Origin of the sequence: Paenibacillus sp. P3E, assembly GCF_001909045.1 — a bacterium.
Taxonomy (GTDB): Bacteria; Bacillota; Bacilli; order Paenibacillales; family Paenibacillaceae; genus Paenibacillus_AQ; species Paenibacillus_AQ helianthi.
In genome coordinates this window covers 1-115343 of record NZ_LVWH01000231.1, presented here as the reverse complement: position 1 = coordinate 115343, position 115343 = coordinate 1, and the positions used below count along the sequence as shown (strand labels likewise).

Genomic DNA, 115343 nt, shown 5'->3' with positions numbered 1-115343 from the left:
AGCAGAATGGCCAGGACCAGTTGCCCCAGAATATTCATTAGCGGCAGCAGAGCGAGATATTTGGCTGCTACGGCGAGCAGGAATGTGATTCCAATCCCCCAGGTCACCCCCGGGAGCTTCACTGTATATGGATTCAGCTTATGTGTAGGGTTCATCTGCTTCACTCTCCGTCCACCGCTCACGGCGGCTAAGTCTTGATAGCTTCACTATAAGTGCCTCTCACGTGAAAGTGAAATACAGCTTTGCTATTCTTAGCATCAGTTTTTGTTATGATCGAACGCGAACGATATGATAAAATGCATGATATAAAGGCTATTCCGGCATTTTTGCCGATTTAAAATGAGGGATTCATATGATTGTTGATGCACTGAATGTATTTGTTACCGTTGTGGAACAGAGTCATTTCTCTAAGGCGGGCGAGCTGCTGGGCTTGTCACAACCTGGTGTAAGTCTTCATATCCGCAATCTGGAGAATGAAATGGGAACCAAGCTGCTCCATCGGTCGCCGAAGCAGGTCCGCATGACGGAAGCTGGAGCGATACTCTATAAGCATGCCAAGCAGATTCTATCCCATTATGAGGAGGCTGGGCGGGAAATTCGTCTGCTGCGGGATGAAGTAACAGGAAATCTTCATATCGGGGCAAGCTTTACGATCGGGGAGTATATTTTACCGGCCAAGCTTGCTGCATTCGCCAAACAGTATCCGCTGGTCAGCCTTCAGTTGACCATTGGCAATACGGAGGAGATTATCGCGGCAGTAAGAATGAACCAGCTGGATGTGGCTTTTATCGAAGGTGAAACCACTGACCCCGAGCTTGTGATCATTCCTTACATGAAGGATGAGATGATCATTGTCGCCCCTCCAGGACATCCGCTCGCAGAGAGTCTTGCGGTGGAAAAGGATATGCTACAGGAGGAGACCTGGGTCCTGCGCGAGCATGGCTCCGGCACCCGTGCTTTTAGCGATCATTTTCTGCAGGAATCGGGGGTAACTATGAAAAGATCGTATGTATTCAACAGCAGTCAGGGTGTCAAGGAGGCCGTCTCTGCCGGACTGGGGCTGGCGATCCTGTCCAGATGGATCGTGCGCAAAGAGCTGGCGGGCGGCGAAATCAGCGAGCTGCGGCTCAGACAAAGACTGCTGGAACGTGAATTTCTGATCATCCGGCACAAAGGCAACCCGGAGAGTATGGCGGTACAGATGTTTATTGAGAAGCTGCTAGCTGTACCCCGAACGTAACGCTAGAAAAACCGATATGCGGCGCTTCAACAGCGGCATTTCTGCCGTTGTTCCTGGGCAGACCCGCCTGTGGGGCTCCACTAGCGGCATTTCTGGCCTTGACGGAGAAAAGCCGCTGACCCGAATTTAATTGGGAACAGCGGCTATTGACGTACTGTATGGCTGATAGAAGCTCAGGCCAGCAGCTACAGCAATGCGGGAACAGCGGTATGGATGACCTCTCGGGTATTCATTCTTTCCCGGTGACAGACTGCACCGTAATCACACCAGCTGCAGGCACATCAAGCGAGTGCACCCCGCTGTTCCAGTTCAATGGATACTCTGCCGTCACTATTCCCTGACAATCTCGAACACAAATTTCCAGAGGACCCGTGTCACGGTCCAGCTCAAGTACCAGTCGTGAAAGCAACGTACCGTTGACGACAACCACCAGCTCTGGCAAATCCCCGGTTACAGGAATAACCGTATCATGGTAAGCCGCAATCACCCATTTCCGGGTAGTGCGGGCTGTGACCAGCGGATACAGCAGCTCGGGATGCTGCGGCTCCAGGCGGCCATCCAGCAATACCTCCCGGTGCTCACGCCAGAAGGATAGCCAAAACGCCAGCATCGCAGTATGTTCCTCCGGCAGACGGTCGAGCCGGACTGAAATCTGGGGAACGGAAAACAGCACATTTATGAACTGAAGGGCTGCTGCCGCCGAAGACTCCCGGGGGTTCCACATCAGCATGTCGGAATGTGCCGCAGTGCTGCCGCATATCAGCCTTATATCGATCGTCCTGATCCGGTTCTCGAGCGCATCATTAGGACAATCGCCGGCCCGGAACATATTGCCGTATTTGCGCATAAGCGGTCCAATGTAATTCTGGCGGAATTCGATCAGAATATCCGGCTTCAACTGCCTTAGACGGGAGATGATTCCACTTAGAAGCTTATCCACTGCTTCCGGTACCGACCCCGTGTCTTGCCCATCTGCGGGAAGATATTGATCCCCTTTGGCATAAAAGCTGTCAACGAAATCCAGCTTAAACCCGTCCAAATCCCATTCTAGAACAGCTTGCTCATAAATGGCGGTCAAATACTCCCGGATTTCCGGATAACGGGGATCAGCGACCCCCGCTCCAAGCTCATCACTTACGTACAGCAATTTATCCCTGAACCTCGCCCAGGCCTGACTGTGTTTCCCGATGAACGGAACCGCATACCACAGCATGAATTTCATTCCAAGATCATGAATCCGGGTTACATGTGACTTCAGATCAGGAATTTTATCCGCACTCACCCTCCAGTCTCCACAGTAGGCATAACCCCGGGTCTCATCTGAGGTCTGCCAGCCGTCATCCATGATAACCGTCTTGCAGCCCATGGCTGCAGCTGCTCTGCACTCGGCTTCCACTGCATCAGGCGAAAGCTGCTGATGAAAGCTGTACCATGTAGAATACACCGGTTCCCTGGCCGCGTCCGGAACGGGTGAAGGGCTACAGCCGGGAAGTCCGGCCCACCATTCGCCCACCCTTTTCAGCGCATCATAATAGGGATGACTTCGCGTATCCAATCGCAACATGACCTCAACATGGTCTTCGGGCGCGCCAGGGTCTGCAAAGAGCGTCACGGAACAATGGAAGCTGGATGTTTCCTCATTCAGGCCTGCATGAAGCTCCACGGGGCTTAGTACATCCGAGCAGGCAAAGGTCAGCACATTGTTGCCCCGGTTTCCGTAGAGACAGATAACCGGTGCGGACGAAGTGGATCTTGAAGGGAAGCCTTGCCGCCAATCGGGGATCAGCCCCCGGCTCCGCTCCACCGTTGGATGCCACAAGCCTTGTACATCCACTGCTGTACAGCTCCACTTCAGGGATAATTCCGGTAGAACAGCCGGACTAGAGGCATCTATAATAAGACGAACATATTCTACATCGGCCTCAGCGACATTCATAAAGGAAGAGAGAGCTAGGGCAAAAGTTCCGGTCTGTCCCTCCAGCCTCATTTCACAGCCATTGCTAAGTATGATTTTCAATTGCTTCTTAGCTCCTTTATAACCGGATATGTCTGATTGAATGGTCAATGTTACATCCGGCAGGGAATCGAAATCTGTATGCAAGCCCCGATCCCTGAACGGCTGGCAATGATTACCCCGTAGCTGTTGCCATGATGCAGCTTGATCCGGGAATCCACATTACGGATGCCATAACCGATACGGGGACCCTCAGGGGCCATAATCTGCCGGATGATATCTGCATTCATACCCACCCCATTATCAATCACTTTGAACACAATCTCCGAATCCCGCTTTGCTACGACAAGCCGGATGCCCAAGGTGGCTCCGAACCAGGCATGTTCAAGCGCATTTTCAATCAGGGGCTGCAGAATCAGCTTGACCGTTGCGTACTCCAGAACTTCCGGATCAATATCATAATATACACTAAGCCGTTCACCGTATTTAATGCACTGGATCGCCACATAGGCTTTGGCATGTTCGATTTCCTTGCCCACAGTGGTCAGGATTTCTCCGCGGTTCAGACTAAGCCTGTAGAATTTCGCCAGTTCCTGTACCATAATATGCAGTTTATCGATATCGCCGAATTGGGCCAGACGGTTAATAGAGGAGAGGGTATTGTAGAGAAAATGGGGATTGATCTGTGCCTGGAGCGACTCCAGCTCCGCTTCTTTTTTCTGAAGATCGGCAACATAATTTTTATGAATCAACTCTTCCATATTGTTTCCCATCCGGTTGAAGGCGATAGCAATTTGCGCCAGCTCATCATTGCCTTTGAAGCGGATTCTTTTGTGGAAATCCCCGTCATGAAAAGCATTAAGGGACCCCACGATCTTCTGAATCCGCCGTGAGAAATAACCGGATACCCAGATCCCCAAGGCTGCCAGGACAACGGCACTGACCAGACATACCAGCAGTGTCATCCGGCGGACCTCGTTCGCGCTCTGATCGAACAGGCTGTAAGGAATGTAGGCTTGAAGCTGCCAGCCCAGACCGTGCAGTGATTCACTAAGGACAAGCTCTCCGGGCTCTGTCCGGCTGCTCGCCGCTATCGTGCCTTCCGGTGAAGATTGCATCACAATCCTGCCGTTGTCATCAAGCACGACTAGCGTACTGTATTCGCCAATTTTGCGGTAATCCACAGAATCCAGCAGATCCTTGATCTGTACCGCCACCCGGACAAGACCAATCGCCTTCCCGCGCTGTACATCATCCAGACGCTGCAGCAGCGAAATATTGCCATCCTCTTGATCGCGCAGAATCTGCTGCCAGCGGCTGAGACCCGGCAGGTTACCCGAGAATTCAAGCATACGGTACCAATCTGCGTCTTGAATCCGCTGCACATGATAGATCTCGTAACGTTTCGTGGATAGCAGTGGATTCTGCCCCCCGTCCTTATAGAACACTTCAGGCAGCGTTTCGTTCTGAAGATACAGAGACAGGCCGATATTGCTGGCTGTGTAATTCAGCAGATTTTCAAGCGCCGGCATGAGTGTCCTGGTCATGGTCTCATAGCTGTACCAGCCTTGATCATAACGGCGAAGCGCATTTTGCAGACTGTAATTATAGTAAAGGCTGTTCGAGATGCGTTCGATATCATCTGTACGGTAACGGATATTGTCGCGCATTTGCCTTAGCGTTCCTTGAAGATTCTCCCGCGTCTTTTCCCGCAGGGAATTCACGGAATGCGCATAGGCGAACAGGCCAACCGTCAGCACGGCAATCAGCAGGCACAGCACATAAGGCAGAATGAGCTTGTATCCAAAAGGAATGCTCCCCATGCGCCGCATGTCACAAATGTCTCCTGTAATCACCTGGGCTCACACCATAAAATTCCTTAAACTGCTTGCTGAAATGGGAAAGATTCTTATAGCCCACCCGGTTCGCGGCTTCATATACCTTCAGCTTCGGATCACTAAGCAATACCTTGACCCGCTCCAGCCGCCTCAGCCCCACATAATCGGAGAAATACACTCCGGTCTCTTCGTAAAAGATCTGGCCCAAGTGATTAGGTGAGAAGGAAAAGTGGTTGGCGGCATCCCGCAGCATGACATTATGCTCCAAATGTTCTTCAATGTATGCCTGGATCTCCTCCACAAGCTTACGTTTCTTCCCTTGGCGTTTGCGCTGCAGCCGCTCGGACAGCTCAAACATCCGGCGGCGGAGCCAGGATTTCATATCCTCAATGGTTTCCAGATCATATAAAATATTCAGATGCTTCCGTTCCAGCCCCAGCAGCTCATAAAAATCCTCATTGATTGTATGCAAATACGCATCGAGCTTGGAGACGAGGTGCAGGAAGAGCTGGTAAATCTCAAGCTTGGTCTCCATATTGCCCACCCAAACAAACAGCTCCTCATTGCAGTCGTCCACATCGACCAGACGGTAAGAGGTCACCGCCGCGAACAAGGCCTGCAGAATACTGTCCAAATCTTTGGCGGAGGCCGAGATCGGCCCTCTGGCATCGGAATGGAGGATGAGCTTGCCTTTGCCCAGGAACAGCTTCAGTCCCAGCGCATTCCTCGCCTGCCGAAAGGAATCCCGCAGCCCACGCAAATGGCTAACGGTGGGACCTACACCAATGGTTACCGTCAGCGGTATACCATCCGCTGCCTGATGGATCAGCCTGCGGAGTCTTTCACGTCCCACACTTTCTTCCAGAATCAGTGCGTAATGGAACCGCTCCGTCCGGCAGGCCTGTATCTGTTCCTCGGCACAGTACCGCTCGATCGACAGCTCCAGCCTGTTCTCCATCTCTGCCTTAGCCCCGTCGCTGAAGCCATTCAGCTTCCAGGACATATCATCGGGCTCCAGCAGCGCGGTGTACAGCCTCGCCCCATTCCAGTTAATGCCGACACGTTGAAGCAGGGACAGCACTTTTTCTTCATCAGGGGTACCATCAAGAAGCTGCATGAACAGCTCTCTGCGCAGAAGCGGTCCGGACTCGGAGAGATAACGCTCTAAATGGGAATGCTCACGCTCACGGTCCAGAGTCTCCCGAACCTCTTCCAGTGATCTGCGCATATCGTCGTCGTCCACAGGCTTCAGCACGTAACCGGATGCGCTCATGGATATGGCCTGCTTGGCATATTGAAAATCTTCATAGCCGCTGACAAAAATAATCCTCAGCTTCGGGTTCAGCTCAAGGGCTCTGCGGGCAAGCTCCATCCCTGACATGATCGGCATTCTGATATCGGTGACCATAATATCCACAGCCTGCGAATCCAGCACCTCCAGAGCTTCAAAGCCGCTGCTCGCGGCTGCACACACCTCCATGCCAAGACCTTCCCAGTTCATGAAGCGCTGCAGACCCTCCAGATCCAGCAGCTCATCGTCGACCAGCAGTACCTTGTACATCCCATCCCACCCTCGCACTCAGAATTCAATCCGCCCCCGGCAACTTGTGCTTGTGGTGAATACCATATAATAGTAAAAGGGGTACACTTGGATTCAGTATACCCCACGGTTTAGGCTGGCTCTAGCTTTATTTCATCTTGCTCAAATTGTCCTGCCATTTCGCGGTTTGGAATTTCAGCAGCTTCTCATAGCCTGCTTTTTTGGCGTCTTCATTCGCTTTGTTTAAGAGGCTGAGAACTTCATCATCACTTTTGGCGTACAGGGTTTTCGCAAAAACCTCCTGATAAATATCGTTAACCGCCGTAGCAATCGTTCCTTCCTCCGAGTCCGGCAGCGGGTCCAGATTGACGAACTCCGTGAAGTTCTTCGATGTCTTCCAGGTCACCTTCTGCTGGGCAAGCGTAGTCCAGTTCTGCTTGTCGGCCGGAAGCTGCGCATCCATCTTGGCTTTGGTCTGGTCAATAAAGGTGGTGTTGCCGACCCAGTTGAAACGGCCGATTCTTTCCTTATCCTTGTCTCCCTGTGGTGTATTCAGGCCGGCCTCGTTCAGAATAGGCACGCCGTCTGCATCGTACTCATCCCAATACAGGCCTTGACGTCCGAAGTTCAAAATCCGCTGGCCTTCTTCGCTGGTCACCCAGTCGAGGTAGGAGAAGATCGCTTCCGGGTCCTTGGCGTTCTTCGTGATGACCAGCACGTTCCAACCCAGTGAGTTGTAATTGTTGGGTGTAATTTGGGTTGCATCCAGACCCGCCTTGTGAATCGGCCAGATGATATCGTAGCCGGCATCAGGGTCTGTTGTACGCAGCGCGGTATCCGCTCCCCGTCCAGGGTTCACCACATCACCGTCTACATATACTGCTACGCGGCCAGTCTTGAGTTTCTCGGAAATCTGGTCACCGGTCTGGGTGAACAGATCCTGCGTGATCAGCTTTTCACGGAAGAGCTTGCTGGCGTACTGCATGTTCTCGATGAACACCTGATCCTCAAAAATCGATTGCAGCGTGGTACCCACCGGATTGGCTTTGGGCAGATATGGTTTATTTTCAGCAAATCCGCCGTACATCGTCTCGAGTCCCCGGCCTTTGGCTCCCACTTCAAGCGGCACTACATCGGGATACTTCACCTTCACCTGCTTCAGGTAGGCATACAGTTCATCGTAGGTTTCCAGCTTCGGTGAACCCAGTTCCTTGTATATTTTCCGGTTAATGATCCAGCCGCCGTTGCCATTCGGGCTTGACGTATACCAGTTGGGGAATTGGTAGAGCTTGCCGTCTTCAGAGCGCAGCATGTTCAGTGTGGCTTCACCGGCGTTCTTTTTCAGATTAGGATAACGGTCCAGATAATCATCGAAGGGTACCAGCAGCCCGGGCTGACGAAGCCGCTCGACATTCGCACCTCGGTCCATCATAATGACATCCGGCAGACTTCCCGAGGCGATCATGGTGCTGAACTTAGTTTCGGCAGCGCCGCTGGACTGAACCGGGGTCATCTTGACCTTGAGGGTGTCGGCAATCCACTTGGTGGTCGAATCCCTTCCCCATTCTTCCGTGGTATCCCAATCGTAATTACTGTAATACGTGAAGGAGACCGGTTTGACCGTGCTTCCTACAGCGGATGATGTAGCTTCAGGACTTGCACTTGCCGTTGCTGCCTCCGTTGCCGCTGGTTCTTTGGTAGGGTCAGCGGATGGCGCTGCAGTATTGTTCCCCCCTCCACAACCGGCAATCAAAAGCACCGAACACAACACAACACTCATCAGCAAGCAGAAATGGCTTTGCCGTCCTTTGAAGGGATGGTACCGTTTCGTAGATTTCAAATGAGTAACCCCTCTCTAATGTTCACTTTCTACTCCTTAAGCGACCCGATTAATACACCTTTCACAAAATACTTTTGCAAAAACGGGTAGACCATAATAATCGGCAGCGTAGCGACCATGGTGGTTGCCATGATCAGCGATTTGCTGGTTACCGACTGCACGAGGGCGAGCCGGTCTTGAGCAGCCGCACTGCTCCCGATGGCCTTCTGGAGCTGATCTGTCACAATATTGGAATTCAGGATCTGCTTCAGCAGTGTCTGAATCGGGATCAGATCGGGATTATTGATATAAATGCTGGCCGAGAACCAGTCATTCCAATGATATACGGCCGTAAACAAGGACAGGGTAGCCACTACAGGACCAGAGATGGGTAAAATGATACGGGTCAGCACTCCGATATGGTTGCAGCCGTCAATCCGCGCCGATTCAACCAGTCCCGCCGGCAGTCCCAAAAAGAAAGTCCTGAAAATAATCATGTTGTAGACACTGATCATCCCGGGAATGACCAGCACCCAGAAGGTATCCATCATGCCAAACTCGCGCAGCAGTAGAAAGGTGGGAATCAGTCCTCCGCTGAAATACATCGTTATGATGCAGAATACCATATATATTTTGCGTCCCATCAGTTCATGCCGGGAGAGTCCGTAGGCCAATATAGCGGTAAACATGACCGATAGAGTGGTTCCTACGATGGTGCGCATGATGGAGATTAGAAATGCATGGCCGATGCGGCTGTCCCGGAACACGACCTCGTAATTATCAAGCGTTGGGCTGCGCGGCCAGAACGTAATCCCGCCAAGCGCCGTGTCCGAGCCCATATTGAAGGAAATCACGAGTGAATTCCAGAAGGGGTACAGGGTGATGAAGCCCAGCAGCAGCAGCGTTGAATATATAATGACTTGCAGGAATTTGTCTCCCGCTGACAGCTTCATCATAACCTGTTCCCCGCCTTCCTTCTCCACATTTGTTCTGCTTCACTGTTGCTTACCATAGACTTGAACCCATTTTTCTGGCTGCCTTATTCGCCAGGGCCAGCAGTCCAATACTCACTACCGCTTTGAACAGTCCCGCCGCCGCCGCATAAGAGAAGCGGTTGTTCAAAATCCCCATCCGGTAGACATACGTATCGATTACGTCTGATACATCACGCAGGATCGGATTGGTGGCCAAGATCAGGATATCCTCGAATCCGGCATTCAGAATATTACCCACAGCCAGAATGAGAAAGATGATGATGACCGGCCGGATGCAGGGCAATGTGATCAGTTGGATCTGCTTGAACCGCCCAGCACCGTCAATGGAAGCGGCTTCATAGAGATGCGGGTCGATTCCGGCAATTGCCGCCAGATAGACGATGGCTGCGAACCCCATTTCCTTCCAGATGCCTGTTCCCACCAGAATCCCCCAGAAGTACTCCGGCACGGACAGAAAGCTGATAGGCTCTGAGGTGAGATGCAGACTCATAAGCAGCATGTTAACGCTTCCATTATCAGTCGACAGCATCGATCCCACGAACCCTCCGACGATCACCCAGGACAGAAAATGCGGCAGATAGCTGACAGTCTGGATGATCCGCTTGAATAACATAAGCCGAATCTCATTGAGCATCAGCGCGAGCAGGATCGGAGCCGGGAACCCGATACACAGCTTCAGCAGGCTGATTACAATGGTGTTGCGCATGACCGTCCAGAAGTCGGGTGAATTGAAGAATGCTTCAAAATGCTTCAGCCCGACCCAGGGACTGTGAAAAAAACCGCCGAACAGCTGATAATCCTGGAACGCCATCAGTACCCCGTACATGGGCAAATAGCTGAATACGAAGATAAACAGCATAGCGGGTATAACCATCAGCTGAATATCCCATTGCCGGAACCATCTGGTCCACCATGATACCGGCTTACCTTTTGCCCTGGTTATGACCTTTCGTTCGATTTCCACGTTAGTCATCCTTCCTGTTTCTTTGCTCTACACCTTAATCTTATGCAGTTCGGAAGGGAGGAACCAGTACCGTGGTCAACGAAATGTGTGGTTCAGCAATGATGAGCAGATTAGAGCTTAATGGCCTTCACATCGTCAAAGTAGATCGTCCCGCTGCCCTGGGTACCACTGCCCTGGGCTACATAGAAGGCGAACTCTTTAATGGAGCCCAAATCAATGACCCCGTTGCCGCCGGTTGACCAGCCGGGCCTTGCGAAGTCCGTAAACGGAATGGTTACAAGCCTTGGCTCGGTGCCTTCAATCTTGATTCCTGCTTCCCAGACTTCGCCGTTCGTCTCATGAAACTGAACCGCCAGCTGGCGGTTCGAGCCATCCGGCTGGAGCCAGAAGGAGATCGCTCCCATGCCCGGCCATTCCTTGCCCATGCTGCGGTAGACACCTGCATAGCCAGGATTGCCAACCGTATAATCCAGCTTAAGCCCATAGCTTCCGCTGTTCAGCTGATACGTATCCAGTGTTACAGTTGCAGCATTGCCTGAGACATTGCGCTGCCATTTGGAGCGCAGGCTTCCATTCGAGCCACCATAGGATTCGAAATCATCGATCAGATAGGAGTCCACCGGAGGCGGAATAAACGGGCCATTTCCGGTCTCTCCGTTGTTGAGCGCCCGCGGATCACTGTAGAGCGCTTGAATACCGCTAATCGAATTTTTGTCGGTTAAATACTGGGACCAAGTCATGAAATACACATATCTTGACTGCTTTTCCCGAAGCATCTGCATATCCGGCAGCTCACCATTTTCCCCGATAGCAATAGGCCGGCCGCCGCTGAGCTTCAGAAGCTTGTTGTAATAAGTGTCACGGTAATCGTTGTTGTAGATGTCCATGGCCAACACATCTACCACATCGTGGCCGGGATAATAGGGGGTTGAATCGTATGCCCAGGAGCTCTCCGCATTCGGACTCCACACCCAGATCAGATTATTCAGACCATGAAGATTCGTTAAGCGGTCGTACATGTTGTGCCATAGCTGCCTGAACAGCTCCGGTCTTGCACCCCACCAGAAAAATTCAGCATTCATCTCGTGATATGGACGCCATAATACAGGAATACCTTCATCCTGCAGCTGCTCCAAATATCCCGCGATCTCATCCACCTGGGCAGCCCACTGGTTGTACAGTGCGGTGCCGGGAGTGACAATCTCTGTCATTTGGGCTTCTGTCACCTCACCCGTGACACTTTCCCAGCCGGAGGTAGCCGGGTCCATAGGCCGGGTCTGGTGATAGGTTAGAGTCACCATGGTTCCTGCCTTACCCTGAAGAACGGCCTCGTCAATCATGGATTGGCGCAGCTCGCCTATGTCTCCCCCGATATAATAGGCGAAATCCGAACCCCATAATGCCGGATAATAACCGGTCAGCTCTGCTGCCGTGTCGTACCATTTCGCGGGCTCTTCGTAATAATTATGTTGGCCCGTGTAGACGGCTTTCCCCACCGTTGCATAGAGCCGGTCGAGCAATGCTGTCGCTTCAACGCTAGCGTTCGGGTTGACCGGGACCATCCTGCCGGTGGTCACCTGAAGCGTGCTCGGGGCAGAGATTGCGGTCCCTTCACTAACCGCTTTAACCTCAATGTCATACAGACTCTCAGGCGACAGTCCTTCCAGCTTGTAAGCATACAGTGATTGCCCGGAAACATAAGGAACCGTCAGGCTGCTCCACTCGGTGTCGGCCGCTTTTTTGTATAGCAGCTTATATTCTCTCACTCCAAAGGGTCCTGTGGAGGCTGCCCATTCCAGCTCTGCAGATACCCCGTCTATGGTTCCAGCCTTGAAACCCGCAGGTGCAGTTGGACTAAGGTTAGTCGGAATTACAGGCATCTTGCCGATAAAAACTTGATCCAGGTACATATCTCCGCCGCTCCAATTCGCGCCCCGCAGCTGCAGGCCAGCCAATCCGTTGCCGGTCTGAATCTGCTGCTCCGAACGGGACCATGCTGCTGTGGCGTTAGTATAGAACGGATAGGATTTTACAGAGAAACCTTGATATACATCCAGTGTTACTGTGAATGGCCCCGGCAGTAGCGTATTGAATTTGCTCCAAAACGAAACCAGATAAGAAGCGTTGCTATTAGCGGGGAGTAATGGCGTTTTGACTGTGGATAGATTCTTCAGCTTCAGCGCATACATTCCGGAATAGGGATCATAAGTTGTCGTTTGTACAGTCCCTGTTCTATACCATGGAAAGATGTGTCCAGACTCCAGACCTCCATTGGGTACCTGATTAAATCCCGGCGTAGCCTCTAATCCCATCACGGCATCGGAGGTATTGCCCGCGACATCCTTGGCCCGCAGCATAATTGCATACACTGAAAAAGGATCCAAATTATTGAGGGTATACGTGTACTGGTTAACAGATTCCTGTTGAGGGACAGCCGCAGTATTCCATTCAGCAGCATCTGTTTTTTTGTAAAAAATCTGGTAGGAATCAACTCCCATATCATCCGTGGACCCCGTCCAGGTTAGCTTCAGCGCTTTGGAGTCATGCTGGGCCTGCCATACACCCGGAGTCGTTGGGCGTTCAATATCCACATTCTCCCGAATGACAGCGTCGTCGATATAATAATCCTTACTTGTACCGTTCCAGAACGACAAGCGGATATATTGCACACCTGGCCCGGGTGTATACAGGAGCTGCCGGTATTCCCATTCCGTAGAACCCGAGAAATGCAGCTGTTCCTTCGATTGCTGCGTGCCGAAAATGTCCATATCCATCGTTGCATTCGTGACCCCGGCAGCAGCAAACTTAACCCATAATCCAACCCGGTAGGTTTTCCCCTGCTGGACTGCGACTGACGCTGATGCCCCACCTGTACTGCGCTTAACCAGAAGACTTTTTGCGCCACCGTGCTTCTCGGCGGTTGTCACCACCGGACTTCCCCATTTCTCCCACAGCGTATCTCCCGACTCAAACCCGGGATTACCCAGCAAATTCTCGCCAGCTCCCAGCACCGGGACACTTGGGACGAGTAATGAAGCAAAGATCAGAACTACGGCCAGCCAACCATGGAACCATTTCCCCCTCATACGTGGTACCACTTTAATCAGGCCTCCACTCACATTAGCCGGTGAAATTACGACTATAATGTCGTCCGGCATCTCCAATGTAAGCGTTTTCCACAAAACTCAACAAGGTACTACAGCAACGAAAACTATGCTGCAGCAACGATGTCCGGTTTTTGTGCCGAATTATATTTTGTCCTTCAGGAGTACACGGTAGGCACCATTACCGCAGGAGACGCCGAGCACCTGTTTTCCTACACGATCAAGGGCAATTCCTTTCCAGCGAACCGCCCCCAGCTCTGTCTGATTCCAAGCCTCCCAGCTCTCACCGCCATCCCTGCTGCACAACACTTGAGAGTCTGTACCATTCATAACCATCGGTTCACAGGCAACGATTATCAGATCCTCTTCATGGTCACCAATTCCTAGAGTCAGAGCGGATACATTCAAGACCCCATCCACTTCAGCAGGATATAGCTTGCTCCAGCACTGGCCTCCATTCGTGCTGCGCCATAAGCCTTCTGTAATGAAGCCGGCATATATCGTATCCGGGTAACTTGGAGAATAAGCTACAGCGTTCAATACAGAGCCCGGACCTCTTCGCTTAAAAGGCAGACCTGCTCCAATGGATACCCAGTTGTCACCGCTATCGCGTGATTCCCAGATCCCTTCGGTCCATTCACCCACCAGTACCCGGCCTTCTTGTAAGGGGTTTGCCGCCAGCAGCTGATTGGTCCCGCAGGCATTCTTGACCTGATAGACAACTACAGACAACAAATCGGCTTCAATCCAGTTCTTCATATGCGGTATTTCCGTCATGTATGCAGGAGGGCGAAAAGCAGTTTGCTCCCAGGTCATTCCACTATCCGTAGAGCGGTAGATTCCAGCCCCCGATGCAATTGCTCCATCCATATACGCATAAAAGGTGTCTGCATTCACTCCGTCCTCCTGCAAAGCCTGCACAAACAGACCCGGACCCAATGTAAGTACAGCTGAAGCAGTCTCTCCGTTGTCACGGCTGAGCGCAATACATGCAGTCCGCCCCTGACCAACTAGTCCGTAGAGATAACTCTGACGGGATGTTCGCGGTATTACAGCTGCAGTACTTCCTGAATAACCGGGTAGACCCGGAAGATTCCAAAAGCTTTTGCCGCCATCCTCAGTAACCTTCGGAGGGTGGTCAGCCATCGTAACACAGAACTTGCCCGGCTGCTCCCAGGCGGAGGTGACGGCTTCCATGCAGGTCGTTTCCAGCCCCTGAAACTGTGCAGCGCGCCATGTCCTTCCTCTATCTGTACTAACTGCAACTCCGTACCAATTCGTCAGATAGAGGCGTTCTTCAATAAAGCGGTCAACGAGAATTTTGGATATGGCCCATCCCGTAGCCTCCGCACGTGAACCACTGCCGAAGTGATCCATATAGGCTGGAAATCCGCTCAAATTCTCATCCTTATGCTGCCGGAGGAGCTTCCATGGTTCAGTGACGCCGCTGTCTAGACCGGATACATACAGTGGAATCGGCGGAACGGTCTGCATGTGAGGCCGGGCATCCGGGGCTGTATACCACAGCTGCGGGTGATGGATATCCTGTACAACTGTACCGTATCTATGCCCATCCTGGAGCAGCCCTGTCATGTCCGGCTGCCAGGTCTGCCCGCCATTCTGACTGTGGAGGATGCCATTCCAGATGCAGGCAGCACGCAGGTGCTGCGGATCCCGGATATCGCAGGCAAGCTCGGCAAAGCTTGGGCCTTCATGCAGCAGCACCCAGGATTCACCGAGGTCGGTGCTGGCATACAGCCTGCCAGCCTTGCCACGGGGCGGGTCCTGAAGCAGTCCCAACACCCCGCCGCCGTCTGTCTCGACATAATCCATATTGAGATCTTCATCGCTTATGGTTCCAGCATACAGTAATCCCGGTATACCGGGATGGAAGGCGACGCAGCCAAACCGCTCCTCCGGCAGCGAAGACTGCTTCCAGGACTCCCCTTCATCCCTGCTGATCCATAAACCGCCCGTGTAGCCCCCGGCAGCTACAATTCCCGGGTGATGAGGATCTACCGCGATAATTTCACCGTACATCCGGGTCGGCCCATTGCCGTAAAAACCCATGCCTGTACAAACCTCTCTCCAGGTGTGTCCGTCATCGTCTGATTTGTGAACCGAGCCGTGAAATTTGCGGCTTCGCACTTCCCCCGAGCAGCGGAACAGCACCTCCGGGTGATGCGGACTAATGGCAAAGCTCTGCACCTGGTGGTGATACGCCTTAGTGAGTCCGGCATTCCGGGCTTCCCAGCGGAAGCCGCCGTCAATGCTGGCGAAGACTCCCGCCACATCGCAGCGGGCGTACAACACACCGCTTTTTGCGGGATGCTGAATCAGCCCTGTAATATAGCCGCCCCCGCCCAGCGCAGCCGGTGACCAGGTTTGCTCCGGTTTGAATGAATTCCCTTCCACATCCCTTACCTCCATTCTTCCTTGCCTCCTACTTAAGCTTACCTTCAGGCTGGATTTACGTGCATCCCTGCGAGCAACGAAATCTATTGCTGAGCAAGGAAGATGGAAAATGGGGGGCTCAAAAGTGGATTTTCTGCGAGCAGAGACAGGCCACCTTCAATTTTATAAGCATAAAATTCAATAGAGCAGCGCTCCTCGTCATCGGAGGACGCTGCTCTATGTCTTTGGTTCATGGCTGCTCGCTTCAATAGATTGTAGGCATTGACGATACGAACGAGGTGATGTTCTGAATATCCTCCTCCAGCGAGAGGACGGAACGACCTGCGTAAAAGCGGCAGCGGTCGCCTTTGTCCCCGGATTTTCAACGCTAAGGAGAATAAATAAAATCTGGGGACATCAGAGATTGGACCACGGTCCGTTCGCGGAGCTTCCACCCAAACAGCTTACATATCTCCTGCGAAGCTGTTTCCACTTGAATCTAGAACTTAGAAGGGGTCACTTGTCTAACCATGTACGCATCATAGATAACAACTGCGCGCTGTTGACCGGTTTGGTGATATAATCCGAGCAGCCTGCTTCAAGGCACAGCTCCCGGTCTCCCTTCATGGCTTTCGCCGTAAGTGCAAGAATAGGAAGGTGCTTGAATTTCACGTTCTGCCGGATCGCGCGGGTCGTTTCGTAACCGTCCATTCCCGGCATCATAATATCCATTAGCACGATATCGATGTCAGGTGTCTGTTCCAGGAGATGGATAGCATCCTGGCCGTTCTCTGCAGGAATGACTTTCATATGATGGCGTTCCAAGATGGAGGTAAGTGCAAAAATGTTTCGGATGTCATCATCCACAACAAGCACTTTCTTATACTCAATCATTTCATCGGAATTATATCGTTTAACCAGCTTGTCCCTTAAACCGGACGGCAGTTCCTCCGCTTTGAGGTGCAAAAAGAGCGTCGTTTCGTCAATCAACTGGATATTCGACTTCACCTCTTTGATAACCGCCATTTTAAAGAGCTCATCCCACTCCTTCTCCTCCTCTGACGTCAACTTCTTGCTCAGGCGGGCTACGACGGGAACCCTTTTGTTTTTGGCGTTCTTGTACATGTCACGGACTAGGCGGATGAGATTCATATCCGGCAAGTTATTGTCCAGCACTACACAGTCGTAATCTTTGGTGTTGATCTGGTTCAAAGCTTTGCGCCCCGTATCCACTGCCGTGAGCTTGAGATTCTGACTGCTTAGCAGTTCGACAATTTGCTTACGCTCTTGCTCATCATGGATGGCCACCAGCAGGTTGCGGCCCTTATGGTCCGCAAATTGGTTCAAACGATCAAGGGCATTCTCGAGTTCCTCGTTCGTCACCGGTTTCCGGAAGTAATCGTGAACCCCCTTTTGCAGCAGGAGCAACTCATCTTCATCGACGGTCATGACGCAAATCGGAATATGCCGCACATCGATATCGCTCTTCAACTGCTCCAATACGAGCCAACCGTTGGAATCCCCGCCAAGGTGCAAGTCCAGCGTAATCGCAATCGGAAGATACTTATGAACGAGTTCGAGGGCATCATAGCCGCTGGCTGAAATGACAGCTTTGATGCCTCTTTTGCGGAGAAGATCGAGAATGATTTCATTGAATTTCTGGTCATCCTCGATAATCAGGAATACACGGTCTCCCGGCTCAATATGATCCCTGTCATCCATCAAAGCGTCTTCCTCTGCTTTAACCAGACTGCTTCTGCGTTTCGGCGGGGTGATATCGATCACCTCCGGAACATGTGTCTTTTTCGGCTCCAGTTCTGTGAATTCCGCTTCCGTTGGAAGGTACAGATTAAATACGCTCCCCTTGCCCACTTCACTGTACAGGGTGATTTCACCGCCTAGCATTTCGGAAATCTCACGTGATATCGCAAGGCCCAAGCCTGTTCCGCCGTATTCCCGATTCGTACTGCCGTCGGCCTGCTGGAAAGCTTCGAAAATGATCTGCTGTTTTTCATGGGGGATACCGATCCCTGTGTCGCTTACGGAAAAGCAAATGACCGTTTTGGCACGGTTCAGCGATTCATTATCCGGGTGCCAGCCCTCGCCCGCTTTCCGGATCTGAAGCATGATCTGCCCTTGTTCCGTGAACTTAAAGGCATTTGAGAGCAAGTTTTTCAAAATTTGCTGAAGCCGTTTAAAGTCTGTCATTACACTAGCCGGCACCCCGGGATCAACCTTGATCCGGTAGTCGAGCTTCTTGGCATCCACCATATGACGGAAGGTTCGGTCCAGCCCGTCTGTCAGTTCCGCCAAAGATACTTCACTGTAATCTGGCGTTATGGTACCGGATTCGATTTTGGACAGGTCAAGAATATCATTAATAAGGTTAAGCAATTCGAGTCCGGAGTCCTGAATGGTCTTCGCGAACTTCACCTGAATCTCATGAAGATTGTCATCCGGGTTCTCGGCAAGCTGTTCAGCGAGCAGCAGCAAGGAATTCAGAGGGGTACGAAGTTCATGCGACATGTTAGCCAGAAATTCGGATTTGTACTTGGACGTGAGCGCAAGCTGTTCCGCTTTCTCCTCCAGGTAACGTTTGGCTACTTCAACCTCATGATTTTTACTCTCCACTTCCGCTTTCTGCAGCACGAGCAGCTTTGCTTTATCCTCCAGTTCGTCATTGGTATTCCGCAGCTCCATCTGCTGCTTTTGGAGTTCTTCGGTGAGGGACTGCGACTGGATCAGCAGCTCCTCCGTACGCTGGTTCGCCTGCATGGTGTTAATCACAATTCCGATGGATTCCGTAAGCTGATCCAGGAATGCAATGTCGATATCGCTGTAAGGACGAAAGGTTGCGAGTTCCAGAATCGCAAGTACTTGATCTTCAAAAATGATTGGCAGCAAAATGATGTTGAGAGGCGTCGCTTCTCCCAAAGCGGACGATATCACAACATAGTCACCCGGCACATTGGTAAGCAGGATCCGTTGCTTCTCGATTAGGCACTGGCCTACCAACCCTTGCCCGGCGCGGAATTCGTTCGCTAGATGTTTGCGGCTCTGGTAAGCATAGCTGGCAAACAGCTTCAGGACCGGTTCACCATCGACGGGTTCATTGATATAGAAAACACCATGCTGCATGGACACGAGCGGAGCCAGCTCGGACAGGATCATGCGGCTGACCGCATACAAATCTCTTTGTCCTTGAAGCAGCCGTGAAAATTTGGCGAGATTGGTCTTGAGCCAGTCCTGCTCTGTGTTGATTCGGGTTGTTTCCTTCAGGTTCCGGATCATTTCGTTTATATTGTCTTTGAGCGTTGCGACTTCTCCGGATGCAGATACGTCAATAGCACGTGACAGATCGCCATTCGTTACCGCTGTTGCGACGTTAGTGATGGCACGCACCTGAGTGGTAAGCGTACTCGCCATGTAGTTAACGTTGTCGGTCAGGTCACGCCAAGTACCGGCTGCTCCAGGCACACTTGCTTGTCCGCCCAGTTTCCCTTCGGCGCCCACCTCCCTGGCCACGGTGGTCACCTGGTCGGCGAAGGTCGCCAGTGTATCGATCATATTGTTGATTGTATCCGTCAGTTCGGCGATTTCGCCTTTGGCTTCCACGGTCAGTTTTTGTTTCAGGTTGCCGTTCGCAACCGCAGTCACGACCTTGGCGATTCCTCGTACCTGATCCGTCAGGTTGGTCGCCATAATGTTAACGTTATCGGTGAGGTCTTTCCAGATCCCGCCGACGCCGCGAACCTGGGCCTGTCCGCCCAGCTTTCCGTCCGTACCAACCTCACGGGCCACCCGTGTAACCTCGGAGGCGAATGAATTCAGTTGATCCACCATCGTGTTGATCGTGTTTTTTAGTTCCAATAGTTCGCCTTTTACGTCTACAGTAATTTTCTTGGACAGGTCTCCGTTCGCTACCGCCGTTGTAACACCAGCAATGTTACGCATCTGAATAGTCAGATTGCTGGCCATGTAGTTAACGGTATCGGTCAGATCTTTCCACGTACCGGAGACATCCTTTACTTCTGCTTGCGCGCCAAGTTTACCATCCGTGCCAACCTCGCGGGCTACACGCGTAACCTCGGAGGCGAAGGTCGAGAGCTGATCCACCATCGTGTTGATCGTATTCTTCAGTTCCAGGATTTCTCCTTTTACGTCGACGGTGATTTTTTTGGATAGGTCGCCCTTAGCGACAGCCGTCGTGACGTCCGCGATATTCCGCACCTGGTCGGTCAGATTCCGGGCCATGTTATTAACGCCTTCGGTCAAGTCTTTCCAGGTCCCGCCGACCCCCTTAACCTGAGCTTGTCCGCCCAGTTTCCCATCCGTACCCACCTCTCGGGCCACCCGCGTAACTTCGGAGGAGAACATCGAGAGCTGGTCCACCATCGTGTTGATCGTATTCTTCAGTTCCAGGATTTCTCCTTGCACATCTGCTGTGATTTTCTTGGACAGATCGCCGTTCGCTACTGCCGTCGTCACGACGGCGATGTTGCGCACTTGGTTGGTCAAGTTCGAAGCCATATAGTTTACGCTTTCGGTCAAATCGCGCCAGGTTCCGGCAACACCTTTCACTTGGGCCTGTCCGCCCAGCATCCCCTCGGTTCCTACCTCCCGTGCCACCCGCGTAACCTCGGAAGCAAAGGTAGAGAGCTGCTCCACCATGGTGTTAATGGTGTTTTTAAGCTCCAGAATTTCGCCCGTCGCATTCACCGTGATCTGCTTGGACAGGTCACCTTTCGCAACCGCAGTGGTCACTTCGGCGATATTACGCACCTGATCGGTCAGTGTACCGGCCATAAAGTTAACGCTATCCGTTAAATCCTTCCAGGTGCCGGATACTCCTTTAACATCCGCTTGGCCTCCCAGAATTCCTTCTGTAGAAACCTCGCGCGCCACCCGTGTTACCTCAGAGGCGAAGTTGCTAAGCTGATCCACCATGATGTTAATGGTGCTTTTCAATTGGAGGATCTCGCCCTTCGCATCCACGGTGATCGTCTTCGATAAGTCGCCCTTAGCCACTGCGGTTGTCACTTCAGCGATGTTACGCACCTGGTTGGTCAGGTTAGACGCCATGTAGTTTACGCTTTCGGTCAAATCCCGCCAGGTCCCGGATACGCCCTTAACATCCGCCTGCCCGCCGAGTATCCCTTCCGTACCGACCTCGCGCGCCATCCGGGTTACCTCGGAAGCGAAGGTCGACAACTGATCCACCATGGTATTGATGGTGTTCTTGAGCTCCAGAATTTCGCCTTGCACATCTGCAGTTATCTTCTTCGACAGGTCGCCATTTGCAACCGCTGTTGTAACCACCGCGATGTTACGCACCTGGTTGGTCAGGTTGGACGCCATGTAGTTTACGCTTTCGGTCAAATCCCGCCAAGTCCCGGATACGTCTTTAACGTCAGCCTGCCCGCCGAGCTTACCCTCCGTGCCGACTTCACGCGCCACACGGGTAACCTCTGAAGAGAACATGGAGAGCTGGTCCACCATGGTGTTGATCGTATTTTTCAGTTCGAGGATTTCTCCCCGTGCATTTACTGTGATTTGCTTCGACAGATCCCCATTGGCTACGGCCGTTGTTACTGCCGCGATATTACGCACTTGATCGGTGAGGTTCGTAGCCATGTAATTCACGCTATCCGTAAGATCTTTCCAGGTCCCCGAAACACCTTTAACGTCTGCCTGTCCGCCTAAAATCCCTTCCGTACCGACCTCACGCGCCACACGAGTAACCTCAGAGGCAAAGGTGCTGAGCTGATTCACCATCATATTAATGTTGCTTGCCGTTCTCTGGAATTCCCCGGTGAGCGGTCTTCCTTCGATTTCCAGTTCCACTTTCTGGGACAGATCGCCTTTGGCAACGGCGTTAATCACCCGAACCATCTCGCTCGTCGGTTGAATCAAATCAATGACTAGCCCATTGAGCGAATTGGTGATCGTTTCCCATGAACCCCCCAGATTTTTCTGCACAAATCTTCTCGACAGATTGCCTTCTTTACCAACAACCTTGGCTACGGTCTGAACTTCATAGACTAGTCCTTCCTGAATATCCATGATCTCATTAAACGTATCCGCTACCTTACCGGCTATACCTGTGCGGTCATAGGGCATTCTATAGGTGAAGTTGCCTTTTTTCATTGCCATTAAGGCGTTGAGCAGTTCACCGGCGTCAATTTGATCATCGTTTTTTTCGTTCATTTGGTTTTGATCCTTCACGGTAGCCTGCCCCTTTTGCATCATATATTTTTGAATAGTGCGGTTTGACTTCAATCGTAAAAATGAACGTTGCTCCAGGTCCATTCGACGGTTCAACCCAAATCGTACCGCCCATTAGTTCGACCAGCGATTTGCTGATCGATAACCCAAGCCCCGTGCCTCCGAACTTCCGTGTGGTTGAGGCATCGAGCTGGGAGAATGGCTGAAACAGTTCGTTTATTTTGTCCGGAGGGATACCGATTCCGGTATCTTTAATCATAAATTCAAGCGTAAGCGAACTTTCCGTCTCCGCCAGCTTGTTAACCATTATGTATACACTGCCTTCAGGTGTAAACTTTACTGCATTGCCTACAAGATTATTCAGCACCTGACGCAGGCGGTTCATATCCCCTTTTATGTTAGATGGCACTAATGGATCAACCATTAACATCATTTCCAGATTCCGTTCTCTGGTTTGAGCCGTGAACAAATCAATGGTTTCATTCAGGCAGTGCTGAAGGGAAAAGGGTGCCTCCTCCAACTCTATCTTTCCGGATTCGATTTTGGAAAAATCAAGGATATGGTTAATGACAGAGAGCAGTGCATTGCCACTTTTGTGGATAATCCCTGCCATCTCAGCGTATTCTTCCGGCAAATCGCAGGCCTGAAGCAGATCCGACATGCCAATGATTCCATTCAGTGGAGTCCGGATTTCATGGCTCATCATGGCCAGAAATTCCGATTTCACACGGGAGGCGATTTCCGCAGCTTCCTTTGCCTTACTGAGCGCCTGATTGGTTTTTTTCATCTGCCTCGTTTGTTTCTGCAACATTTCACTTTGTATCTGAAGGGCTTTGTTAGCTTCATACATGCTGACGTAACCCTCAATTTTGGATTTGAAAATTTGCGGAATAACGGGTTTCGTCATATAATCCACTGCACCGACGGAATAGCTGGGGACGATATGCTCCATTGTATTACTGGTGACCGTCATAAAAATGATTGGCACGTATTTGTTTTTCTCCCGGGTACGGATGATACTGGCGGTCTCAAACCCGTCCATTTCCGGCATGTGCACATCCATGACAATAACAGCAAATTCCTCTTCCAATAAACACCGCAAAGCTTCCATCCCGGAATATGCGCGAACCAAACGATAGGGTTCTCCGCTAAGAATTGCCTCAATGGCAATCAGGTTTTCCGGGTGACCGTCTACGAGCAGGATGTTGACTGGAAAATTCATGGCTCTCCTCACCTTCCAACTTCTGGAATCTCTTCTCGTGTTATATTTCAAAAACATAGGTTATATACCCGTATCTTTAAAGGGTGAAACTCAGATTCCGCAAGCACCCTTATGAACTGACAAAGGACAGGGAGCACTTGCCCTGTCCTTTGTTAATAGATGAGGATAAACGCTAATGGCCTTGCGGCTCGGTCAAGGTTTACAGCTCGACTCTCCAATTGCCCATCATCTTGGCGACTTCCGGATCGCGGTACTATAAGAAAAGACTCTCGGTTTTGTACTGCTGATTGCCTTGGTAATACCAACAAGACATCAGTCATGAACTACGGAAAAACTCAGCTCTGAATAAAGATGGTACGTCATCAGCTATTACATATATCGATCGTGATAGTAGACTTAATGGAATCAATACAATTCAATTGAATTGAATCAAAGCCTGGATGTCTTTCGTGCATAGTTCTTTGAGATGAGACGCACACTATTCAAGTGATATGCCCTATCTGGGAAACAGCCAAGATAATATACTTATGCCCTTTGGCAAAATTATTCGAGAATACGATGAGGAGGCACAAGTAATGTCCAATAAAAAAAGTTACTATGCATTTGAGGAGCCGCTTGGCACCACAATTGAATTTCAAGCCACAAGCTTACAACAGGCCATGGTAATTAAAAAGAAGAAGGCTCATGAAATGGGAATTCCTAAAGAGGCTTTTGAACTTACTAGCATACGCAAGAAGAGCGCATGAGCCTAATTCGAGTGGCTTCCTCATACATGCATAAAGCCATTACGATTTCATTAGGCGTCGGATTCGGTTCTACTGATTATTTTGGAAGGCAATTCGCAAGCTGTTACTTATTAAAAAGCCTGACATTCACCAGTTAGTGAGTCAGGCTTCGTTAAGTTAGCGATATCATTCATAGCGTTGCTGCAGGTTACCAGTCAAGCTACGATAAACGTAAAATAAGCGAAAGACCCTGACGGAGTTATTAACTCTAATCACCGTCAACATCTTACATGTTTGCGTTTAAAACCAACCCTACCTTTTTCGACTGCCTTTTGAATATTTTCGTAAGCGTGAAGAAACTTGCTGTTTGCCTTATCCTTATTGACTTCTACCTGGCCTACAGTCTTTGCGGTCTCGAATGCCTTATCATGGAGAGGGGAATAGGATACCGCCACTGTGTATAAAAAGTTGTTCATCGCGTATTTGGTGCGTTCCGGAGAATCATGAATCGTATTTTTCACGAGCTCAAGCATACCGGCAATTTTGCTGTCGGCAAATTCTTCGTCCGGCCGGTTGCCGAGTAGCCAGCAATAACAACTCCAGCCCGCTGACATTCTAAGCTCTTCCCCGCTCGCGATCCATTTATCGGCAACTTCTTGAGCAATATCCGCTTCTGCCAAGGTTACTGCAACTACATAATCAGACAACATATAAAAATAAGCCGCATCCATCCACCGTTCATAGTCGGCTTCCGTCATGGCATTGGGGTCGGCAATGATGCCCGCAAAATACATCGCATCGTAATTTCCTGTGGCATAAAGCTGCTCAGCCAGAGGCTGATTGATTTTGGTTTTCTTGAAAATAGGCTTTATCGCGCCGGTAGCCACGCCAAAAAGCGGTTCCTGCGCTCCATTTGAGCTGTATATTTTCTTGGTCCGTTCCTTGCCGAGTGCTTCAAGCTCCTTCATAACCATCTCTGCATTCATTCCTTAACACTTCCTTTTTCACAGAATACTCATCTCAAGTGATCCTAGATCGTACCGGATAAAGAAAGTGTACTGTATGGGTTTCCCTGCTGCAAGCTACGTATCCCTTCAGATATAGCTTCATCGGTGTCGATTCAATCACACACTAGAATGTAAAATGACCGAAACGGTGGTCTGGTATTCCTGTACAAGTCCCCGCCGTTTGAGTTCCTGCCCGTACCCTGCTTCAAACAACCGCTTGAGCATGGATGATATACAGCTGTTTGTAGTAGTCTCCAGCCGCTCCAATTGCTGCAGTGAGATTAGCTTCTGGGAACTGTTGGCATGCCTCTTCAGTTCCTGGATTTGTTCTTGTTTGAAATACATTCTTTCAAGCCTTCTGAAATCCATCTCAAGGTGCAGCCGGAGGACCTGATCTGTATTCGCTGAAATTCTTGATACCACGGGCTGCCTTTTCTCTTTCATCGCGTCCATCTCTTCTGGCTTCTTCTCAAAACGCTGAGCAATGTATAACATCATCTCATAATCCCTCAATTTCTGTCCTTGTCTCATTCACTCAAGGTACGAAATAAACGATATGTAAATAGAAGAAATAACCTTTGCTAAAGATTTCCTGTAATCCAAAGCTGTAAAAGACAGTGAGCCTCCATTAACGTAAGACTCACTGGTCTTCATTGGTATAACCAGGCTTTTATTCTGAGCAAACCTCTGCCGCATGCGTATTACCGTTCATCAGATAAGGCCAGCCAGCTTAAGCAGCTTCTCTATAACAGTTACTGCTTCAGCTCTGGTAGTCAGATCGGAGGGAGCCAGCTTTGTGCTGCTTCTTCCAGATACCAGTCCTGCTACGATACCTGCGGCAAAACCGCTCTTGGCATAACCAGCAACACTGCCGGCATCGGCAAAGGGCTTCAGCAGCTCTTCCTTGCGTGCCTGACTGACCTCGGTCTGCAAGCCCGTGAGCTTCATGGCTCTGGAGAGGACCGTCATCATCTGCTGGCGGCTGATGGGTTCCTGTGCCCCAAAGCTGCCGTCCGGATAACCGGATACGAGACCATACTCAGCAGCAGTCTTTACATAAGAAGCATACCAGGCTCCCGCGTTCACATCACTGAATGTACTGCTGTCTGCAGCCGCATACCCGCCGAGACCCAGTGCTTTCACGAGGATGGCCGAAAATTCTGCCCGGGTTATACTGCGCTCCGGTTCAAAGCTTCCGCTCCCTGTACCTCCCACAATCAACCGGCGGGTCAGGTTAGTAATAGCTTCCCGTGCCCAATGTGACTGAACATCACGGAAAGAAGTCTCGGCCTTAGCAGAAATCACAGCATACAGACCACTTGCAGATAAGCTTTTGATCACAGCGGTCAGACTCTGGTCACCTTCTGTAATCCGGATAGGCTGCGGACTGACGCTTCCGTCTGACGCGATGCTCACTCCAATGGCGTTCGAGGCAGCCGCTGTCTTAGGCAAAGCCATCGTCCGCTCCACAAAAGCGTCGAACATTCCGATCTCCTTCATCTGATCTCCTCTTCCATACATAGCCCGGAAATTAATCGGCTTTGCAAGGAAGGTATATGAACCGGCTGCTGCGGCTTGCTCCAACCGCTTGGTCTCCTGCTCATCCGGCGCTGAAAACTCAAGACTCACTACCTCTTGATCCGCTGCCGAAACAGCTAGAAGCGCGGTGGGAATACGGAAGGCAACCGTCCCGGTATCCAGCCGGATCACCGCCTGGTGCTCCGCCATCAGCTTGACCAGCTTTACGCTCAGCTCCGCCCGGTTCACATCGGTCTTCCCGCTGAAGATAATGGATACGTCGGCCGGACCGGCTGCACCCTGCAGCAATTTGATCAGAGCCGCCTCATCGACAGTAATAGTGGTTGTGGTTCTACCGTTTGCGGTTGTGCTCTTGGCCTCAGCCACTGACGCGGCCTTGCCGTTCACCAGGATGTCGAACCCGTTGCCGCTGTCCACCGGCAACGTGCTGCTGCTCCCGCTTCCGGAGCTTGCACCACCAGTGCCACCGCCGGAACTGCCGCCGCCATTCCCGGAGTTGCCCCCACCGCCGTCACCGTTGCCACTGCCATTGTCCACGTCCGTAATCTTCTTGAATTCTGCAATGAGCAGTGCACTGTCATTCTTGCCTTCTACTACCGTTATTGCCTTGACTACGGCAGAAGCACTTAACGGGATGGGCTTCGCATACACCGGTGAAAATTCGGAAGGTGCTGAACCATCCATTGTATAATGAACCCGGCCTTCCGCCTCAGCCGTTGTCAGGATCACCTCGGTCTTGTCCTTGAACTGAAGAGCCGTGGAGCTTGTTGGTGCAACAGCTGTTTCGCCGTAGGCCAGCGGCGTTTTGTTAACGACGATCAGCCTGCTGATCCCACTCTTAGATGCGGTCAGATAAATCGGACCCGATCCGGATTCATCCTGAGCCGTCCAGTGGATCGTTGCGTCAGGAGTGGTCGTATATTTCCCCCTTACCTTATATGCAGTATCTCCTTCCTTTAATACAACCGCCACAGTGGACAAATCGCTGTCCACTCCACCCGAGAACGACGCCAACTGTGGATAGAAGCCCTGGACCGTCTTCCAGATGGAAGGTTCCAATCCGTCAGGCAGCATACCGCCAGTCAGCCGTACGGTGCTTATTCCTTCCGCTTGCCCCACAACACCGCTGGTCTTACTTCCCTCTGCGGTGTAATAAGCTACCGGATACTGGAGCATCTGTGCATCATAGAAGTTGTGGCTGAGAACTACTGTCTTTGCAGCCTGTCCGGCAATGCCACCGGCAAACGTTCCGCCCTTGACCAGTTTGCCGTTGATGCTGGAAGCGATCTGCCCTCCATTCACAGCGGTGGAGATCATTCCCGCTGATGCCTCCCCGGCGATGCCGCCCGCGCGGGCAGTGGCCTGACCTTTTGATTCCACCGTTCCAGTATTGTAGCTGTCGGCAATCGTCCCTCTGCTTGCTCCGGCGATGCCTCCTGCGCTTGAGTCCTTGGCACTCACAACGATGTCAGAGAACGAGAAGCTCCCATGAATCCGGCCGTCATCTCCGTTCTGTCCGGCAATCCCGCCGGCTGTACTGCTTCCGTCTTGGCCGAAAGCCTTGATAGTGGCTCTAGAATACGAGGCCTCTATGCTTCCCTCATTGAGACCGGTGATGCCGCCCGCCACAGCTGGAGAACTGATGGTCAGGCCTTTTACAGAGATACCTTCCAATTGTCCAGTATTGAGCCCTGTTGCCCCGCCGGCATACTCTTCGCCCGCAACCGTGAGATTCTCAGCAATAATGCCGCTTAGCATCCCCTGATTGTCACCGGCAACTCCTCCAGCTGACGTGCCCGACACCCTGCCGCCACTTACAGTCACATTCTTGATCATCCCGTCCGGATGATTTACTGCGGCAACCACGCCGGTGTAAGGTCCTACGCTTACAACCGCATCCTGCAGCTTCACATTAGCAATGACGCCGAAATTATCGGCAATCAAGCTATAGTGGTTAAAATCACCTGAATGATTATTCAAGCCTGAAATGGTATGAAGTTTGCCGTCCAGCACACCTCTAAAGTCCGCCACCGGGAGCCACAGCTTGCCGGACAGGGAAATATCTCCAGTCAGTGTGATACTCTTGATTGAGAGCGGTGCAGCGGCTGCCGGATCATACAAAGCATAGACAGAAGCGCCATCATCATACAAAAGCGAAAGTGCCGCCAGTTCTTCGGCGGTGCCTGCCGAATATGAAGTCTGATTCTTGCTTGCACCCGTAATCACATTCAGATCAGGTGAGAACCGCCAGCTGGATAGCCCCACAAGTATAGGAGCATAAGACTGCTTAGCATCGGAAAAGCCCCATACCGGGGTAATTCCCGAGAAATTCCAGCCCTCCGGCTGGCTGTAACCGTCCAAGGACAACAACTGCAGATTCCCACTCTGCACACCGCTGCTTGTATCATGTTTGATCGGAGCCAGACTTCCCTCATAATAAGAGTCCTCGATCAGACCATTCCGGAAGTTATAGCCGATAAAAGCACCCATATAGGAATTAGAGCCGCCCGCCACGGCTGAAACCTCAGATACGCCCTCATAAACCCGTGAAAGGCTGCCATCATTGTAACCGGCAAAGCCACCTGCATACGAACGGGTTGCCCCGTTGCTTCCGGCAACGCTGACCTGTACCTGAGCCGCATAGGCATCTTCAATGGTACTTCCGTGGTTAATAACTCCGGCGAACCCGCCGCCTCTGGCATCAAAGGCTGTGCTCGATACATTCCCTGAGGCGTAGGCCTGCTCAATACGGTACTGATTGACAGTACCGGCAAAGCCACCTGCATAGACCCCGGCCGCCCCGCGAACCGTAATCTCACCCGTAGCAGATGCTACGGAAATGACGCCGCTCTTGTCTTCTCCCAAGAGACCGGCGAATCCGCCCGCATAGACTGTGGAATACGGATAGGTGCTGTTCATCAAGATTCCTTGGGTAGCCGAGGAGGAAAGGATATCTGCACCGTCCGCCTGGCCCACGAACCCGCCGATATGCGCATAGGCTTCTGTTCTGCCTGCCGCGATGCTATCTCCAACAACAATCGGCATGTTATCGGCTGCTTGAGCCTTGGAGTAGGCGATGCTGCCTCCGGACACCTTCCCCGCCAGACCGCCCACATTGTAATTCGTGCTGCTGCCAGCCTGAATCGGACTTGTGCTATCAATTCCAGCCATCCGGGTGTCTTTGGCATAGCCGACCGCGCCGCCGGCTGTCGCTGTCTTCCCTCCGCTCAGGTCTAGGGAGACCGAGGAGGAGGAATTGTACAGGGAGACGGAGTCCAGCTTCCCGGCAATACCGCCGGCATACAGCTCTGCTGCCTGACCGGACGTGTTGATAGAGATCAAACCCGCAGGAAGCTCCGCTTCATATACCCCCGGATATAATGAGACCAGCAGCCCAAAGTCCAGCGGAGTGTCTCTCTTCGAGGATTCCAGAATTCCGGCAATGCCGCCGGCTGCAACTACACCCGAGGACGCGTTCACTGTAATCTGCGGTGAAGATTCCAGCTTGTACAGGATGGAGTCCTTGGCCTGCCCGACGATCCCGCCGGCTATAGCACTGTTGCCCGTTGCCCTGAGGGCTCCGCTAAATACATTATCCTTCAATGCGGCATCCGCAAGCTTGCCGGCGATCCCGCCCACAATTCCGCCTTCTCCCGCAGAAACTACCGTTATGTCCCGAACCTGAACCGACTCGATATCAAACGTATTGCTGCCAGCACCTGCTTTATCGCCGGCAATGCCTCCGGCTGCCACACTGGCTGAGACAGCAGCCCCGGGAGAGTGATCTCCCTGTACCTTGGCATGGCGGATCACCTGGCCTGCTGCCGAATGGCCAAATATCCCACCGGCTATGGAACCCGGGGCAAGGGCCTGTACGCCTCCGCCAGTCAAACTGACAGTCAGGCCGTCGGATGTTCCGGATTCTGCCACACCAGCCACACCACCAGCTACACTATCCTGACTTTCCGCGACAATTGCCCCTCCATCCTGCAAGGTAACGGAGATGGCGGTAAGTTCGCCGTCCACTCTTCCAGCCGCGCCGCCTGCTGCGGCATTACGGCCTGTCGCTTCAATTCTTCCGGCTCTCGAGCTCAGGCTGCCTTGGTTGAGGCCCGAGCGGCTGTTGCCGATTAGGCCGCCCACGGAAGCCCCGTCGTCCGTACTGGACACCTTGCTTCCTTCACCGAGAGTCATCGCCAAGGCGGTGACCTCGCCATTATTCTGGCCAATCAGACCTCCGGCTGCTGTCCCTCCGGCCACTTTGGCTCCACCTGACAAGCTTCCCTCCACCTGCTCAACCTTACCCAGGTTCAATCCCGCCAGGGCTCCGGCGTAGCTGCTGCCGGTTAAGGAAAGAGGTGCTACAGAAACTTGGCGGACAACCGCACTGCTTCCGATCACTCCGAATAAACCTGCATATTCCCCTTCAATTACTCTGAAATCTCCGATTAAGTGATGATTGCCGTTAAACGTGCCTTCAAAAGAATGGCTGTTATCCTTCCCAATAGGAGTCCAGCTCGAAGCTCTGATACTGATCGGCCCCGCCACATCGACCGTTCTTCCGATGAAATTGAACGGTTCGACCTCTGCCGCTATACCGTTTACAATTGCTGCCAGTCCTGCCAGCTCATCCTCTGTTTTGATGGTAAAGCGCAGCGCTTGCGGATTTTGTGTATACCAGTCCAAATTCAGGTTAGGCGGATTGCTGCCTGCATCACTATCATCAGCGCTCAGGTTCAGCTCCGGGTATGTATACTTCGCACCGGCTGAGCCATACCGCCAGGGTGAACTGCCGAAGGTCCAGCCGGATAAGGCCGCAAATGCTTTACTATCGGCCAGTGTGGAGGACAGAACAGGACTCAGACGGGCATAATTGTTCAATTCATTATAAGCTCCCCCGCCAAAGTCCAGGACTCCGCTGTTGATGGATAGGCTCTCATCCTTAACGTAATACGTATCGTCAATGAGCTTCTTGTTAGTACTGGCGTAATATCCCGCAAAGCCTCCGGCATACGCACCTTTGTCTCCGGTGATCCTCCCGGCGGAGTAGCTGCTGGCTACCGTGCCCTCTGTCATCCGTCCGATCAGGCCGCCGCTGTATGAGCCTTTGCCGCTGGCAGAGACATCCTTGCCTGTGTACGAATTGATCACGGAACCGGAATGCTCACCGATTAGTCCGCCAACATACGTATAGGCACCGCTCGCCGTCACTTTGGACATAGTGAAGCTTTTATCAATACTACCGCTGTTCCTGCCAATCAAACCGCCCAGCAGGGCGTAGTTGTCTGCCGTGCCGGACAGGCTGCTCTTCAGATCCGTCTCGTTATAGGACGACCCGACCCGGCCCGTGTTGACTCCCGCCAGCCCCCCGATAACAGTAGACTTACCTCCTGCGGACAGAACTGCATTGGAGGACATGAAATAGATCGTACCCGTGTTTCTGCCAACTAGACCACCAACCACTCCGTTGCCCCCGTCAGATACAACAGGAAGGAGGTTGCTGATGCTGTTCTTGGCAACAACGCTCCGGTTCTCGCCAACCAGGCCGCCGGTAACCGAAGAAGGTCCATGGACCGTAAGGCTTCCGGTCATTTTACTGCGCTGAATGGAGCTTATGGATGAAGAGGCTGGCTTCCCTGAATCCTCGTCACTTCTGGCATCATTCAGTCCGATCAGACCTCCTGCAGTCGAGGAAGCCGCCGAAGCGGACAGGACAAGGGTCATAGCGTTCATCACATTGTCCTCCATCACTCTGGAAGCAGCGGGCAGACCATAGCCGGCCACGCCCCGGTTATAGCCGGTAATGCCGCCGGCGATGGTCCCTGTTCCTTTCAATGAAAGCTTGATCGTGGAACCAGACACCTGCTTGATGGCGCTGTCTGTGTTATAGCCTACGATACCTCCGGCATACAGACCGGCCGCTGATTCCGTCCCGGTCAGCAGCAGAGTCTCGGCGGCTGGAGCCGATGCTCCGCCTCCTGTGAGCACTGCATCTTCGGCCCGTCCGGCCACACCGCCCGCCTGGACGCCACTGCCGGACACATTCAGTATGGCATAATCGGGAAGGATCCCCCGGACCACCGACTGCTCTATGTCTGAACCGGTAATCCGGCCGACCAGCCCACCGATCATGCTGTCCGCACCGGCCACATTCAATATCGGACTCTCCACAATCATATTCCTGATTGCAGAGGACTTGCTATCACCCGCGATACCACCGATCCGCGCTTTACTGGCAGATGCTGCAGCGGTGATGCTTAGTCCGGTCACATTGCGGTCTGCCCCGTTGCCGCTGACCGCAGCTCCTCCGCTGAGGCTTCCGGCTACACCGCCGACTGTGCTATCCGAACCTTCTATGGCGAGCTGCAGCTCCCCGTCCCCGGGAATAACGACCGGGCTGATGATCGCACCCGTGGACCATCCTGCAATCCCGCCGAGCTGATTGGCAGCCCCAACCGACTTGATGCTTACGTCCATTGCAGTCAGCTTAGTCAGCTGGCCGCTGTTTCTGCCAGCAATGCCACCCAGATCTGAGTGGTCACCCTGGGCATCAATCGAAATATCGGACACGTTCTGCAAGATGTCCGCATTAAGATCCAGGCTGTTGTCACCAATAACTCCGCCTAAGGCACTGCCGGCCGCTGCGGAGCTCATCTTTATACTCCGCACATTAAAAGTCTTTCCGGCCACACTTACCGTGGTTCCTAGCGAAAGTTTACCTGCCAGCCCCCCAAGGGAGGAGTGAGCCGCCAATTCTTCTGCGGACAGAGTGATACGGTTAACTCTGGCTGTTCCAAGCACCAGTGTCCCGGCATCCCGTCCTGCTACGCCGCCCGCTGCCGAATCGGCGGCGGCGGTGGTAATCTTCACAGTGTAGCTGCCGTCGGCATCCGCTTCGCCTACCGCCACGTCCGCAATTTGACCGCTGGCTGTACCAGCGATACCACCTGCTGAACCGCCGGACCCTGAAGCAGTAATCTCAGTATTTTTGACGGTGGAAGAACGTATCACACCGTTTGCGTAGCCGGCAACACCCCCGGCGTTACCGCTGGAATGAATCACGGCCGGTGACCCGGCCGTTCCGCCGATGACCGCACCGGCAATGGTGCCGCCTCCCGTCATATAGCCGGCAACACCGCCGGTATGAACGCCTGCTCCCCCGGCAACCTTAATCCTTCCAGTGAAGACAGGATCAGTGATGACGCCGCCCAGCCCGTAGTATCCTACAATTCCGCCGGTATACACCTGATTATCAGTACCGGATGCTATAGAGGACACGGAAATATGGCCGTTGTAGGATTCGCTGGTTATTCCGGATTCCCCATTGGTCATCTTCCCTACGTATCCGCCGCTGTAGAGTCTTTCTCCCCCCGAAACCTCAATATTCCCTTTACTCAATACATTGGCAGCAGCCTTGCCATAGTTCCGGTTGGAGATAATCCCCCCGGTATTCACATCCGATGCCGTTCCGGTTACAGCAATGCTGCCGCTGTTACCATATGCTTCAGCTCCAGTGCTGTGAAATAGCAGCTGGTCGCCTGCGAAGCCAACTAATCCACCGGTATATACTCCAGTACCGGAAGCCGCCACCTGGATTGTGGCCTGATTCCAAGCCGATGCCACGAAGGAGGCTGTTCCCTCTACCTTGCCGGCGATCCCGCCAGTGTAGACCTCGGACGAACCTGCGGCAGTCAGAGACGAGCTGTTGACAACGCTCTGTCCCCAGGTGAAGTCACCGGCTACGCGGCCGACAATACTGCCGGTATAAGCTCGTCCGCCCGCCTTGTTGACTATGGCCGGTGCGGTCTGCACGAATGGGATAGAAACGTTCAGCCCTCCGGTGTTTTCATACGCACCGACCAGTCCACCCGCAGCGATACCAGTACCGCCAGCCCCAGCCGCAGCTCCGGAATCCACTCGAATCTCCCCGGTATTCGAGGTCTGAAGCGAAATGGTGACGCTGCTATCCGCTGTCACCCTGCCCATAATCCCGCCTGCAGACCCGCTCCCGACATCTGCGAGCGTGATCTGGCCGCTGTTCTTCATGAAAGTATCTTCCTCTGCCATGAACAACGGGGCGGACACCAGACCGATAATGCCGCCTGCGTCTGCCATGTAGACACTGCCGGATACGCTCACCGGTCCGGTATTGTCACTCTTCTTCAGTGTCAGAACACTATTAGTGGAGCCTGCAATACCTCCAGCCATCCCCCAATTTGCGCCGATAAGCGAAATGCGGCCATGGTTTGCCACTGCCGACAGCAGCCCTGATCCGCTGCCAACGATCCCGCCGGCATACACATTGCCTGTCACCGTTCCTCTAACCTGAACGGATACATCACTGTTCACATCCAGGATGGTGCTGTCTTCATCCATGTATCCGGCAATCCCGCCCACAGATGCGTCACCGGATACAATAGTGTCAATACTGCCGGATAGGGAGAACCGGCCAACCGTGGCCCCGCTCATGCGGCCGATCAGCCCCCCATATACGCTGTCAGTAACCGTCATACCGGTCAGCTCCGGGCTAAGCCCGGCCTGACCCACGAGAGTTCCGCGAAACGGATGCTCCGCATTGCCAATCGGCATCCAGTTATATTCTGCCAGCGACAGCGGACCCGTGGCGGCAATTTGAAGCGTTGTGCTGCCGAAATCAGTAATGCCGTCGTTCACAAGCTTAGCGACACCCGCAAGCTTGGCCGCCGAATCAATAATATAGGTAGAATAGTCGCTTGAATACCAGCTGGTATCCGCATGATCCCCCCAGCTTCCGCCGCTGGCGTTCGCCGGTTTAGCGCCGGGCTGCAGCGGAACCAGCAGCAAAGCGCAGCATAACAGCTTGATCCATTTATTTGAGAATAGCATAGGTCACCTTCCACCTTATGAAATGAATTTCCTCTTCCTCGCTACTTACGGAGTGCCCACTGGTTCAAGATCACCAAGGCGGATCGCAATAGCTGCAGCCTGGGCACGGGTGAGTACACCCTCAGGGAGAAGGTATCCATCCTGCCCCGAGATCAGCTTCTGCATGACACACAGGACAACCGCATCCCTCGCCCAATCCGGAATTGCTTCAGCATCCTTGAACTTCGCCAGGATGGCGTCGGCTTCCGCTTTTGTGACCTGTTTGTCCACTCCCAGCAGCTTCACCGCCCGTCCGGCCATTACCATCGCTGACAAACGGGAAATTTCCTCATTCGGACGGAATGTGCCGTCCTTGTAGCCGGTGGCTAATCCGTTCTTGACGGCAATGGACAATGTGCGGCTGTACCAGCTGTCCGTCTTCACATCAGAGAAGGACACCTGCTCCTGCTGATTCATCAGCCCCAGAACCCGGAGCAGCACTGCGGGGTACTCGGCCCGTGTAATGCGACTGTTCGGCTCGAACTGCTTATCGGAACGGCCTTGCATATACAGCTTGGCCGCCGCCTCCAGAATAGTCGTCTTCGCCCAATGGGTATCATTCACATCGGTGAATGCCGGTTTCTTGCTGATAAATCCAAGGGTTCCGTTGCCTGTCAAATTCAGATCGACATATGCCTTGTTGCTGACAACATCCAGCGACCATGGCACCGTAGTCCAGCTGCCTCTGCTGTCCTTCAGCACAACCGCAGTAATATCTCTTGCGGCAATTGTATCTGGCACAGCCACCTTCGCCGTGACTGAACGGTTCTTGTAAATGCCTGCTTCCTGTACATCAAAAGTAACTCCATCTCCATCGCCCAGCAGTGTAGCGCCAAGTGTCTTGGCCATTTGTGCGAGCTCTGCCTTCCGGCTACTGCTGTTCTTGTCGATGCTGATTTTCAGATCCTCTCCTGTTGCTGCTGCTGCACCGGCAGGGAAGGTCAGCTCCGCATAAGGCAGTACAATATGAATCCTTTGGCTCAGACCCGCTGTCTGTGACAGCACCTTACGGTCAATGGCGAATTCATATCCGCTCACGACCGCATTCTTGCCTTCGATCAGCAAGATCTTGGAAGAGGCGTCGCCCACCGCTCCGGCGCCGGTGATTCTGGCCGCCAGACGGCCATTCTGCATTTCTGCCAGAACTGCGGTGCCGCCGACAAGAACGCCGGAATCGTTGCCGGTTCCTGCACTGCCTGCACCCGCACCGCCGGCACCGCCGCCCGTACCGCCACCTGTGCTGCCACCGCCTGTGCCGCTTCCGCTGTCACTCCACAGCACCGCCGGCATAAGCGCCGATACCGCCAGCGCCTGCTTGCCGCCATCAGGACGCTTAGCTACTGCTATCCGGTCGCCGCTGGCGGCCGGAAGAATACCGTCAGCCGGAAGAACCTTCCAACCGCTTACATCATCCTTGTAGCGCGGAGCTGTTGTAACACTGTCGCCTGCAGGGTATATCTTGTATACCAGCTTAGCGTCGTTCAGGTCTCCTGCTGACAATACATTGATCTTCGTTGCTGCCCCATTGCCGGAAACTGCAGAGGTATACGCCTTGATGTCGGTAACTACGTTCACCACCGTCATTCCCTGAAGCGAAGCGTTTTCCGACAGTTTGTATTCTGCAGACACGATTGATGCGCCTTCAGCCACTCCCTTGACCTTGCCGTCCTCGGAGACCTCGGCAGCTTCTCCTGTGTACAAGGAATAAGTCAGCTTGGCCAAGTCGTTCTCGGCAACCGGCACTTCCTTGTACTTGGCTTTGCCGCTGGCATCCTTGCCATCGGGGATCCGCAGGAAGGCTTCCAGCTGCCGTTCATCCTTAACGCCAAGGGTACCCACTGTTCGCAGCACCAGGCCAACCGGCAGCTGATACCCTCCATTGGTCAGTACAACCGAGGCACTGTTGGTGTTGCCAACATGGTCTACAGCCTCAAACGTCAAATTCAGCGTGGGATCCGTACCGGCCGCAGTGACTTCACCGTCAAAGTGACCATTTGTGCCTACGGTTACCGGCTGACCGTTCACTTTCAGCACAGCATCGTTACTTGTCCGTCCGGATACCTTAATCTTGCCTCCCGAAGTCCTGGCCCCTGGGAGCGGAGAATCAATATAGAGAACCGGATTTATTGTGTCCACGGTCAGATATAGCATTGTAATTGTGAAATCGCCGGTTGTTTTGTTTCTTGTGCGAAGCTCAACCGCATAAGTTCCGTCTGTTGTAAAAGTAGTGAAATTCAGCGTCCCGCTGCTTCCGGCCGAGCCGTCCGTAAGCTCTGTTTGGCCCAGTGACTTGCCGTCATAAATCGCCTCGACCTCCACATTGCGCTGATTGGAAACAACACGAATACTCTGCTTTGCAGCGCTGCTGCTCAGCACCTCTGCATAAGCGGCGGTTGCCTTTCCTACATGGGTTGAATCTGTACTCAGAATGGACAGGGTAGGCTTCGCCGGAACCGGCAGGAGCGTGCTAGCCGTATCCACCCGCTTGGCGAAATGCCAATTCTCATTTTTGTCTGCAGCCTTGTCTGGCTTCACTGCCGAGGATACGCCCACGACGTATTTCTCCCCAACCTTCAGCCCCTTGTAACTCAGCGAATCACCAGCAAACGCCTTGCCTTCTAGACTGGAATGATCCACCTGGCTCGACTTAGAGGCTGGTGTCCAGCCGCCGAGCCGGATGCCTTCATATTTGCCGCTCTGTTTATTCCAGTACGGCTGTAATTCCTCCTCAGTGAACTGCAGTGAGCTGAAATTCTCGTACTCCTCAAGCTTTCCGTTCGCCTGCTGAAGCACTTCTATGCTGTAGCTATGCTCATAGCTGGTCTGGGCCGATTTTTTCTCCTCTGGTTTGAAGGACAGCTCAAAATATCCGTTGCCCGCAGGCTTGACCGCTACGTCGCTTACCTCCGCCGGAGCCAGAGGGTCAACCAGCGTGAACTTGTTTGTGCTCGTCTTCGTCCCGAAGCTCGTGGACGATTTCAGCTCCGCGCGCAGATAATAGTCACCCTGGGCCATCAGGCCCCGGATGTCTTCCGTTGCTCCAAGCAGGGATACCTGGGTAGCATCGATCAAGACGCTGCCGGAAGTGAGACTGCCGGATACGCTGCCGCCCTGGTCTACTTTCAGATCCTTGGCGATCAGTACGCCTGCATCTCCGGGTGCCTGAACCGCTCCGTCAGCAGAAGCAGCCGGCAGTACCGGATCTTTGGTTAAGTATAGGCTGACTGTATCGTCAGACTTGGCATTGGATACCTTCCAGGAGGCTGTGAAGGCGTTCGCGTTCGCGTTCCCGCTGTCCTGGTCCAATCTGACCTCATCCAGCTTGGACACCTCAGGAATGTTGAACAACCGCGTGTCCACCGTCTGATCCGCACGCAGCTTCCAGGTGCCGCTGCCGGCCCGGCTTGCCGGAATGGCAATATACGCTTTGCGGATCGTTTCGTTCTGCCCGGCAATGACCTGGGTGAAGGCATTGGCGCTCGGATCATTGACTCGGCGCTCATCGTACACAAGCTTGTACTCACGGTTGTTGTTGTCCATTAGTGCAAGCTGCGGCACAGAATTGCCGTAATATTGCACTTCCAGGATCGCATTCCCGGTTACCTTCGAGATCGGGATTTCATGAAGCTTGCCATCTTCAGAAACCTTGATGCCTCCGATGCCCACATCCAGCGAGCCATTATCCATGAGGCTCACACCGTCCGCGATACTGTGATACTCAATTTCATGCTGCACGTCTTCCTTCGTGACCCATGACGTGGCCACCGCTTCCGCACCTTGGCCGAACACGACCAGCTTAGGCCCGGTTTCCGGATCCTGAACCTGCAGATACAGCAATCCATCCGGAAGCTTCTCGCCGGAGGTGCCAAATTCAATATCACCGTCGAAATAATAGGTCACACCCAGACTGATGAACAAAATCGCGAAGCTACCCCACATCTTGTCATTGTTGACCCCCAGCGATACACCGGCCAGCGGCATTCCGCCAACCATCGGCACATCAGAAGGGATCTGGAGCTTCGCGCTCAGGAAGCCTTCAAAATCAATCCGGTTCTTGATCAGATTCTGGCCTACGAATAGGGACGCCTTGCCGATAATGACATCCCAGCCCAGCACATCCACTGTTGCCGAGGCGCTGACGAACCATGGCGTCATCCATTGGGCGGCGATCTTGGCTTCAGTCAGCATAGTCAGCTTGTCCGATTCGGGAGACGGGCTATAGTCCATTTTTCCCACCAGCTTAATTCCCGATTTCTTCAGCGTCATATCAATGCTGCCGTAGAAGGTTGCCGGCTGGACACCGAAGGTGATGTCTGCACCGGCCTCCAGTGTCAGCGGCACATCGCCCTCTCCGGCAATCGTATCTGCCAGTTCGCGGATCGCGCCGCGGATGCCAGTCAGATAGGTAGCGCCGGTAATCAGCACGCCCGGATCTCCCAGTTCCGCCTTAAAGCCGATGGCATCCGGCAAAATCCGCTTGTCCGCAACCTGCTTGAAGGCAAGCTCCACTCCTACACCCACGCTGCTCACGGTTGCATCGAACTTCAGGCCATAGGTATTGGACACGTCCTCTACTTCCTGCACATAATGGACAATTGAGATTTCGCCCGACGGTTTGCCGCCGTCCTCCTCGTCGCCCTCCTTCGATTTGGAGATCAATCCAATACTCTCGTTCAGATCGAATTTGAGCTTGGCGTCAATGCCGACAAAACCTTTGTCATTAAAAATCACATTGTTAATCTCCGACTCAACAATCTTCATATTGACGTTACCTCCGAACGAGATGCCACCCGGACGGAGGACATAATCGTTAAACTTCAATCCGAAGCCGTTAACCGAGAAGCTTGGTGCCGCGAATAGGCTACGCTGGTTGAAATAGACATCCGGAATCATCAGCTGACGCAGTGGATTGAGGCGCTCACCCACAGCACCGGCAGCCCAGGTTAGCGCTCCGTTGAGTGAGCTGTCCTCCGCACCGCCTCCCTGATCTTTCTTCTTTTGCTCCTTCTGCTCATCCGGCTCTTCTTCACCGTCATCGCCGTCTTCTTCCTCTTCCTGCTTCGTCAGTGATTTGCTGAAGCCGTTGAAGAAATCAAGTGTCCATTCGCCGTCAAAGAAAACAAAACCGCTGCCCGCCACGCTCAGAGTACCTTCACCTTTTACACTTAACGTATCGAATAATGGCGTATCGTCTGTATTGATCGCCTTTTTAATGCTAAGCACATCGAGCTTGCCACTGGCGAACACCATGTCCTTTCCGGTATAGGCCACAGCGTTGTTTATGATCGCCGGCTCACTCTTGGTGTCCACCACATACTCGGCGTCAGTGCCGCTGCCAATCTGGTTAATCATCCCGCGAATCTCCAGCAGCACCTCATCGCCTGGCTCTTCCTCCTCGTCGCTGCCAGTGCCGCTATCCTCTTCAGCCAGGCTCTTCTTGTATTCCTCGAGTTCCTCTTCACTCTCAAAAGCTTGCAGATGATAGGCGGGAACCTCCTCCGCCTGCATGAGATACTCTCCGCCGAATTCAGGGTCCGTCACTTTGGCACTGAGAACCATCGCATTCATGGCGGTAGTATAGGCTGTCTTCATTCCCGCATATCCAGCCTGGCCGGGGAAGGTGTACCCCGGGAACGCCTCTTCGTAGGCCTCCTCCAGCTCGCTCTTGTTGCTGCTGTTATAAGGAGTTGTAAAGTCGAAGCTTCTCTTGACTACTGCCAGAATGCTTGCCTTCTTGATCCGGGCCTCTTCGTTGTCGCTGACCACAAACCGTTGAGAGGTGGTCAGATCATACAGACCGCCGGTATCCCCCGAATCCTTGTAGTCAATCTCCACCTGATATTCTCCCAGAGGCAGATTTGGCCCCAGATCCTTACGCTCCCGGCCGTCTTCATCCTTTTGGATGTTGCCAGCTTTATCAACCAGATCACCGGTGCGGTAGGTAATCCGCATATCGCCCACCTGGCCGTCATTGGCAGGCTGCAGAATGACCGCTTCTTTTACCGGTACCTTGTAGCGGTTGCCTGTAGCGACTTCTCTGAAATAGAGGTCGAAATTGGGGACTGTCGTCGCGCTTCCGGTATTGTACGCCTCGATGTTGGACAGATTGAGGGTAATGTACTTCACATCCGAGGTGTACACTTCCTCTGGAGACATCGCGTATACATAGGTCGAGGTAGCCGTGCCGACAGGAGGCAACAATACAAAATTGGCCTTGCTCGACTTATACTGGGCCTTAACCGTCTCATCCTTGATGTTTTCCAGCTTGGCCTCAGTCTCCGGACTGCTGACGTTCAGCAAATATTCCGGCGTTGTCGGCCAAGCTTTACCGGTAGCTATGACCTTGAAGGAAGCTGTTACAGTTTCACCTGGCTTGAATTTCGGCTGGATCCCCTGCTCCGCTTCCTCCGGTGTGGCATCCTTGCGGAATATCGCAGTCTGCGAATTGCCCGACCTTGTCATGATTTTTCCGTTCGCATCCCGTTTGATCTTCCCGTCTGTATCCAAATCAACGAATTTAAGTGCGTTGTCCAACTGAAGACTAACGCTAATACTGGATTGCTCCGTGGCATACGCCTCCAGATTTTCCACCTCGGCAGTGATATCAAAGACGCCCTCGTTCTCATATCCGCTGCCATCCTCCAGTGTCGCCAGCTGGTTCACCGGATCGATATAGCGGATGGAGAACGCCTTGTCCGGCTGCACAATTTCTCCCAGCCCGTATACCGTTTCATAGCTGTGTACGGCACCTGCAGCAATAGCGTCAGGGTTCCAGTACAAGGCAACAGCCGAATCCGCTGTCCCGTAATCATTGGTGTCCGCCGTGAAGTCGAGGTTCGGATTAACCTCATAATCCCACTTCGTATTAGCCATTTTGCTCCAGTGGCCCACAACCATTTCATCGACAATATTGATGTCGTTCTCCGAAAAATTATTGAAGCCATAGGCCACAGCATGGGTCGCCAGCGGGTCCGTGCTGTCATACTTATCCTTCATAACCCAATAGGCAGGCAGCGTATAGAGCGACTTCTCATCGTCGCCGATGCCGGGAGGAAGCTTATCCGCATCCACCAGCCTCCGCTCTACTTGCAAAGGGGTCTTGTAGACCTTACCTACTTGAAAGGCCGGACCATCATTGCTGCCGACCATGGTGTCCAGCAGAATACGCGAGCCCACCTCGACCGTGGATTTCGTGTTATTCACAACCAGATAGCTGACATTCACATTGCCGGCATTCATCACATCGGAAGTGTTCATATACAGCTTGATAATCTGCTTGATCTGGATACCCTTAATCGTCCATATCGTCTCAATCTGCTTGGTTCCGTCGGTATTCTGGACAATCTGGGGCATTGTAATCTCGGAAAAAAAATCTGCGCCGAACTTGTAAGGGTTACCGAAAATATAATCAGTTCCGTCAATGCGGAAGGTCGTAAACGAAGTCTCTGGATCATCGCCCCTGAACATCATGTTAATATTCTGGTCTTTCTTGCGGATCGGCTGCCCTTCCACCGTGCGGATGGCAAATCGGCCCGTATCATTATTAACGGTTACTTTCACGAGGCTGTTGCTCAGAACCGTTGTGTCCTTCTTGCCGATTTCACCGGCCAGTGCCGAGACGGGAGAACCGAAGGCAAGGAGTAACGCCAGTAGAACCGTGATTGTCTGCTTTAATCCTCTCATTCAATCTTAACTCCTTCATTCTAGGGATGTAGGAAGAAAGCCGGCACCCGAAGAGGGATACTTCCACCTCTTTCGTTCGCCCGCTTTCTCACCCGGTATTAGAGCCTGATGCTAGCTTATGATTCCTTGCCGCCGATAAAGAAGGTGACATACTCTCTTTCTCTCTCTTGCGTTCTGATAATAAGGGTGTACCAGCCAGTCTTCGGGAAGATGACTTGATATTGATTCGCTGTCAGCTCCTGGAGTGGTATTTCCTCGGCGATCGTTTTCATCTGACCCTCCCGGTACAATCCGGTGTGATAGAGCAGCGTATACGCAGCCCTCTCATTAACCCGCTCCTTTCCGCCTACGCTCATCTTGTCATAGCCAAGCACACTGAACGTAATCCGGTTCGTGTCGAACAATACCGTTTCCGCCAGGCTGGAGGACAGTACCTGGCCGTTGCCGATAATCAGCAGACCGCTGTCATTCATGACCATAACCTCCTGCTTGGCAGTCGCCGTATTGCCCACCTGGTCGGTTATTGTATAAGTGACCATCTGTTTGCCTGTCTTGGTCAGATCTAGTGCGCTTACTGTGACCTTCAGCTTATCCGCTGCAGATACATTATCCATTGCGGTGAAGCCGCCAAGATCCCGCAGAGGCTCGAAATCCTTCTGTCCCCGGATTACCGCAGTCACCGGACGTTTCAGCTGAATCTCCGGCGCCGTGTTATCCAGTCCGTCCACTTGAATGGCCGACACAACGGTGCGACCCAGAAGATCACTCAGTACCATTCTGGTATTGCCGTTTGCGCGGTAGGTGACGGTATAGGCATAGTTGCCGTCCGCGTCGCTGATTTTGTTGGCATAGCCAGTTCCCTGCACCACCGGGACAGCTCCTGCGAACATCTGGTTAGGCTCATCAATCCGCCCACTCAGCGTTACCTTCACCGCACCCTTGGCATAGGTCTTGCCGTTGATGGTGACCCGCTTGCCTGCCTCCAGCGGCTGCCCGGTCCCGTCCACAAATTCCTGGGTAATCCGCGGCTGCAACAGGTCAGGAGCAATATTGGCAATGGTCTCCTCCAGAGCCGCAGTATTGCCCTGCCGGTCCTGTACAATGAGCTTGACCGGATCGTTCTGAAGCATGACCGCTGGATTCTTACCTTGTACTACTTGGAAATCCTCGCTGCCCGGCAAGCTTTTTTCTGCCGTCAGCGTCACTCCGGTCGACAACAGCACGTTGCCCAGAGTGTCCAGAATCGTCTTGAAGGATTTGGAGCCGCCTATTCCGTAGGCATAGCTCTTGACCAGAGATACTTCCGGAGGCGTTCTGTCGATATTATTCACCGTCGCCTTAGTAGAGCCCAAGTTCCCTGCTTCATCCTCAAATTCGAAGGTGAATGAACCGTTGTCCTTGAAAATATAGCTGTCTCTTCCTCCATTGTTCACAATACGCACCGGCTCGGAGGTAGAGAGCTTGGCAGTCACATTCCCTCTTGTAGGTCCGGTTATGTTGTATTCAACCACTCCTACTGGCGTGGTCAAATCGATATTGCTCACTACCGCCAGCAGCTGGGTCTTGCGCTCCGGCGCTGTCAGGTCAACCAGATTAAAGGTATAGAGGCCATTTTGCGAAATCTTGAAGGTATTGCCCTTCACCCGCTCTGCCAGAGCTGGATTATCTGCCGCAGGGGTCACCTTGATCCCTGTGGCCACAGCTATGCTCAACGAAATACCACCGCTCTTTGTCGGCCTCAGAGTACTGTAAGCGGCCAGACCATACAGAGGATCGGCCGTAGCATCGAAATGGCTCGTATCAATAGATACAGGAGTGCTCTCCACACCCGAAGGTGAACGGAATTTGGCCTTTAACTGAAGCTGGTCAGTTGAGGTCTGTTGAACAGCCACCTGCACGAAATTCGTGTAGGGTCTCCACAATCCCCATGTGGTGCCATTGTCGCTGGAGACAGAGTATTCAAACCCGTCCTTGGAGACACTCTTCAGCTCCAGCTGAAGGATCGCCTTGCTTCCCTGCCCGCTGCCGCTTTCAAAAGCAACCAGATCGGACTGCAGCACCTCCACTGGAGAGGTATCCGCACGGTACAAGCGGAAGGTTCCGGCGTGGGTGACGGCACTGTTGCCCAGTCCATCCCGGGCATACACATACAGGACGTAGCCTGCCGATTGGCCAGGAGCCAGCTGACTGCTGTCCAGAACGGCCTTGCCGTCCTCCGGAAGCGGCAGCCAGCCACCGGAGGATTCCTCCGGCGGAGCAGCATTCTCCGGCAACCACTGGTACTCCACCACTGTCCCGGATGGGTTATACAGCTCGTTTGAGGTCACAAGCACTGAATAAGCCGGACGGGGGTAGCTCACACCGTTCAGACTGAATGTGATTTCAGGAGCGGCATTGTCGAACCGGTACAGTGTGCTGTAGTCGTAGTACCGCACATTCCCATCTTCTTTGAGCCGGATATGAAGGTACTGCTCTCCGTTCAGACCGTAGACCGCCTGAACGACACCGCGGTAGACCGAATCCGTCACACTGACGTCTTTATACACAGACTCCATCGCCGTTGTACGGTACAGGCTCTCAGCTGGCCGGACAGCAGAAGGACTGAAGACGTACTGCAGCTCCAGTACCGCCGCTCCCCGAGCGGTAACTTCGATATCCTGACTTCGGATATAGGATTCCGGCGCTTCTGGAGTGAAGGCGATGCTGACTTCTCTGGTAGAGTCAACCACAACATGCTCAACCATCTGGAATTCAGCCGTATTTCCGGCTCTGTCGGAAGTTCTCAAGTACAGAATATATTCCCCGTCTTCTACTACATTGTTCAGAGTCGTCACACTACGATCCGAAGGAACAACGTGCCAATCCAGCTCTCCGGGGGTTTCCCCCACCTTAACCCACTGAAATTGCAGCGAAGCAGGATCAATACCGCTGTGTTCATCCGATGCCCCGACTGTTGCCTTGACTACGGCCGTATGATTAATTCCGGAGATGGAAGCGCCAAGGACTGGAGCCTTGTTGTCCAGCAGAATGGCGGTCTTGCCGTAAATCCAGTTGGAATCGTCATGCTTGAAGTCCGCCGCCGTCCACAAGGACAGATCGCCGTAATCACCGACCGCTTCAAGGGCTTTGCCGTTCGCATACGTTTCCGCATCCGCCTCGGATGCTCCGGTATGAGTAGCCTTGTACTCGTTGATCCAGCCATTGTAAGAGGCAGCATGGCTGGACTTATATGTCTTCATCTTCTCGTACTGCATGAGCTCCCGGGCCGAATCCCAGGTCATATCCGCCGTCCAAGTATGCAGGTACCAGGTCCCGCTACCTTCAGCCATTAGTGCCTTGGCGGGTGGAGACAGCAGATTGGTGCTATTGTTGGCCACCATCAGATTGAAATCATCCAGTTCACCGGTATACAGCCCTTCCCGGGGCTGCTGTCCTGTAAGTGAGTAGCGCTTAACCGCCGCGAACTCGTCGGCTTCTTTTCCGGCCAGCGGATCATCCGGACTCTGGCTCCAGTAATAGTAGACCAGACCCAGATTCGCAGTTTCACCCGAGGAGCCTGTCATATTAAGCGGCCGGTAAATGCCGCGGCTTGGTCTTGGCTGTCCGGCCTCATCCGGGTCGAGAGGAGGTGCGATGACTTGAGGATCACGGGCATCAATGGTGATCTTGCCTGACCGTGCCCACGAGTTCCCCGTTGCACCCGGCGTATCGTAGAGATATTTGAAGCTCGGGTCGGTATTGTCAATGGACAGCTTCGCCCAGTCAATCTTGGTATTCGGAACCTGCCGGGAGGGATCTGTCGGAGCCGGAGCCGCCGATTTGCTGGTATTCACAGGATCCGTCAGCAGATTGCCGGCATAATCCTGAAGCACTCCCTTATCCGCATAAGCAGGCCTATCGCCGGCTCTGGACGAATGGGTCAGGGCAATGACCTTAAGCAGTGCCACATCCAGATCGTCCTCCGTCACGGCCGCCCGGAAAGTCCAAAGCGATGAATTTTCCCCTTCAACATAATAGGCTTTCATCCCATTGTTGAAATACAGGAACAACCCGTCCGCCGACAATCCTTTTTTAGCGATAACGTCTTCCGTCAGCCGCACCTTGAAATCCAGGGTATCCCCCTTGTTCAATGTGCTTCCCGTCACAATATCCGGCTGGATACCGTTGGCAGCGAAGCTGTATTTGGGCGGAACCGCATCAACAATAACCCTGAAACCGTCACTGGCATTGCCCGGGTCGACCGTTGCATCGAATGGATTAATAGCCTTACCGCGAAGAAAGATATCGCCTGCAGCAGCAGAAGCCCGCTGGCCGAAGTTACTGACAATCAGCGGATTACCGGCTGCATCATGAAAATCGGCATCGATGACTTTCTGCTTCAGTGACTTCTCATTCAGGTTGATTCCGGACGGAAGTGTACTTATCTCGCCGCCGTTCACAATAGGCAGATTGCCCGTATGCTGGTAATTAGCCGCTTTATAGGTATACCTAAGCTTGTCGGTGAACTGAGCCCAGCTTGTTGCTGCGGGCAGCTGCATCCCCTGATTCTCCCCGTCGGCAGGCAATCCCGTTCCCGAAGGATTGGTGAACAGATCATGCCGCATAAGGTCGGCTGCTTCTCCGGAAGATGCCTTGAGCGGCTCACTGAACGGGTAGGTCAGATTCACTTCGTCGCCCCATTTCACCAGCAGCTCTTTCTCATCAATCGTAGTATTGTCACGCTGCGTTCCCGTAGTATCAAAGATGTAATCCTTAACGGTAGGCGCAATCACATCACGGAAGTTCAAGTGGATGCCGGTGACCGTACCAGACCCCCAGCTCTCTAAGTGAATGGTGATCACATCATCGGGTTCCAGATCAACCCAGTCTGTCGTCTGGTCATCCCGGTTAGGTCCGGCTCCCACATAATCCTCGCGGTACCATCTCCCCAGATTTTTACTGTGGACCTCCACTTCTGCACTGTCATCATCCGATTCATATAGACTGCGAATATAAACTCTGAACTGCCCTTCCCCTTCCGCCAGTTGCTTCAGTTGAGGGTTGTCAGCGATCCGAATGGTCGCATTAAGCACATCAGCGTCACCCAAATGCGGCCCGCCGTCCAGATCGCCGTCAACTTTATCAATGGTAACTCCAGGAACCACATTGCCATTCTGCACTTTGGAGAACCATCCAAAAGCGTTGACGAGCAGAGCATCCGATTCGGTATCTTCGTCATAGTCGGATGTTCTTTCCGGGTACCAGTCGCCATTGTGCAGAAGCTTCGTTCCTGACACATACACATCCTCATAGCTTCCCGCTGCATTCACCTGTTGTCCCGGCCACGGCATACCGGCCGTCAGCATCACTGCGGCCAGTACGGTGGTCAGGCTTTTTTTAGCCCATGTTCTCATTCATGCACCCTCCTGCCAGGATTTTGGTTAACGAATCTGATCTATGTAGTAAATATCTCTTAACCGCCTGCCCCCACCGGCAGACCCGGGTTCTGCGCCGGTTCTACATTCCTGTCCGGCTGACTACCCGCTTCACTGTCTCTGCATCTACCGCCAGATGAATGCCGTTCATCGTACGCAGTGAGCCAGACAGCAGTCCAGCCGCATATCCGTCCTGGTCAATCAGCGGCCCTCCGGACATGCCATTGACCAGCGTTGCTGATATCAAAATACGTTTCCTTCCGTTAATAGCCACACCGGGTGCATTCACGATTCCCTCGGTGATGATCTTGGTCTCTTTCAGAGGATAACCAATGGCAAACACCTTCTCCCCATGCTTGACCGGGCCAGTACGCAAGGACAGATACGGATAGGGATTGTCCTTACCAGGGGACGGCAGCTTCAGCACCGCTGTATCCGCCACCTCATCGAATACCAGCACCCTGCAGACGGCTTCAACGCCGTCATTTCTTACACAGCCAAGCCGCGCCGCCCCTTCCACCACATGATAGGCCGTGATAGCTGTGCCATCTGGCTGAATCAGAAATCCGCTGCCTACATCCTTGACTGTGCCATCCTCCCGAAACGCCCGCACATAGAACACTGCTTGCTCTGCATAGGTGTAAAGTCCCTCCGCATCATACTGAGCCGGCGTCTGTGCCATGGAGACAGGTGCATGGTTCTGCAGCAAAAACACGGCAAAGACCATCAGAATGAGCGCTCCGAACTTTCGCCGCATTGGCCCACCATCCTTTCCATACATGACTTTAGTCACATTCCTAAGCTCCATTATAGAAACGCATTCTCTCAAATTTCTCTCAAATTCGCGGTATGATGTCGAAATACGTCAATAATGATCCATAAAAAAACGACCTCTTCCTCCACTGAATTGTGGATTTCAAGGTCATTTTGGGGCATAAAACTACCCTTGGTTATCTTTTATGTAGCCAATAGCGAGATCCTGCAATTCCCGGGATGGTGCTATTCCAAATTCAATGCGGTACCTTTCTTCAAAATTGGTATAAAACGTACGTAATCTCTCCCATTTTCCGCTCGCTGCATATACTTCCATGAGCAACATACATATATTTTCTTCAAAAGGATATATCTCCAAACTATCACTCAGTCTTTGCTCTGCACGGATCCAATCTTTCCGGGTCAGGCAGAGTCGGCCCAGATCATAGACCACGGACAAAAACCGCTTGCGGTAGTCTTCTTCCAGCCAATGCTTCCATAAGTAGTCCTTACGGTCAAACAGATGCCCTTGATACATCATGCACAAGCTTTCCAGCCGTGCAATTTCCCCGTGAGCATCAGACTGTGCAGAGTTGTAACGCTGAAACTCCAGCAGGTCGTACGTAGTCTCAAGGACCTCCAGCAAATATCCTTCCCCGGTTTTGCCTATATCTAGGCCAAGCTGATGCTCCTTTAGGATTTTTTTCAGCCGGTAGACCGTATTATGCAAATTATGAACCGATCGTGCTTCATCCATCTCGGGCCACAAAGCATCGACAAGCTGCCACTTCCCCGCTTCCTGATTGGGATAACACAGCAGATAGGCAAACAGCTCCTCAGTCTTACGTGTGGGCCAACGCACCAAATCCCCCTTGAAATTGCGAACCTCGAAACCGCCAAAACAGCGGATAGATGTTCTCTGGGAGTGTAGATCCATGTTCGTCGATACCGGCCTCCCAGATTCCTTCAGTAGACGATCCGTAATACGCTGGACACTGGCGGGCGTAATGGGCTTCAGAATGTAATCAAAGGCGAATACATTGAAAGCCTCCAAAGCATATTCCTTGTGGGCCGTAGTGAAAACAATACGTGTGTGTTCGCAGCAATCAATCATTCTGCCCGCCAGCTCCAGCCCGGATAGCTTAGGCATCTCTACATCCAAAAAGGCAATATCCGGTTTAAGGGACGGCAGAGCCTCCAGAGCCTCTAACGGATTACTGAAAGCACCCACCACTTGGCAATCGGGGTTTCTTCCAACAACCACCTTCATTAGCTCCAGGATCGGTTTTTCATCCTCCACAACAACTACTGTGAACAATAATCTCTTCCTCCTTTACCCTTCCATGTTATGCTCGAGCGGCAGGGCTATCATCACTTTGGTCCCACAGCCCAGTTTCGAGCTCACAGTTAAGACCGCACCAGGTATCGACTCCAATCTGCGCCTGATATTAAAAATACCGATCCCCCCCGTACCTTCCCGTGGCCGTTCACCACTGGAAATGCGGTACAGCACGTCGTCGGAGATACCAGAACCGTTATCCTCTATCGTTATCAGCAGACTATGTTCCTCTTCTGCAACCGTGAGAGTAACCACTCCTTGCCCGTCCTTGTCAAACAGTCCGTGACGAATAGCATTTTCTACGAGCGGCTGGATAATCAGGGAAGGGATTTGAAAGTTCTTCAAGCCTTCGTTCACATCACTAACAAATTCAAAACGGTCATCAAAACGGGCCAGATCAATCTCTACGTATGCATCGATCAACTCCAGCTCTCTGCCCAGAGGAACAAATATCTCTTTATGATCCATATCCAGAATATAGCGCAGATACTGGCTAAGACTGGACAGCAGGTAAGCCGCCTTCTCTCCATCCGTATAGCAGAAGGAGATTACGCTGCTCAAGGCATTGTAGAGGAAATGTGGCTTGATCTGAGCCTGATAAAAGGCCAGTTCATTCTGAATGGCCTGATGAATGGAGGTCTTCATGACCAGCAATGTCTGAATTCTGGCAATCAGAGTCTCCCCGTCAAACGGTTTGCTCAAATAATCATTGGCTCCTGCCGCAAAGCCCAGTGCAATATCCTGTGACCGGTCCTTGGCGGTAGCGAACAGTATTGGTAAATCCAGAATGGTATACTTTTCACGCAGCTTACGGCATAGCTCGATTCCTGACATGTCCGGCATCATCACATCAAGAATGACGAGATCAATCCGGGGGTACCGGCTGACTTTGTCCAGCGCTTCCCTGCCCGACAGTGCAGTCAGCACATTATACGGATGTCTCCGCAAAATAGTAAGAAGAGCGTGAATATTGGAGGCCTCGTCATCTACAATCAGAATTGTATATTCATATTGCTCTGTAATCTCCAGAGAACCGGACTTGCGTGGATTTCGAAACCGGGGTAGCTCCGCTTCATTATCTGCTGCAGACCTGCGTTCTTTGGCACTTGGAATGGTAAAGGCCATACGGGTCCCCTTCCCCGCCTCGGTCCAGTCCAAGCGGATTTGTCCGCCCATTCCCTCTACCAGCTTGCGGCTGATATACAACCCGACCCCCATGCCCGAGTACCTGCCTTCAGGCCCGCTTGCGCCAAAGGGATCATCCCGTACGAGCAAGTCAGATTGTTTGTCCGGAGCTATACCTTCGCCCGTATCCTGAACAAACAAATGAACCAAGTTATCCGCAATCGTCCCATTGACAGAGATCATTCCTCTATCCGTATGTTTGATTGCGTTATGTACAAGGTTATATAGAATTTGTCTAAAGCGGTTTTCATCCGCATGAACCCACAATTTCGGAGACACCTGATTCACAAGAGACACATCTTTATCGGCCAGCTCGAATTGCAGCACATCCAGTACAATCTGTACTGCCGCCCGCACGTTCACAACCGAAAACTGCATTTGCAGATCCCCATGCTTGAGCCGTGTAACATCAATCAAATCCTGCATTAGCATGGACAGCTTCACTGCCGTATCTTTTACTAGCCACAGACTTTCAAGCTGCCCGGCTGACAGAGTGCCCTCGGAATTATCCAGAAGGGATGATGAAATATTCATAATTCCATGCAGCGGGGTTCTAAGCTCGTGAGAGGTATGAATGAGAAATTCATCTTTGATCTGATTGGAGACCATAAGCTCATGAGTCAGGGCTTGGGTTTTCTCGAAGGTGCGGGAGAAGCGGATTGCCAGCAACGTATTCATCAGCATGACAAATCCCAAAGCAGCCAGCTTGCTGACAATATCAGACGCCAGAATATTTTCCGTTGACAGAAGATCCCCTACCAGATAGATCATCATTGACACAATTGCCAGTATGAACAGGATCAATTCTTTACTCTCATGTGTCCCTTTCTTAGAAATGATCCAGAGAAAAACTAACCTCGCAATAATATAAATATCCACAAGAACCAGATAGAGCAGATACTCCGGTTTAACTTCGTTATAGATCCTGTAGGGTAAGATCAGTATGGCTGCAGCATAAGCAGTAAAAGGGCCAATCAGCAGTATCTGCAGCTTTCTGGACATCAACCGGCTGTTGAGTGAAGAAAAAAGTAAAATACCCAGTACAGGGATCATAAAAAAAATACTGAGATCCATGAGCTTGTAGGTCACATTGAACGAGATATCCGGCAGCAGACGCTGGAAGAGTTTCTCGTCCTGAAGCATCTGACTCACTGAAAAACATAACAGGAATATTCCACAATACAGATTGCTTCTGTCCCTGCGCTCAGGGAAATACATGGTTAGCTGGTGGGCGCCGAACATAATAAAGATCAGAATGCAAGCCAAATCCGCACCAATGCCAAAGGCTCCTAACCAGAGGATTTCTTTCTGTGCTCCAAACTGAATGGGACGGATCACGCCTCCATTAATAAATTCGTAGTTGGCAACCTGAATAACAATATCAATCGTTTCATCACTGGAATGAAAAAAAACGGTATACGGCGTATTACCCGGGTGGCTTTGCTCTTTAGCCTTCACCGGAACACCACTCTCACCCTCCAGCTTCCCGTTAATGTATAACTTGTGCGACATGCGGATATTGTTAATTTTGATCCCGTAGACCGAATCACCGTTCGGAACCAGCAGCTTCAGATGATAGGTGCCATACCCTTTTCGGTGCATTCCCTCGTTCTTATGCTTCCCTTCCCACGCTCCAGGCACGTTCAAATAAAGCTGTCCCTTTACCGTTTCTTCGTTCAGATCAGCCGGCGTTAACAGCCTTCCTTCATAGAAATCCCATTCGCCGTTCAAATTCACCAAGCCTTGATCAGGAAGACGGGTTTCCCTTAAGTCCAGCACTCCATGCTTAGCAAGCGGCATCACCGCACTCTTAAGCGATTCCATATATAAAAACAGCATCCCAAACGCGAGCAACGCCACCACTACAATCGAAAATTTGCCCCAACTCTTCATAAGTAACCCCATTCTGCACATACTCGACGAATATATCATACGATATCAATCTCTCAAGAAACTCACAAGCAATAATTATTCGATTTGTTTGCGATGTTGCTTGATTAGTTAGCATACAAAAAATCCAAAAGGATCAGATCCCTCTGGATTTATCATAAATCACCTTCGTCACTCTATATAAACTTATCTTTTAAAACTCATGATTCAGCTTCATCAGCGCCTACTTCCGGGTCTGTGACACATAGCTGCGTCTGATGTCCAGATTGTGTAGTGTCACGTCTTCCCGGTCCCAGCCTATTCATCCCTTACTGCTCAACCAGCACGCCATCCTGCAAATGATATACCCGGTCGCACCATTCCAGCATACGCTCGTCATGGGTTACCATAACCGCAGCTTTGCCTTCGTTCTTCACCTCGTCTGCGATCATCTGCACAACCTCCTTGCCGCGGCTGAAATCGAGGCTGGCTGTCGGCTCATCCGCGAACAGAACCGCCGGCTTATTCATCCACGCTCTGGCAATCGCCACACGCTGCTTCTCGCCGCCGGAGAGCTTCTCAGGGTAATGATTCCGCCGCTCCCAAATTCCCAGCCGCTTCAATAGATAAGCTGAACGCTCTTTGGCTTCCTTGGTACTGAGCTTCGCCAGTTTAGCCACATACAGTAATTGCTCCTCTACTTTCAGATACGGAAGAAGCTGTGCGCTTTGGAACATAAAGCCGATTTTTTGTAGCCGCAGCTCGGTTAAGGCGCTTTTGTCCTTGTTGCCCAGCGGCTCACCATCGATGTAGATTTCCCCGCTGGTCGGAGTCAGCAGCGCCCCTGCGGCGGAGAGAAAGGTGCTTTTCCCTGTGCCTGAAGGCCCCAGTACTGCAACAAATTCACTATCATTTACAGTAAGATCAAGATGATTCAAGATGGTCCTTGCCCCATCTCCGTCACCATACGTATGAGTCACTTGCTTCATCATCAGTTTGGCACTCATGCTCCAGTCCTCCCAATCGCATCTAAGGCGTCTACTTTTGCTACTTTGGCTACAGAAATTAGCGACCCCAGCAGCGACATACCGATAAACAGCACACTGGTCAGCCCAATCGTCTGGCCTTTCAGCTGAAATGGCATCGTATCCGGCAGCCCCATATTCATCCCAAAGGTCAGCAGCAGGCTGATCGTCAGACTAGCTACTGAGAGGATCAGCACCTGACCGACCACACTCCAGGCTAAATAGGACATTTTGGTGCCCATTGCCTTCAAGATACCGAACTGGCTGGACTTTTGGATCGTGATCACATAGAAGAATACCGCAAGCACGAACCCAGAGATCACGAACAGGAATACGATCATCATCAAGAGTGAATTTTGTTCGGCAGAATAACCTGGGATGCTGGCAATCGCCTGTTTTTGCGTAATGACCTCTACATTGTTCAGCTTGCTTGTGATCTGTGCTGCAACAGAGGAAGTAGTCTTGAGTGCAATAACATTATAAGGGACCTGCTGAGCGCTGCTGCCGCCCTGTCCTGTACCCTGTCTCATCGCCTGCCAGTCCAGATTGTTGATGTATACGACAGGAGTATGGCTGTAGGAGCTGTCCTTTACAAAACCGGCGACCTTAAAGGTCAGCCCGGAAGCTTGATCCTTGACCAGACTGCCGATGCTGATTCCCGACTCTTTGAGCTTCGAATCCACAACGACACTGCCCTTGGTTTCATTGGTAATGCCATCGCCCTGAACCACCTTTGGTTTCAGCATACCATCCATATCTACGGCAAAAAAAGTAATGTCCGCCTTCACATCGGCACCGTCTGCCGTAATCGTGCTCATTTGCACCGCCAGCGGTGTTGCGTTCTTTTCCCCGACCATCGAACGGGCGGCAGTAAGCTCCGTATCACTTAATTGGGAACGTCTGAACGCATGATCAGCGTCACTTTGCACGGCAAAATAGTTCGCGGACATATTTTCCACGGCTGAAACATTGGCATAAGCCAGACCCCGCGCCAACCCGGTTACGAACAAGACCAGAAATGAGACCAGGAGCATAATAACCATAATGAGGCTGTAGCGTGCTTTGGAGTGCCTCATCTCCCTCAATGCCAAAAACATGTAACCACTCCTTCTAATCTGTATAACCACAGTTTAGAAGATGAAAATGAACGGAGTATGAATAGAAAATTACAGAAGCGGCAGCGTTACCGTAAAAGTCGTCCCTTTCCCGAGATGGCTCTCTGCCTCGATGGTTCCGCCGTGCACTTCGATGATTTTACGCACAATGGATAATCCAAGTCCGGTACTGTTACTGTCACGGGTACGTGCACGGTCCACTTTATAAAAGCGGTCAAATATCATCGGAAGCTGATCCTCCGGAATACCTTCGCCATTATCCGCAAAGCTTATGACACAGCTGTGGTCAGAGACTTCCGCCGAAATCGAGATCGACCCGCCGGCTTGGGTATATTTTACCGCATTGGACAACAGATTCATCCATACCTGATAGAGCAGATTGGAATCGCCCTGAAGGGTGATATCCGCTGCATGCAGCCGTACGGCAAGCTCCTTCTCCGTCAGCCGCCACTCCATAATCTGCACAACCTGGCGTAGCTGCGCCCGGAGATCAATGCTTCTCTTATCCAGCGCATTTCCGTCATAATCGAGCGATGACAAGGTAAGCAGCTGCTTGCTTAGCATCGACAGCCTCCGGCTCTCCTCATCAATAATGGACAGGTACTCTATCCGCTGCTGATCCGGGAGAGTAGCATCCTTAAGAGCATGGGCGAAGCCCTGAATAGAGGTCAATGGCGATTCGATCTCATGCGAGACGTTGGCGACAAATTCCTGCCGTGACCGGTTCGTCCGCTCCAGTTCCCGGCTCATGACCATAAAGTGGGATGCCAGCTGGCCGATTTCATCGCGCCGTGCCGTGTAGAGCTTGATATCGTATCTGCCCTTGGAGATTTTTTTCGTAGCTTCGGTCAACCGGGTGATCGGCCTAACCACATGAAAGACAGTAATCAGAACAAACCAGAGGCTGAACAAAATCGTAACCGCAATAAGTACGGCAAAAAAGATCCGCAGCTCGCCAAACTGCACTCCGGCATCCGGCCGCATAAACAGTGCATAGGTCTGGCCGTGAATATGTATGGGAACGCCTATCGAATTGCTGAGCTGATTATCAAAAAAGCCTGTAATGAACATTTGACTGGGAAAGTCAGCCACACCATGGTAGGTGCCCCCGGCCAGCACTTTTTGCAGCTCGCCTTCCTTCAGATCATTTTTACGGAAAGGCAGACCATAAAACCGTTCATCGCCTTGATCGTTCGAGAGATACATCTTGTATCCCAAGGAGGCTGTGCTTAGCAGATATTCCTCCACAGCATCCGGGTGATCCTCTATAAAGGACTGCAGGCCAAGGGCCATTTTGGTCAGCTTGGCGTCGTTCTGCGGTTTGATTTTGACCTGATAATAAGCGTTGGACATGAGAAATCCCAGCACGCTGCTGATCACAATCACCGAACAGAACAATATACTCATTCTTACATACAGGGATTTCATAGATTCACCATTTCCACTTTGTAGCCGATGCCGCGGACCGTGCGGATGGTGAAGTCATTCTTGTATCCGCTGAACCGGTCGCGCAGGCGTTTGATATGCACATCTACCGTCCGCTCATCCCCCTCGTAATCCGCGCCCCATACCAGCTCAATCAGCTCGCTGCGCGAGAACAGCCGGCCGGGATACTGCGCAAGCTGGGCCAGCAGCTCGAACTCCTTCACCGGCAGTAAAAGCACATCATTCCCGTCGCTGATCTCATAATTCTTGCGGTCAATCACCAGAGAGTTCAGGCGGATCTTGTCGCTTGCAGCCACGGAGTAGCGGCGGAACAGCGCTTTGATGCGGAACAAAAGCTCTTCCGGTTCAAACGGCTTTGTCACATAGTCATCGGTCCCGCGTAAATATCCCTGCTCCTTGTCGCTGAGCTGCTGGCGCGCGGTAAGCAGGATAACCGGAATATCGTAGGTCTCCCGGATGTACTCACACAACTCAAGCCCGTCCATATAGGGCATCATCACATCGACCACGGCCAGATCTACTGTACTCTTCTTCATCAGACCCATCGCCTCGCGGCCGTCGGCAGCTTCCAGCACCTGATACCCTTCCCTCGTCAGTACATGCCGCAATAGGGTGCGGATATTCATATCATCGTCGGCCACTATTATTTTCTTCATCTCTATCACTCCCTGGGTAATCCCTTTTGCTGTCATCATAGTAGCAACATTAAGGAGTTTAGACAACTTTGGCGGCAGGAGGACTATATTTTACAGATCTCCCAGATTCAAAAATGGCATAATGCTCTCCTTTAGTGAAGCGGCAGGCTGGCCCATAAGGTGTTCCAGATCCTCAGAGGTAGATGTGGTGTCGATACTGCTTAGAAAATGATAAATCCAGTGCTGTATAGACATATCTTCAGTATGAGTTACAGGCTTGCCGGCAAGCTCAGTAAGCACCTCTGCCAGATTGTCAAAAGACCAGGTCTGCGGCGCAGCCAGCTCATATACCCGATGCTCATGTCCGGTTCCGGTAAGAACATTTGCCGTTGCCCGTGCCAGGTCGCCTCGTGTTACAGCATTGAACCGCCAATCCCCGGGCCGGGTCAGCAGCACACCGCTGCGAATCGCTTCATTCAGTCCGAGCACTCCTACGAAATCAATGTAGAGCCCGTTGCGTAAAATGGTATACTCCATCCCCGACTCCAGTATCGCTTGTTCAGTAAGCGCATGAACATTGCCTGGATGTATATTACCTGCCTGCGGAAAAGCGAAGCTGGTGTAGAGAATATGCGCAACTCCGGCTGTCTTGGCCGCATCGATTACATTCTTGTGCCCTGCCAGCCTTACAGCATCATCCGTATGTGAGCTGGAGATTAACAACAGCTTGGACACTCCGGCCAAAGCATTCTGTAGTGTTTCCGGCCGATCGTAATCAAAACACCGGACTTCCACCCCACGACCGGTTAATTGTGCGGCTGTATCTAAATTACGTACCCCCGCAACGAAGTTACTGGCTGAGACACGGGATAGCAGGTTTTCTATAATCTGGCTGCCAAGTTGTCCTGTAGCTCCGGTTATCAGAATGGTCATTTTCATTCTTCCTCCTCAAATAGGTCTAATGTATTTGAAAATGATAGTTAAGCTATTAACTATATAGGTGAAGCAAGGGACGGATGGACATCCCTAGAATGTAGGGATTCAGCCTACAGCTTGCCACAAATTCTGTTTCACCGTTCATGCAGCTTAGTGTCTTATTGATTATATGCTGTCATGGCCGGTTCAGCTTTTGCAGCAGCTGTGTTAGCTGACGCAGTTCCTCTCCGTTCAAACGGCTCATCCTTCCAGCAACGGCCTCGCGGTTACCGGGAAGCTGTTCTGCCAATAGAATACGGCCGGCATCCGTAAGTGAAATCACTGACTTGCGTCCATCCTGGGCATGCTCAGCCCTGGTGATGTAGCCATCCCGTTCCAGCGGGGTCAACAACAGGCTGATATTGGCCTTGGTAACACCGATTTTCCCGGCAAGTACTGATGGGAGCACCCTTCCGCCTTGCTTGGCAATCTCCACGAGTACCCGAATTCTTGCACCATTTAAACCCTTGGACTGCCAGTCCTTCTCAGACACAGCCACCAGACCTGCAGTCGCCTCAACTAGTGTAAAAAAAGCTTCATTAGGCAGCGGGAGGTTCAGCACATATTCCTGCAGATCATCTTGCTTCAGCTCCTTCTGCTGCAGATCATCTTGCGGTAAATTCCCCTCTTGCAGATCGTCCATACTTTCTGTTCAGCTCCATTTAGTTAATAGCTTAACTATTTCTGTTTTTAACATAACGGATGCAGCTGTAAATGTCAAAACAAAATAAGCCCCCGCACCTCAAAATACGAGGCAGGGGCTTATCTTTTGTTATATCAGAACAGGATTTCCGTGAACCGGCTCTTCACTGTAGCGCTTGCTGCCCTCCAGTCTAACCTCAAGCTTGATCAGCTCGGAACGGCTGGCCAAACGGATGGGCGGTCCCCAGGTTCCGTAACCGGAGGAGACAATCACATGCATCTTATCTTTACGCAGATAGCCCCAGTCCAGTTCAAATAACCGTCTGGTAATCCAGTGGTTCGGAGCAATTTGACCCCGGTGTGTATGTCCCGAGAGCAATACGTCCACTCCCGCCTTGGCGGCGATATCAAATCCGGTGGGCTGATGATCCATCATAATTACCGGCCGGGACAGATCAAGTCCTTCCAGCAAGGATTCCACGCTTTTGCGGCCACCGGCCTCCATAGACTCGGCGGTTTTATCTTTGCGCCCCACAATATACAGACCAGCGGTGTCTACTACATCATCCTGCAGGACTTTGATCCCGATACTGTCCATCAGCTCTGTGTATTGTTTAATGGAACCTCCATAATATTCGTGATTGCCGAGTACAGCGTAAACCCCGTGGCGCGCTTTGAGCTTTCGGATCTCTTCACTCATCCCGTTGCGGATAAACGGCTCAATACTGTCATCAAGCACATCTCCTGCGAGCAGAATCAGGTCCGGCTGCATCCGGTTCATCTCTGCCACCATGCGGCGCAGATGACGGTTGCCGACAATGTTACCCAGATGGAGATCGGATGCGACCGCAATGGTCAGCGGTGCACTAGTTCCATTTGACTTGTCAATTGGAATCGGGTGATTTCGCACAACTGTACTCCAGGCATTGCGCGAACCCCAGATGAGGAAGATAGCCAGCAGGAGAACCAGTGTTGTACCCGCCTTCGAAGTAAACGCTGCACGCTCGACCCCCATTAGACCAAGCACCCAGTAGAGCAAATCCGTAAGCGGGAGCACTATAATGGCAAATTCCATGCAGGCGAGATAATAGGAACCAATCACCTTGAACAGCCGGGCAGCCGGCTTCACCGCTTTAGGCCAAGGAACCATTCCAATCATATAAGCAAAAGCAATGAGCAGAAACAGCGGCCAAAATACCCCTGCGTGAATCCCCGGCAGCCATTTCACCAGCAGAACCCATAGATGCAGCCCAATGTAGAAATTCACAAGACCCAGCACAAGCAGCATGACCAGACCCGAAGCAAGCATACGCAATATTTTCATCATTCCACTCCCTTGCCTTGCAGTTTATCTGAATCTCTAATTCAAATGATAACACAAAGCATTCGAGTAGTATAAACTCTGCTCCGGCAATGAAAATAAAGGCCAAAAAAAAGAAAATGCCCTGCGGCATCTTCATCTTCATTATGAAATATTCACGCTGTAATCTATATCGCTTGATTCCCTTTGCTGGCCATGCATTGACCAATCAGTTTATCGCATTTGTTGATGTGATTGAGCAGCCAGTCAGTTAATGTGCGGTTCAGCTTAATGGTCGAAAGTACAGAAATACCCTTAGTCTTAATGCTCTCTTCAAGATCCAGCACAGTCTGGACAAACTCGGCATGGGTCTTGCGGTGCTCGGTCAATTCCGGGAATTCAATATCCTGCATTAATTTCTCTTCATCACTGAAATGCTCTAGCGTATAGTCCTTGAGAAATTTCAGGGTTTCTTCAATCTTCTCTTTGCCCTGCTGGTTCGTACAGGCATCAAAAAATTCGTTCAGCTTCACAAGCAGCTGTCGGTGCTGGCAGTCAATCTTCTCCACTCCGATGTCATATGAATCTTTCCAGTTAATCATTGACTCACCCTACCTTTTACCATATTTTACATAATGAAAAGCTTATTTTATTTTCTACTTTTCGGCATAAAAGTTCTGTTAATAACATCACACGACACAATGTAACAAATATCGATTATATTCCAGAATCAAAGAAGAGTTAAAATCGCCATGCAGCATATACATTACTTACATTCATGCCTACGAAGGAGTAAACTGGTAAAAAGCATTGACAGATGCCAATGCTTAAGCCGAAAGAAGGGGTGTTATGTTGGGCAAACGGTCAGAAAAGAAACCTTTTAAACATTGAAGGTTGTCTGAAAAGCGCCAAGCACACCGTGATTCGGAGAGTGATCCAACACAGCAAATACGATCTGGTCAAACAGCCTTTGATAGCCTTCATCCAGCAGCACCTGTCTGAACCATTCGGCCACCTCATTCGGATTATTCCGGAAAACTCCGCAGCCAAATGCTCCGAGTACGATAGTCTTATGCCCATTATTAGCGGCTACAGTCAGAATATAGCGGATGCGCTCCAGCATAACGGTTGGGATCATTCCAATCTCCTGAGCCTCCCGCTCGCGGACGACTCCCGCGTTCACTGCTGGCGCGGTAATGAACGACACCAGATACGGTTCGTCCAGCAGCTGATCCTGGCTGTCACGGATGACAGATACCTTAGGTGAATAAATCATGTAATGGGAATACAGGCAGGTCTTACGGCCGCGGTTATATTGGTACATTTCATTTTTGGGGGCGATGGACAGATAAAGTGCAGAAGCACGGGCTAAACTTTCCTCCTGCGCCTGGCTTCCTCCCAGGAAGCCGCCTCCCGGGTTCTTGGCAGAAGCAAAGTTCAGGCATACCGTCTGGTCACGGCCCTCTTTTACAACTAATCGATAGGCCGCAGCCAAAGTGGACTCGCTGGTGACTGCCAGCTTCGTGGTCTGCCTGGCACCTTCCTTCATGTGTTCCACTATTGTCTCATTAAGCTGTGGCAGCTCCTCCGGTGCATATAAACGGGTATTTGAGATGGCTGATCTGACATCTTCAGCAATGTCAACAAGCCGGCCCATCCGGTTAACGTAATTTCCTTTTTCCAATATATCCAGTGTTTCTTGCGCGATTGCTGCTCTTCTATTCCTCGGATTCAGGTTGTTCATCCTATGTGTTCACTCCTTATCCCGGAGTCGTACCGGGGTTTGTTTATTCCTGTAACAGGTCGTCACGAAGCTGCGTAAGCACTTCACCCAGCCAATTGGTGCCTCTCCAGGTTCTTCTGCTGTGGATGCGGTGGTCATTCTCGGCCAAGCCCACACCCCAAATACGGTCTGTCGGACTGGCTTCAACTAGTGTAGTTCCCTTTGTATTCAGCAATAGCTGCAGTAGCTCTTCATTTTGCAGAAATTTCTCCCGGTTCCCCTGGTAGACAATGTCTCTGCAGTGAGCATTCCATTCGCTGTCATTGAAGCCGCTCACTTTACGTCCCAGCTCCTTTTGTTCCCTGGGTGTTCTTGCGCGTAATATCTGTCTGGCCGTGCCTTCATCCTTGAATAAAAGCGCCTTGCCGTACATCATGTATTGTTCTGCACAGTTAAAGCTCATCTCATCTACAGTGAAATTGCAAGGATACCACTGCGAGAACGGCGAACCGCTGCGGTAAAAGTAAGTAAAAGTCTCCATTTATAACTCTCCATTCTGTATTCACTCAAAATTTAATTTGTATCACGGTCCACTCTGTACCGGTACAGCTTCGAAGGCCGATGACCGGCATCTTTGGTGAACTCCTCAGTTTCGGTCACACGGTCGGCCAATTTACGGAGGAAGGCGGGCGCCAGCAGTTCTCTGCCAAGTATAATTTCATAGACCCGTTGAAGCTCGGACAGTGTAAACAAGGGCGGCATCAGATTAAAAATAATATCAGTGTACTCCACCTTGCTCCGAAGGCGTTCAATCGCATACTGTGCTCCATTACGATAAAGATCAGCATATCGACTGTTACGGACGGACGCTCATACATCCCTGCATCATAGCCCTGCAAAAATTATTCCTCGGTTAAGCCATTGCGGTCAGTAACCGGTTCTTTCGGCATGTGGATACTCCTTTGGCTTAGAATTGGGAGTATGTTAGCCCGTTAGATATTATCATTGTGTTATTATCATAATGTTATTATATACCCAATCCCGTTAGTGAAGTCAAGCGTTTGTTTAAACAAAAATATTAAACGTATATAAATGACACCGGACTCCCTAATATTGTTATAGCATCTCTGCTGTGAAATCTTTTGGGACATGGACACAAACAGGTGAATCAGCAACTCTGTTATATCAAGCTTTTCATAGATATACTTAGTACGCATAATGGGTTTGAGGGATTCTCAGAACGAGATGATTTTATTTCAGGAGGGAACAACATGGAAGTTTTTGCAGAGTATGTAGCGAATATTGCTAACCCGCAGCATCGGGCCCGAACGGAAGAGGTTTTGACGTGGGTAATCATGAAATTCCCGACTTTAGTGCCAAAGATTGCGTGGAATCAGCCTATGTTTACCGATCACGGCACCTTTATTATTGGCTTCAGCATCGCCAAACATCATTTGGCCGTTGCTCCTGAAAAGGCAGTGATTAATTATTTTTCTGATACAATTGTGCAGGCTGGCTATAATCATACCCAGCAGCTGGTGCGTATCCACTGGGATAAACCAGTTGATTTCTCATTACTTGAAACATTAATTGAGTTTAATATTTTGGATAAAGCAGACTGTTCAACTTTTTGGCGGCCATAAGAGCTTTTGAGAGCATAAACAGATATTAATTACAACATAAAAGGCGTAACCACTAACCTGGTTACGCCTCTTCGCTATTAGTGCTTCTGGATCTTCAGCTTACGCAGGATTTATCGCAAATAAGGAATGAATATTCCCTTCGGGATCGGCAAAGAAAGCAGTAGTATGACCCCAAGACTTCACTTGCGGCTTCATGATGTCCATAGCTCCTTTCGAAATGAATTCATCGTACAAAGTATATACTTCATCCGGCGAATCACATTGGAAATTAAGCTCGGCGGCTTGTCCGCTTCGTTGCTCACTGAAGGAGAAATGACCATTGGTATTCTCCGCCATAAGGGGTTTGGAACAAATTGCCAACCGGACGCCTGAATTGCTGAATTCTACGTAATGCGCTTCTTCTACAACGATTGCAAATCCCAGGACTTCATGATAGAACCGTGCCAATCGGGCAACATCATCGGCGAGTAATGTTAGGCCTTCCAGGTTTACCTTCTTCATTGTATAGCCCACCTCCAGTTTGCGTTAAGCATACTACAGATCGGTGTCTGACCGTCGAATTACTTGAAGTTCTACGTCACACAGAAGAGCTGCATTTACACGGGTTCAATATGTACCAGAACATTAGCGACCTGGTGAAGGTCCTTCAGCTGATCCTCAATTTTCTCGGTAATATCATGGCTCTGCACCACATTTAAGTTGGAGTCTACCAGTACCGTCGTATCCACCAGCACATTATTCCCGTGTATTCTGGCCTTGATATCCTTAATGGATTCAACCCCTTCAATATTAGCAACGGTCTGTTTCATCAGCTCAAGCTCATTGGCATCAAAACCGTCGGTAAGATCATGTGTTGCCTTGCGGAAGATATCCCAGGCGGTCTTGCAGATCAATCCCCCGACAATTGTAGCGGTCAGCGGATCCAGCCAAGGCAGGCCGAATTGCGAACCGACAATCCCGATAAAAGCACCAATACTCACAAGAGCATCTGACCGGTTATCCTGAGCAACGGCCTGCATGGCATTGCTGTTCAGTCTGCGGGCAAGTCTGATGTTGTACATGTAAACAGCGAACATTACTATAGCGCAGCCTGCTGCCGTCCATGCGGATACTAGATCGGGTGTCTCGAGTGCGGGCTGAATGAATTTGTTCACACCCTGATACAGAACTTGAAGTCCTACAGCGATCATTATGAAAGAAGCGACCAGTGCCGCCACAGTTTCCGCCCTGAAATGTCCATAGCTGTGATTGGAGTCTGGCGGCCGCCTGGAAATCTTAAGCCCTGCCAGAATGGCCAGCGAGGCAATAATATCCGTGCTGTTGTTCAAACCGTCGGCAAGAAGTGCTTGAGAGTTTGAAGCTGTACCCATAAATAACTTGATGGCAGACAGCAGGATATATGCAAAAAGACTCAGCCAGGCCCCTTTTTCACTTTGTTTGATATCACTGTAGTTTTCCAAGCAAAGAACCTCCAAAGAATAGTATCGTTCTATACTACACGCAGACAACCGGGTGGGTCTAGAGAAACAGTGTTGCCGGGCCGCGCAAGTGTTCGCCCAGCCAAATAGAGTTGGAAGACCGGAAGTGTTTTGCCGCACGCAACATTGTTTGCCCTTGTTCAACTTCAGAACTCAACGATCTAACTTGCTGAATTGGCAATATTCTTGATTCACAAAGGTTTGGTCAAGCAGCCGGCTTGCATTCTTAAGTTCAGCATATATGACTGTAACTTTTTTCTATTTTCCCAGTCTAAAGGTAGTAAGGTTTAGTTCTATTCGAAATGGAGTCTACTTCTAACACAAAAGGAGCATTGATAAAATGAACAGAATTAAGCTTAAACAGATCACTTCCGTTCTCGCCGGAATTAGTGTGATATTCCCCCTGTATGCCGGAGACCTCCTCCCTGCCGCTTCGGCTGAGAAGGCAGCTGTCAGTATTGGAAATCCTTTCTATACTCAAGTCACAGCCCCTGTACTTAAGCCGTTGTGGTCTTTCTCCACGGCCACCATTCCGAGCAGTCTCCCGGCCCAGTCCATTACTGCTCTCGCAGAGAACGGCAAGGTTTTTGCGCTCCAGAAGAACTATACATTAGCTGCGCTGAACGCAGCTACAGGCAAAAAGCTGTGGGAATACGGCAGCGCCCTGGCGCCGCTGTACACCTACAGCAAAGGAATGATTTATGGAGTAACGCAAACCGGCACGTTATACGCCGTAGCAGAGTCAGGACGGAAAGTATGGAATACTTCTTTGCCTTTTTCTAATGCATCCAGCATACATCCTCTGGGAGACAAGATTTATGTGACTCAAGGCAGACAGCTTGCGGCTGTGGATGCTTCCACCGGGAAGCTCAAATGGAAAATCGCCGAGGACAGCAATTATGAGGGCTACACGGACTTAACAGAAGTGGATGGAGTGCTGATCCGCCTCTATACCAGCGCTGGAGTCTTAACCTTCCCGTCGATCATAGCTTATGACTCTAAGACGGGTAAGAAGTTATGGGAGCAATACCGCCAGAGTATGCCGTTGACCATTCGCGATGGTCTGGTGTATTCCATCAAATCACTGGAAATGCTGGATGAAGACCCGGTGAACCGTAAAGTTCTGGTATCTATTTTCAACCTGCAGACCGGTCAGCTCCAAGGTGAACGCAATTACCGCTGGACAGACAACAACACCCCTCCAGACGGTGGATTCCGGTCCGGAGGGGTGTATGGTTCAGCGTTTCTGGATGGCAGCAACCTGTATGTTATGCAAGGGCAGAAGGTTGCCCAGTATAACTTCTGGAACTATACAGTGAATGGGAAACCTCTGAAGCAATGGAACCAGCCGCTTTCCGATCATGTATTCCCACTGTACAAGGTGATCCAGGATCGGCTGATGTATTACAATTACAGCGACAACAGCCTGATTACCATGAAGCTCGCAAATGGACAAGTAATCAGCACGAAGCAGGGTGAAAATCCCTCGGTTCAAATGGATATCTTCGGCCGGACCATGTATACTGGACAATCCGACGGATTATTTCATGCTTATGATCTCATCAGCCAGAAGCCGTTGTTCACTGTCAAAACCGCTTCCCGTGAATTCCAGCCTTCACTCAAAACAGGGAATATCCTTATTGTCCGCAGCGGAGGGAAGATGCTGGGCATCAAACTGCCTGCTGCAATTCAATAGACGTCCGATTTATTATTCAGCAGGTGCTGTGAATGTGCGTCCTGCAAACTCAGCATCCAGCATGTAGAAGGCATTGCTGTCGGTTTCAATCCGCTTCAGCTTGGCGATAATATTACTGAATAATGCCTCTTCTTCCACCTGCTCATCAATGAACCATTTCAGGAAATAGATGGTTGCATGTTCCCGTTCATCAAGCGCCAAGTCAGCCAAATGATAGAATCTTGAGGTGTTCTGCTGTTCATGGGCGAATGCATGCTCAAATGCGTCCAGCATGGATGTATACTCATTTTTAGGCTCGGGAAGGGCAGCCAGTCTGGCCCGGAAGTCCCGGTCATTCAGGAATTTGTAGATTTTCATTGCATGGAACCGTTCTTCTTCTGCCTGGATCAGGAAAAAATTAGCGAAGCCATCGAGACTTTCGCCGGAGCAATATGCAGCCATCGCGAGGTACACATGTGCAGAATAAAACTCAAAATTCATTTGTTCATTTAGCGCATTTACCAATTCTTCTTTCATGATCAAATTCACCTCATCCTTAAAATTTTGTGTGCAGTGTAGCAAAGCTTATGTAGCAAATGTCTACTTCATCTTAACATCTGCACTTGTGATCCAGCAAACAGAAAGGGGAGTCAGCATACAATGACCCGGTTCCACGAACACAGTAACCCTGTTGTTCCAAGCTATAAAAGGATTACTTTGGTTATGACCATTACTTGCCTCCTCTTAAGCAGCGGCTGCAGCGGAAAAGCAGGTTCCAGTAATACGGCAGAGCCACAACCAGTACCTCCTGCAGCTTCACCTTCATCTGAAAATCCTCCTCCCCGGCAAACGGATGCTGCTTCACCTCCGGCTCAGTCCCCACCACCGGTGACTGCCGCTTCTCCAGAGCCTGCCGGCTCTGAAGGAAGCGGCCCAGTAGGTGTGATTGAACAGGAGATTGCTTCCATGCCGCTGGAAGACAAGATCGGCCAGATGCTCCTCGTGGGGATTGACGGTACAGAAGTAAGCGCGCAGACACAAGCTATGATCTCTAATGACAAGGTTGGCGGCATCATCCTGTACGGGGACAATATAAAGAGCCTGAAGGGGCTGGTCAGCCTCACCAATGAACTGAAGCGCAGCAATGCCGGAAACCCCGCACCGCTGTTTGTCAGTGTCGACCAGGAAGGCGGCAAGGTCAGCCGTATGCCGGACGAATATGCGAAGATTCCGGCAAGTGGATCGGTTGGTGCAAGCAGTAATGCGGAGGCAGCAGAAATGATGGGTAAGCTGCTGGCCAGAGAAGTGCAAACCGCAGGCTTCAATATGGATTTTGCCCCGGTGCTGGATATCAACAGCAATCCGGACAATCCGGTGATCGGGGACCGTTCCTTCGGCAACACGTCCGCAAAGGTTATCGAGCTTGGCATTGCAGAAATGAAGGGGATTGAGAGTGAGGGCATCGTTCCTGTCGTTAAGCACTTCCCGGGGCATGGAGATACGTCTGTCGATTCCCACCTGGAGCTTCCGGTAGTGAATAAGACGGAAGCCCAGCTGGCGAAGCTCGAATGGCGACCCTTCCGCGAAGCGGTTAAGGAGCAGGCAGACGCAGTAATGGTTGCCCACATTCTGTATCCGCACCTGGACCCTGACCGGCCTGGTTCCCTGTCCAAAGTCATCATCAGTCAAATTCTACGGGGACAAATGGGTTTCAAGGGAGTGGTTATTACCGATGACCTGACCATGGGTGCAATCATGAAAAATTACAGCCTGGCTGCGGCTGCTGTTAATGCAGTCCTCGCGGGCAGCGATATCCTATTGGTCGCCCACGAATACAGCAATGAGCAGACCACACGAAATGCACTGCTGGCTGCTGTGAAGCAAGGCAAGATTTCCGAATCCAGGATTAATGAGAGTGTCTATCGGATTCTGTCATTGAAACAGAAATATCAGTTGAAAGATACACCTGTTGCCGTTCCTGACCTCACCCAGCTCAATAAGGATATCAAAGCCTGGCGTACCTCCTTTGTAAAGTAACCCTCAGAGTGTCTGAAAACAGAGCAGCAGCCTGTTATAGCGGAATCACCGCTACAACAGGCTGCTACTGTTTTGTATTCACGCTATTTTACACGTTCACATTTCTATTGCAGGACTACAGTATCTCCAGGTTTCAGTCCGGATAGAACTTCAGTCTTCTCAGAGGTCTCCATTCCGATCTTGATCTCTTTCCGCTCATACTGACCCTTTCCTTTATCCAGCATCACAAAAGCCTGATTCCCTTCATGAATAACAGCGATACTGGACACCACTGTGGTCTTGTCCTTGCGCAAGGTCTCAATATCTCCACTTAGGCTAAGGCCTCCAATCAAGTGCTCATCGGGCTGCAGGGAGATCACAACTTCGAACTGCGGCACCTGCCCTGCCGTATTCTGGCCGGTAGTCGTTGTGGCGAATTTCGACACTTTTTTTACTACACCTTTCAGGATCAAATCTTTCATCGCAGTCATCTTCACCTGAACCTTCATCCCCGGCTTGATACGGAAGATATCCTGCTCCCCTACCAGCGCGATGAACTCCAGCTTGCTAAGGTCCACAATTTTGCCGATGTACTGATTATCTGTCACCATCTGCGGCCGTTCACCGGTCTCGCTGCTGCTGTCATAGAGAAAAATACCGGTAGCCGGAGCGTGGTACACCGCAGAATTCAGCTTGGCTCTTTTGTCGGTTAGCTCCTTCTCCTGAATGTCTGCGTTCACTTGGTTCAATTCATCATTCAGACGAGCGGTCTCCTGGGCGGCAAGTGCCTTCAGACGTTCCGCTTCCGTCCCTGCCGGAACGGCCGCATCCTCATCCTGCTGGCTGACAAAGGTATTCAATTCCCCTTCCAGCTTCGCTTTATGAATAGTTGCTTCTGTAGTGGCAATTTCATTCTTCAAGGTGGACTGGTCCAGCGTGAACAGGACATCCCCTTTTTTCACCTGTCCGCCATTTTCGACTTTCCACGCGGTGACTTTGGAGGCAAACGGGGCATATACCAGCGTTTCCTCCTGATACTTGGATTTCCCCTTGACCTGAACCGTACTTGTCATCGGCTCTTGTGTTACCGGAAAGCTGATTACTTGAGGAGGTTCCATCACTACCTCCGGTTCTTTTTTTAATACTTTGCTGTACAGAATATAGCCTGCGGCGGCAATAATGCCAAGGATGATAACCCACTTCAGCGTCCTTTTGAATATCCTCTTCATTGATTTGGCTTCCTTTCAAATGGAAATACAGTATTGTATATATGTTTATGGCTAATCCCGCTTGATAGCTGTAAGTGCATCGGTTCTGGAAGCGCTGATGGCCGGATAGATACCTGATAGTACACCGGTCATAATCGCAAACGAAAGCCCAATCGGAAGGGTCGTAAGCGGTATAAAGAAAGACAGGCCTTCTCCGGCAGTACCCACAAGTTTGTTCAACGCCATTACAATAAGATAAGAGAATAGTACACCGAGCAGACCGCCGAGCAGTCCGAGCAGGGCAGCTTCTGTTATAAACATATTGCGGATTTGGCCCATGTTCGCACCGAGCACTTTCATAATCCCGATCTGACGCCTGCGCTGATGTGTGGACATGGTCATGGCTACAATGATGGAAATCGATGCAATAACCAGAATGAAAACACCAATACCCAGAGCAGCCATTTTTATCGTATCGAATTGTTCTTTCAACTGTTCCTGCTGGTACAAGTTGTCGTTAGCTGACAAAGAAAGCTTCTGGATTAATGCTTCCAGCGGTTTGATGTTATCGACACTGTCGACCTTCACTGTGACGGAATTGTATTTGCCCTCTTCCAGACTTGGAACGGTCCCGTTTGCATCAGTGAAGCTAAGTTCATGCTGCAATTGTGCAGCAGTTTCCAATGACACATACATCACCTTCTCATAAGTAGCACGATCATCGCTGGTACCGGGAGGATTGGCCAGAATACCGCCTACCTGGAGCGGTGAACTGAGTTTGGTGGGTCCTGTACCGTTTGGGGCGCTGGCGCTGTAATCCTGTGCTTGCAATTGAACCTGCTGGCGGTACATTTCCGAGGGAATCAGCATCAGATTATTATACTGGCTTGATACCTCTTGATTGAAAGGATCCGAATTCATACGGTCAAAAATGTTCTGCCGGGTCTCTATATCAATCAACCCGAGTGTGGCACCATAGTTCAGAACCACCATTCCGGGAATATCTGAAGCGCCGCCCTGTTTGAAGGACTTGTCGAATTTGTTCAGCATGCGCAGATCCGTTGCAATAACCTGAATATCGGCGATTTTATTGTCCACCGTAATCATCTGTCTGTACCCGTTATCTTCAAAAGGGGCTGCAGCAACGACATGTTTCAGTCCTTGAATGATCTTAAGCTTTTGAAATGTAAGCTTACCCGGATCCAGGTTGCTATTGACCCCGGACCCTGAACCGCCTCCACCTCCCTTTCCGCCTGGAGATGGCAGTCCGCCGCCCGGAGTTACGGTGATTTCATCCATTTTGAAATTGCGGTTCACTTCATTCGTCACATATACCTGTGCGGACTGACCCACACTCAGCGCAACGATAATGGCCGCACAACCAATGGAAATCCCGGTCATACACAAGCCCGTTACCACTTTTCGCCGTTTGACCTGATCCCAGGCCATACGGGAGATATCCCTGATCCTCACGGACTCTCCTCCTCTGTAGGTGCCGGCTGAACATCCGTGTGCTGGCCGTTAATCAAATATCCATCCCGGAGTGAGAAGGTCCGCTGCATCTGCTCCGCCACTTCTTGTTCATGCGTTACCACAATAAATGTCGTTTTCATGGTCTGATTCAGCTTCAGCAGAATGCTGATGATTTCCTCCTCTGTTTTGGAATCCAGATTTCCGGTAGGCTCGTCGGCAAAAATAACAGAAGGCTCTGTTATCAGAGACCGGGCGATACTTACGCGCTGCTGCTGACCGCCTGACAGCTGTGAAGGAAACAGGTCTGCCTTGTCAGGTAATCCGACCTGCTCCAGCAGAGCCAGTGCCTTTTGCTTGCGGATAGAGGGTGACACCGACTGGAAAACCAGCGGCAGCTCCACATTCTCACGTACAGTTAGGCTTGTAATCAATTCATAGGCTTGAAATATAAATCCGATATTCTTGCGCCGGAATTCGGCGAGCTTATTTTCACCCATCAACACGATGTCATGATCAGCAATGAAAATATGGCCGTCGGTAGGCTTCATCAGGCCAGCCATCAAATTCAGCAGCGTAGATTTACCGGACCCGGAGCTGCCCAGTAGCGCAACCATTTCTCCCTGCTTCACAGCAAAGCTGATTTCATGAAGGACCTTGGTCCACTCGTTGCCGGTTTTAAAGGAATGTGTAATTTTTTCGACTCGCAACATGGAAGCCGCTCCTTCTTGTCCTGTGATAGATCGTTCGTTATTTTTCGTCTTTAACAATGACGGGCAGCGGCTTGTAGATCAAGTAGTAAATCTGCTGTCCGAGCTCAATCCGTCCGCCCTGGAACTCATCGTACAGGGTGATTTTGTAGGAGCCGCCTTTAAGCTGTTTATACAGACCTCTGGTGATGGAAAGGGTGTACGTGTTATTGTCACCTTCCGTCAGATCCGTGCCAAGCGTCAATGTTTTTTCCTGCGTCAGGCCGAATGGATCTGTAATCTTGGCAACCAGCTTGTGATCCAGCGCATCTGTATCATAAGAGTGGTCCTGCGTGAGCTTGTAATCGACCTCGATGCTCATGCTGTCGCTGCCCTCCGAAATTTGACCTTCTGAACGGATCACCGAGAAGTTGTAAGGGAATATAGAGATTTGGCCAAGGTTCTGCACAGGTACAGGCGTTACCGGATTAAGCTTGAGCGATGCAACATTGACATAGCCTGTCGCTTCCTGCCCAGCTTCACTCAGCTTACCGCCTGTAATGCCGGTTCCGAGGTAGAGTGACATGTCATTGGTCTGCAAGGCCCCCGGAATTTTCGCCCAGAAGGTAACCATCTGCTTCCCGCCTGGAGCGGCAAGGCCGGAAGATTGAGAAGACTGTGCTTCATAAAACTGTCCATCCGCAGTCCGGTAATAGGCTTTCAGCCGCGTAAGCGAGCTTTGTCTTTTCTCCTCATTGCTCATGAGCAGCTCTGTGTAGATGATTTTGGAGGTACTTGAGCTTGAATAGACTGTGGTTCTGTTCTCCTGAACCTTTGAGTTTTTACCCTTTTCAGCAACTATATAGTTCCCGCCGCGCTCAATAGTCGTAACACTGTTCATATCACTGCTCGTGCTCAGTGCAAGGAAGGGTTTCTTCTCCTCGTTCTCTGTGGTGTACAAGCTAATATTTAGCGCTGAGAACTCTTCAGCGTACGGAATTTTGGTCAGCACATCGATTTCGGCGGAGCTGCCCGGAGCAAGCTCTGCAGATTCTTTGTCCATGATAATCTCTGTCGACGAAGTCAAATCGAGATTATTCAATTTGAGCGCCCCCTTGAGTTCAGGCAGGGACAGGGTTACAGATTGCGTGTTGGTCAGCTTCAGCCTGGCGATAACGATATCATCATCCTTCCACGGATAACGCTGAATGGATTGGATACTGTACGAGAATGTTCCGTACGGATTCGTGGTTCTGTATTCCTGTCCTTGCTGGACATTGGTACGTAGCGTATAAGGGATCGTGAAGTAAGCAATAGGAAAAGTCAGCTTGCCAACTGCATTACCGCTTACAGCCGGTGTTCCGGACGTTCCTCCAGTTTCCGTTCCGGCAGTTGGAGTAGGAAGCTCCTGCCCCACGGCTTCGATCATCTGCAGCTGAAGCGTACCCTGTTCAACCTCCAGCGGTACTGACGCTGTAAGCGGAATTACTTTTACCTCCAGCGGTCTAAGTGTTATTCCGTTTAAGGCTTTGGCATTGACCGGAAACGTTCTTCCTTTTGCCGATTTGACAGCAAGCTCGTAGGTGGGCAGGGTAACGGCTTTGTTCCCTGTATTCTTCAGTTCAAGCTGAAAAGACCATGCAGCCGACGCCTTATCGGCATAAACCGAGGCATTGCTGAGCTTGGTTTCGATGGTATTGCTGTTCACTATGATGGTCTTGATGGCTCCATTGCCTACAACCAGATTTGGACTTGTCGCTGCCGGGAGCTTAAATGAAGCACCGGGCAGCTCCAGCTTCAGGGTTACATCCTTTTGCGTGAACAGAAGCTTCATGTTGTCGGTTTTGAGATAGGCTGGGATTTCCGCTAAGTAGTAGATGCTCTTCTTTTCTTGAGGCTGAATCTTATAACCGTCTTGGGTGCTGCTGAGTGACAGTTCAAATGAGGTTCCGCTGGCTGAAACCAGATAGGCTGTGTAACCGGGATCGCCAAGGACCTTGCTGCCTTTATTGGTCAGGCTTAGCCCTACCTTGGCATATACCTTGCCGCTGAATTTGAAGATTTGCAGGGATTCTGCTGCTGCTGTTACGGGGATATCGTTCATTAGCGTGTTCAAACTTTTACCGCTTGCCACAGTGGTGGAATAATTGGCCGGAACCGCAAAGGTGCCTGCCTGCCGCAGATAGCCCTTGGTCTTGGGGTCCCAGACATACATTGCAATCTTCATTCCTTGAAGAGACTCGCTCTGACCTACATTGACATAGTACGTCACCTGCAGTGTTTCATTGGCGTCCACTTTCTTCTTCAGTGCATCTGCTGTAACAGGAGTACCCGGAATCACCGAACCTTCAGGGGTTACGACCCGAGAGAAGTAACGCACCAGATTGGCGCCTGTTCCCCCGGCATTTGAATATTTCACTGTGTACGTCAGAATATTGCCGCCCGTTTGTGTCCATATGTTTACATTTTCGAGCGACGCTGTTACTCCCGATCCAATAACTATGGGACTAATCTTGGGTGTCACCGCAGCAGCCATGTTGGCTGAAGGTATGGAGCTTGCTGAAGCCTGTACCGTTCCAGGTGCCAGGCCGGCCGCCAGCTGACCGATGACAAATGTGCCTGCCAGCACTGCCGCATATGTATTTTTATACAATCTCATTATTTTCCCCCCAGGTGTTTTACTAGAATCCATTATAGTGGCAGCTGAAGAGGGAAATGTATCCAAACTGTTACTCTTGCTTGGAAAATGTAACTTATTTGTTATCTAAGGAACTCTATGAGCTAAAAGCTCTCCGGTATTGATTGGGCGGAATCCCCTCCACCTGTTTAAAGACCTTTATGAAGTAGCTAGATTGCCGAAAACCGGACTCCAGGGCAACATGAGAAATGGAAAGGGAGGTGGAGGCCAGCAGCAGCTTGGCTCTGGCAAGACGGCATTCGGTTAAATAGCGGTTCGGAGTCTTACCCATAATACTACGAAACAGGCGGAGGAAATGATAGCTGCTGTAGCCCGCAAGTTTGGCCATCGTCTCCAGCGTCCACGGGCGCTCGCATTCCCGGCGGATCATATCTGCGGTGCGGCGGATCGAGTGCCTGATCTCCAGCGGAACCGATCCATGTAGCGGCTCGGAGTTCTGCAACAGCGTAATCAGTATTTCATAGAGCAAAGCAGAGAAACGGGGTTCGCAGGAGGTCTCGAAGGATTCACTAAGCCGGTACATCTCTTCAAAAACCGGGATGAGCCCGGCATCAGGATCAAACGTAAAAAAGTAGCCGCGCGACTGGTCCACCTCCTCCATCAGAGGCAAAGGGATGCTCGTGCCGAAATGGATCCAGCGAACCTCCCATGGGTGATAAGGATCAGCTCCATACTGCTGGTAAGCCCTCTTCGGGAAGAGAAAACCTCTGCCCCGTCCCATAGGAATGCGTTCACCCTCCTGGAAGACATAACCTTCCCCGGCAAAAACAAGATGCAGATTATAACTATTCAGCAGGCCCTCACTTCTGCGTTCCGCATGCTGTGGAAAATCCGAATAATGCCCGATAAATTCCGGATAGCAGACGTAATGCATATAGGCCGGTGCGGGTAAAACCCATTGTTTGTTCATAGGGGATCCTTTCTACATAAGCCATACACGCAATATAGTAATACAATAGCAATATTGTGTTATATATGAATCAGTATACCTGATAATACAATAGATTCATAACAATCCTACAGCATATTTTTACACTTGGAGGTTGAAAATGAATACTATATCCACTACTGAATCCTTTGAGCTTGGCGTGTGTTACTATCCTGAGCACTGGCCGGAGGAACTCTGGGCCGACGATTACCGGCGAATGGTTGAAACCGGATTCACGATTGTCCGGATGGCTGAATTTGCCTGGACCCTCTTTGAGCCTGAGGAAGGTGTCTTCCAGTTCGATCTGTTTGACAGAGCCATCAATCTGGCTCATAGCCACGGTCTCAAGGTGATTCTGGGAACACCCACGGCCACACCTCCCGCTTGGCTCACCGAGCGTTACCCTGAAGTATTGAATGTTACCTATGACGGAGTGACGCTACAGCACGGCATGCGCCGTCACTATAATTACAGCAGTCCGAAGTACCGGGAGCTCTGCGCCAGAATCACCAGGCAGCTTGCGCAGCATTATGGCAATCACCCGGGTGTGGTTGGCTGGCAAATTGACAATGAACTGAATTGTGAAATCAATGTGTTCTATTCGGAGAGCGATCACCAGGCCTTCCGGGAGTGGGTACAAGCCAAATATGAAACGCTGGAGAAGCTGAATGAAGCTTGGGGAACTGTCTTCTGGAATCAGACCTATAATAGCTGGTCACAGATCTTTCTGCCACGTCCCACTCCGTCACCCATGCAGCCTAATCCGCATCAGGCGCTGGATGAGAAGAGGTTCATTTCCGACAACACCATATCTTTTGCCAGAATCCAGGCTGATATTATCCGGGAACTGGCCCCGTCCCAATGGGTAACCACCAATGGATTGTTCGGACATCTCGACAGCCATGAGCTGAACGACCAGCTCCTTGATTTCTTCAGCTATGACTCCTATCCCCAGTTCTCAAGCATAAGTACCGATCCGCAAGAAGCAGATCCGCTGCTGGACCGGAGCTGGAGTCTCTCGTTAACAGCAGTTCGTTCGATTAGCCCTAATTTCTGTATCATGGAGCAGCAATCCGGCCCGGGCGGCTGGGTGAACCGCATGGATATGCCTTCACCCAAGCCTGGTCAGATGAGGCTCTGGACATATCAGTCCATTGCTCATGGTGCGGACAAGCTGCTCTACTTCCGCTGGCGGACGGCAACTATGGGCAATGAAATTTATTGGCATGGCCTCAATGACTATCATAACCAGCCGAACCGCAGGGTCAGGGAAGCAGAACAGATTGGCCGGGAAATGGCTGTTGCAGGCAAACATATTGTAGGTACCCGATCTAAGGCGGACATTGCCATTCTGCGTGATTACGACAATGAATGGGATGGTGAATACGATGTCTGGCACGGACCCTTTATGTGGCAGAGCAACAAGGAATGGTTCAAGGCACTGCAGAAGCGTCAAATCCCGAACGACATCCTATACATTCGTAGCAAAACCACTCTAGAAGACCTGATTCCTTATCAGGTTCTAGTCTATCCGCACCCGGCCATTATGAGCGATGAGACAGCAGAGCTTCTGGATCAATATGTGCAGCAAGGCGGAACCCTGATTTTCGGCTGCCGGACCGGCTACAAGGATACCCGCGGACAATGCTATATGCGGCCTTTTCCCGGTGCTGCGAGGGACCTGTGCGGCATCAGCGTTGAGGAATTCACTATGGTCAAAGGTACCCGACTTCCAACCTCCATCCGCTGGGGCAGTGATCCTGAGGCGCTTACCGGTGCTGATGCGTTCAATGATATTCTTCATGTCGAAGAGGACACTGTCGAGGTTATGGGGACTTATGCAACCGATTATTATGCCGGCAAACCGGCTGTCACCCGAAACAAACGCGGCAAAGGCGAGGTATGGTACTTCGGAGCTGTATTTCATGCGGATGCAGCACTTAAAATCATCGACAGGCTTCACCTTCACTCCCCTGTAGCTGAGTGGCTGGAGCTTCCTTCGGAAGTAGAGCTGCAAATCCGCAAAGATGAAAATAACAGCTATACGTTCCTGCTGAACTTCAGTGAAGAACCTGCGACCGTCCAGCTCAAAGAGCAAAGAACCGATCTGCTGACCGGTGCGACTCTCTCCGGCTCGTACACACTCGAAGGCTTTGGGGTACTGGTACTCTACTGAGGATGTATTTTAATTACAAAGGGTTCTTCCTTCAGATTAATTCTGTGTGGGAGAACCCTCTTTTTTGATATAGTAGAATAATATAAATGTATAATTTGCTTGCTTATTCCAAAAGGAGAACAATTTATGGACAACGATGCTCTGATTCAAGAGATCAACCGATCCTATCCGTTGGAGATCCTGCATATTGAATTTCACCGGGAGATGATCGGCAGGGTATATTTTCTGCGGGCATTACACTCATTACCGCTCAGGGTTTGCTGGATTATTTGATATTGTGGTTACCATCCTGCTTGTGAATTTACGGCATTTGCTGCTAAGCGCGGCGGTTTCACCTTACTTCCGTCATTTAAGCCCGCTGTACAACATGCTTATCGGGGCGCTGCTAACAGATGAAACCTTTGGAGTAGCTCTTCAGAGAAGCACAGGTTCCGCTGCTATCAGTGAAAAATGGATGCACGGTCTGAACCTTACGGCTTATCTCAATTGGAGCCTGGACAATATCGCCGGTGCTTTTCTGGGCCAATGGATCGCTGACCCCGAGCAATGGGGGCTTGATTTCGCCCTCCCGGCGATGTTCCCAGGTCTGCTCGTACTCACCATCCAGAGCAGAAACACGCTGCTGACGGATATTCTCGTTGGAGCTGCTGCGATGTTAATTGCCGTCGGTGTATCGGTTCTCTGGTCACCCAGTATAGGTGTGACTTTCGCAACCGCAGCAGCCTCTACGATAGAGTGTTAATCGAGAAATGGAGATAAGACTGGATATTTCCTTCAATATCATTGGAGTGGCACTGGTTACTTCCATCCCAAGGGTGCTGCCTCTATGCTTCTTAGCCTGGATACGCTTCCAGAATGGGGCATGCGCTGGCTGAATCATGTACCCGTAGCGGTCATGTCCGCACTGGTCGCCCAGGAACTGTTCACCACGGATGGCCATTTCACCAGTTTATCCAGCAATGTAGAATGGATAGCAGCTTTGCCAACCCTATGGATTGCCATCCAAACCCGCAGTCTGCTGGGAACCGTTGTTGCGGGAATCCTATCGCTGATGCTTCTGCGACTACTATTCGGATAAGCTATTCAAATATGCATCTGCTTCTTCATAAGTCGGATAGTACACAGCAAACTTCCCGAAAAGTCTGTTCATCTGCATCTTCCACACAGGAGAGTTCGCAACATACACCCATCCGCCCACTCCATGTGCAACTGCCAATTCACCTGTAGGTGCGAGCATGGCGGCCACCTCGGGGGTAAGGATTGATTTAGACTCGGTTACATCGGTGACTCCAGTAAAGCCAGGTTTCAGTTTCTTCATTGCTGCTTCAAAATCAGATATATAAGCAGGCACATCCGTTTCAGTCAGACCAAATGCTTTTACAACCACTTGATTTTTGGCTACATTTACTTCCATAGTGTAAGGCATAATGATTCCCCCAGTATAAATTCTACCCTATTGACTCATTATCTCGATTCAGAAGAGTAAGTATATGAATTATCGGTTTTTTAAAATCATTATTTTAGGGAATAAGGGAATTTATCCCTTGGATATTCTGCATATTTCACTTAACTTTCACCTATAAGCTCCAGATCCTTTTGACAAAGCTCCCAATCTTCCCGATCGCTTCCTGCCCTTCGGGGAGCAACGCAGACATCAACTGGAACACGCTCCACAGGTTCTCCCAAATTTCAAGTGTGGCTTCTCCTCCGTAAGCACGTACACGCTCTGCGAGCCGTTCGGCATCACTCAGCAGCACTTCCTGATCTCCGGCCTGTATTAATAAGGGGGGCAGTCCATCCAGCCGTAGCCTTAGCGGCGATAGCAGCGCAGGCATAATACCGTTATAGCCGCCCAGGTAATCCCGCAGGATTCTCTGATTCCCCTCCCGGCTTCCCGTATGGTCCATTTCAGCCCTGCTGTCATACGACTCGCCGTCCAGATGGACGAGATCACTGTGCGGGGATAGAAGAAATGCGGCTGCGGGCAGTTTATCCCCTGCGTCCCTCAGTGTGATCAGCGTCATTAGTACGAGAGAGGCGCCTACAGAATCGCCACCCAGGATGATGCCTTCCGGCAGAAAGCCTGTTCGCAGCAGCCAGCTGTAAGCAGCAAGACAATCTTCATTGGCAGCAGGATACACATACTCGGGTGCAAGACGATATTCTAAGGTAAACACCCTTACACCGCTGGCAGCAGCGATTCTTGCTGCCAGGTCACGGTAGATCTCACAATTGCCGGAGATAAAACCTCCACCATGAACATAGAGTATGACCTTCCCATTACCTTTTTCCGAATGGTCCCCTGTAACATTCAGCCATTCTCCTGATACCCCGTCCACATCAACCCTTTCGGCAGATACTTCATGAAGCAATGGTAATTGTTTGGCGGATTCCGCCATCTCCAGACGGATTTGTACTGCTGTTTTCCCTGCGGTCTGATTATTTTGCTGCAAATGTTGTCTGATCGCTTGAAGCATTTCCTTTGAACTCGGCATCTTTCATTCCTCCCGGTATTGGCTTGACACCTGTATTCTAAACCCTGTTCTACGGTACAGAGTCAAGCAGGATCAACACCGCAACGCATTAGGAACCTCGCCAAAGTTTATTTTTCCATCCTGAGAACTTGCAAAGTCTCCTTCACCCCAGGATGCCGATCTGCGGATTCAAGGTTTATTTTCAGATCCTTCAGAAGCTGTCTGGTAGTCTCGCGTTTCGCTATTTCCAGATCAACAGCGATCATCTTACGCTCTATTGCCAGGATGAAATCAGAAACTCCTATACTTCCGTCCTCGGACTTTACTAACGCTTTTTTGATTTCACGCAGCGTGAATCCACATTTCTTGGCATTCTGTATAAAAGCGATCCGGGTGAGTGCCTCCTCCGTATACATCCGGTAACCCGAGGTCGTCCGCTGCGGCCGGGGAAGTAAGCCATGCTTCTCATAGTACCGCAGCGTTTCAATATTGACTTTCGCTTCCTTTGCCAGTTCTCCCCGTAAATAGGTAACCATGTACTTTTCCTCCTCCCGCTGAACCTATAACGGCTATAATTTCAGCCTTTCCTTCAACTGCCCGACTTCAGCTTCCGAAGGCTCAGTCCCGCCATACCTTGCCTGATTATAGAACCGGAGAAGCTGAGCGGACGAGGCGTCTGGAGCAGTCTCTTGAGCCTTACGCTGGGGTTTCCTGCTCTCATTCCATTCTGCAATATCCACCGTAGTCTCTTGAGGGGTAAGATAGCTCCTCTGTAAGTATCCTTGGGCACGTTTGTTCTTCAACCAATGGCGGTACAACCAGCGGGTCTGCTCACGTCCCCCGTTCATTCCTTCCCAGCGGTCCCGTCTGGAGGCAGAGATTGTACGGCTCCGCCAGTACTCTCTTACGCCTTGAACCGTCTTCTCCCAGGTGAAAATACTTTTCTCCTCGTCCTGATAAGCGGTATTGTTCTGCGGTGATTCTCTGCGGAGCAAGGATAACAGAGAGTCGATGCATTTCCGCCAGACTCCACCTGAATTGCGATATAACCAACGAAGGCCAAAATACAGGATTACCATCAGCGCCGCAGCTCCGATGGCATAAAATGCAGCGTTCAGGATCATCGCCAGCAGCCCCGGCTCATGGGTTTCAGCCGGCGGCATCTCAGGCATCACCTGCGGTGGAGCTTCCTGCTGCGGCTCTGGCTTACTTGAATCAGAGAACAGACGGCTCACCCAGCTGAAGAAGGCCTGTGCGGCATGCCAGAGGAACAGTCCCAATGCCCGGCCTGCCCCAGCCGCAAGCAAAGCCGCCACCGCAATGAACAACAGCACAAACAGACGGTTATGCCGCCGAATTCCCTTCGGAAGCGGAGAACCGTCTCCCGTGAATGAGCTGTAATGCAAGTGGCTGGTGTTGGAGTCCAGAAGGGCAAGAATTAGACAGAGACTGCCGCTCCAGGTTAATACAGCAACACTAGGCTGAAGCAGCGGAATTCTGGCGAATGCGATAGTGGCTACAAAATATACTGCAATGCCGGCAGTATAAATTCTGAGCCTGCTGCTACGGCCCCCGGCAGTTATACCCAGATATGCAGATATGATAGCACCTGCATACAATGGGATTTCTCTTAATGAAAATGCACCAGCCAGAATTCCTGCCAGCACCCCCAGTAGAAGTGCCGCCAGGAGCTGCTTCCACTTCCGGTTGCAGCTCTGCCTTAGCATTACCCCCGCCATGGATATTAGCGGCAGGGTATAAATCCAGGGCAGCGCGGTAACCCCGGACTGCAAGTACTTCTGTAGCACGATCCATACAGGGAGGAATAATAGCCATTCCACAATACTATTCAACAAGAGACGATGCGTCGATTTCAAGTACTCCGGTTCTTGCAGCTTCATGCGCTATTCCTCCCTGAGGCCGGAATTTCCAGCCACTCTACACCGTTCCCGGACAGCCGCAGTTGTTCGGCTGCCTGCTGAAGTTCCGGGCCGAGGTGACAGGAAATAATCAGGTAATCCGTATCGGTGTTACCTTTCTCCGCTTCCTGCTCCAGCAATCTGCTCATAGGCATCGTCCGGTCCAGTTGGAGCCTTGCCAGCAATCCTAGAATGTCATCCAGCCGCCCCATGGGATTAGCATCTACCGGATCATTCGCACCCTCTCCGTCCAGCCTGCCGTTACTGAGAAAACCCGTTTCAATGCCATGACCAACCGCATAATCCGATATTGTAGCAGCATAGCGAATGCCAAGCTCAATCCGTTCCACATCCGTCACTGTTCTCCACATGGAATCACTGATCTCCATGTTCAGGCAGATGACAAGCCTGGAATCAGCCGTAAAGTCCTTCTTGTGAACCTGCATCCGGCCGGTACGGGCCGTGGCCTTCCAGTTCAATGACCCAAGCGAATCGCCAGGACTGTATTCACGTGTGCCAGCCGTTAGGAACGGGTCGTGAACGATCCAACGCTTGACGGGCAGCTCGCCCAGCCAGCTATGTATTGGAAGAGGCAGCTCGTATAAGTCCACGATCATCGGATATACCATCAGTTCCAGCTGCAGGGGAAAGGTTTGGGTGCTGCGGCTGAGTCCGAATAAATCACCGGTGGTCATGGTTGCTGTATCCAGACGGAACAGCCCCCGCTTCATACAGCGGACCTTGTGTGTCCGTTTGATATGGCGGTAAGCCCGAAGGTAGAACAGGCTCAAATGATTCTGATAGATTTCGCCACTGCTGATGCCCAGATTCTCCTGACTTCCAAATTCAAGCCCTTGGGCGATGCTGGACTCCAGACGAAGCCAGGGCAGCGGCAGCAGCTTGCCATTGCTGATCTCTTCCACCATCTCCACTGATTCCCCCTCAAACACCGCTTGCGAAGAGAAATAACGGGTATAGTTCACCTTCTTCAGAGCGTTCCGCTGATACAGCGTCGAGATGAACAGCATCAGCAGAAACGTGCTGATGATAAACCAGGGCAGTGTCATGATTTAGTCCACCCTTCCACCTCTGGCGGCCGTTACCGGCTCAGCCGGAACCTCAACCTCGCGCAGCACCTGCAGCACAAGCTCTGCTGCCTGCCCTTCACGAGAACCGGGTCCGCGCTGCATAAGCAGGCGGTGGGCAAGTACAGGAACCGCTACGGCCTTGATATCATCAGGCAATACATAATCCCGTTCCCGCAGAAGTGCGTAGCCCTGGGCAGCACGAAGCAGCCCAAAGCCTGCACGGGGGCTTGCGCCTAGTTTGACTGCAGGAGCTTTGCGCGTCGCTTCAACAATACGAATCATATAGCCCAGAAGGTCATCACTAACAGTGACGGCTGCGGTAAGCCGCTGCAGTTCTTGAATATCTCGTCCTGTAGCTACTGCAACTGTATCTTGCAATGGATTATTCCCGCGGAATCTTTGAAGAATATGGACCCCCTCTTCGAAGGTTGGATAACCTGTGGTGATCCTCATCAGGAACCGGTCCAGCTGTGCTTCCGGCAGGGGAAACGTCCCCTGACTGTCCACAGGATTCTGTGTAGCAATAACAAGAAAAGGCGCTTCCAGTTCATGTGTCAGGCCGTCGATGGTAATCTGGCGTTCCTCCATGCATTCCAGCAGGCTGGACTGGGTACGGGGAGTCGCGCGATTGATCTCATCCGCCAGGAGAATACTGGCAAATACCGGACCGGGCCGGAACTGGAACTCGCCTGTTTTCTGATTATAGTAGTTGATTCCGCTAAGATCTGAAGGCAACAGGTCTGGTGTAAACTGAATGCGCTTGAAGGAACAGTCCAGTGAGCGTGCCAGTGTTTTGGCCAGCATTGTTTTGCCGGTGCCGGGTACATCCTCCAGAAGGACATGCCCATTCGCCAGCAAAGCGGTCAACAGCAGATCCACCCCTTCCTCTTTGCCGACAATAACTTTACCAAGATTGACTCTTATTGCTTGTATTAGTGCGTTTGCTTCCTGAAGCATCATGAAGAATAACACCATCCGTTCCATATTTAGGTATATGCTAAAGCTTAATCATACCAGAAAGCGCATCCAATTTATAATAGATAAGTCGCAGCCGTCATTTGACAGCCCGTCCGATTTTGGAGCGGATGAATGCCGCAATGAAGTAATATACGGGAATGCACTCAATAAACAACCAGAAGCCGATAATTAAATCCGAGTTGAAATTACTATAGTACATTACAATATTGCGTGAATACAGATAAGCAATTATCGTGGAGCAAATCGTCAATAACGGGATCATCAGCCTTTTCCCCTTCTGCTTGCTCAAGTGCAAAGCACATTTACAGGCGATATAGATTAGAAAGGCTGCATGAATAAACATCGAGGCTGACCAGATGCCGATAAGAAGAGGGTCCAGATTGCCAAGTATATTGTGGTGTGAAGAACTGCGGATCATCTCCAGAAACGGGTATTGCAGTTCTTTGCCCAGATGTGGACCGAAGTTAAGCATAGTCATTATCCAGCCTGTTAATACAATCAGAAGGATAGAGATACTGGATACTGCCAGTATTTTCAACATTTTGCTTCCCATCCGAAGCTCCGGTGCCAGGAAGAGAAAAACAATCCAATCCGCAAACCATGATGTTACCGAAATAGAGTCCTTGAGTGCAATGCCGGGATCATGGTAATGCAAAAATGCAGGAAGCATCGAAAGATCTGCATACGGTATAAACATATATACGGAAAGCAGTGATGCCATGAAAAAAATCAGGAAAATTCCATCCGCCATATAAATGATAGTAGTTATTCCTAACGTCGCAGTATACATGATTACCAGTCCAATGATGATTTGTATGAAGATGGGGGGAGTTCCCCGTGTATAGTTGGATCCAAAAAAAAGGACAAAGTTCTCAATATCAAACGAAGCATAATAAATACACCAGCAGAGCAGTAAGAGTACCATCAGCCGGTGAAGCCATGTTCCCATAATCTCTTTGCCAAAGTCAATCCAACCCTGGTCTGGCTTTAGCCTGCCAACTTGTATGGTAAAGAATAAAATGCACAAACTTAAAAATCCGCCTCCAACCAGCGCGATCCATCCTTGGTAGCCCGAAGTTTCCACGAGAATAGGAATCAGGAAAATAGTGGTCTGGGAACTGAAATAGATCAGACTGAATCTGAACAACTGCCATTTTGTGGTGTGCATTTGACTCCCGTACCTCCTATCCTCATTTTACTGAACCCAAGTCCTGGATGCTAAAAGCAGACGTTACCTTAATCTTTACGTCATGCGTATAATAATCCTCCCAGCGGCCCTTAAGTTTCTTCCATTCTTCAGGATAATTCCATTCCACACGCATACCCAGCTGCAGAATATCCGCTCCCGCTTCCTGTGTAGCTAGAAGTGCATCGGTAACATCCTTGACCACCGCTGCTTGAAGTTTTTCTATAACAACAGAGCTGAGTTCGACCGCCTTCCTTCCCAAGGAATCTTGGAAATTAGTGATGCTTACCTTTCCCTTCAGCTTGACATAGAAAACCGGTCCATCGTCCGTTAATACCGATCGAATTGAAGATGTATTGCTTAAAAACAGCGCTGTGGCTTTACCCGAGCCTTCTTCATCCCAAGTAATCGTGTATTCAGGCAAATTCAAATGACCCGAGAGATGTCCGGCAGCCCAAGCGAGCGCCCTGCTCTCACGAAAATGCAATGTACGGCGAAGCCTGGCTTGCTGAAACATTGCAGCTCCCTGGATACCGGCCCAATGAACAGGCTTGCCTTCATCTGAGAGGTGGCTGTTCTGACCTATTGACAAATAATTCATGGCATAGCCCATTTTGGATGACTCCGCCAGCAAGCAATCTTTCACCGTTGTTGCAAATAGAAGATTTTCCTCCGAAAAATTCATCAGCACCTGATCCGGCAGCTGTTCAAATATTGCAGAGAGTTGGGTGACCTCCTTCGCTTTGCCCGGAGCCGTCATCACATAAGTCCCCAGAGGGAACTCCGGCTGCCGTTTGAACCACTCCAGCGCCTCATCTATTCCCTGACGGGCATATTCCTCTCCGAAGACAATCACCTTGATATGGGAGATTTCCAGCCTCCGGGACAAGTCTTTTTGAATTAAAATAACCGCATCCGTAATGTTTGAGGCCGTTTTGGAAACCATGAAATGGGATTTGACGTTTCCGCCCCCCGCCTGTGTGCTGGAGAGAAGACGGTTGGGCAGTGGTGAGCTGATCGACACTTCAACCGTTCCCGGTTCTTTCCCGGCATCGATATAAATACCAAAGATGAAGGTAAGCTCATCCAGCTCTATTTTGGACCCGCAGCCGGCCAGATTCAGAAGCAGCAGAACGCTCAGAAGCAGCTTCAAGAGCTTCATTTCTTTTTTTGCCTCTTTTCATTTTTAGTGTTCGTGAACGAAGTGCTTCTTTTCATCATAAAAGGAGAAGGTACACGAAGCAGGGTGTCCTTCCAATCCTGGAATACCAGAGGAGCGACCGGCTGCAGATAAGGAGTCCCGAAGGATCTGAGATTCGCCAGATGTCCATAAATGGCAAATGCCGCAACAATTACGCCAAGCAGCCCCAACGTTCCGCCGAGAATCAGCATCACAAAGCGGAGCATCCGAAACGTCAGACCCAGATCAAGGTGAGGGATAATATAAGAAGCGATGCCTGTAATAGAAACTACGATAACCATGGGAGCTGAAACAATTCCCGCTTGTACAGCAGCCTGTCCGATTACGATCCCGCCAATGATGGATACGGTCTGCCCAACGGGCTTGGGGATCCGGGTCCCGGCCTCTCGAAGTGCCTCGAATGTGAGCTCCATAATCAAGGCCTCCGTCAAGGCTGAAAACGGAATATTTTCTCTCGCAGCAGCAATGGTAATTAAAAGGTCAGAGGGAATGATCTGGCTGTGAAAGGTAGTGATGGCCACATATAAAGCCGGGAGCAGCATGGATACGATGGAGAAAAAGAAACGGACTAATCGAATCCAGCTCCCTGCATAAAAGCTCTGATAGTAGTCTTCCGAGGATTGCAGCATGGAAAAAAAGGTTACCGGTGTCAGCAAAGCCGAGGGCGTCCCGTCCTGCATCAACCCTACCCGTCCTTCCATGAGGGATGCTGCAACTGAATCCGGACGCTCCGTATACTGAAATATTGGAAAGGGCGAGTATTGGCCCTTCTTCATTTGCTCCGCGATTCCGTTGATCCCCAATACACCGTCCACTGTGATGTCTCCCAGCTTTTTCTTGAACTCTTCCACAATTTCCGGCTTACACAACCCTTCAATATAGACCAGATACACATCGGTTTTCGTATACCTGCCGATAGAGAAATGAATAGTCTTCAAATCTGAATGCTTGATCTTATGCCGCAGCAGGGACAGGTTCGTCTGCACATCTTCAATAAAAGCCTCCTGAGGCCCTATAACCACCAGCTCATTCTGCGATTCGGAGACCGTTCTTTTCTGATAATGAGTGATCTCAAAATAATATACATAGGGAAGACCTTCAATCGAAAGCACGGCATTACCGCTGACAATGAGCTCAACCGCCCGGTTCACCTGATATGCCTTAATATAGGGAATGGCAAAAGCCGATCCATGATCCAGCCGTTCCAGAAACCGTGGCCAATCCGGTTCTGAATTCGCCTCTGCTTTGAGTGGTGTGGAGACAAATTCCTGCAGGCTTAGAGTATCGACAATGGAAGGAATGTAGATCAGCATACAGGCATGTCCGTACACATTAATAGACTGATATACTGCATCGCTGCAATCTGTAAGCTGCTCCGTTATAGCCTCCAATACCCTTTGCTCCGTCACCGCACACACCTCCTATAGTTATCCTGGGGAATCCAAGTTAGTTTGCCAATGATTCGGTTAGTTATGCGCGGCACCCCTCGGTTGAGTGCGAAGATGGCAAAAACGTCAAACAGCGATTCTCCAATGGAACGGGGAATCGCTGCTCTGTTATTCTATTTAGGTTCATGGAATTCAGCTGAATCCCATGACCGGATGCGGAATGTACGGTTCTTCCAGCCGCTTCAGATCAGATTCTGTCAGCCGGATCGAGACCGCCGCGGCCGCATCCTCCAGATGTGTCATCTTAGTCGCTCCTACAATTGGCGCCGTCACCGGCTTCTTCTGCAACACCCAGGCCAGTGCAACCCGGGCCCGCGGAATCCCGCGTTCTTCGGCGATTTCTTTGACTCTTAGCGCGACAGCACGGTCCGCCTCTTCGGTCTTGGCGTACAGGTGCTTGCCGAATTCATCGGATGCCGACCGGGTACTGGTATCTTCCCAATCCCGGGTCAGACGTCCCCTGGCAAGCGGACTCCAGGGAATCACACCGATCCCTTCAGCTTCACAGAGCGGCAGCATTTCACGTTCCTCTTCCCGGTACAGCAGATTCACATAATTCTGCATGGATACGAACCGGGTCCATCCATGGCGTTCAGCGACATGCAGCGCCTGTAGAAATTGCCAGGAATACATAGAGGATGCCCCAATGTATCGGGCTTTACCGGCCTTAACCACATCATGCAGTGCTTCCATGGTTTCCTCGATCGGCGTAGCCGGGTCCCAGCGGTGAATCTGATACAGATCCACATAATCCGTCCCCAGCCGTCTTAGGCTATTATCAATTTCACTCAAAATCGCTTTACGAGACAGTCCGCCACCGTTTGGACCCGGACGCATGGTTCCGTGTACTTTGGTTGCTAGCACAATCTCATCACGTGCAGTGAAATCTTTCAGCGCTCTGCCGACAATCTCCTCACTCGTTCCATCGGAATACACATTGGCCGTGTCAAAGAAGTTAATGCCCAGATCCAGCGCCTTTTGGATAAAAGGCCGGCTCTCTTCCTCATTCAGCGTCCATGAGTGATTTCCCCGTTCCGGAATCCCGTAGCTCATACAGCCCAAGCAAATCCTTGATACCTCAAGTCCGGTAGAACCAAGCTTTACATATTCCATAGATGCAGCCGCCTCCCAAATAGAAAAGATAATAATTACCAATCTATTCAAGTATACCGCTTTTACTATTGATTGGTGGCACCAATATTGGTGCCGCTTGGAGTGCCGGAACCCATCAGATCGCTGCCGGTGGCAAGCTTCAGGAAATTACCAAGGCTGAAGGAGCCGTCGGAGTTCCGGATTACCGAAGGAGTGAGACTCATAAAGTCAGCGCTGCTGGCGACGAGGCCCTTGGCATTGGTGCTGGCGTTGCTCTTCCACCATACATTGGTGCTGGAAACATCGGTGCCGCTTGTTTTGTCACTAGAGGTTCCGGCAAAGCTTAAGTTATTCGTAAATACATGGGTGCCCGAATCAAAAGCAAAGTTGCTCTCCCCATTATTCCATGAGGTGTTATTCGTTAATTGAATCGAACCTGGATTGCTGTTATAAGTAAAGCCGTGTTTTTTGTTCTGGAAGGCTACACTGTTCATTACAATATGATTCACCGCAATTTTATCTCCACCCAGCTTGAAGCCGTTACCATCACTGTTGGTGGTCGTATTGCCATCTGATGTTTGGCCATTCTTGTAGGCGACACTGTTCTTGATTGTTACAACACCAATAGGACCTGTCTCTGATTTGGCATACAAATCCCATCCATCATCTGTATTCCATGCCGAAATACATTTATCGAATACATTGCCGGGTCCGATGGTCAGCTTGGCGGCAAAACCGTCCGCATCCTCCCCGTTGTCAGGGTCGAAATTGTCATGAGAATAGACGCCGATAATTTGGTTGTAACTTGGCCAGTCGCTCATACTGGAAGCTGTAGAAGCATAGCGGCTGATCTGCAGTCCGGAATCCCGGTTATGGTGAGTCTCGACATTCTCAATGATGTTATAGTTCCCCCCGATGAAGATCCCGTTATCTCCGGCTCCTTTGACTTCAAGTCCTTTTACAGACCAATAGTGGCCAAAGATTTGCAGTCCGCGCTCCGTGGAAGCAAAGCTTTCACCGGAGAAATCGAGTACCGGCTTTTCACTTCCGTAAGCCGCAATAATTTTGCGAGAGCTGGAAGTACCGCTGTTGTCCCGTTCAATCGTAACTGGTGATGCAAAGGAATACGTACCGCCCCGCAAGTAGATTGTGCCGCCTGCAGCGACTTTGGTCAGCGCTGATCCCAGAGTGGTCGGGCTTCCAATGGTTCCCGGATTACTTGCCGAACCGTTAGGTGCAACATAAAGCGTACCTGAAAGCGGAGGCGAAGTTGGTGTTACCGTAGTTGTTGGCGCTGGCGTTGCCGTTGCCGTTGCCGTTGGAGTAGGTGCTACTGTCGGATTAGTGGTTGGTGCAGCAGTATTTGTTGCGGCGGGTGTAGCGGTAGGCGTTGATGTGACATCGCTTACAATGACATTATCGAACTTGGCAGAGGTCTTATATGCTACTAATCCGATACCTCCTGATGATAAAATGTTATCGTGTGCATTTAACTGCAGAGCATCATTCACATACATGTTAATCGAATCTCCGCTTAGTTCAAGTTTAACCGTATATACAGTTCCTGCGGTAATGGCATAACCGGTTTTCATTGCGAGCGTAGTACTTGCACCACCGGACTTTTTGCGAATTTCGAGTGTACCGCCATTCGAGTTGGAGATCGAAGCGGCATAATAGTTATTCCCGTCCGCATAGCGACCGCATACATAAGTCCGGTTACTGCCGTTGAAATTATCGACCTTTATGTCAGCCTGAACGCTATAATCGCTCCACGAGCTGCTGCCTGCGGAGGTACGTCCTTCGGAACTGCCGGATTGAAAATATACATGAGAGCTGCCATCCTGGACCACAGACCATGTGCCTGTCGTAGGGTTCCAATTCCCGGTGCTGCCGGACTCAAAATCATCACTGAAGATGCTTGCTGCCTGTACTGAAGGAATACCCCACTGCAAACCGCCAAAAGCAAGTACAGCAGAAAGACCAATCCATGCGGTGAAAGCAAATCTCTTTTTTATTTTCACGTTAACATTTACCTCCAGAGTGTTTTATTTTTTTAGAACTAGTTGCAGCTATTGCATTATCGTATTCTTATTGCTGTCCCATACAAACTACAGCTTATAGTGACCATCGCACTCCCCCTTGATTGATGATATGCAGTTTGCTGCAAAATTATTTTTTTTGCAGCAATCAACCTAATCTTCACTATAAGTAAATATTTGTAATTGTATAGATGTTTTTTGGGTTTATTATTACAAATATGTGAATTGCCGGGATTTTCATTAGATTTCCTGTATTCCATTTGGATTTTGCATAGCTAATGGAGAAAAGACCCGCAAAAACAAAAAAATGTTTTTGCGGGTCTTTCCACATACTGCCTATCCTTCTAAGCTCAGCTTTGGACAAATGGCTTCAGCTTCTGTAAAAGAGTCTGCAGTTGCTCGGAGCACTGTCCATACATCTTCTTCGCCTGTTCATTTTGGGTAGACAGGCTGAACAGCTCAAGATCCGCTTCACATTTCTTTAGCAGTGCGTAGAGCTGAGGTTTTTCCTGCGTCTGTGGAACCTCAACATTATCTGTGTACAAGTCCACGGTAAGTTCACCATACGAATCGACCTGTCCCAGAAACACATTTTCCGCTGTCAGGTTCAGCTTTTCCAGCGCTCCTTGCAGCCACCCGCGCGTCAATCCCAAGGCGTCCAGCGGCTCATCCATGATCTTGCCATCCATAATAACGGCTTGGGTCTCTTGCTCCGGTGCAACCTTTACACCTAAATGCTTAGGTGTTAACGGTTGGTTCTCCCGTGTAAGCAGAACATTAATCGCCCCGTCCGACTCCATAATGGCGAACTCCACATCGGCAACCTTGAATACATCCTTTTTCCTTAGCTCCTCCAATAATTCGTCGGTCGTCAGACGTTCTTTTTTCATATTGTCCTCAAGAATTTTCCCGTCCTTAATCAGCACGGTCGACTTGAAATCAATAAAGTCTCTGGCTTTCTTGCTCTTCATTTGCACGAACTCAATCCCCAGTGAGAAGGCGACCCAAACAATTAGAGCAATAATCCCCAAATGCCAGGTCTTGTCGGTGTCCAAGGAAATATAGGCAGCAATACTCCCAACGGTAATGCCCGTAATATATTCGAAGAACGAGAGCTGTGAAACCTGTCTTTTACCAAGCAGCTTCGTTAAAAAGAAAAGCACAACCACAGCAAAAGCAGTACGCCATATAACCTCAAGCCATTCCGGCATTTTTGTTGCCTCCCTGTTAACCTGTATTCTTGTCATTGCTCTTCATTATTTGTCATAAGGTGCGGGAATAACCATGAAATATTTTCTGGTCCTACGAACAGGAATACAATATCAGAACCCAGCAGATACTATGTCGCGGTAATACGCACCACCATTCGAAGGAGGGAAAAGAAATGACAGTAGCCTCACAAGTTAAAACCTGTGTATCTTCCTTGAAGAGTGCCCAGGCCAGCCTGGAGCAGTTTGCCATGGAAACGCAGAATAAGGAAGCGAAGACCCTGTTCACCAATGCAGCTCAGCAAACCCAGCAGATCGTAAATCAGGTAGAATCCCGGGTGACTGAGCTGGAGAACGAGGAACCGCAGTATAAAGGTTTTTAATTTAATTTAATTCTACAGAACTTTGCAGAAGGGGGAGTCCCAAAAGCCAGATGGCTGCTAGGGATTCCCCCTTAGTTTTGGTAAAATGGAAGTACAACCAGAAACTGGTATTACCATGACCTCCTATTTATTGTATGCATTTAACAAATACAACTGAATAGAATGATGTCAACAAAACATGGATTTATATGACTTTACTTTAAAAGTAAAAAACGCTTTGGCGAGGAATAGCTTCCTGTCCAAAGCGCATTTGATACATCCGTACCCGCTAAGTATTGTCACCCTATTTATGCTGGAGGTGTTCTTCATCACTGGATAAAAAACCGGCGATCTCCACCTTTCTCCCCGTCCGCGCACTCTCCAGTGCACCGAACACCATCGCCATACTTTTGCGGTTGTCACGGCAATCGGTTTCTGCTGGACGCTGTTCTGCCAGAGCCTGGAACATCTCCTCGAGACATCCGTGATGGAAGGTATCCTTCATCTCTACAGCTACTCCCTCCACCCGTTCATAATCACGAATGAATTTACCGTCCGCAACACCGTCTGCTACCTTTTCGGCATAGGGCATCCCTTCGCCATCCCAGACCGCAGTTCCAAGGTCTCCCTGTATCCGCCATGAGGCTTCCCAGGAAGTTGGAGCGCCTTCTGCACACCAAGAACCTTGATAACAGAAGACAGAACCATCCGACATTTCAAAAATACATACTGCTGAGGCATTTCCCGCGTACCAGGACCCTACCGGGTTGAACTCCTGACAATATACACTTACTGGATCAGCACCACTGATAAACCGCGCCTGGTCGAAGGTGTGAATCGCCATATCAAGCAGCAGCGGACTCTCCATCACATCCCGGAATCCGCCAAAATGCGGTGCCAGGAAAAAGCTCGCTCCGATATAGCCTATCCGTCCAATTTCCCCATCCACTATCAGCTGGCGCAGGGAACGTATACGCAGATCATACCGCCGGTTCTGCATGACGGCATGACTCCGGCCGGTGCGTTCCGCTAAAGAAACAATGGCGTTGCATTGTTGCATGGTCCCAGCCAGCGGTTTTTCGCTGAATACATCACATTGACGTGTGAGTGCTGTGCTGGCAACCCCATAATGGCTGGACGGTATGGTTATATCAAACACCAGGTTTGCCCCAGTATCTTCAATCGCCTGTCCAATATCCGTAAATACAGGACAGTCCAAACCATATTTGTCCGACATCGCCGCCGCAGCTTCCAGCCGGATATCCACTAGTGCAACAATTCGGACATCTGTGCGCCTCATAGCATAACTGATCCACTCATTGGCCATTCCTCCACAGCCGGCAACGGCTATGCGATATGTCGCTGTCATAGAAGCTTCCCCGCTTTCTGCATTAGACCGGATTTGGGATAAAGCTACCCCCGCGGCAATGCTTCAAATATTGGAGTGCATGGACCTGACCGGTCATTTCCAGCTCATCGCGATACACGGGATCATGCCACCCCTCGATGTCAATGGTGCCCTTGTAACCGGCCTGCCGCAGAATGGTGATTACATCCGTCCAATTCGTATCTCCAAAACCAGGAGTCCGGTGCCATACATAAGGCTTGGGGCCATGAATCCCGTATTCTTTGATGATATCCCAGGCAATCGTTGCATCCTTGCCATGCACGTGAAAGATTTTATCAGTCCATTTGCGCAGCTGCGGAATCGGATCAATTAGCGCGACCATCTGATGGCACGGTTCCCATTCCAGACCGAGATTATCTGCAGGAACGGCGTTGAACATTTTTTCCCAGGCTGTTGGGTTGTGGGCGATATTCCAGTCTCCCGTCTGCCAGTTTCCGTCCATGGAGCAATTCTCAAAAGCAATTCGGACCCCTTTGTCAGCAGCCCGCTTCGAGAGTTCTCCGAATACTTCTGTGAATTTCGGAATTGATTCATCAATCGGCAACCCGGTCAGTCTGCCTGTGAATCCGGAGACCATATCCGTACCGAATAAATGGGCATGGTCAATCAGACGTTCCCAGCTCGCCAGGGTGTCAGCATTGTCGCCGGTTCCCGTCAGCGGATTCCCGAAGATGCCCACCGAGGAAATCATAAAATGATGTTCAGCAGCCAGTTCACGCACCCGTGCCGCCGTCTCCACCAAATCCGTTTCTCCTGTAGTCTGCCAGAATGTCAGGCTGAAGGATTCAAAACCATGCTTAACGATTTGGGGAATCACACGGACTGCATCCGTTGCCCCGACAAGTGTTCCGATTCTAATGTCTTCCTGCATCTTGTATACCACTCCAATATTGGTTTATAGTAAGTTCAGCAACCCAAGTATATAGCGCATCTGTAGCGAATTCTCTTCTTATCTTGTGCGAAAATAGCTGAATATTGTGGGAGTTGACGTGGCTGTGACTTATCCGAAGGAATTGAAGGAATATCCTCAGCTTGAAGAAAAGATCTACCCGTTCCGCGTGTTTTTTAATCAATGCCGGGATGCCAAGGCAGAGCAGAACATTCTTTTTCTGCATTGGCATGAGCATTTCGAGATTATTGTGATGCAGCAAGGCAGAGCAATCTTCCATATTGACAGTAAGCCTTATGAAGCCGGACCGGGTGATGTGATCCTCGTGCCTTCCGGCGGTCTTCATGTCGGCTACAGTTTGAGCAGAGGGGATATCGAATACGTGTCCATAGTGTTCCATAGTTCTTTATTCAAAGACCGGAACCAGGATTCGCAGCATGAGTTATTTGTGGCCCCCTATTTGAATAATTTGTATCATTTCCCGGTCAAACCTGTAGAACAGAACCCGGTGTGCGGCACCTATTACCCCTTGCTGGCCTCCATTATTCAAGAGGTTCAGGAGAAGGGGCCTGCATTTCAATTGGTTGTCAAAAACCAGCTGCATCTGTTCTTCACCCTGCTCTCACGGACTTTCCCGCCCCGGCAGATGTTAGGCAGGTATCACAGTGAACGCCAATCCATTAACCAGGAACGCTTCAAGCCGCTGCTGGAATATCTGGAACTGCATTATGACGAGAAAATATCGATTGAGTATGCTGCCAGATTCGTGAATCTCAATCCGTACCATTTCTGCAAAACCTTCAAAAAACTGACCGGACGCACCTTTGTCGAATATGTAAACCTCTGCCGGGTGAATGAGGCCGAACGGCTCCTGCTGGAAACGGACTACACGGTAACGGAAATTTCCGGAAAAGTCGGCTGTGATAATCCCAATTACTTCACAAAACTTTACAAGCAGTACAAGGGGCTTACCCCCTCAGCTGCGAGAAAATAGGGATTGCTGAGTCCACAGCTGTCATGTTTTTACGGATCAGTCTGTAGAAAAAAGCACCGTTCATAATCTGTGAACGGTGCTGAAAGAAGGCTATCGAAATTAATCAAGGGTATAGGGTTCAAGGCCCTGAGGCAGGGGTGCCGGACGAACACAGGTGCTCTCCATTTCATAGAACCGCTGCGAATCGGAGGAGTCGTGAAAAGCCCACATCGCTTCCAGCACATGGTAAGCCAACTCTCCACTGGCCCGGTGCGGGCGTCCGCTGCGGATAGCATAAGCCATATCCGCCGGACCGATCCCCCGGGTATTCTGGTCGTAGCCCGGCAGGAGCGGCTGCTCACGCCATTCATTTTCACCTGTCTTACGGTATCTGACGATGCCCCCGAATGTGTTCGGATCCGGCACCTGAAGGGTTCCTTCCGTGCCGTAGATCTCAATCGGCGGCAAATCGCTGCCGCCAAACACATCAAAGCTGGTGATCATCGTAGCGATCGCACCTCTGCTGAATTGCAGTGTTCCGGCGACATGCGTCGGGATGTCAACAGGAATCTTTTGTCCCGCCTTCTTCTCGCTTGTGATGATACGTTCCTCCAGTGCTTTCCCAGTCATTCCGGCTACTGTGCGGATAGGCCCCAGGAGCTGCACGAGTGCAGTTAAATAATACGGCCCCATATCGAACATAGGGCCACCACCCGCAGCATAATAGAATTCCGGGTCGGGATGCCAATGCTCATGCCCCCTGCCTAACATGAACGCTGTCGCCGCAACCGGGCGGCCAATCACTCCATCCTCAATCAGCTTAAGCGCCGTCTGAATTCCGGCACCGAGGAAGGTTTCCGGAGCGCTGCCAACCAGCAGCCCTTTAGCTTTTGCCACTTCCAGCACCCTAAGCCCTTCCTCTCTGGTAACCGTGAGCGGCTTCTCGGCATAGACATGCTTACCGGCCTCCAGCGCACGCAAGGTAATTGCAGCATGAGCAGCAGGGATAGTTAAATTAATTACGATTTCAATCTCAGGGTCTTCCAGCAGCTGCTCAACAGTATAGACGAGGGGAATTCCATATTTAGCTGCCTGCTCTGCTGCTCTGTCCGGGTCCATATCCGCACAAGCAGCAAGATCCAGAATCTCGAACTTCTGACAATTCTCCATATAGATGCCGCTGATTTTGCCGCAGCCGATAATGCCAACCTTTACTTTATCCATGTCTTAATCGCTCCTACACTAGAATTGGCTGTCCGCCATGCCACTGTATCCGGCACCTGCCGTTTGCTCCAGATTCGCTGCTGCTTCGGTCTTGCCCTCTGCTGCCCACAGGAGTCCCCGGCGCATCAATTCTTTTACCGGGAGAAGCTCTACAATATCAGCATGGTGCCCGAGCGAATTGTAATAGACCCGTCCATGTCCCCAGCGCTTGGTCCAGACTACAGGCATATCTACGGCTTTGTTCGTTGCGTGAGGCCCTTGCACAACCGGAAATCTTGTTGTCGCCAGCACCTCCACCGCCGGATCAATATGCAGGTAATACTGCTCGGAGGTGACTTCGAAATCCTTAATACCTGCTGTCAGCGGATTGGAGCCTTGGCAGATCTCAACGGTATACTGGACGCCGTCATTGCCCGGATGGGCAACCCATTGCCCTCCCGTCATGAACTGCCAGTCTACATTGGTCCGGAAAGAGTCGCACATGCCGCCATGGCAGCCCGCAAGTCCAGTCCCATTCTGTACAGCAGCCGATACATTATTGACCAGCTCCTGCGCAATTTCTCCCATGGTCCAGACCGGTACGATCAAATCCAGCCCCAGCAGCTTCTCCTTATCAGCGAATGCTTCCAGCGTATTTGCTACCTCTACCTCGAACTGAGCTTCACGCAAAATCTCCGCAAATATTCCGGCGACCTGCTCCGGCTCATGTCCATCCCAGCCGCCCCATACGATTAATGCTTTCTTCATCATTGTCACTCCTTCTCCTACATCATAGTCATAGAATCATTACATCTCGGATAACTCTACCCAGCGCCGCTCCTGCACCGAACGTTCCACAGCTTCCAGCACCGCCTGGCATTTCACCCCATCGTGAAAATTCGGCACGGGCTGACGGCCTTCAGCTGCTGCGGATGACAACTCCAGGATTTCATGAATGAAGGTATGCTCAAAACCTATTGTATGACCCGGCGGCCACCAGGCCTCAGCATAATCATGAGCCGGATCGGTGGCGAGAACCCGCCGGAAACCTTGCACATCCTCATCGTCAGAGGTCAGATATACTTCCAGCTCGTTCATCCGTTCGAAATCAAACTTCACACTCCCGAGACTGCCGTTAATTTCAAAAGAATTGGTCGAACGGTGACCCGCAGCAAAACGTGTGGCCTCAAAACTGCCCATGGCACCGTTTGCAAAACGCGCCAGAAACAGTGTGGCATCATCTACAGTTACAGGACCTCTAGGGCCGCCGGCACTTGCTTTTGCACTAAGACCCGTCATTTCGGCAGCCAAAGGGCGTTCCTTGATGAAGGTCTCACTCATCCCGATAACCTCTTTCAGGTCACCTACCAAATAATGAGCAAGATCAATCAGATGCGCTCCGAGATCGCCATGTGAACCGGAACCGGCAATCTCCTTCTGCAGCCTCCATACCAGCGGAAACTCGGGGTCCAGAATCCAGTCCTGCAGAAACCAGGCACGGAAATGATAGATTTGGCCCAGCCGTCCGCTCTCTACCAGCCGTTTGGCCAGCCGCACCGCCGGCGAGAACCGGTAGTTGAAACCCACCATATGCATAACCCCGGCATCCTCTGCCGCCTTCAGCATTTCGCGGGAATCCGCAAGAGTCAAGGCCAGAGGCTTCTCGCAAAAGACATGCTTGCCTGCTTTCACGGCAGCCAGTGCAATCTCTTTATGAGCATCACTGGGGGCGTTAATATCGATCCAATCGATATCGTCACGGCCTACCAGTTCTCTCCAATCCGTAACAGTCTCCTGCCAGCCCAGCTGGTCAGCGGCTTCCTTCAGTGCATCGGCATTCCGTCCGCATAACACAGACATCTCCGGCTTCAGCGCCTTCGGGAAGAACATCGGCAGACTGCGGTAAGCATTGCTATGAGCCTTGCCCATGAACTTGTATCCAATCATTCCAATGCGAAGCTGTTTCATTGAATCCCCCCTGTTCTTAATGATGAAGCACGAACCACAAGCTTGGCAGGAAGCTTCACGCGGATCATCTCATTCCCGGAATTCACTCCCCCGTTCTCCAGAAGCTCCAGGACCTTAGCCGCAGCGATTTCCCCCAGTTGATAAAAGGGTACCCGAACGCTGCTGAGTGCCGGAGTTGTAAGCTCTGCGGCATCCGAATCGTCATAACCGACAATCGCAGGCATCCGGTCCATGTTGACCCCCAGCTCACGAAGGCCTTGCTGAAGTCCAATGGCCATCCGGTCATTGGCTACCACCACCGCCTCGATATGCTTCAGTTGAGGCAATATGGCCTGCGCGGCTGCCATTCCGCTTCTGCGGCTGAAATTCCCTTCGAACATGAGCGAAGCATCTGCAGGAATCCCCTCTTCCTGAAGCGCCTGCATATACCCTTCCAGCCGGTCACGGCTGTTGGAATAAGCCTGCGGACCATTCAGAAAGGCTATACGGGTGAAGCCTTGACTAAGCAGATGCTTCACCGCCAGCTGGCAGCCTTCGACGTGGTCGGCATCCACCTCATGGAACGATTCCCCTTCATAATGCTGGTTAATCAGGCAGTAAGGATGCCCGTCCTTCTTCAGCTGCCGCAGTGCTTCAAGCTCTCCAGCCTCCTCTTTGGCCCCCAGCACTATACACGCATCTACCTTGCGCATCCGGAAGAGCCCGCAATAATCCAGCGGCTCATCGGCTTCCCGGAAGATCATCAGCAGATCATAGCCCTCTTCTCTTGCCCGGCTTCCAATTCCGCTTAGAATTTCAGAGAAATAGTACGCGGAGAACAACCGGGCTTTGGGCAGGTAAGGCATGACGACACCCAGATTTCCGCTGCGCTTGCGGGCAAAGCTGCGGGCAAGCGAGCTTGGGGTGTAACCAAGCTCCCGTGCGGCGGCAATCACACGCTCCTTGGTCTTTTCTTTGAGCGGACCGACATTGTTCAGTACACGGGAGACCGTTGCTTCTGAAACCCCGGCAAGCTCGGCAACCTCTTTGCGGCTTGCGATAGCAATCATCCTTTCTATAGCCTTTTGTCGAATGTACACGCGTACATTTTCTCATGAAGAACGGCTGGCGTCAATCACCAAAACCGTAATTCGATAAGATTCCATAAACTCAGATAACACCATCCAATATCTTATTCTAACCAGGACTGAACATGCTTCAAAAACCGCTTGGTCGCCGGAGAAGCATATTTCAGCGAATGAACGGCGATCCCTAGCGAACGGAAGCTTCGCTCTTCAAGCTCCAGCATGGCCACGTTATGGTTTTGGCGCTGAATGACCAGTTCTGGCAGAATGCTGATTCCTAGTCCGTTTTCCACCATGGCAATTATGGCATAATCATCTCCGGCCGAGAATTTGATATTCGGCTTAATAGCCGCCTTATCGAGCACCCGTCTGACATCGTAATCCGAACCCGCCTTCGGGATGATGAAATCCTCATGTGCGATCTGCGCAAGCGGCATATACGGCGCCCGGCTTAGGGGATGCTCCTTGGAGAGGACAGCCAGCATACGGTCCTGCTTGAGCGGAATAACCTCGAATTTTTCCCGGGTAGGAAGCGACAAAAAACCGCAATCGACCACTCCGGCTTCAATCCACTGCTCAATTTCCAGATAACCGCCTTCCATGAGCTTAAACTCAATATAGGGATACTCCTTGCGGAATTGCTTGATCATTCCCGGCAGCCAGTGTACAGAAACGCTGGTGAAGGTACCAATGGTGATTGTTCCAGTCTCCAGCCCGTGGATGTCGGCAACCTGCTGCTTCAGTTGCTCGTTCCATTTCATCATTTCACGGATCGGCTGAATCACCTGTTCGCCGTTGATCGTTAGTTTGACTCCTGAACGGTTCCTGACCAGCAGAGTGAAGCCAAATTCCGTCTCCAGGCTGGAGATCGTATGACTGATGCCTGATTGGGTGAAGCCCATCACCTCTGCGGCCCGGGTCAGACTGCCCAGCTCCACGACTTTGAGGAATACTTCATACTTACTAATGCTCAATGCTCGCCACCTCCGGATTTACATTAGTAATACTCATGTATTCTATGATAAACATTCAGTTAACTTATGTATTTCACCATATTATACTATAGGAGTTCGCCACTTGAAATGATGAAGGATGATGACAGAATGAAGCCGCTGAAGGCTGAGTTAATGCTCTTTATAGTAACCATGTTCTGGGGCTCGTCCTATATGTTCATGAAGATGGGGCTAGGTTCGCTCGGGGAATTCAATCTGATTGCATTGCGCTTCGGACTTGCCTTTATCCTGGCAGCCACCCTGTTTCACAAACGCCTTAGAACTGTAGATGTACGGACCCTGAAATATGGAGCATTGCTCGGATTTTTACTGCTGGGTGTATTCACCTGCATCACCTTTGGCTTGAAGACTACGACCACCTCGAATGCCGGATTTCTAGTGGCGTTGACTGTTATTTTTGTGCCGATGATCGATGTGCTCGTATTTCGAAAAAAAGTCGCCCCCCCTCAAGTTATCGGAGCGGTTCTGGCCATAACCGGTATCGGGCTTCTCACCTTGAATTCTTCCCTGCACATGCAGCCGGGTGATCTGTTATGCATTCTGTCCGCTGTATTCTATGCCGTACAGATACTGGTAACATCCAAAGCGGTTAAAGTCTGCGACAGTCTATCTATCGGCATTCTTCAACTCGGTTTCGCCGGAGGCATTGCGCTGGTTTTGTCGTTCTTGTTCGAGACACCGGCTTTGCCCTCTTCACTGCCCGGGTGGATCGCAATCCTGGCACTTGGCATTTTCTGCAGCGCCTGCGGCTTTATCCTGCAACCCGTGGCCCAAAAATACACAACACCTACCCGTACCGGATTGATCTTCTCTATGGAGCCAGTTTTCGCTGCCCTGTTCGGTTATTGGTTTGCCGGCGAGCAGCTGTCGATGCAGGGTTACACCGGTGCGGCTCTGGTGCTTCTGGGAATCATAGCCTCCGAGCTCCTCAGCAAAGCACACTTTGCTCCTGTCACCTACAAGCTGCATAAGAAACGGCGGGTCAATTTATAGAACAATCTAAATTAACAGCAAAAAGCCGCTCAGCGAAAAGCTGCAGCGGCTTTTGATACTACCCACTAACGAATTTCGATCATATACGTTTAGTGTCCCATCATCATTGCTGGATCAGCAGCAGCTTCAGCATCCGGTGAGGCCGGAGTCGCAGCTACCTTTGGTTTGCGGAGAATCAGGCTGATCACCACACCTGCCACAGCGATGCAGGCGGAGAAGAAGAACACATCATTGAATCCGAGAACCATGGTGGCCAGCGGGTTAGTGCCTGCGGCCATTTTCCCCATATGAACTGCAATTTGACTGGTCAGGTAACCGGTCATACCGGCAACGGCAAAGGATACCACAACCTGCTGGGCAGCGGCGGTAAGCGGCGTTACCCGGTTCACCCATTCACGCGGTGCCGAGTTCAGCACATGTGTGTTGACTGGCATCATCGAGAGACCCATGCCAAGCCCCATCATCGCCAGGGTAGACATAATAAACGGCAGCCCGGTATCCACTGTCACACCCGACAGCATGAAGAGTGCGGTTGAAATAATACTCAGACCGACAAATACCAGTGGACGTGCACCAATTTTGTCAAACAGGCGTCCGCCCAGCGGCATTCCGATTCCGGAAGCAAGTGCCTGCGGCAGCAGGATCAAACCGGTTTCCAGTGGAGTATAATTCCGGATCTGCTGCAGATACAATGGCACGAACAGCATGGAGCCGAATAATGCAGCCTGTGTCACCCAGCTGAGAATAATCCCCCGCGTAAAGTCAGATGACCGGAATACACGCAGCTCAAGCAATGGATGCTTATGAAGCAATTCTACGATGATAAACAGTACGAGCGCTACTCCACCCACGCTCAAACCTAGAATGGCACCGGTTGAGGACCAGCTTTCGCCGCCGCCTTGGTTCACACCATAAGCCAGCATAGAGAAGGCTATTGGAGCCAGAATAATTCCCAGAATGTCGAGATGGGCTCTACCCTTCTTTTCTGTTTTGGGCAAATATTTAATGCCAAGAATAATCCCTACAATTCCGATTGGCAAATTGATCAGGAAGATCCAGTGCCAGCTCACATATTCCACCAGCCAACCGGACAATATCGGACCAAGCGCAGGAGCCAGCAGCATCGGAATGCCCAGGAGCCCCATGATCGAGCCCCTCCGTTCAGGCGGAGCCAGTCTGAAGACCATCGCCATTCCAATTGGAGCAACCATCCCGCCACCCAAGCCTTGAATGACCCGGAAGAGCACCAACTGCTCTGAAGTCTGTGCGATGGAGCACAACATGGAGCCCAGTACGAACATGGCGACCGTTGACACAAATACCTGCTTCGACCCGAAACGGTCCGTCATATACCCGGCAAGCGGGATTACAGCCGCCAAGGCAAGTGTATATCCCGTAATTGCCCATTGTACGGTTTTGAGGTCTGTATTGAAATATTCTACCAGCTTAGGCACCGCTACATTGACTACTGTACCATCGAGGATAACCATTATCATCCCTACGATTATGGCCAGCAGCGGCGGCAGTATGGCTTTCAGTGAGAAGGGCTGCTCCGCAGGAGCACCTTTCGCATTCATTGTATTTGACATTCTTTTCTCCACTCATTTCTCTAGTTGGATAGGTTTAATGAAAATAACGGTCGAATAACGCGTCGATCTGCTCCTCTATGGGCGGAGGATTAAAGACCGGCATGAAATCCGCTTTGTTCTCGGGCAGGCTGGAAACCATAATTATTGGAAAAACTACTGCTCCGTATATCTGAAGCTGCATCAACATCAGCTTATTTTTGTCCTCTTCACCGGTGATTTCCTGAATAGCCTGCAAGATCTTTTCCAGGCGCATCATTTTGCAATAACGAGAGTATTCATCCAGTGAACCCATAATGTGGTGCCTCTGATCAAGCATTTGTCTGGCCATTCCAGGATAGCGTTTAAGTTCATCAATATATCGGGCAAAAAATAACTTGAGGCGCTCTCTTGGGGGCAACGTGTCGTCCTCCAGCACTTTAAAGGCGTCATCAAAGGTAGAGAGCAGCATTCGAACCGCATCTGCCAGAAGTTTCTCCTTGGAGCCGTAATGATAGTTGACAAGGGCCAGATTCGTCTCTGCTTTGGCGGCTATATTGCGCATGGTGGCACAACTGAATCCTTCACCACGGATCAAATCCACAGTTGCCTGAAGAATCGTCTGTTTCGTATCCTTATCTGAAGGTTCTGCAATGTTGTTGTTTCTAGTCATAGCTTTGGCTGTATGCTCCTTCCCTATCCCCTTATCCGATCATTGTTTTAAACACTGTTTAACAAGAACTAAATTTACTCCCTAAAGGCTCTCCTGTCAATAGCTTCTTGAAATAAAAAAAAGGCGATCATCCTTTGACATAGGATCAGATCGCCTTCTTATTCATATTCGAGTTACTTAACTGGAAGAGTTGCAGCCTCATTCGCAGCCAGTGGTGCCAAAGTCAGCCCGGTAATCTTTCCTTTTGTGTCCACTGTTAAAGTTAATATGGCTTCGGACTTCGAGAAGAGGAGTACGCTCTGGATGGTCATCACCCCATCAGCCCGGCGGCTATCCGTTGTTTTTATTCCAAAATAATTGCCGGATGAAACCGCAACCGCTTCCCAGCTTTGCTGGATCGCCGGTAAGAATGCCTGTTGTGCAGCCGTACTGCTCAGGTAACGTTCCTGAAGCTCCTGATATTTGCCTGCAGCCAATAGTCCGGTTACCGCTCCTGCAGCAACCTCTGGTGCATATATTTCGGCTTGTCCAGAGTTGTCGTCATAAGCCGCAATAAGCCCGATTGCATTAAAAAAGGACAACGGGACATAGATCCGTTTCTGTCTGACCTCAATACGTTCTTGAAAAGGGACCTTGTCTTTGCCGTTAAGTATGACCTCATCGCCGCTTAGCTTGAAGTCAACGGTTTCTTTGACGCGCGTTAACTGGACTTGTCCGGTGCTGCCTTTATACGTCGTTTGATATTTGAGAACTTCAGCTGTTTCCCGGAGTGGAATCATAATGGCTGATCCGCTCTTGTATGCATTTGACTCCTCCAGTTGTAGTAACTGTCCGTTCAGAATGACCTTAATCGGGTCTGCGGCTTGTGCGCGCTGGGGCACGAATAACCCTAACCCGCCTGCAAATAACAGAATACTGAGGGTTACGGCTGCGATTTTGGTCTTCACATCGATTCCACCTCTCCTGTATTAGATTGACTACGTTTGCAAGCTGCAGGAATAGACCTTACATTAAACATTACCCAAACGGTTTGATTTTATAACCCTTCCGAATTCAGTGACAGTATAAAACTTTTTTATTGTGTTCTCACCGGGTTACTCTACATCAAAGTTGAAGTACTTGGATGGAAAAGGCTCCTTGATCAGAGTGAAATGCCACCACTCTTTGCTGTAAGGCTTGAACCCGTGTTTAGTCATAGCATCCTTCAGGATTTTACGGTTGGTATGCTGTGTCTTGCTGATGAGCGAAGTATTGTAATAAGAAATCTCGCCAAAAAAATCATACGGGCTGCCCATATCCACCAGAACGCCCGTTTTGGCATATGCCAGTGTCAAATCAATCGTTCCGCCTCTGGTATGGCCTGACTTTTTGGCGATAAAGCCCAGCTTAAACAGGTTGCGCTTGTCCAATTTAGGATAATACTGCTCCTTCATCTTGATGTCAGCTGCATCCTTTGACCATGAAACAAAATCATCCACTGCTTTTTGTGGACGGTAGGCATCATATATTCTTAAGATATACCCCTTGCGGGCCAGGTCGTCACTGACAGCCTTTAATGCTTTAGCCCCCACTTGTGAAAAAATCGCCAGCGGCGCCTTGTATCCGTCAACACGTGATCCCGTAAAATTGTTCTCACTGAAATAGCGTATTTCATATTGCGCAGCAGGGATCATCTCATCCAGGTACACGAATCCTTCAGGCAGATTGTTTTTTTTCAGAACTTTAATCTGTTGGGATACAGAAGCGCCTACCTTCTGTTCCGGTTCCTCCGTAACCGTAGCGGCAACAGGGTTTTTTTGAAGTATGAGCACAGCACTCAAGATGGCTGTGAGCGTAAGGGGAAGAATAAGGGCCTTCGTACTGCGTCTGAGCATTTCCTGGGTGGCTCTCATATCCCACATCCCTTTCTTCGATTGCTTTGCCTAAATCAGTTCCGGTTTCAATAGCCGACTAAATATCCATCTTATTACTAAAAATTATATTTATCCCGCTTTACTGTGTCCAGTATTTTCTATGAATGCAAAAATGACACACCCGTTTGACGGATGTGTCTTTTAACAATGATTCCTATACACTTAGTGTATTAATGCATTGAAACCTGTGCTTTATGCTGTACAATGACACGCTTGAGGAAGAATGCAATCACCAGACCGATAATGGCCATGGCCATTCCAAACACAAAGGCATTCTGAACGCCTTGGGTAAAGGCCGGCAGCACATTGGCCGGATCGGCAGGATTGCTTGCAGATTCCATATAGCTCTTCGTCCCTGCTGTCATGATACTGACCGCCAGTGCAGTACCAATGGCTCCGGCTACCTGCTGCAAAGTATTCATGATGGCAGTACCATCTGGGTACAGTTCCATAGGCAACTGATTGATGCCATTGGTCTGGGCAGGCATGAAGATCATCGATACGCCTACCATTAGTGCGCTATGCAGTACGATGACGAACACCACGGTAGAAGTAGCTGTGATACTGGAGAAGAACCACAGCGATACCGCTACAATAACCAGGCCAGGAATAACCAGCCATTTCGGTCCGTATTTGTCGAACAGCCTTCCCATGATCGGTGACATCAGACCGTTGATAATTCCACCGGGAAGAAGCAGCAAGCCAGCTTTGAAGGCCGAGTATCCTTGTCCCTGCTGGAGGTACATCGGAAGAATCAGCATGGAGGACAGGATGACCATCATGCAGATGAAGACCATCAGTACGCCAACCACAAACATCGGGAACTTGAACGCCCGGAGATTGATCATAGGCTGCTTCATCGTGATTTGGCGGATCACAAACAGAACAAGTGACGCGACACCAACTGCTATAGCAATAATTACTTTTGGACTTCCCCAGCCTTCGGCTTCACCGGCGCTGCTGAATCCAAATACGATTCCGCCAAACCCCAGAGAAGAAAGCACAATGGACAGCACATCAATCTTTGGCTTGGTAACCTTGGTAACGTTCTGCATAAACAGTATTCCGCAGATCAGTGCAATCACAAGAAACGGCAGTGACAGCCAGAAGATCCAGTGCCAGCTCAGGCTCTCAATCAGCAGCCCGGCAATCGTAGGCCCGATCGCTGGAGCGACCATGATAACAAGACCTATGAGTCCCATTGCAGCCCCTCTTTTTTCAGCGGGGATAATGACCAGGATGGTGTTGAACATCAATGGCAGGAGCAATGCGGTCCCCATCGCCTGAACTACACGGGCCGTAAGCAGAAACTCGAAATTCGGTGACATCGCGGCCAGAAAGGTCCCCAGAATCGAAAAGCATAATGCAGCAACGAATAATTGTCTTGTTGAGAACCATTGCAGCAGCAACCCGGATATCGGTACAAGAATACCCAGTGTCAGCAGATACGCTGTAGTCAGCCACTGTGCCGTCGTCGGTGTAATCTCAAGTACTTTCATGAGATCACTTAACGCCACATTGAGCGCAGTCTCGCTGAACATGCCGATAAATCCGGCAAGCAGCAAGGAGATCAGAATCGGTAAAACCCTGAATTTTGTTTCTTCGGTTTGTTTCTTTCCAGTCATGGTAGCTTCCACTCTGTGATCCTCCTGATCATACATAATTTTCTCTCTATTTGTTCTATTTCTACTTGCCTAACCCAGCAATACGGGAACCAACCTGGAGGCGGCGAGAAGCGGCCCTGTACTCCGGCAGGTCAAAGTCTGCAGCAGCGCTCCCTCAAACAACGAGACCACCACTGAAGCCTTATCGGCTGCAAGCTGAGTATCAGTTCCCTCTTCAAGTAAACGCTGCAGTATGACATCCTGCCAATCCATGAATACAGTCTGACATGCTGTTCTAAGCTCCTCGCTAATACAGGAGGTTTCTACAGCTACCCAGAAACTGAAGGGTACCATTCCTTTAAAATCAGACTCTTCAGCGTCACTGACCATCTGATGAAGGAATTCCTGAACCGCCTCAATAACAGTTATTTCCTTCTCCACATACTGTCTCAGCTGTCTTACAACGATCTCACTCGTTTTGTTGATACAGGTTAAGGCCAGTTCCTCTTTACCGTGGGGGAAATAATAGTAAAGAGATCCCTTGGGCGAGTCGCTGTCCTTGATAATCTGATTTAACCCCGTAGCATGATAGCCTTGTGTGAAAAATAGTCTTGAAGCGGTATCCACAATCGCTTCACGCGCATTAGGCTTGTTTGACAAGCGGGACACTTCCTTTATTTTTATAACAATCGGTCTACATAATAAAACCATAAATTCAAGTGATGTGTCAACATTAATTATTAAAATTTTATTTTTCCTTCTTTTCATTGCTGTGCACAAAAGTAGTTCAATTATAATATAAATATTCCAATGCGATAGGTGTGATTTGAGTGAGTAAGAGTACTGTATTGGAGGGCATTCTACGCATTGCTTCATCCAATGGAGAATGTACACCTACAGACGTGAACAAGGAAACGTTCAATAAACGGGATTAACCCAGATTCATTCCAGAATATAAGCAGATAATACCTTCTCTACGGAGGAGGCAAAGCTTTTGCCTGCCCCCCAATCCATCTTCATGATTATGCCTTTCGAAGCTCCTGCCGCGATGAGCCGTATATTCGTCACTCCATGGAGATTATCGGAGATAACGATCAGCGCGGCCTGATTGCCCGAACGGAAGAAATAACGCTCATATACCAGCGTTCCAATCGAATAACCATTCCCCACCTCGTTATACTCTTCATGTAGCAGCTCTGAACCTGCGGGCATGCCCTCCTTCACCATAATGAGTGCTTCCACAGGCTGCAGACTTACATTAAAGCTGTAAACGTCCGACAAGAAAACCGCCTCCTTCAGTGATCCGATGAATTGGATCCAGCGCTCTTACTCCTTCTTTTCTTCTCCGGTAATATCCCAGCGATGCCGGAACTTTTCCAGACGCGGATGAACATAATCGGGAGCCGCTGACAGAATCAGCCTCAGCTTCACAATCCACTCCTCAAAAGAGGAATACGAAGCAAATTGATTAGCCGTTTCAGGAGTCATATAGAGAAAATAAGGCGAAGGATACACTTCGCTGATGTGCCGCAGCGCTGAGTCGAGCGGCGTATACTTCTTCCGCTTGCCTTCAAGACTCTCAACGGTAACGAACGAGCGGCCTTGCTCTCTTTTCCATTCGTGCAGACGGTCTTCCCGTTTGTAAAAAGCCTTCACGGGCTCCTTGCTCATCCGTCTTACGGTTTCTTCATGCAGCGGGTATAACACCAGCTTGGTGAACTTGCGTTCTGTTGCGGTGCGGGCAGCCTGCTCCAGCTCCTGATCCGAAACATGCTCAAACGAATCATAAAACACCAGGGTTCCCTTGCGCTCCGCAGCCGGTGGCTCATAGCCAAAAGGCACGTTCTGTATCTCTCTTTTCATCTTTGGCCTCCTGCTTATCGTATTCTATCTATAGCATAGCATGCTACAGCAGCAGATACATCATTCAAGGGCTTCCTATAGCCGACTCTATTCCCTTCAGCCTGCGGTAAGCATATGCCGCAGCGCCAAGCGTGCCCGCACGGCTTCCCAGCTCAGCCTGAACAATGCTGCACTTGCTGCCGGACAGCTTCAGGGCGTGCTCCTTTACCGTCTCACGGACACTGCGCAGCAGGCGTTCCCCGGCCGCAGACATCCCGCCTCCAATAATGACCGCTTCCGGATTCAGCAGATTTATTACGTTAGATAGTCCAAAACCAAGTAAAACCCCGGTCTCATGCATGACCTCCACCGCCAAAGCATCCTCCAGATCATAGGCATCTGAAATCATAAGCGCGGTTATCCGTTCATTGTCTCCACCTGTCCAGGTTTGGATGATACTTGTTCTTCCTTCCGCCAGCTTCTCTTTGAACGTATTCACCATACCGACTGCCGATACGTATCTGCCGAGGCAACCAGAGCTCCCGCAACGGCAGGGACGGCCTTGCCTGAACATGTTCATATGGCCGATTTCCCCTGCACTGAATGTCGTGCCGTACACAACCTTACCGTCGCTAACAATTCCTGAACCGAGTCCCGTTCCCAGAGTCAGCAGGATGATGTTCCTGTATCCCCTTGCTGCTCCATACTGCCATTCCCCATACAGATTCATCCTGACATCATTATCAATAAACACTGGGAAATCGTAAAACGGCTTCATTTCATTCACAATATGTACGTGTTCCCAGCCCGGAAAGTTGGGAGAAAATAGGGACAAACCCTCTTCAGGATCAAGCAGCCCTGGAATCCCCACTCCTCAAGAATCCATATCTCTGTGTTCATTATGAAGAAACGCAGTACAAGTGAAAAGCGATTTATATAACATCTTATATTACTTTTGGAACTTCTGGCGGAAGCTTTAGAGGACAAAGAAAAAACAGACCGGCAATGAACACCAGTCTGTCCTAAACTCTATTGGAAGGAAGCTTGACCTATGACCCGGCTCCCTTATACTTTTTGACACCGTAATTCCAGGATAAAAGCCCAATCCCCAGGAATACCGCACCCACCACCGGAGTAAGCAGTGCCATACCCTGCATCTCCTCACGGTGCAGAAACAGTGCCGCCGGGTACACTCCGACAAAAGCAAACGGAATAATCCAAGTAAGCAGCACCTGAATCGCGCGATTGTAGATCGTAACCGGATAACGGCCATAGGTCTGGATATTGTACATCAGCGGCAGAATGCCGGTTGGAGCATCGGAATAAAACGACAATGAGGTTAAGGTCGTATATATCCCGGTATAGATGGCAACCGCACTAAGCGTAAGCACAATAATCATGGGTAGGGTCCACCATTCAAAGGGCAGACCGAGATTACTGCCACTGATCCCCATAATGATCAATCCGATAAAAGACCCCACCAATGCCGGAGGGTCCACATTCTCCAGGAAAATCTGGAACAAGTTATGCGCCGGACGGGTCAGAATACGGTCCATTTCACCTTTGACGATATAGCGCTCGCTGAAACCCCACATATTCACAAAGCAGCTGAAGACGCCAAAAGGCACCATAAAGAAGCCGTATACGAACACCACTTCATTCTGGCTCCAACCACCCAGACTATTGGTATGCATGAAGATGACCAGAATGAAGATAAAGTTGGTCGCTTGAAACAGCAGATCAGACACCACTTCCACCCAGAAATCGGCGCGGTAAGTCAGACGTGTCTTCATATAGTTTTTGATATATTCCACTAATAAGTCCAAGTAATACAACTTCACTCACCCCCCCTGCACGAACAGCCGCTGACGCGACGCGTGATATAGCCAGACAATTGGAATCAGCAGTACTACGAACCAGATGACCTGGATACCCAGCACATTCCAAATGCCCACCCCGTGCACCCGTCCCGTAAATACGGAACCCGGCAGGTAAGTGATGGCTTGAAAGGGCAGAACTTTAAGGATGGAAGATAACCAGTCCGGAAACAGGGTGATCGGAACGATCAAGCCGGAAAAAAGGTCGACCACGACACGCTTCATCCGCATCATACCCTCATTATTCTCGACGAAGAACGCCGATAAGCCCGTTATAATATTGATCTGTGAACTGATCAGGAAGCTGAAAAAGAGCATGACCAGAAATCCGGCCCAAGCTGAAGGTTCTGTCGGTAAATGCACCGGAAACAGCAGAATAGCAATCACCATACCCGGGATCATCAGCATCATAAAGCGGAACATGCCTTCGCCAAGACCCTGCATCATCTTGACCAGCACGTAGTTATACGGCCGGATGAACTGGATTGCGATGCTTCCGTCCCTGATATCTGTGGAAATCTCCCGGTCCAGGTTGTTAAAATAAAACGCCCTAGCCATCCAGGAAACCGCAACATACGTCGTCATCTGGGCACCTGTAAACCCGCCCAAGGATTCCCCGTTCCCATAAATTGCCTTCCAGGTAAAATAGTTCACACCTATATTCAGCGTATAGATTAGAATACCGGAATAATAATTAATACGGTAAGCGAGCATAGTCAAAAACCGGATGCGGATGAAATCGAAATAAGCACCCAGCAGCAGCCTCCATCCTGTTTCCTTAGGTCCGTCTGCGGAAGAACCTCCAGATGATGAATTGGCTGCAGCGGCTTTAAGCTGATCAGACATGGATGACCTCTTTCTCATCCTTAAGCGCAAGAATCTTCTCTTCCGGTTTCTCGGCCGAACCTGATTGATAAATGCTGCGGACGATATCATCCGTATTGGTCTCAATGATTTTGATGTCGGTAATGTCTGCTTGACCCACAACTCGTCCTAGTACATCCGAAACGTTCAGCTCCAGCGGAATCCAAACCTTGGCACCCAGATCATTCTCAGATGTCCAGGTAACCGGCATTTCTTCTGTCCACTGCATAAGCTGCTCAAGTTTAGTTGGAGCCCCGAATTGGAACTGCACCTCACGCCCTGTACCCCAGCGTTGCTTCAGATCCTCCAGGCCCCCATCATAAATGATGCGTCCATCGTCCAGCATAATCACCCGAGAACAGAGCGCTTCAATATCCTGAAGATCATGAGTGGTCAGCAGGATAGTTGTTCCATGCTCGCGGTTCATATCCTTCAAGAACTGGCGGATTTCCGACTTGACCACAATATCCAGTCCAATTGTAGGTTCATCCAGGAACAATATGGACGGATTATGCAGGAGTGCCGCAACCAGCTCACAACGCATCCGCTGCCCCAAACTGAGTTTGCGGACCGGACGGTTCAGCAAATCCTGCAGCTCCAGCCGTTCAACCAGCTCATCCAGCCGTTTCTTAAAATCCAGTTCGGGTACACGATATACCTTGCGGAGCAGCTGGAAGGATTCAATCACACCGATATCCCACCACAATTGGCTGCGCTGTCCGAACACAACACCGATATTCCGCACAAATTTCTCACGTTCCTCATAGGGTATATAGCCTCCCACAGAAAGACTGCCCGAGGTTGGAACCAGAATGCCGGTGAGCATCTTGATCGTCGTGGATTTACCGGCACCATTCTCGCCAATATAGCCGCAAATCTCGCCTTGAGGAATGGAGAAGGAGATATCCTTTACAGCTGTAACCTCGGAATATTCCCGTTTAAACAAATCAGCGAAGGCCCCTTTGAGGCCCTCGCGGTTTTTTTGGACTTTGAAGGTTTTGCGCAAGTCCTGCACTTGAATGGCATTCATATTGTACCTCACTAATCTAAGTATTAGGTTCAGTACCCCATTATAACATCTCTGAATTATTTGGCTACTCGTCCATCAAAAAAATCAGCGTTCGGTACCGCCTCCAGATGGCCGGAACGGGCCACTTTCGTGCGCAAGTATTTCTCATTGAATACGGATACGTCGCCCCATAATGGGATTCGCTTCCCGGTGTTCATCCCGGCTGCCTTGAGGGCTTCCATCTTCTTGGGATTGTTCGTAATCAGAGTAACCGGTTTGCTGCGCAAATGCTGCAAGACGCTGATCGCATCTCTGTAGTCTCTGGAATCATCGGCAAAGCCCAGCTCCAGATTGGCTTCTACAGTATCATATCCTTCTTCCTGGAGAATATATGCCATAGCCTTGCTGAACAGTCCGATCCCTCTTCCTTCATGATTAGCCAGGTAGAACAAGGCCCCTGATCCGTGCTGTGCTATCATCTTCATCGACTGGCGGAGCTGGAAACCGCAATCGCAGCGTTTGCTGCCAAAGATGTCACCCGTATGGCAAATGCTGTGCATCCGGATCAGCGCTTCATCTGAATCCTCAAAATCTCCGTACACCAGCACGCTCGACTGCTGCCCTTCAGCCAGATTCATGGAGGACAGCCGGGAGATCAGCAGTTCCGTTGCTTCTTTGCTGTCACCACCCTGCAATTCCTCGTCCGTGGCTTTCAACCAGCTGTACCATTTGAATGTGACAGTTTCCCCGTCCAGATTCACTGGCAGAGTAATAGGACCAACGAGTATATTAGTGGAATCATCCATGGTAATCCGCTTTATTTTATTTTGTAATATAGATACGATATCTGGTTTAATCATATTTGCACCATCCTAAACATATAGTGTGAATTTTAATATTCCAACTTTATTCCAACCATTTAAGTCGAGTAACTA

General features: G+C 50.7%; 81 protein-coding genes and 2 pseudogenes (1 of these 83 running past the window's edge). 12 read left to right on the top strand and 71 right to left on the bottom strand.

The features are described from left to right. On the bottom strand, nucleotides 1–155 hold the beginning of the coding sequence (locus A3842_RS30235; protein ID WP_074083461.1) for a YeiH family protein. Its footprint begins 922 nt before the window's first position; 155 of the gene's 1077 nt are visible here — the first part of the coding sequence; the start codon lies at nucleotides 153–155; the stop codon falls past the left edge of the window. Nucleotides 156–352: 197 nt separating this feature from the next. Here A3842_RS30235 and A3842_RS30230 point away from each other — a divergent pair, with 197 nt between their 5' ends. After that, nucleotides 353–1240, top strand: coding sequence for a LysR family transcriptional regulator (locus A3842_RS30230; protein WP_074103774.1), 888 nt, complete (start codon nucleotides 353–355; stop codon nucleotides 1238–1240). 229 nt (nucleotides 1241–1469) lie between these two features. On the opposite strand, the gene A3842_RS30225 is transcribed toward A3842_RS30230, so the two are convergent. The 10 genes from A3842_RS30225 to A3842_RS30180 form a co-directional block, all read right to left on the bottom strand. Continuing rightward, nucleotides 1470–3257 carry a glycoside hydrolase family 36 protein gene (locus tag A3842_RS30225; RefSeq protein ID WP_074103798.1) on the bottom strand — a complete coding sequence of 596 codons (1788 nt, stop codon included), beginning with the start codon at nucleotides 3255–3257 and terminating at the stop codon, nucleotides 1470–1472. Nucleotides 3258–3307: 50 nt separating this feature from the next. Continuing rightward, entirely contained in the window at nucleotides 3308–5026 is a 1719-nt protein-coding gene (locus tag A3842_RS30220; RefSeq protein ID WP_074103773.1) for a cache domain-containing sensor histidine kinase, read from the bottom strand. Between the two features lies 1 nt (nucleotide 5027). Continuing rightward, entirely contained in the window at nucleotides 5028–6593 is a 1566-nt protein-coding gene (locus A3842_RS30215) for a response regulator (RefSeq protein WP_074103772.1), read from the bottom strand. Between the two features lie 127 nt (nucleotides 6594–6720). Continuing rightward, nucleotides 6721–8352, bottom strand: a complete 1632-nt coding sequence (locus A3842_RS30210) for an extracellular solute-binding protein (protein WP_074103797.1) — start codon at nucleotides 8350–8352, stop codon at nucleotides 6721–6723. Between the two features lie 89 nt (nucleotides 8353–8441). Beyond that, entirely contained in the window at nucleotides 8442–9347 is a 906-nt protein-coding gene (locus A3842_RS30205; protein ID WP_074103796.1) for a carbohydrate ABC transporter permease, read from the bottom strand. Nucleotides 9348–9396: 49 nt separating this feature from the next. Continuing rightward, nucleotides 9397–10260: an ABC transporter permease gene (locus A3842_RS30200; RefSeq protein WP_371916033.1), complete on the bottom strand. Its 864-nt coding sequence runs from the start codon at nucleotides 10258–10260 to the stop codon at nucleotides 9397–9399. A 200-nt stretch (nucleotides 10261–10460) separates the two neighbouring features. Further along, complete coding sequence (locus A3842_RS30195; RefSeq protein ID WP_178382439.1) at nucleotides 10461–13448, bottom strand: glycosyl hydrolase; 2988 nt, start codon at nucleotides 13446–13448, stop codon at nucleotides 10461–10463. 150 nt (nucleotides 13449–13598) lie between these two features. Continuing rightward, entirely contained in the window at nucleotides 13599–15884 is a 2286-nt protein-coding gene (locus tag A3842_RS30190) for a beta propeller repeat protein (RefSeq protein WP_074103769.1), read from the bottom strand. A gap of 480 nt (nucleotides 15885–16364) precedes the next feature. Beyond that, complete coding sequence (locus A3842_RS30185) at nucleotides 16365–22055, bottom strand: HAMP domain-containing protein (RefSeq protein WP_256701935.1); 5691 nt, start codon at nucleotides 22053–22055, stop codon at nucleotides 16365–16367. Continuing rightward, nucleotides 22036–23295: an ATP-binding protein gene (locus A3842_RS30180; RefSeq protein WP_074103768.1), complete on the bottom strand. Its 1260-nt coding sequence runs from the start codon at nucleotides 23293–23295 to the stop codon at nucleotides 22036–22038. Before A3842_RS30180 ends, A3842_RS30185 begins: the two co-directional genes overlap by 20 nt. Nucleotides 23296–23870: 575 nt before the next feature. Here A3842_RS30180 and A3842_RS32790 point away from each other — a divergent pair. Continuing rightward, nucleotides 23871–24041, top strand: a complete 171-nt coding sequence (locus A3842_RS32790) for a hypothetical protein (protein ID WP_178382438.1) — start codon at nucleotides 23871–23873, stop codon at nucleotides 24039–24041. 257 nt (nucleotides 24042–24298) lie between these two features. Here A3842_RS32790 and A3842_RS30175 read toward each other — a convergent pair whose 3' ends face one another. The 19 genes and pseudogenes from A3842_RS30175 to A3842_RS30085 form a co-directional block, all read right to left on the bottom strand. Continuing rightward, entirely contained in the window at nucleotides 24299–25006 is a 708-nt protein-coding gene (locus A3842_RS30175; RefSeq protein WP_074103767.1) for a DNA alkylation repair protein, read from the bottom strand. A gap of 138 nt (nucleotides 25007–25144) precedes the next feature. Continuing rightward, nucleotides 25145–25525: a hypothetical protein gene (locus tag A3842_RS30170; RefSeq protein ID WP_074103766.1), complete on the bottom strand. Its 381-nt coding sequence runs from the start codon at nucleotides 25523–25525 to the stop codon at nucleotides 25145–25147. Between the two features lie 213 nt (nucleotides 25526–25738). Further along, on the bottom strand, nucleotides 25739–35431 hold the full coding sequence (locus tag A3842_RS30165) for an S-layer homology domain-containing protein (RefSeq protein WP_074103765.1): 9693 nt from the start codon (nucleotides 35429–35431) through the stop codon (nucleotides 25739–25741). Nucleotides 35432–35476: 45 nt separating this feature from the next. After that, nucleotides 35477–43153, bottom strand: a complete 7677-nt coding sequence (locus A3842_RS30160) for an S-layer homology domain-containing protein (protein WP_074103764.1) — start codon at nucleotides 43151–43153, stop codon at nucleotides 35477–35479. Between the two features lie 116 nt (nucleotides 43154–43269). Further along, nucleotides 43270–48546, bottom strand: coding sequence for a hypothetical protein (locus A3842_RS30155; RefSeq protein WP_074103763.1), 5277 nt, complete (start codon nucleotides 48544–48546; stop codon nucleotides 43270–43272). Nucleotides 48547–48649: 103 nt separating this feature from the next. After that, the gene (locus tag A3842_RS30150; RefSeq protein ID WP_074103762.1) at nucleotides 48650–49324 is read right to left on the bottom strand and encodes a S1 family peptidase; all 675 of its coding nucleotides are present in this window, start codon (nucleotides 49322–49324) and stop codon (nucleotides 48650–48652) included. Between the two features lie 183 nt (nucleotides 49325–49507). Beyond that, the gene (locus tag A3842_RS30145) at nucleotides 49508–50638 is read right to left on the bottom strand and encodes a response regulator (RefSeq protein WP_074103761.1); all 1131 of its coding nucleotides are present in this window, start codon (nucleotides 50636–50638) and stop codon (nucleotides 49508–49510) included. 15 nt (nucleotides 50639–50653) lie between these two features. After that, on the bottom strand, nucleotides 50654–53737 hold the full coding sequence (locus tag A3842_RS30140) for an ATP-binding protein (RefSeq protein ID WP_256701932.1): 3084 nt from the start codon (nucleotides 53735–53737) through the stop codon (nucleotides 50654–50656). A 305-nt stretch (nucleotides 53738–54042) separates the two neighbouring features. Beyond that, nucleotides 54043–54720 (bottom strand): ABC transporter ATP-binding protein, encoded by a 678-nt coding sequence (locus A3842_RS30135; protein WP_074083480.1) that lies wholly within the window; start codon nucleotides 54718–54720, stop codon nucleotides 54043–54045. Beyond that, nucleotides 54717–55835: an ABC transporter permease gene (locus A3842_RS30130; protein ID WP_074103759.1), complete on the bottom strand. Its 1119-nt coding sequence runs from the start codon at nucleotides 55833–55835 to the stop codon at nucleotides 54717–54719. The genes A3842_RS30135 and A3842_RS30130 overlap by 4 nt, the downstream gene beginning before the upstream one ends. Nucleotides 55836–55904: 69 nt before the next feature. After that, nucleotides 55905–57281: a sensor histidine kinase gene (locus A3842_RS30125; RefSeq protein WP_074103758.1), complete on the bottom strand. Its 1377-nt coding sequence runs from the start codon at nucleotides 57279–57281 to the stop codon at nucleotides 55905–55907. Further along, complete coding sequence (locus A3842_RS30120) at nucleotides 57278–57955, bottom strand: response regulator transcription factor (protein WP_074083483.1); 678 nt, start codon at nucleotides 57953–57955, stop codon at nucleotides 57278–57280. Before A3842_RS30120 ends, A3842_RS30125 begins: the two co-directional genes overlap by 4 nt. A gap of 90 nt (nucleotides 57956–58045) precedes the next feature. Then, nucleotides 58046–58867 (bottom strand): SDR family oxidoreductase, encoded by an 822-nt coding sequence (locus A3842_RS30115; RefSeq protein WP_074083484.1) that lies wholly within the window; start codon nucleotides 58865–58867, stop codon nucleotides 58046–58048. 178 nt (nucleotides 58868–59045) lie between these two features. After that, nucleotides 59046–59552, bottom strand: coding sequence for a MarR family winged helix-turn-helix transcriptional regulator (locus A3842_RS30110; protein WP_083609797.1), 507 nt, complete (start codon nucleotides 59550–59552; stop codon nucleotides 59046–59048). Between the two features lie 129 nt (nucleotides 59553–59681). Beyond that, on the bottom strand, nucleotides 59682–60875 hold the full coding sequence (locus A3842_RS30105; RefSeq protein WP_074103757.1) for a metallophosphoesterase: 1194 nt from the start codon (nucleotides 60873–60875) through the stop codon (nucleotides 59682–59684). Nucleotides 60876–61039: 164 nt separating this feature from the next. Further along, a complete protein-coding gene (locus tag A3842_RS30100) occupies nucleotides 61040–61453 on the bottom strand; it encodes a bacteriohemerythrin (protein WP_083606620.1) in 414 nt (137 codons plus the stop codon). Nucleotides 61454–61731: 278 nt separating this feature from the next. Next, entirely contained in the window at nucleotides 61732–62595 is an 864-nt protein-coding gene (locus tag A3842_RS30095; RefSeq protein WP_074103756.1) for a TIGR02452 family protein, read from the bottom strand. 43 nt (nucleotides 62596–62638) lie between these two features. Beyond that, complete coding sequence (locus tag A3842_RS30090; RefSeq protein ID WP_074083488.1) at nucleotides 62639–63115, bottom strand: riboflavin biosynthesis intermediates N-glycosidase; 477 nt, start codon at nucleotides 63113–63115, stop codon at nucleotides 62639–62641. Between the two features lie 32 nt (nucleotides 63116–63147). Next, nucleotides 63148–63393, bottom strand: a pseudogene (locus A3842_RS30085) (NrtR DNA-binding winged helix domain-containing protein); the annotation flags it as partial. A 452-nt stretch (nucleotides 63394–63845) separates the two neighbouring features. On the opposite strand from A3842_RS30085, the gene A3842_RS30080 reads away from it, so the two are divergent. Further along, nucleotides 63846–64217, top strand: coding sequence for an iron chaperone (locus A3842_RS30080; RefSeq protein ID WP_074103755.1), 372 nt, complete (start codon nucleotides 63846–63848; stop codon nucleotides 64215–64217). Nucleotides 64218–64316: 99 nt separating this feature from the next. Here A3842_RS30080 and A3842_RS30075 read toward each other — a convergent pair whose 3' ends face one another. Both A3842_RS30075 and A3842_RS30070 read right to left on the bottom strand, forming a co-directional pair. Then, entirely contained in the window at nucleotides 64317–64718 is a 402-nt protein-coding gene (locus A3842_RS30075; protein WP_074103754.1) for a VOC family protein, read from the bottom strand. Between the two features lie 95 nt (nucleotides 64719–64813). Continuing rightward, a complete protein-coding gene (locus tag A3842_RS30070; RefSeq protein ID WP_074103753.1) occupies nucleotides 64814–65677 on the bottom strand; it encodes a cation diffusion facilitator family transporter in 864 nt (287 codons plus the stop codon). A gap of 358 nt (nucleotides 65678–66035) precedes the next feature. Here A3842_RS30070 and A3842_RS30065 point away from each other — a divergent pair, with 358 nt between their 5' ends. Further along, nucleotides 66036–67391: a PQQ-binding-like beta-propeller repeat protein gene (locus A3842_RS30065; protein WP_074103752.1), complete on the top strand. Its 1356-nt coding sequence runs from the start codon at nucleotides 66036–66038 to the stop codon at nucleotides 67389–67391. 12 nt (nucleotides 67392–67403) lie between these two features. On the opposite strand, the gene A3842_RS30060 is transcribed toward A3842_RS30065, so the two are convergent. Both A3842_RS30060 and A3842_RS33530 read right to left on the bottom strand, forming a co-directional pair. Then, on the bottom strand, nucleotides 67404–67907 hold the full coding sequence (locus A3842_RS30060) for a ferritin (protein ID WP_074083494.1): 504 nt from the start codon (nucleotides 67905–67907) through the stop codon (nucleotides 67404–67406). A gap of 193 nt (nucleotides 67908–68100) precedes the next feature. Further along, on the bottom strand, nucleotides 68101–68253 hold the full coding sequence (locus tag A3842_RS33530) for a hypothetical protein (RefSeq protein WP_244169652.1): 153 nt from the start codon (nucleotides 68251–68253) through the stop codon (nucleotides 68101–68103). 5 nt (nucleotides 68254–68258) lie between these two features. Between A3842_RS33530 and nagZ the strand changes: the two genes are divergently transcribed. Next, complete coding sequence (gene nagZ, locus A3842_RS30055; RefSeq protein ID WP_256701931.1) at nucleotides 68259–69407, top strand: beta-N-acetylhexosaminidase; 1149 nt, start codon at nucleotides 68259–68261, stop codon at nucleotides 69405–69407. 104 nt (nucleotides 69408–69511) lie between these two features. Here nagZ and A3842_RS30050 read toward each other — a convergent pair whose 3' ends face one another. From A3842_RS30050 to A3842_RS30030, 5 genes are all read right to left on the bottom strand, one after another. Continuing rightward, the gene (locus A3842_RS30050; RefSeq protein WP_074083495.1) at nucleotides 69512–70615 is read right to left on the bottom strand and encodes an efflux RND transporter periplasmic adaptor subunit; all 1104 of its coding nucleotides are present in this window, start codon (nucleotides 70613–70615) and stop codon (nucleotides 69512–69514) included. 51 nt (nucleotides 70616–70666) lie between these two features. After that, entirely contained in the window at nucleotides 70667–72067 is a 1401-nt protein-coding gene (locus A3842_RS30045; RefSeq protein WP_178381893.1) for an ABC transporter permease, read from the bottom strand. After that, a complete protein-coding gene (locus A3842_RS30040) occupies nucleotides 72064–72777 on the bottom strand; it encodes an ABC transporter ATP-binding protein (protein ID WP_074083496.1) in 714 nt (237 codons plus the stop codon). The genes A3842_RS30045 and A3842_RS30040 overlap by 4 nt, the downstream gene beginning before the upstream one ends. A gap of 37 nt (nucleotides 72778–72814) precedes the next feature. Next, a complete protein-coding gene (locus tag A3842_RS30035; RefSeq protein WP_074103750.1) occupies nucleotides 72815–75412 on the bottom strand; it encodes a hypothetical protein in 2598 nt (865 codons plus the stop codon). A 115-nt stretch (nucleotides 75413–75527) separates the two neighbouring features. Next, on the bottom strand, nucleotides 75528–76361 hold the full coding sequence (locus A3842_RS30030; protein WP_074103749.1) for a helix-turn-helix transcriptional regulator: 834 nt from the start codon (nucleotides 76359–76361) through the stop codon (nucleotides 75528–75530). A gap of 139 nt (nucleotides 76362–76500) precedes the next feature. Here A3842_RS30030 and A3842_RS30025 point away from each other — a divergent pair, with 139 nt between their 5' ends. From A3842_RS30025 to A3842_RS30015, 4 genes are all read left to right on the top strand, one after another. Further along, nucleotides 76501–78555 carry a beta-galactosidase gene (locus A3842_RS30025; RefSeq protein WP_074103748.1) on the top strand — a complete coding sequence of 685 codons (2055 nt, stop codon included), beginning with the start codon at nucleotides 76501–76503 and terminating at the stop codon, nucleotides 78553–78555. Between the two features lie 126 nt (nucleotides 78556–78681). Beyond that, complete coding sequence (locus A3842_RS32785) at nucleotides 78682–78828, top strand: hypothetical protein (protein ID WP_178381894.1); 147 nt, start codon at nucleotides 78682–78684, stop codon at nucleotides 78826–78828. 4 nt (nucleotides 78829–78832) lie between these two features. Then, nucleotides 78833–79297: an AzlC family ABC transporter permease gene (locus A3842_RS30020; protein ID WP_074103747.1), complete on the top strand. Its 465-nt coding sequence runs from the start codon at nucleotides 78833–78835 to the stop codon at nucleotides 79295–79297. A gap of 84 nt (nucleotides 79298–79381) precedes the next feature. Next, complete coding sequence (locus A3842_RS30015) at nucleotides 79382–79633, top strand: AzlD domain-containing protein (protein WP_074103746.1); 252 nt, start codon at nucleotides 79382–79384, stop codon at nucleotides 79631–79633. On the opposite strand, the gene A3842_RS30010 is transcribed toward A3842_RS30015, so the two are convergent. From A3842_RS30010 to A3842_RS29955, 12 genes and pseudogenes are all read right to left on the bottom strand, one after another. Beyond that, nucleotides 79622–79981, bottom strand: coding sequence for a hypothetical protein (locus A3842_RS30010; RefSeq protein ID WP_074083501.1), 360 nt, complete (start codon nucleotides 79979–79981; stop codon nucleotides 79622–79624). The genes A3842_RS30015 and A3842_RS30010 overlap by 12 nt on opposite strands. 151 nt (nucleotides 79982–80132) lie before the next feature. Continuing rightward, entirely contained in the window at nucleotides 80133–81050 is a 918-nt protein-coding gene (locus A3842_RS30005) for an alpha/beta hydrolase (RefSeq protein ID WP_074103745.1), read from the bottom strand. A gap of 107 nt (nucleotides 81051–81157) precedes the next feature. Continuing rightward, entirely contained in the window at nucleotides 81158–81565 is a 408-nt protein-coding gene (locus A3842_RS30000; protein WP_074083503.1) for a MerR family transcriptional regulator, read from the bottom strand. Nucleotides 81566–81598: 33 nt separating this feature from the next. Beyond that, nucleotides 81599–82930, bottom strand: a complete 1332-nt coding sequence (locus A3842_RS29995; protein ID WP_074103744.1) for a DUF4129 domain-containing protein — start codon at nucleotides 82928–82930, stop codon at nucleotides 81599–81601. Further along, nucleotides 82927–84015 (bottom strand): DUF58 domain-containing protein, encoded by a 1089-nt coding sequence (locus A3842_RS29990; protein WP_074083505.1) that lies wholly within the window; start codon nucleotides 84013–84015, stop codon nucleotides 82927–82929. The genes A3842_RS29995 and A3842_RS29990 overlap by 4 nt, the downstream gene beginning before the upstream one ends. A 3-nt stretch (nucleotides 84016–84018) precedes the next feature. Then, nucleotides 84019–84996: an AAA family ATPase gene (locus A3842_RS29985; protein WP_074083506.1), complete on the bottom strand. Its 978-nt coding sequence runs from the start codon at nucleotides 84994–84996 to the stop codon at nucleotides 84019–84021. A gap of 94 nt (nucleotides 84997–85090) precedes the next feature. Next, the gene (locus A3842_RS29980) at nucleotides 85091–86182 is read right to left on the bottom strand and encodes a GerAB/ArcD/ProY family transporter (protein WP_074103743.1); all 1092 of its coding nucleotides are present in this window, start codon (nucleotides 86180–86182) and stop codon (nucleotides 85091–85093) included. Nucleotides 86183–86204: 22 nt separating this feature from the next. Then, nucleotides 86205–87362, bottom strand: a complete 1158-nt coding sequence (locus tag A3842_RS29975; protein ID WP_074083508.1) for a Ger(x)C family spore germination protein — start codon at nucleotides 87360–87362, stop codon at nucleotides 86205–86207. Beyond that, the gene (locus A3842_RS29970) at nucleotides 87359–88819 is read right to left on the bottom strand and encodes a spore germination protein (RefSeq protein ID WP_371916032.1); all 1461 of its coding nucleotides are present in this window, start codon (nucleotides 88817–88819) and stop codon (nucleotides 87359–87361) included. Before A3842_RS29970 ends, A3842_RS29975 begins: the two co-directional genes overlap by 4 nt. Nucleotides 88820–88981: 162 nt before the next feature. After that, a complete protein-coding gene (locus tag A3842_RS29965) occupies nucleotides 88982–89962 on the bottom strand; it encodes an aldo/keto reductase (protein WP_074103741.1) in 981 nt (326 codons plus the stop codon). Between the two features lie 65 nt (nucleotides 89963–90027). Further along, nucleotides 90028–91197, bottom strand: a pseudogene (locus tag A3842_RS32260) (right-handed parallel beta-helix repeat-containing protein); the annotation flags it as partial. Nucleotides 91198–92330: 1133 nt separating this feature from the next. Beyond that, a complete protein-coding gene (locus A3842_RS29955; protein WP_074083511.1) occupies nucleotides 92331–93191 on the bottom strand; it encodes a DUF421 domain-containing protein in 861 nt (286 codons plus the stop codon). A 173-nt stretch (nucleotides 93192–93364) separates the two neighbouring features. Between A3842_RS29955 and A3842_RS29950 the strand changes: the two genes are divergently transcribed. Beyond that, nucleotides 93365–93571: a DUF1657 domain-containing protein gene (locus A3842_RS29950; protein ID WP_074083512.1), complete on the top strand. Its 207-nt coding sequence runs from the start codon at nucleotides 93365–93367 to the stop codon at nucleotides 93569–93571. Between the two features lie 283 nt (nucleotides 93572–93854). Here the strand turns inward: A3842_RS29950 and A3842_RS29945 are convergent, their stop codons facing one another. Together A3842_RS29945 and A3842_RS29940 are read right to left on the bottom strand one after the other, a co-directional pair. Beyond that, nucleotides 93855–94919, bottom strand: coding sequence for a Gfo/Idh/MocA family protein (locus tag A3842_RS29945; protein WP_074103740.1), 1065 nt, complete (start codon nucleotides 94917–94919; stop codon nucleotides 93855–93857). Between the two features lie 22 nt (nucleotides 94920–94941). Further along, the gene (locus tag A3842_RS29940) at nucleotides 94942–95829 is read right to left on the bottom strand and encodes a sugar phosphate isomerase/epimerase family protein (RefSeq protein WP_074103739.1); all 888 of its coding nucleotides are present in this window, start codon (nucleotides 95827–95829) and stop codon (nucleotides 94942–94944) included. Nucleotides 95830–95935: 106 nt separating this feature from the next. Here A3842_RS29940 and A3842_RS29935 point away from each other — a divergent pair, with 106 nt between their 5' ends. Next, nucleotides 95936–96841: a helix-turn-helix domain-containing protein gene (locus A3842_RS29935; RefSeq protein ID WP_256701928.1), complete on the top strand. Its 906-nt coding sequence runs from the start codon at nucleotides 95936–95938 to the stop codon at nucleotides 96839–96841. A 99-nt stretch (nucleotides 96842–96940) separates the two neighbouring features. Here A3842_RS29935 and A3842_RS29930 read toward each other — a convergent pair whose 3' ends face one another. The 5 genes from A3842_RS29930 to A3842_RS29910 all read right to left on the bottom strand — a co-directional run bounded on the left by A3842_RS29930 (nucleotide 96941) and on the right by A3842_RS29910 (nucleotide 102029). Next, the gene (locus tag A3842_RS29930) at nucleotides 96941–98044 is read right to left on the bottom strand and encodes a Gfo/Idh/MocA family protein (protein WP_074103737.1); all 1104 of its coding nucleotides are present in this window, start codon (nucleotides 98042–98044) and stop codon (nucleotides 96941–96943) included. 18 nt (nucleotides 98045–98062) lie between these two features. Further along, complete coding sequence (locus tag A3842_RS29925) at nucleotides 98063–98791, bottom strand: ThuA domain-containing protein (protein ID WP_074103792.1); 729 nt, start codon at nucleotides 98789–98791, stop codon at nucleotides 98063–98065. Nucleotides 98792–98830: 39 nt separating this feature from the next. Then, nucleotides 98831–99991 (bottom strand): Gfo/Idh/MocA family protein, encoded by a 1161-nt coding sequence (locus tag A3842_RS29920; RefSeq protein ID WP_074103736.1) that lies wholly within the window; start codon nucleotides 99989–99991, stop codon nucleotides 98831–98833. After that, nucleotides 99988–101040 carry a LacI family DNA-binding transcriptional regulator gene (locus A3842_RS29915; protein ID WP_074103735.1) on the bottom strand — a complete coding sequence of 351 codons (1053 nt, stop codon included), beginning with the start codon at nucleotides 101038–101040 and terminating at the stop codon, nucleotides 99988–99990. The genes A3842_RS29920 and A3842_RS29915 overlap by 4 nt, the downstream gene beginning before the upstream one ends. Nucleotides 101041–101162: 122 nt before the next feature. Beyond that, entirely contained in the window at nucleotides 101163–102029 is an 867-nt protein-coding gene (locus A3842_RS29910; protein WP_074103734.1) for a LysR family transcriptional regulator, read from the bottom strand. A 129-nt stretch (nucleotides 102030–102158) separates the two neighbouring features. Between A3842_RS29910 and A3842_RS29905 the strand changes: the two genes are divergently transcribed. Further along, nucleotides 102159–103061, top strand: coding sequence for a DMT family transporter (locus tag A3842_RS29905; RefSeq protein ID WP_074103791.1), 903 nt, complete (start codon nucleotides 102159–102161; stop codon nucleotides 103059–103061). Nucleotides 103062–103150: 89 nt separating this feature from the next. Here the strand turns inward: A3842_RS29905 and A3842_RS29900 are convergent, their stop codons facing one another. The 13 genes from A3842_RS29900 to A3842_RS29840 all read right to left on the bottom strand — a co-directional run bounded on the left by A3842_RS29900 (nucleotide 103151) and on the right by A3842_RS29840 (nucleotide 115268). Beyond that, the gene (locus A3842_RS29900) at nucleotides 103151–104650 is read right to left on the bottom strand and encodes a DHA2 family efflux MFS transporter permease subunit (RefSeq protein WP_074083520.1); all 1500 of its coding nucleotides are present in this window, start codon (nucleotides 104648–104650) and stop codon (nucleotides 103151–103153) included. A 34-nt stretch (nucleotides 104651–104684) separates the two neighbouring features. After that, entirely contained in the window at nucleotides 104685–105299 is a 615-nt protein-coding gene (locus tag A3842_RS29895; RefSeq protein ID WP_074083521.1) for a TetR/AcrR family transcriptional regulator, read from the bottom strand. A 173-nt stretch (nucleotides 105300–105472) separates the two neighbouring features. After that, entirely contained in the window at nucleotides 105473–106246 is a 774-nt protein-coding gene (locus A3842_RS29890) for a stalk domain-containing protein (RefSeq protein ID WP_074103733.1), read from the bottom strand. A 147-nt stretch (nucleotides 106247–106393) separates the two neighbouring features. Then, nucleotides 106394–107191, bottom strand: coding sequence for a M15 family metallopeptidase (locus A3842_RS29885; protein WP_218618708.1), 798 nt, complete (start codon nucleotides 107189–107191; stop codon nucleotides 106394–106396). A gap of 191 nt (nucleotides 107192–107382) precedes the next feature. Continuing rightward, nucleotides 107383–108837 (bottom strand): DHA2 family efflux MFS transporter permease subunit, encoded by a 1455-nt coding sequence (locus A3842_RS29880; RefSeq protein ID WP_074103789.1) that lies wholly within the window; start codon nucleotides 108835–108837, stop codon nucleotides 107383–107385. Between the two features lie 69 nt (nucleotides 108838–108906). Next, the gene (locus A3842_RS29875; RefSeq protein WP_244169654.1) at nucleotides 108907–109485 is read right to left on the bottom strand and encodes a TetR/AcrR family transcriptional regulator; all 579 of its coding nucleotides are present in this window, start codon (nucleotides 109483–109485) and stop codon (nucleotides 108907–108909) included. A 273-nt stretch (nucleotides 109486–109758) separates the two neighbouring features. Continuing rightward, nucleotides 109759–110097 (bottom strand): DUF6054 family protein, encoded by a 339-nt coding sequence (locus A3842_RS29870; protein WP_083606623.1) that lies wholly within the window; start codon nucleotides 110095–110097, stop codon nucleotides 109759–109761. 45 nt (nucleotides 110098–110142) lie between these two features. After that, complete coding sequence (locus A3842_RS29865) at nucleotides 110143–110679, bottom strand: hypothetical protein (RefSeq protein ID WP_074103731.1); 537 nt, start codon at nucleotides 110677–110679, stop codon at nucleotides 110143–110145. 64 nt (nucleotides 110680–110743) lie between these two features. Continuing rightward, nucleotides 110744–111529 carry an ROK family protein gene (locus tag A3842_RS29860; RefSeq protein WP_083609796.1) on the bottom strand — a complete coding sequence of 262 codons (786 nt, stop codon included), beginning with the start codon at nucleotides 111527–111529 and terminating at the stop codon, nucleotides 110744–110746. Nucleotides 111530–111707: 178 nt separating this feature from the next. Continuing rightward, nucleotides 111708–112451: an ABC transporter permease gene (locus A3842_RS29855; protein WP_178381901.1), complete on the bottom strand. Its 744-nt coding sequence runs from the start codon at nucleotides 112449–112451 to the stop codon at nucleotides 111708–111710. 48 nt (nucleotides 112452–112499) lie between these two features. Beyond that, nucleotides 112500–113294, bottom strand: coding sequence for an ABC transporter permease (locus tag A3842_RS29850; RefSeq protein WP_074103788.1), 795 nt, complete (start codon nucleotides 113292–113294; stop codon nucleotides 112500–112502). Nucleotides 113295–113373: 79 nt separating this feature from the next. After that, nucleotides 113374–114429, bottom strand: coding sequence for an ABC transporter ATP-binding protein (locus A3842_RS29845; protein ID WP_074083526.1), 1056 nt, complete (start codon nucleotides 114427–114429; stop codon nucleotides 113374–113376). Nucleotides 114430–114485: 56 nt separating this feature from the next. Then, nucleotides 114486–115268, bottom strand: coding sequence for a GTP cyclohydrolase II (locus A3842_RS29840; RefSeq protein WP_074083527.1), 783 nt, complete (start codon nucleotides 115266–115268; stop codon nucleotides 114486–114488). Nucleotides 115269–115343: the final 75 nt, after the last annotated feature.

Coding starts and splice junctions, on each gene's coding strand:
- A3842_RS30100 (WP_083606620.1), bottom strand. CDS start 61,453: ATGATTAACTGGAAAGATTCATATGACATCGGAGTGGAGAAGATTGAC.
- A3842_RS29900 (WP_074083520.1), bottom strand. CDS start 104,650: ATGTCAAATACAATGAATGCGAAAGGTGCTCCTGCGGAGCAGCCCTTC.
- A3842_RS29895 (WP_074083521.1), bottom strand. CDS start 105,299: ATGACTAGAAACAACAACATTGCAGAACCTTCAGATAAGGATACGAAA.
- A3842_RS29990 (WP_074083505.1), bottom strand. CDS start 84,015: ATGACACTGCCCTGGTTTATCATCAGCACGTTTCTGCTGATGCTGTTC.
- A3842_RS30040 (WP_074083496.1), bottom strand. CDS start 72,777: ATGTTGCGAGTCGAAAAAATTACACATTCCTTTAAAACCGGCAACGAG.
- A3842_RS30190 (WP_074103769.1), bottom strand. CDS start 15,884: ATGGAGGTAAGGGATGTGGAAGGGAATTCATTCAAACCGGAGCAAACC.
- A3842_RS29925 (WP_074103792.1), bottom strand. CDS start 98,791: ATGAAGAAAGCATTAATCGTATGGGGCGGCTGGGATGGACATGAGCCG.
- A3842_RS30005 (WP_074103745.1), bottom strand. CDS start 81,050: ATGCCGAGTTCAAAGGAAATGCTTCAAGCGATCAGACAACATTTGCAG.
- A3842_RS30120 (WP_074083483.1), bottom strand. CDS start 57,955: ATGAAGAAAATAATAGTGGCCGACGATGATATGAATATCCGCACCCTA.
- A3842_RS30160 (WP_074103764.1), bottom strand. CDS start 43,153: ATGAGAGGATTAAAGCAGACAATCACGGTTCTACTGGCGTTACTCCTT.
- A3842_RS29880 (WP_074103789.1), bottom strand. CDS start 108,837: ATGACTGGAAAGAAACAAACCGAAGAAACAAAATTCAGGGTTTTACCG.
- A3842_RS29950 (WP_074083512.1), top strand. CDS start 93,365: ATGACAGTAGCCTCACAAGTTAAAACCTGTGTATCTTCCTTGAAGAGT.
- A3842_RS30060 (WP_074083494.1), bottom strand. CDS start 67,907: ATGAAAGAAGAATTGGTAAATGCGCTAAATGAACAAATGAATTTTGAG.
- A3842_RS29915 (WP_074103735.1), bottom strand. CDS start 101,040: ATGATTGCTATCGCAAGCCGCAAAGAGGTTGCCGAGCTTGCCGGGGTT.
- A3842_RS30025 (WP_074103748.1), top strand. CDS start 76,501: ATGAATACTATATCCACTACTGAATCCTTTGAGCTTGGCGTGTGTTAC.
- A3842_RS30220 (WP_074103773.1), bottom strand. CDS start 5,026: ATGCGGCGCATGGGGAGCATTCCTTTTGGATACAAGCTCATTCTGCCT.
- A3842_RS32790 (WP_178382438.1), top strand. CDS start 23,871: ATGTCCAATAAAAAAAGTTACTATGCATTTGAGGAGCCGCTTGGCACC.
- A3842_RS29985 (WP_074083506.1), bottom strand. CDS start 84,996: ATGATGCTTCAGGAAGCAAACGCACTAATACAAGCAATAAGAGTCAAT.
- A3842_RS30215 (WP_074103772.1), bottom strand. CDS start 6,593: ATGTACAAGGTACTGCTGGTCGACGATGAGCTGCTGGATCTGGAGGGT.
- A3842_RS30065 (WP_074103752.1), top strand. CDS start 66,036: ATGAACAGAATTAAGCTTAAACAGATCACTTCCGTTCTCGCCGGAATT.
- A3842_RS30230 (WP_074103774.1), top strand. CDS start 353: ATGATTGTTGATGCACTGAATGTATTTGTTACCGTTGTGGAACAGAGT.
- A3842_RS30130 (WP_074103759.1), bottom strand. CDS start 55,835: ATGTTTTTGGCATTGAGGGAGATGAGGCACTCCAAAGCACGCTACAGC.
- A3842_RS30210 (WP_074103797.1), bottom strand. CDS start 8,352: ATGAGTGTTGTGTTGTGTTCGGTGCTTTTGATTGCCGGTTGTGGAGGG.
- A3842_RS29975 (WP_074083508.1), bottom strand. CDS start 87,362: ATGAAGCTCTTGAAGCTGCTTCTGAGCGTTCTGCTGCTTCTGAATCTG.
- A3842_RS30000 (WP_074083503.1), bottom strand. CDS start 81,565: ATGGTTACCTATTTACGGGGAGAACTGGCAAAGGAAGCGAAAGTCAAT.
- A3842_RS29945 (WP_074103740.1), bottom strand. CDS start 94,919: ATGACAGCGACATATCGCATAGCCGTTGCCGGCTGTGGAGGAATGGCC.
- A3842_RS30095 (WP_074103756.1), bottom strand. CDS start 62,595: ATGAACAACCTGAATCCGAGGAATAGAAGAGCAGCAATCGCGCAAGAA.
- A3842_RS29995 (WP_074103744.1), bottom strand. CDS start 82,930: ATGAAGCTGCAAGAACCGGAGTACTTGAAATCGACGCATCGTCTCTTG.
- A3842_RS30180 (WP_074103768.1), bottom strand. CDS start 23,295: ATGAATTTTCCAGTCAACATCCTGCTCGTAGACGGTCACCCGGAAAAC.
- A3842_RS29965 (WP_074103741.1), bottom strand. CDS start 89,962: ATGGAATATGTAAAGCTTGGTTCTACCGGACTTGAGGTATCAAGGATT.
- A3842_RS29840 (WP_074083527.1), bottom strand. CDS start 115,268: ATGATTAAACCAGATATCGTATCTATATTACAAAATAAAATAAAGCGG.
- A3842_RS30155 (WP_074103763.1), bottom strand. CDS start 48,546: ATGAGAACATGGGCTAAAAAAAGCCTGACCACCGTACTGGCCGCAGTG.
- A3842_RS30115 (WP_074083484.1), bottom strand. CDS start 58,867: ATGACCATTCTGATAACCGGAGCTACAGGACAACTTGGCAGCCAGATT.
- A3842_RS29905 (WP_074103791.1), top strand. CDS start 102,159: ATGAAGCCGCTGAAGGCTGAGTTAATGCTCTTTATAGTAACCATGTTC.
- A3842_RS30150 (WP_074103762.1), bottom strand. CDS start 49,324: ATGCGGCGAAAGTTCGGAGCGCTCATTCTGATGGTCTTTGCCGTGTTT.
- A3842_RS30090 (WP_074083488.1), bottom strand. CDS start 63,115: ATGGAGACTTTTACTTACTTTTACCGCAGCGGTTCGCCGTTCTCGCAG.
- A3842_RS30075 (WP_074103754.1), bottom strand. CDS start 64,718: ATGAAGAAGGTAAACCTGGAAGGCCTAACATTACTCGCCGATGATGTT.
- A3842_RS30015 (WP_074103746.1), top strand. CDS start 79,382: ATGCTTCTTAGCCTGGATACGCTTCCAGAATGGGGCATGCGCTGGCTG.
- A3842_RS29855 (WP_178381901.1), bottom strand. CDS start 112,451: ATGAAGACACGTCTGACTTACCGCGCCGATTTCTGGGTGGAAGTGGTG.
- A3842_RS30135 (WP_074083480.1), bottom strand. CDS start 54,720: ATGAGTGCCAAACTGATGATGAAGCAAGTGACTCATACGTATGGTGAC.
- A3842_RS29845 (WP_074083526.1), bottom strand. CDS start 114,429: ATGAATGCCATTCAAGTGCAGGACTTGCGCAAAACCTTCAAAGTCCAA.
- A3842_RS30200 (WP_371916033.1), bottom strand. CDS start 10,260: ATGGTTATACCCGCTATGCTGTTTATCTTCGTATTCAGCTATTTGCCC.
- A3842_RS30030 (WP_074103749.1), bottom strand. CDS start 76,361: ATGAACAAACAATGGGTTTTACCCGCACCGGCCTATATGCATTACGTC.
- A3842_RS30205 (WP_074103796.1), bottom strand. CDS start 9,347: ATGATGAAGCTGTCAGCGGGAGACAAATTCCTGCAAGTCATTATATAT.
- A3842_RS30110 (WP_083609797.1), bottom strand. CDS start 59,552: ATGGACGATCTGCAAGAGGGGAATTTACCGCAAGATGATCTGCAGCAG.
- A3842_RS30035 (WP_074103750.1), bottom strand. CDS start 75,412: ATGAGATTGTATAAAAATACATATGCGGCAGTGCTGGCAGGCACATTT.
- A3842_RS29940 (WP_074103739.1), bottom strand. CDS start 95,829: ATGCAGGAAGACATTAGAATCGGAACACTTGTCGGGGCAACGGATGCA.
- A3842_RS30010 (WP_074083501.1), bottom strand. CDS start 79,981: ATGCCTTACACTATGGAAGTAAATGTAGCCAAAAATCAAGTGGTTGTA.
- A3842_RS29920 (WP_074103736.1), bottom strand. CDS start 99,991: ATGAAACAGCTTCGCATTGGAATGATTGGATACAAGTTCATGGGCAAG.
- A3842_RS30125 (WP_074103758.1), bottom strand. CDS start 57,281: ATGAAATCCCTGTATGTAAGAATGAGTATATTGTTCTGTTCGGTGATT.
- A3842_RS29885 (WP_218618708.1), bottom strand. CDS start 107,191: ATGAGAGCCACCCAGGAAATGCTCAGACGCAGTACGAAGGCCCTTATT.
- A3842_RS30140 (WP_256701932.1), bottom strand. CDS start 53,737: ATGAAGAGTTGGGGCAAATTTTCGATTGTAGTGGTGGCGTTGCTCGCG.
- A3842_RS29955 (WP_074083511.1), bottom strand. CDS start 93,191: ATGCCGGAATGGCTTGAGGTTATATGGCGTACTGCTTTTGCTGTGGTT.
- A3842_RS30050 (WP_074083495.1), bottom strand. CDS start 70,615: ATGAAGAGGATATTCAAAAGGACGCTGAAGTGGGTTATCATCCTTGGC.
- A3842_RS29930 (WP_074103737.1), bottom strand. CDS start 98,044: ATGGATAAAGTAAAGGTTGGCATTATCGGCTGCGGCAAAATCAGCGGC.
- A3842_RS29865 (WP_074103731.1), bottom strand. CDS start 110,679: ATGAAAAGAGAGATACAGAACGTGCCTTTTGGCTATGAGCCACCGGCT.
- A3842_RS30080 (WP_074103755.1), top strand. CDS start 63,846: ATGGAAGTTTTTGCAGAGTATGTAGCGAATATTGCTAACCCGCAGCAT.
- A3842_RS29980 (WP_074103743.1), bottom strand. CDS start 86,182: ATGCACACCACAAAATGGCAGTTGTTCAGATTCAGTCTGATCTATTTC.
- A3842_RS30175 (WP_074103767.1), bottom strand. CDS start 25,006: ATGAATGCAGAGATGGTTATGAAGGAGCTTGAAGCACTCGGCAAGGAA.
- A3842_RS30165 (WP_074103765.1), bottom strand. CDS start 35,431: ATGCTATTCTCAAATAAATGGATCAAGCTGTTATGCTGCGCTTTGCTG.
- A3842_RS30170 (WP_074103766.1), bottom strand. CDS start 25,525: ATGATGTTATACATTGCTCAGCGTTTTGAGAAGAAGCCAGAAGAGATG.
- A3842_RS30185 (WP_256701935.1), bottom strand. CDS start 22,055: ATGAACGAAAAAAACGATGATCAAATTGACGCCGGTGAACTGCTCAAC.
- A3842_RS32785 (WP_178381894.1), top strand. CDS start 78,682: ATGGACAACGATGCTCTGATTCAAGAGATCAACCGATCCTATCCGTTG.
- A3842_RS30105 (WP_074103757.1), bottom strand. CDS start 60,875: ATGAAAATATTGCGTATGCTTGCTTCGGGTCTGGTCATGCTGCTTGTG.